Source organism: Methylobacterium sp. 17Sr1-1 (assembly GCF_003173775.1).
Classification (GTDB): Bacteria; Pseudomonadota; Alphaproteobacteria; order Rhizobiales; family Beijerinckiaceae; genus Methylobacterium.
Genome location: NZ_CP029552.1, coordinates 2,024,220 through 2,137,784, shown reverse-complemented (window position 1 = coordinate 2,137,784; position 113,565 = coordinate 2,024,220). Strand labels below are relative to the sequence as shown.

Below are 113,565 nucleotides of genomic sequence, written 5' to 3'. Positions count from 1 at the left end.
CCGCGGGGCTTATCATTTCCATCACACGGTCGGGCGTGATCAGCCCACCCGCACCCGCCAGATCTCCTCGGCGTATTCCCGCATCGTCCGGTCCGACGAGAACCACGCCGTGCGGGCGGTGTTGAGGATCGCCGCGCGCCACCAGGTCCGGGGCCGGCGCCAGGCCGCGTCGACCTCGCGCTGGGCCCGCCAGTAATCGTCGAAATCGGCGGTCAGCAGGAAACGGTCGCCGTGGGTCAGCTCGTCGACGAGCGGGCGGAACCGGCCCGGCTCACCGGGCGAGAACCCGCCCGCGGCGATCAGGTCGAGGGCGTTGCGCAGGCGGGGCGAGGCCGCGATGGCCCGGCCCGCATAGCCCGGCTGGCTCTGGGTGCGCTGCACGCCCGCCGCGTCGAGACCGAAGATGAAGATGTTCTCCGGGCCGACATGGTCCTTGATCTCGATATTGGCGCCATCGAGCGTGCCGATGGTCAGCGCGCCGTTGAGCGCCAGCTTCATGTTGCCGGTGCCCGACGCCTCGAGGCCGGCGGTCGAGATCTGCTCCGACAGGTCGGCGGCCGGGATGATCGATTCGGCGAGGCTCACCGAGTAGTTCGGCACGAAGGCCACGGTCAGGCGGCCGGCCACGTCCGGATCGGCGTTGACGCGCTTCGCCACGTCGCTGGCGAGCCGGATGATCAGCTTGGCCTGAGTGTAGCTCGGCGCCGCCTTGCCGGCGAAGAGCTTGACCCGGGGCGTCCAGTCGCGGTGCGGCTCGGCCTTGATCGCCTGGTAGAGCGCGACCGTCTCCAGGATGTTGAGGAGCTGGCGCTTGTACTCGTGGATGCGCTTGATCTGGACGTCGAACAGCGCCTCCGGATCGAGGGTGATGCCGGTGCGGTCCTCGACGACGCGGGCGAGCGCTTCCTTGCGCTCGCGGCGCACCGCCGCGTAGCGCGCCTGGAAGGCGGTATCGTCGGCGAAGGCCGCCAGGCCCTCGAGGTGGCGCGGATCGTCGAGCACCTTCGCGCCGACCGCCTCGACGGCGAGGCGCGTCAGGCCCGGATTGGCGTTGTGGAGCCAGCGCCGGAAGGTGATGCCGTTGGTCTTGTTGACGATCTTGTCGGTGTCGAGGGCGTGGAGCGGCGCGAACACCGTCTGGCGCATCAGCTCGGTGTGGAGCGCCGAGACGCCGTTGACGCGGCGCGCGCCGAGGAAGGCGAGGTGCCCCATCCGCACCCGCTTGCCGTGGCTCTCGTCGATCAGCGAGACCTCGGCGAGCTGCGCGACCGAGGCGCCGTGCTTCGACACCTCCTCGAGATGCATCCAGTTGATCAGGTAGATGATCTGCATGTGGCGCGGCAGCAGCCGCTCCATCAGCTCCACCGGCCAGGTCTCCAGCGCCTCCGGCATCAGGGTGTGGTTGGTGTAGCCGAGCGTCTGGGTGGTGACGTGCCAGGCATCCTCCCAGGACATCCCGTGCAGGTCGACGAGGAGCCGCATCAGCTCCGGCACGGCGATGGCCGGGTGGGTGTCGTTGAGCTGGATCGCCGCATGGTCGGGCAGCGAGCGCAGGTCGCCGCGCTCGGCGACGTGGCGGCGCACCAGGTCCTGGAGCGAGGCGGAGGTGAAGAAGAACTCCTGGCGCAGGCGCAATTCCTGGCCGGCCGGCGTCCCGTCGCTCGGGTAGAGCACCCGCGAGATCGCCTCGGCCCGGGCGCGCTCGGCCACCGCGCCGACATGGTCGCCGGCGTTGAAGCGCGCGAGGTCGATCGCCTCGGGCGCGCGGGCCGCCCACAGGCGCAGGGCGTTGACGTGCTTGGCCCCCCGCCCGATCACCGGCGTATCGTAGGGCACGGCGCGCACGATCTCGGCCGGGCGCCAGACGCGGCGCAGCGTGCCGTCGGGCTGGACGCTCATCGCCACGTCGCCGCCGAAGCCGACCTCGCAGGCCGCCTCCGCGCGCTCGAACTCCCAGGGGTTGCCCTCGGCGAGCCAGGTCTCCGGCACCTCGCGCTGCACGCCGTCCTCGATCACCTGCCGGAACAGGCCGTGATCGTAGCGGATGCCGTAGCCGTAGGCCGGAATCGCGAGGCTCGCCATGCTCTCCATGAAACAGGCGGCGAGACGGCCGAGGCCGCCATTGCCGAGCGCCGCGTCGGGCTCGGCGCCCGCCACCGCGTCGAGGTCGACGTCGAGGCCCGCGAGCGCCGCCCGCACGGTCTCGGCGACGCCGAGATTGCCCATCGCGTCGGAGAGCAGGCGCCCGATCAGGAATTCGAGGGAGAGGTAGTGCACGCGCTTCACCGGCACGATCCCGGCCGAGATCGCGCTCGCGGCGACCGCCCGGTCGCGCAGGGCCAGCGCGGTGGCCACGAACCAGTCGCGGTCGCGGGCGGTGGCGGGCGTCTTGCCCAGTGCATAGGCGAGCTTGGCGAGGATCGCGGTGCGCATCACCGTGACCTCGTCGCCCGCCGGCGCGGCGGGCGACGCCTGCGGCATCCAGGAGCGCGACGTGTCGGCCTCGTGTGGGGCTTGCACCTCCCGCTGAGCCTCTTCGCGCTGGCGACCGGATAGAAGAACTTCGTTCAGCACCTTGGAACCCCCTTCCCTGCCGCAGGTCTCTCGGGTGCTGCAGCGCGATCTCACGTCGCGTGCTGTGCAGCAAACCTTTGGCCACGGCAGCATCGTGTGGCTGTGGGACGGCGATGTCGAGACGCCGTGACTAAGCTTGAGCACGCGAGTCGCTGCGTGTTGCTGTCCCGACACGTCTCACGGAAACGAGACTTGATTTTGGCGAAGCGGCCTGAAGCGAGTGTGAACGCTTTCGAGCCTCCCCGCAGGTCGGACCTAAGGGTTAAGCGATGCCCCTGGGGAACGGATAACCGTTAGGGCAGGGTTGCACCGGAGGTCTGATCTTCCGGCCACGGCGCGTCGCTCTTCCGGCGGATCGGCCGCGGGTCGTCCCGGCACGAGCGCGGACCGCGCCTCCCCCCATGCCGGGGCCGTCATGACGGTGTCGCGGCCGCCGGTGATGCAGGCGTGCCACGCTCTCGGTCGCGCGCGCGGGGACGCGGGAACCGGAGGCGGCGGGACGGTTTCCCTACGGGACGCCCCGCCGCGGGCGCTCCATATATGGGCGGTCGCCCGGCGGCTCAACCCCGTGCCTTTCTCGCCCGGTTCCCGTCTCGCCCGTCCCGCCGCCAGGAGCCCAGCATGACCGACGACCCGAAGCCCGCCACCCTCCTGGCGGGCGAGCTGTGGTGGAAGGCGGGGGTCGTCTATCAGGTCTATCCGCGCTCGTTCCAGGACACCGACGGCGACGGCGTCGGCGACCTCGTGGGCGTGACCTCCCGGCTCGATTACCTGGCCTGGCTCGGGGTCGACGCCGTGTGGCTGTCGCCGGTCTGCCGCTCGCCGATGGCCGATTACGGCTACGACGTCTCGGATTACTGTGACATCGACCCGCTCTTCGGCACGCTGGCCGATTTCGACGCGCTCGTGGCCGAGGCGCATCGCCGGCGCCTGCGCGTCATCATGGATTTCGTGCCGAACCACACCTCGGAGGAGCATCCCTGGTTCCGCGAGGCGCGGTCCTCGCGCGACAATCCGAAACGCGACTGGTACATCTGGCGCGATCCCGGCCCCGACGGCGGGCCGCCGAACAACTGGATCAGCAATTTCGGCGGTCCGGCCTGGACGCTCGATCCGGCGACCGGCCAGTACTACTACCACGCCTTCCTGCGCGAGCAGCCGGACCTGAACTGGCGCAACCCGCAGGTGCGCGCCGCGATGATGGACGTGCTGCGCTTCTGGCTCGACCGCGGCGTCGACGGGTTCCGGGTCGACGTGATCTGGCACCTGATGAAGGACGAGGGACTTCGCGACAACCCGGTCAACCCGGATTACGTGGCCGGCGAGCCCGAGATCAACACCCTGCTTCAGCTCCATTCCGCCGACCAGCCCGAGGTGATGCAGGTCATCGCCGAGATGCGGGCGGTGCTGGAGGAGTACGAGGCGCGGGTGTTGATCGGCGAGATCTACCTGCCGCTGGAGCGGCTGGTGGCCTATTACGGCGTCGATCTGTCGGGCGCGCATCTCCCGTTCAACTTCCAGCTGATCCAGACGCCGTGGCACGCGCAAGCCGTCGCGCGGCTGATCGCCGAGTACGAGGCGGCCCTGCCGGACGGCGGGTGGCCGAACTGGGTGCTCGGCAACCACGACCAGCCGCGCATCGCCGCCCGGGTCGGCGACGCGCAAGCCCGGGTGGCGGCGGTCCTGCTCCTCACCCTGCGCGGCACGCCGACGCTCTATTACGGCGACGAGATCGGCCTCGGCCGGGTGCCGATCCCGCCGGAGCGCGTCCGCGACCCGTGGGAGCACAACGAGCCCGGCCGCGGCCGCGACCCGGAGCGCACGCCGATGCAATGGGCGCCGGGGCCGCAGGCCGGCTTCTCCACCGTCGAGCCCTGGCTGCCCCTCGATCCTCAGGCCCAGACCCGCAACGTCGAGGTGCTGCGCGACGATCCCGCCTCGATCCTGACCCTGCACCGGCGCCTGATCGCGCTCCGGCGCGAATACCCGGCGCTGAGCGTCGGCGCCTACCGGGCGGTCTCGGTCTCCGACGACGTTCTCGTCTACGAGCGCCTGCACGGGGACGAGGTGATCCGCGTCGCCCTCAATTTCGGGCACGAGGCTTGCAAGATCCCGGTGCCGGCGGAGGCCGCCTGGGAGGTGCTCTTGTCGAGCGCCGGCGGTCGGCGCGGCGAGGGGCATGACGAAGGTCATTTCGCACTTGCGGGAGACGAGGCCCTGGTGCTGATCCGGCACGCGCCGGCGGCGAACGGCTGAGCCCGACCTTTACCCGCCTAAGCTCCCGGCGGGGTGCGGCACAGCTTCGAGATTCGGCAAAGAACGGGATTTTTGCTTTTCGTTAATCAAATTCGTCTTGCCGCATCTGCGATCCATGATATTGTGCAGTGCACTGGAACCTGGACCGGCATCGCGCGTTGTCGTGGCAGTACGCCGCGGCATCGTCCGCTCGCAATCCGTCCGGCTCGCGGCGTGGGGGCTCTTCATGACATTTCCGGCGTCGGCACGGTCGGCTTCGCTAGCGCCGGTCCTGCCGTCTGGTGGCTCCTCCAGGGGTGCCGTCGAGGCATTGCGCGGCTCGCTCAAGCCTCGGATCCTCTACACCACGCCGGAGATGGCCGATTTCGTGAAGACCGGCGGCCTCGGCGAGGTCGCGGCCTCCCTGCCCCGGGCCCTGCGCCAGCACTACGACGTCCGCATCCTGATCCCGGGCTACCGCCAGGTCGTCGACCGCCACCCCGAGATCACCGTGGTGGCCCAGCTTCCCGGCAGCGCCGAGATGCCGCCCTGCGACCTCGGCCTGATCGAGACCGGCGACGGCCTGCCGGTCTACGTCATCCTCAGTTCCGGCCTCTACGAGCGCGACGGTACGCCCTACGGCGACCAGGGCATCGACTTCCCCGACAACGACCTGCGCTTCGGACGCCTCAGCCTCGCCGCCGCCGAGATCGCCCAGGGGATCGATCCCGAGTGGCGCGCCGACCTGCTGCACCTCAACGACTGGCAGACCGCGCTCGCCCCGGCCTACCTCGCCTGGCGGGGCCTGCGCACGCCGAGCGTGCTCACCATCCACAACCTCGCCTACCAGGGCCTGTTCCCGTGGGAGAATCTCGGCCGCCTCGGCGTGCCGGAGAGCGCCTTCCACATCGACGGGGTCGAGTTCTACGGCAAGCTGTCCTTCCTCAAGGCCGGCCTGTACTACGCCTCGCACGTCACCACCGTCAGCGAGACCTACGCCCACGAGATCACCACGCCGGAATTCGGCTGCGGCCTCGACGGGCTCCTGCGCACCCGCGCCCATCAGGGCCGGCTCGCCGGCATCCTCAACGGCATCGACGAGTCCTGGGATCCCCGCACCGATCCCCACCTCGCCACCCGCTTCGAGCCCGACGACTGGAAGGGCAAGCGCGCCAATGCCGATGCGGTGCGCAGCCGCTTCGGCCTCGGCGTCTCGCGCGGACCGCTCTTCGCCATCGTGTCGCGGCTCGTGCACCAGAAGGGCGTCGACCTGACCCTCGCGGCGGCCGAATCGATCGTCGCCGAAGGCGGGCAGCTCGTGGTGACCGGCCAGGGCGAGCCCCGCTTCGAGGCCGCCTTCCTCGACCTCGCCCGGCGCCATCCCGGTTCGGTCGGGGTGCGGGTCGGATTCGAGGAGACCGACGCTCACCGGATGTTCGCCGGCAGCGACTTCCTGCTGATGCCGTCGCGCTTCGAGCCCTGCGGCCTCGCCCAGATGTACGCCCAGCGTTTCGGCTCCCTGCCGATCGCCCACCGCACCGGCGGCCTCGCCGACACGGTCGAGGACGGCGTGACCGGCTTCCTGTTCGGCGAATCCTCGCTCAAGGGCCTGAGCGGCGCGATCCGCCGCGCCTTCGACGTCTTCGCCTCGAAGCGCCGTCTCGGCGCGATGCGCCGCAACGCCATGGCCCGCGAGTTCGGGTGGGACAAGGCGGCCGACGGCTACTCCTCGCTCTACACCCGCGTCGTCGGCAACGGCGCCGACCTGATGCGCGGGCGCGCGGCGGCCTGAACGCCGCCGTTCCTCTCGGCCGGTTTTCCAACGACCCCGCGGCGCCCCGGACGCGCCGCGGGGTCGTTCGCGTTCGGCACCACCGAATGGGGCGGCAGACGGCCGCGCTGCCGGACGGCAGAGTGGGGTCGGCGAGGCGTCACGTCTCGGGACGAGGGAGGCGACGATGAGGGCGGTGGTGGCAGCGGCCCTGCTCGGCGCGATCTGCGCTGACGCCGGCACCGCCCTGCTCGCGCAAGGGGCGGACGACGTGCCGATCCAGCGCGACCTCCGGCGCGAGCGGCGCCTCGAGCGCCGGCTTCAGCAGGACGGCCAGCCTCCACCCGTCGATCCCAACGTCACCCCGGACAACCCGGACGGTGTCGTCGGCTTCGATGGACCGCCGGGCCTGTTCGACGACAACGATGTCGAGGAGAGCGGCCCGATGGCACCGGGCTCGCCGGCCGACATCGACGACGACTGATCTGTCTTCCGCAAGCGATTTTCCGAAAGACAGATCAGAAGCCCGCGCAGCGTGTGAGCGAAGCCGATCTCCGCATCGCGAAAGCGATCCGACAGGATCGCCTGCGCATCGTGCTCGCCTGTCTGGAGGTGGGATGCACGGTCGGCGAGATCGGCGAGGCGCCCGGCCTGTCGCAATCGCTGACCTCGCATCATCTGCGCCTGCTGCGAACCGCCCGCATCCTGCGCGCGGTCCGCCACGGCCGGCATGTCGCCTACGCGATCGACGACGATCACGTGCGGGACGTCCTGCGCGGCATGGTCGCCCACTTCACCGAGCCGCAAGAGCACGCCCACCGCGCCCACGATCACCCAGGAGTGGAACAGGCCCCATGACCAGCACCAGTGCCGAGACCGTGACGTGCGCCTGCGAGGATTGCGTCTGCGTGGTCCCGGTGGCCAACGCCGTGTCCCGCGACGGCAAGGCCTTCTGCTGCGAGGAATGCGCCGAGGGCCATCCCCACCACGCCGGCTGCGAGCATGCCGGCTGCGCCTGCCACGGCTGAGCGGGAGAGCGGGGTCGCGCATCGACCCCGATTTGCTCAAGATCTTTGGCATCGCCGCATTTTCCGCGACGAACCGGTACCCACTTCGTCGGAAAATGCTCTAGAGCCCCGCACACGAGCAAAGCCCGGGCCCCCGCCCGGGCCGGGGATGGATGGCGCCGATGATCGCGGGCTGGACGGTGGTGCTGGCGGCCCTCGTCTATATCTGCGCCCTGTTCGCGGTGGCCCATTGGGGCGACGTGGCCGGGCGGACCCTGATGCGCGACGCGCGGGTGCGGCCGACGATCTACGCCCTGTCGCTCGCGGTCTACTGCACGTCCTGGACCTTCTTCGGCTCGGTCGGCCTGGCGAGCCATGCCGGCCTCGACTTCCTCACCATCTATGTCGGCCCGGTCCTGGTGGTCGGCCTCGGCTACCGGCTCGTCGCCCGGGTGGTGCGGATCGCCAAGGCCCAGAACTCGACCTCGATCGCCGACTTCATCGCCGCCCGTTACGGCAAGAGCGAGCGCATCGCCGCGCTCGTCTGCCTGATCGCCGTGGTGGGCGCGGTGCCCTACATCGCCCTGCAATTGCGGGCGGTGACGGCCTCGCTCCAGGTCTTCCTGCGCGCCACCGACGGGGTCGGCGCGCCGGCCGGGATGCTGGGCGATCTCGGCCTGTTCGTGGCCCTGGTGCTCGCGGGCTTCGCGGTCGCCTTCGGCACCCGCCACGCCGACGCCACCGAGCATCAGGACGGGTTGACCCTCGCGGTGGCGCTCGAATCCCTCGTCAAGCTGCTCGCCTTCCTCACCGTCGGCGGCTTCGTGGTCGGCTGGATGCTGGGCGACCTGCCGGAGGCCTCGAGCGCCGTCCACGGGTTCGGCACCCTGGTCGGGCAGACCTCCGGCCCCGCGACGCTGATCGTCCAGACCCTGCTCTCGGCCGCCGCCGTGCTGCTGCTGCCGCGCCAGTTCCACATGGCGGTGGTGGAGAACCGCGCGGTCGCCGATGTCGGGCGGGCGGCCTGGACCTTTCCGCTCTACCTCGTGATCATCAACCTGTTCGTGGTGCCGCTCGCGCTCGCCGGCCTCGCCCTCTTCCCCGAGGGCACGGTCCAGCGCGACATGACGGTGCTGGCACTGCCCCTGCACGAGCGGGCCGACGGCATCGCGCTCGTCGCCTTCATCGGCGGCCTCTCGGCGGCGACCGCGATGGTGATCGTCGAGTCGGTCGCCGTGGCGATCATGATCTCGAACCATCTCGTCATCCCGGTCGCTCTGCGCCGGCGCAACCTCGTGGCCGGCGCCCCCTCGCCGGAACCCGGCGCACCGGATCTCGGAGGCTACGTGCTGGTGGTGCGGCGCATCGCGATCGTCGCGGTGGTGCTGGTGGCCTACGCCTATTCGCGAATCGCCGGCGAGGTGGCGCTCGCCTCGATCGGGCTGCTCTCCTTCGCGGCGGTGGCGCAGATCGGCCCGGCCTTCGTCGGGGCGCTCTCCTGGGGCCGGGGCACCGGCCTGGGGACCGCGGCGGGGCTGATCGTCGGCTTCGCGGTCTGGCTCTACACCCTGCTGCTGCCGAGCCTCGTGACGGGCGACGGCTGGGCGGCGACGCTGATCGCCGAGGGGCCGTTCGGCATCGCGGCGTTGAGCCCGACGGCGCTGATGGGCGTCGACGACTTTCCCCGCCTCGTTCACGGCACGCTGTGGAGCCTCGGCCTCAACACCCTGGCTTATATCGCCTTCTCGCTCCTGCGCCCGCCGAGCGCGATCGAGCGCCTGCAGGCCGAGGCCTTCGGACAGGTCGCCGGCTTCGACGAGGCCGGCGCCGTGGCCCCGAGCTTCCGGCTGTTTCGCAGCGCCGTGACCCTCGCCGAACTGCGCGCGACGGTGGCCCGTTTCCTCGGCGAGGAGCGGGCGGTGCGGGCCTTCGAGGAATTCGCCCAGACTCAGGGGCGCGGGCGCTTGCGCGACGACGCGGTCGCCGGCCTGCCCGAGTTGCGCCACGCCGAGCACCTGCTCGCCTCGGCGATCGGAGCGTCGTCGGCCCGGCTCGCCCTGTCGCTGCTGCTGCGCCGGCGCAACGTCTCGCCCAAGGCCGCGCTCAAGCTCCTCGACGACGCCTCGGCGGCGTTCCAGTACAGCCGGGACGTTCTCCAGCACGGACTCGATCACGCCAAGCAGGGCATCACGGTCTTCGACCGCGACATGAAGCTGATCGTCTGGAACAGGGCCTTCGCCGACCTCTACGACCTGCCCCCCGACATGATCCAGACCGGCATCGGCCTGGAAGCGATCGTGCGCTTCAATGCGGGGCGGGGCGCCTACGGGGCGCGGGACGCCGACACCCTGGTGCGCGAGCGCATCGCCGCCTTCCGGCTCGAATCCGGGCCCCAGCGCCTGCGCCTGCACCCGAGCGGCCGGGTGATCGAGATCCGCGCCAACCTCCTGCCCAATGGCGGCGTGGTGGCGACCTATACCGACGTGACCGATTCGGTCGCCGCCGAGGAGGCCCGCACCCGCCTCAACGAGGAGCTGGAGACGAGGGTGCGCGAGCGCACCGAGGAGCTGACCCGCCTCAACGCGGCGCTCACCCGGGCCAAGGCCGAGGCCGAGGAGGCCAACGCCTCGAAGACGCGCTTCCTGGCGGCGGCCAGCCACGACATCCTCCAGCCGCTCAACGCCGCGCGGCTCTATGCCAGCGCGCTGGTCGAGCGCGACCGGGCCACCGACCCGACGCTCGCCGAGAACGTCGACGCCTCCCTCGACGCCGTCGAGGAGATCCTGACGGCGCTGCTCGAGATCTCGCGCCTCGATACCGGGGCGTTGAAACCCCAGCTCTCGATCGTGCGGGTGTCGGAGCTCTTCCGCCAGGTCCAGCGCGAGTTCGGCCCGCTGGCGCAGGAGAAGGGCTTAGCGCTGACGGTGATGCCCTCCTCGCTGGCGCTCCGCTCCGATCGGCAGATGCTGCGCCGGCTCCTGCACAACCTGGTGTCGAACGCCATCAAGTACACGCCGGAGGGGCGCGTGCTCGTCGGCGCGCGGCGGCGCGGCGACCGGGTGGTGCTGATGGTGCTGGATAGCGGGCTCGGCATCCCGGCGGCGCAGCAGAAGCTGGTGTTTCGCGAGTTCCAGCGCCTCGACCAGGGCGCGCGGGTCGCCCGCGGCCTCGGCCTCGGCCTGTCGATCGTCGAGCGCACCGCGCGGCTCCTCGACCACCCGGTGAGCCTCGCCTCGCGGCCGGGCCGCGGCTCCGCCTTCTCGGTCGCCGTGCCGAGCGCGCCGTTGCGGCCGGTGGTCGAGGCGCAGGGCGAGGCGCCGCGCCCGGCCACCGTGCCGCTCGCCGGGCTGACGGTGCTCGCCATCGACAACGAGCCGGCGATCGTCGACGGGATGCGGGTGCTCGTCGGCAGCTGGGGCTGCAGCTTACACACCGCCGGCTCGCTGTCCGAGGCCCTGGCCCTGGTGCTCGGCGGGCGGTTGCGCCCGGACGTGATCGTGGCCGACTACCACCTCGACCAGGGCACCGGCCTCGACCTCATCGCGGGTCTGCGGGCGGCGCTCGCCGCCGACATCCCGGCGGTGCTCCTCACCGCCGACCGCTCGCCCGACGTGCGCGATGCGGCGAACGCGCAGCGGGTCCATGTGCTGAGCAAGCCCTTGAAGCCGGCGGCTTTGCGCGCCCTGCTGACCCAGTGGCGCAACCGGCGGGCGGCGGCGGAATAAGATCTAATGCCGCACCCACATCACCCGGGCCATCCAGGCGATCTCCGAGGCCGGGACGACCCGGTCGGGATCGCCGGGCGCCGGCCCGCTGAGCTCGGCGGCCCGGGGGGTGCGCCGCTTCAGCTCGGCGACCAGGATGCTGCCGCCGCCGAGACAGGTCACGACCCGGTCGCCCTTGCGGATCGCCGCGGTGGCGGAGACCACCAGCACGTCGCCGTCCCGGTAGAGCGGGGACAGGGCGCCGTCGCGGACCTCGATGGCGAAGCAGCGCTCGGGACCGAGGCCCGGCAGCTCCACCTCCGCCGTGGCGCCGCCGTTGCCCGGCAGGCCGTTGGCCCCGATATGCCCGATCGCGCACTCGCTGCCGATCAGCGGCACCGCGACGCGGCCGCAGCCGCCGTTCCGCGGCTCGATCAGGCTCAGGAAGTCGTCGAGCGTCGCCCCCGTCGCGGCCAGGATCTTGGCGACCGATTCGGTCGAGGGCCAGCGCTTGCGTCCGTCCGGGCTGATCCGCTTCGAGCGGTTGAAGCTCGTCGCGTCGAGCCCGGCCCGCTTGGCGAGGCCCGACGCCGTCAGATTGTTGCGTTGGGCGAGGTGGTCGATCGCGGACCAGATCCGCTCGTGAGACAGCATGGGAGACCTGGCTTGCCGCGGGGGTACGTTCACCAGCGAACTAACAAATGTAAACTACCGAACCCTCACCGAAAGGCAACGGGCGTTGCCGGGTCGCCCAAGGACGATTATCGCTCACCCGCACCCCGTCGAAAAGGCTCACGGCGCCCATGACCCTCATCTACAAGATCTGCCCGGCACCCCTGTGGCGTGAAGCCGAGGCGGCCGGCCGGTTCGACGGCGCCCCGATCGATCTGGCGGACGGCTTCATCCACTTCTCGACTGCGGCGCAGGTTGCCGAGACGGCCGCCAAGCACTTCTCGGGACAGGACAATCTTCTTCTGATCGCGATTGACCCTGAGGCATTGGGAGAGGCCCTGCGTTACGAACCATCCCGGGGCGGCGCCCTGTTTCCACACCTCTACGGCACGCTGCCGCTCTCGGCGGTGCGGCACGTCGCACCGCTGCCGGCCGGGCCCGGCGGAACCCATGTTTTTCCTGATTTCGCAAGGGGTTGATCTTGCTCTCGGCCGTCTTTCCGCTCGTTCGCCCGCTGCTGCATGCCCTCGATGCCGAAACCGCTCACGCCGTGACCGTCGGGGCCCTCGCCTGGCTTCCCGTGCGGCGTCCGCCGGCCGATGACCCCCGTCTCGGTGTAACCGTTATATCGCGGGATTTCCCGAACCCTGTCGGTCTCGCGGCAGGGTTCGACAAGGGCGCACGGGCGCCGGACGCGCTGCTCGGGCTCGGATTCGGCTTCGTCGAGGTCGGCGGCGTGGTGCCCCTGCCGCAGCCGGGCAATCCGCGCCCGCGGGTCTTCCGGCTGCCGGAGGACGGGGCGGTGATCAACCGATTCGGTCTCAACAGCGAGGGGCTGGCGGTCGTGCGGGCGCGGCTGGCGGCCCGTCGCGGCCGGCAGGGGATCGTCGGGGTCAATATCGGGGCGAACAAGGACTCGGCCGACCGTCTCGCCGACTACGTCGCCTGCACAAGGGGCCTCGCCGGGCTCGTCGACTTCATCACCGTCAACGTCTCCTCGCCCAACACGCCGGGCCTGCGCGACCTGCAGGGGGAGGCGTTCCTCGACGACCTGCTCGCCCGGGTGGTCGCGGCCCGCGACGAAGTCGGGCGTGACCCGGGACGTCGCACCGCGGTGCTGCTCAAGATCGCCCCCGATCTCGGCCTCGACGGCCTCGACGCGATGGCGGCCACCGCGCGGCGCCGCGGCGTCGACGCGCTCGTCGTCTCCAACACCACCGTGGCGCGGCCGGCGAGCCTCGCCGGGGCGGCGAAGGGTGAGACCGGCGGCCTGTCCGGCCGTCCGCTCTTCTCGCCCTCGACCCGGCTCCTCGCGGAGGCCTATCTGCGGGTCGGAACCGCGCTGCCGCTGATCGGCGTCGGCGGTGTCGATTCGGCGGAAGCCGCCTGGACCAAGATCCGGGCCGGCGCCAGCTTGGTCCAGCTCTACTCGGCGCTGGTCTATGCGGGCCCGGGCCTCGTCGGGGAGATCAAGGCGGGTCTGTTGCGCCGGATGGAGGCGGAGGGGATCTCGCGTGTCACGGACGTCGTCGGGCGCGACGCGGCGGAGCTGGCGCGCGCGGCGTGAGGTGCCGGACGATTGTGAAGACCGCGCGTCTGAGCCCTCCCCCACGGATCTCGGGCAAGCCCGAGATCCGCATCCACGTACCGAAGTCGGGTAAGCCCGACTTGGATCGGGGGGAAGGCGGCCCCTGCGTCAGCAGGGATCGGGAGAGGGGCAGCGCGACGCTGATCCAAATGGCGCCCTTCATGGAGCGCGCGACCTCTCTGGAAGCGTCGCCCCCTCTCCCGCCCCGCTCCGCGGGGCACCCTCCCCCGCGGAGGGGGGAGGGTTCAAGGCCGTGCCAGGTTCAAAAAAAAATCACAATTCCGGGTTCGTCGGCTCGGTGCGCCGCGCCACCACCGTGTAGCAGAGCCGCTTCTGCCCGAGCAGCGACTGGCGGTGATAGGTCACCGTCGATTCGCCGAAGCCCAGGATCGCCAGGAATTCCTGCATCGTGGTCGGGGCGATGGTCCACCAGGCGTCGAAGCGGATCCGCTGGTCGGTGCGAGGCAAAAGGAACAGTGGCAGGCCGAGGCTGCGCGGCAGCCAGCGCAGGAATTGCAGCGATTTCGGCAGCATCTCGGTCACCACCACGGTCTCGCGGGTGAGCCGCAGGGTGCCGTGCAGGGCCCGGAACGGGTCGCGCAGGCGCGCCAGCGCGTTGCCGAGCACCGCGACGTCGACGGGGCCGATCGCCGCCGGCACGTCGTAGAGCGAGCCGCCGGCGCGGCGCGACCGCGAGCCGAGGGCGGCGTGGCTGTACCAGTAGGCGTTCTCGAACCGGCGCAGGTGGTTGCGGATCTCGGGCGCGATCACCGCGCGCTCGAAATCCGGATACGGCACCATCTCCCAGCAGGCCTCGCCGGCGAAGTCGTAGGACACCACCTCGGCGCCCCGCGCCTCCATGGCGAAGCCGAGGAAGCCGCTGGTGGCACCGAAATCGAGCACGCGCTTTCCCGCCACCGCGACGTGGCCGAGATACTCGTCGAGCGCCGGCCGCAGGTCCCAGGCCCCCGCCACGGTGCCGTGGCCGGGCAGGTCGATGGTGTGGTTGAAGGTGCAGGCCGCCGGGTCGTCGACCGCGCGGGGGGCCAAGTACGGCGCAGAGTGCGGCGCAGAGTACGGCGCATCGGTCTCACAGGGAGCTGTCGGGTCCGCCATCGTCATGCGGGATCGTCTCGTGCGGCGGGTTCGGGTTGAGGCGTCAGGACCCGCGCGCCTGCGGGTAGGCCGGCAGCCCGGGCGGCAGCACGACCCAGGACAGGCGGCGCGAGACCCAGACGTGGTCGCGCGGCGGGTAGTGCTCCGGATCGTCGAGGCTCGCGAGCGTCAGGTCGATCTCCCCGGGCAGGTCGTCGGCGCGGTAGGCGAGCGGCGTGCCGCAGGCCGGGCAGAAGCCGCGCTCCGCCCGCGGGCTCGAGCGGAACCAGGCCGGCTCCGTACTGAGGCGGCAGGAATCCCGCCGCACGGTGAGCCAGCCGACCATCGGCGCGCCGGTGGCGCCGCGGCAATCCGCACAGTGGCAGACCGTGACGTTCCAGGCCTCGCCCCCCGCCTCGTAGCGCACCGCGCCGCACCGGCATCCACCCGCGATCATCGCGCGGCCTCCGTCAGGGTTCCGGCCCGCGGCCGCGGGAAGGCGCCGGCCGCGAGCCGCGGGTAGAACGCGGCCTGGCCGAGGCCGCGGACCGCCAGGAAGGTGAGCATGGCGAGCCACAGGCCGGTATTGCCGAGATCTCGCGTCACCGCCAGCATCGCGGCGTCGACCGCGAGCGCCGCGAGCATCAGATTGCGCATCGCCCGGGTCCAGGTCGCCCCGATATAGACGCCGTCGAACGCGAAGGCGGCCGCCGCCGCGAGCGGCGTCAGGGCGGCGTAGACGAGGAAGTCGCGCGCGAGCGCCCGCACCTCCGGCGCGGTGGTGATCGCGTCGATGAACGGGCCGCCGACCGCGAGGAACAGGCTGGACACCGCCAGCGCGAAGCCGAGGCACCAGCCGAGGGAGAGGCGCACCGCACCCCGGAAGGCGCCCTCGTCGCGGGCGCCGAGCGCCTGGCCGCACAGGACCTCCGCGGCGGTGGCGAAGCCGTCGAGGAAGAAGCTGCCGATCAGGAAGAGGTTCTGCAGCACCGCGTTGGCGGCGAGCGTCGCGTCGCCGGCCCGCGCCCCGAGGCCGGTGAACAGGGCGAGCGCGGTGATGAGCGCGAGGGTCCGCACCATCACGTCGCCGTTGACCGCGAGCATCCGGGTCAGGCCCGCGCGCTCGGCGATCTCGGGGAGGGGCACGCGCCAGGGCCTGGAGCCGAGACGGTGGAGCACGACGAGGCCGAGGACCGTGCCGGCGACCTCCGCCAGCAGCGTGGCGAGGGCCGCCCCGGCGACGCCGTAGTCGAGGCCGAGGACGAAGAGCAGGGTGAGCACGACGTTGACGACGTTGATCGCCACCTGCAGGCCGAGGCCGAGATCGGTGCGCCCGCGCCCGAGGGTCGAGCCGAGGATGGCGTAGTTGGCGAGCGTGAACGGCGCGCACCAGATCCGGATGGCGAAATAGCCGGCGAGCGCCATGGTCACCGCCGGGCTGGCGCCGAACAGCCTGAGCGCCAGAGCCCCGAGCGGCCCCTGCAAGGCCACCATGACGAGGCCGACCGTGACGGCCGCCGCGAGCGCCCGGGCGAGGGTACGGTCGATCTCCGCGCGATCGCCCGCCCCGGTCGCCTGCGCGGTGAGGCCGGCGGTCGCCATGCGCAGCGCCCCGAAGGTCCAGAACAGGTAGTCGAACACCACCGCGCCGAGCGCCAGCGCCCCGAGCAGGGACGCGTCGCCGAGCCGCCCCACCGCCGCCGTCCCGACGAGGCCCAAGAGCGGCGTCGTGACGTTGGCGAGCGTCATCGGCAGGGCGAGCGCGAGGATCCGCCTGTGCGTGACCTCCGGGCTCGCGCCGGGCCGGCTCGGGACGGCGCGATGCATCGCCGGTCAGCGGCCGCGGGCGAAGACGCGGGACAGGAGCCAGAGCGGCACCACCACCACCGCGCCGGCGACGAACCAGCGGCCGGCATCGTGGAAGGTCTCGAAGCCGAGCGCGATCAGCGAGTGGATCGTGTCGTAGGCCTGGGCGAACAGCAGCCCGGGCGTGACCCCCATCATCGCCATGCCGGCGCCGACGAGGAGCGACAGGAACACCAGCCGCACCAGCACCGCCCCCGGCGAGCCGCCGAGGAAGCGGTGCAGGGCCGAGCGCCGGTCCTGCCGGTAGCCCGACTCGTAGGGCTCCTGCCCGAATTGAGGGCCGCCCTGGGGGCCCGCACCCTGCCCGCCGAAGGGACGGTGGAATCTCTGCTCGCTCATGCTTCCTCGCGACCCTGCCGTTGCGGATGGACGGTGAACCGTGACGCAACGCAACCCGCGCGTTGCGGGCGAGCGTTGCGGGATTGTCACATCCCGGACGAAACCCTGCGCCGCCCGGCGCATTGCACCGTTTGGCAATCCGGACCTGAGATGGCAACCTTCGCGGATTATCCCAAGATGCCCGGTGTGCCACACCGGGCAGGACGGTGGCCCACCCGCAACCCCGAGACGCTCCGCCGCCCGCGAGGCCGGCGGCGCAGCGCCGCGAGATTGATACCCCGAGCATGATCGACCACGCGCTCTTCGACCCGGCGAAAACCGATCCCGACGCCGAGCGGCTGAACCGGGAGATCATCGCCGCCCAGGCCCAGGCGCCGGACCCCTGGTCGATGCCGGTGGCCGAGGTGCGCGAGCGCCGCCGGCGCGGCAGCGTCGCCTATCCGGCGATGCCCCGCAGCGAGCGGGCCGAGACGATCACGATTCCCGGTCCCGGCGGGCCGCTGGCGCTCCGGGTGATCCGGCCGCAGCGGAAGGCCCGGGGCGCCTACCTGCACATCCATTCCGGCGGCTGGATCTGGGGCGGGGCCGACGAGCAGGATCCCTGGCTCGAGCGCATCGCCGAGCGCTGCGGCTTCGTCTGCGTCTCGGTCGAGTACCGGCTGGCGCCCGAGCACCCCTACCCGGCCCCGATCGACGATTGCGAGGCCGCCGCGCTCTGGCTCTACCACGAGGGCCGCAAGCTGTTCGGCGTCGAGGCGCTGACCATCGGCGGCGAATCGGTCGGCGCCCACTTGAGCGTCATGACGCTCCTGCGCCTGCGCGACCGCCACCGGCTGCCCAAGGCGTTTCGCGGCGCCAACCTCTTTTCCGGCCTCTACGACCTCGGCGTCACCGCGAGCGCCCGCAACTGGGGCGACGAGCGCCTCGTCCTCAACTCGACCGACATCCGCCGCTTCGCCGACGGCTTTGTGCCGGAGGGCGTCGCCCGGCGCTCGCCCGACGTGTCGCCGCTCTACGCCGACCTCGCCGGCCTGCCCCCGGCGCTGTTCTCGGTCGGCACCCGCGATCCGCTCCTCGACGATACCCTGTTCATGTCGATGCGCTGGGCCGCGGCCAACAACGGCGGCTACACCTCGGTCTATACCGGCGGCTGCCACGTCTTCATCCGCTATCCCATCGCCATGACCCAGCGGGCCCTGGAGCTGATCGAGCGTTTCCTGATGGCGCTGGCGTGAGGCCCGGCCGCTCGGCGGCCGCTGCCTACGCGCTGCTCGCCTTCGCGACGTTTCTCTGGGCCGGCAACGCGGTGGCGAGCAAGGTCGCGGTCGGCCTCGTCTCGCCGCAGGCGCTCGTGGCGCTCCGCTGGTCGATCGCGCTGACGGCCATCGCCGCGATGGCCGGGCGCGAGACCTGGGCCCACCGGCGCACTCTCTGGGCGCACTGGCCGCTGATCCTGCTGATGGGCGGCGTCGGCTATACCGGCTTCAATGCGCTGACCTACGAGGCGGGGGCGCTGACGAGCGCCGTCAACCTGTCGCTGATCGAGGGCACGATCCCGGTCCTGGTGCTCGTCCTGAACTTTCTCGTCCGCGGCGTCGCGGTGCGGGGCGGGCAGATCCTCGGCGCCGCCATCACGCTGGCCGGAGTGGTGCTGGTGGCCAGCCACGGCGACCTCGCGCGGCTGCGGGCGCTGGATGTCAACCGCGGCGACCTCCTGGTGCTGCTGGCCTGCCTGTTCTACGCCGGCTACACCATCGCCCTCCCCTTGCGGCCGGCGGTGCCGGGCCTCGCCTTCTTCGCCGCCATGGCGGTCGCCGCCTGGGCGACCTCGGTGCCGCTCCTCGTCGGCGAATGGGCGGCCGGCCGGGTCCTGTGGCCCGGCGGCGCCGGCTGGGCGCTGATCGCCTTCACGGCGCTCGGGCCGTCGCTCGTGGCGCAGCTCGCCTATATGCGCGGGGTCGAGACGATCGGGCCGAACCGCGCCGGGCTGTTCAACAACCTCGTGCCGGCCTTCGGGGCGATCCTGGCGGTGGGACTGGTGGGCGAGCCGTTCGGCCTCGTCGAGGCGGCGGCCCTCGCCCTGGTGCTGGGCGGGATCGCGGTGGCGGAGATGTCGGGACGGCGCAAGCGGGCGTAGTGTCGAAGCCCAGTCAGCTTGACCATGTCAGGGGGCTGCTTTCGACCCGTGGCAGACGCGGGCCCTGCTGCCCGGCTCAGGACGCGCGTGGTAGGCCGAGCCGATGAGCGACATCGACCTCCGCGCCCTCTCCCGATGCTACGGACGCATGTTCGCCGGCTGCGCGTTGGTGGTCCCTGGCGCGAACCGAACCTATCGTCTTACCGCGGACGACGCTGCCTACTACCTGCGCCTCTACCGGCCCACCGGCCGATCCGCAGCCGAGATCGCATTCGAGATGTGCCTGCTGAACGAGGTCCGGCCGAAGCCGGGCGTCGACGTGGCGCGTCCGATCCCGACCACCGATGGTACGGATTGCGCGCGCGTGCTGTTCGAGGGCGTGGACCGTGTTGGCAGCCTGTTCCACGCCCTCGACGGTCGACCGCTCGCTGATGTCCCGGAAGACGTGGCGCTGTTCGGCTCGGCGCTGGCGCAGTTGCACGGGGCTCTCGCCGGGATCGAGGCCGGCGGTGCGCGTCCGCTCGATCCGGCAACGCTGTGCGCACACCCCGCTGCATCGCTGGTGCGCATCCCCGGCAGCGAGGCTGTGCGGCACGCCGTGGACCGATGCCGGGCGGAGATGCTGGGCGATCCTGCAACGCACGACCTGCCTTCCGGAAACTGTCACGGGGACGCCCGGCTGGCCAACGCCGTCGCTCGGGACGGCGCGATCGGCTTCTTCGACTTCGACGATTGCGGCTACGGTCCCTACGTGCTCGACCTCGGAACTGCGGCTTGGCATTTCTTGCGCGGTGATCCGGCGAAGACGGCGGCGCTCGTCGCCGCGCTCTTAGCGGGCTACGAACGCGTACGCCCGCTGTCCAGGGCGGAGCGGCGGGCCTTGCCGCATTTCGTCAAGCTGGCCGAAATCCGCGCGCTGCTGTTCCTCGCGGGGTTCTGCATCCTCGCGGACGGCCTCTGGCCACGCGTCCTCGATCAAGCGACGACCGTGCTGGATCGCGGGGTGACGCTCTGACGCTGCGCCGCGCGCGATCGTCCGCTCTCCACCCTCAGTCGCCCTTCGCACGGTCAAGCTGATTGGATCGACGCGAGAGGCGTCACCCCTTCTGCCCGCCGAGCCCGAGCCGACGGATCAGCAGGAAGGCCGCGGCGGCGGACAGGGCCGCGATTCCGATCGCCACTGTCGAGCCGTCGTCCCACTCGGCCAGCGGCAGGCCCTTGGTGTTCATGCCGAACAGGCCGGTGACCAGCGTCGGCGGCAGGAACAGGGCGGTCAGGATCGACAGGGTGTGGAGCTGGCGGTTCGACTGGCGGGCGAGCAGCCCCGACAGCTCCTCCTGCAGCAGCCGGCTGCGCTCGGCCAGCACCACCATGTCGCGGTCCAGCGCATCCAAGCGCTGGGCGATGCGGGCGGCCGCCTCCCGGGTCTCCTCCGGCAGGTCCTCGCCGTCCTCCTCCAGGCGATGGAAGACCGCCCGCAGGCCGTTGAGCTGGCGGTGCAGCCGCACGGCGTCGCGCCGGATCGGGCCGAGCTGGCGGGTCTCGTCGCGGATGCGCTCGTCGAGGATGTGGTCCTCGATCCCGTCGAGGCGCTCGGACAGGAGCGTGCCGCGGGCGCCGATCGCCGCCGCGACTCGGCCGATCAGGGTTTCGAGCAAAGCCACCGGCCCGGGCAGCGCCCTTCCCTCGGCGATCGCCTCGCGCACCGCGTCGGGTCCCATGATCGGGTGCCGGCGCCCGCTGACGAGGGAGTTCGGCCCGAGCACGAAGTGCAGCCGCCCGGCGGCGTCGGGCAGGCGCTCGGGAGCGGCAGGCACCTCGGTGTCGCGGGCGAGGTCGGCGTCCCGGGTGAGGTCGGCGATGACGCCGCCGACCTGGCCGTCTTCGACCGTGACCCGCTGGTGCGGGTCGCTGGCGAAGGCCGCCGCCGCGAGGTCCGGCGGGCCGAGGCGCCCCTCCGCCACCAGGGCCGGCACCCGCGCGTCGTTGAGGTTGACGTGGAGCCAGACGAAGCCCTCGCCGAAGCGGCCGAGCGCCGGAATCTCGTCGCCCGGCTCGAGCAGCCGCCCGCGGCCCGCCGCGTCGAACCGCATCGCCCAGATCAGGCCCGGCAGGGCGGGTTCGTCGCTGAGGAGGGGCGGCATCGGGCGTCCTTCGTCCCCGCCTGTCGAGAGAGGCGCGACCGGGACGCCGCCGCACCCGGCCGCCGTCGCTAGGGGCCGGGCGCGACGGTTCGATGACGGCTCACCCCTCCATCGCCTCCAGCTCCGCGATCATGCCCTCGATCATCGACAGGCCGATCTGCCAGAAGGCCGGGTCGCGGGCATCCAGCCCGAACGGCGCCAGCAATTCGCCGTAGGGCCGGCTGCCGCCGGCCGCCAGCAGCGCGAAGTAGCGCTCGACGAAGCCCTCCTCCGCCGCCGGATCGCCGCTCGCCCGCTGGTAGACGCCGTAGAGGGAGTTCACCAGGCAGTCGCCGAAGGCGTAGGCGTAGACGTAGAACGGCGAGTGGATGAAGTGCGGGATGTAGGCCCAGTACGGCTCGTAGCCCTCGTCGAGGCGGATCGCCGGACCCAAGCTCTCCGCCTGCACCGACATCCACAGGGCGTTGATCGCCTCGGCGGTCAGCTCGCCCTCGCGGCGGGCGAGGTGGACCTTGCGCTCGAAGGTGTAGAACGCGATCTGGCGCACCACCGTGTTGATCATGTCCTCGACCTTGGCGGCCAGCATCGCCCGGCGCTGGACCGGGTCGGTGGTGGCCTCCAGCACGCGGCGGAAGGTCAGCATCTCGCCGAACACGCTGGCGGTCTCGGCGAGCGTGAGCGGCGTCGGCGCCATCAGGGCGCCGTTGGGACCCGCCAGCACCTGGTGGACGCCGTGGCCGAGCTCGTGGGCGAGCGTCATCACGTCCCGCGGCTTGCCCTGGTAGTTGACGAGCACGAAGGGGTGGGCCGAGGGCACGGTCGGGTGGGCGAAGGCGCCCGGCGCCTTGCCGGGGCGCACCGGCGCGTCGATCCAGCCGCCGTCGAAGAAGCGCCGGGCGATCTCGGCCATCTTCGGGGAGAAGGCGCCGTAGGCCGACAGCACGGTCTCGCGCGCCTCGGCCCAGGGGATCGTGCGTTGCTCGACCTTCGGCAGCGGCGCGTTGCGGTCCCAGTAGGCGAGGTCGTCCCGACCGAACCACCGCGCCTTCAACTTGTAATAGCGGTGCGACAGGCGCGGATAGGCGGCCTGGACGGCGGCGACCAGCGCCTCGACGGTGTCGCGCTCGACCCGGTTGGCGAGGTGGCGGGCATCCGACACGTCGCTGAAGCCGCGCCAGCGGTCGGAGATCTCCTTGTCCTTGGCGAGCGTGTTGGTGATCAGCGTGAACACCCGCAGGTTGCCCCGGAACACGGTGCTGAGCGCGCTCGCCGCGTCCCGCCGCACGGTCTCGTCGGGGTCCTGGAGCTTGTTGAGCGTTGGCTCCAGCGTCAGCTCCTCGCCGCGCAGCGGGAAGCGCAAGGACGCGATCGTCTCGTCGAACAGCCGGTTCCAGGCGGCGCGGCCGGTCACCGACTTCTCGAGGAAGAGCTTCTCCGCCTCGTCGCTCAGCTGGTGCGGCTTCTCGCGGCGGATGTCCTCGAGCCAGGGGCGGTAGCGCGCGAGCGGCGGGTGGGCGGCGGCCGCGTCGATCAGCGCATCCTCGATCCGGTTCAGCTCGAGGGTGAAGAACAGCAGGTCGCTCGCGGCGTTCGTCAGCCGCTCCTGGGTGTCGCCGTAGAACTTCGCCCGGGCCGGATCGGTGGTGTCGCCCGAATAGACGAGACCGGCATAGGACATCAGCCGGCCGAGCCGGTCCTCGATCGCCTCGTAGGCGGCCACCGCGGTCCCGAGCCGGTCGGACGCCCCCTCGCCGGAGACGAGGTCCCGGACGCGGCCGCGATAGCTCTCGGCGAAGCCGCGGCACTCGGCCTCGGCACGGGCGAGGTCCTCGGCGAAGGCCGGGTCGTCGAGGCCGGCATAGAGGTCCGACAGGTCCCATTCCGGCAGCGGCCCGAGATCGACGGCGCGGGCCGTGGCCTTCGCGGTGCTCAGGGCGCTGTCGGACGGCGCGGCGGCACTCAGCGGCATGGACGATGTTCCTTCAGGCGCAAGCGATGCGGGGGACATATCGGCCGCGACCCGCCCGCGATCAACCGACGCCGCGGCGATTGCGGCGCGAGGGGGGATTGGCGGGAGGGAGGCTTGCCCGAAGGCAAGCTTGTGCCCCGGTAACCTCTCGTTGGCGTTAAGAGCCACTTTACGCTTGTGACGCAGCATGCGGCTCGAAACGAAACAGCCGCGTGATTCGCCGGTCGTCCGCTCGCCGGGCCGGACGCACCGAGGGCATTCAGGGCGGCGCCTCCCGGCGCCGATCCTTCCGAGGAGTACAGATGACCACCACGGTCCTCATCGTCGACGACGATCCCGTGCAGCGCCGGCTGGCGGAGGCCATGGTGCGGCGCCTCGGGTTCGAGGCCGTGGTGGCCGAGAGCGGCGCGGCCGGCCTCGACGCGATCCGGGCGCCCGATTCCAGCATCGACGTGGTGCTCCTCGACCTCGCGATGCCGGGCGGCCTCGACGGGCTCGGGGTGCTGGCCGAACTGCGCAAGGCCGGCATCGACACCCCCGTCATCGTCCAGACCGCGAACGGCTCGATCGACGCCGTGGTCAACGCCATGCGGGCCGGCGCGGTCGATTTCGTGGTCAAGCCCGCCGGCCCCGAGCGGCTCCAGGTCTCGATCCGCAACGCGCTCCAGGTCGACCAACTCCAGGACGAGATCCGGCGCATGCGCCGGCGCGCCTCGGGCGCCCTCTCGTTCCGCGACCTCACCTCGAAGAGCCCCGACATGGGCCGGGTGATGCGGCTCGCCGAGCGGGCGGCGAAATCGAACATCCCGGTGCTGATCGAGGGCGAATCCGGCGTCGGCAAGGAGGTGCTGGCCCGCGCGATCCAGGGCTCGGGCGACCGCCGCGGCAAGCCCTTCGTCACGGTCAATTGCGGGGCGATCCCCGACAACCTCGTCGAATCGACCCTGTTCGGCCACGAGAAGGGCGCCTTCACCGGCGCCACCGAGCGGCATCTCGGCAAGTTCGTCGAGGCCTCCGGCGGCACGCTCTTCCTCGACGAGATCGGCGAGCTGCCCCTCGACGCGCAGGTGAAGCTCCTGCGCGCGCTCCAGGAGGGCGAGGTCGATCCGGTCGGCGGCCGCAAGAGCGTGCGGGTCGACATCCGGCTGATCTCGGCGACGAACCGCTCGCTCCTCGACCTCGTGAAGCAGGGCCGCTTCCGCGAGGACCTGTATTACCGCCTCAACGTCTTCCCGATGACCCTGCCGCCCCTGCGGGCCCGGCGCGAGGACATCCCCGACCTCGCCCGCTCGTTCTGCGCCCGCTTCGCGGCGGAAGAAGGCAAGCGGGTGCGGGGCATCGCCGCGGAGGCGATGGCGCTGGTCACCCGCTACGACTGGCCCGGCAACGTGCGCCAGCTCGAGAACGCACTGTTTCGCGCCGTGGTGCTGGCCGACGGCGACGAGCTGACCGTGGCGGAGTTCCCGCAGATCGCCGCCCAGGTCGAGGGCTTCGACGTGCGCATCCCGCCCCTGCCGGCCTCGCCAGAGCCCGGCGCCGGGCCGGCCCCGGTGCGGGAGATCGTCCGGGTCGAGGTGCGCGACCCCCACGCCCTCTCCCTCGTCGCCGAGGAGACGGGCGAGATGAAGACGATGGAGGGGCTGGAAGGCGAGATCATCCGCTACGCCCTGCAATTCTACCGCGGGCGGATGTCGGAAGTCTCGCGCCGGCTCGGCATCGGCCGTTCCACACTCTATCGCAAGTTGAAGGAGCTCGGCCTCGACGACGAGAAGGCCGAGGACGCCGCCTGATCTACGCGCCCGCGCGGGATCCGGTCCGAAGAAAACCGCATTCTTCCCGTCTTGGGCGGCGTATCGCTCGGTCGCCGCCACGGTTTCGCACCGCGATCACCGTCGCGGTGCGCCAGAACACGCGGCGCACGCCCAAGGTTGCAAGTCGTCAAGGTTGCATGTCGCCTGGGTGTGGCTGCCGTGCGATGGCACGGCCTGCACCGGCGTGTTTACTAGTCTAGATTGACCAGCGTGGCCGCTTTCGTCCGGCCGCGGCTTCGAGGAGAGGACCATGGCTCCCAGGCGCAGGACCGGCCGGAACGCGGGCGCGGCAGCGACCCTCGCGGTGCTGCTGGCGGCGCAAGCCGGCCTGCCGGCGGCGCGGGCCGAAGGCGTCGCCGCGGCGGCACCGGGGGCCGTGGCCACGACGCCGCCTCCCGCGATCACGACGATCCCGGACGTGCCCAAGGATTCGTCCGGGAAGGACGCGACCCGGGCCGGCATCGACGTCCTCCCGCCCGGCCCGGACAGTTTCAAGCCCGTCACGGCGGTGCCCGATCCCGCCGACGCGCCGAAGCCGGCCTCCACGACCGAGCCCGCTCCCGTCCTGCCCGACTCCGCCCCGACCCAGCCCGCGAGCCTGCCGGGCAATCCGGCGCCCGCGGAGGCGGCCCCCGCCCCGGCGGAGGCGGCCGCGCCCGCCCTGCCCCCGCCCGCCCCCGGCGACCCGGTCGCCGAGGTGGTGGCCGCACGCCTCGCCGACCCGAACTTCACCCTGATCCGCCGCCTCAATACGAAGCAGCGCGAGGCGATGCAGGCCTTCTACGCGCTCGGCGCCTTCAAGTCGGTCTGGCTCACCGAGACCGGCTGGAGCGACGCCGCCAAGGCGGTGATCGCCCGGCTCCAGGCGGCGGGCGAGGACGGGCTCGACCCCCTCGCCTACCCGATCCCGCTCCTCGATCCGCCCCACGCCAAGCCCGCCGACCGGGCCGAGGCCGACCTGAAGCTCTCGGCGGCGGCCGTGCTCTACGCCCGCGACGCCCGCGGCGGCCGCATCGAGCCGTCGCGCCTGTCGCGCTTCATCACCCCGAAGCTCGACCTGCCCTCCGCCGATGCGGTGCTGACCCGCCTCACCCCGGCAGGCGCCGCCGCCGGCGGCCTGCTCCAGGCCTACAATCCGGGGCAGCCCGGCTACCTCGCCCTGAAGGCGAAGCTCGCGAGCCTGCGCGCCCAGCAGCCGAACCGCGCCGTGCCGATGGTGCGCCTGCCCAAGGGCCCGGCGCTGAAGACCGGCATGCGCGACCCGCGGGTGCCGCTGATCCGCGCCCGGTTCGGGCTCGGCGGCGCGACCGATGCCACCGCCTACGACGAGGGCGTGGCGACGGCGGTGGCGAGCTTCCAGCGCCAGCGCGGCATGAAGGCCAGCGGCGTGCTTGATCCGGCCACCGTGGCGGCGCTCGCCGGCCCCGCGCCGGACCGGCAGGAGGCCGACCTCCTCGCCAACATGGAGCGCTGGCGCTGGCTGCCGGCGGATCTCGGCCGCACCCACGTCTTCGTCAACATCCCCGAATACAATGTGCGGGTGATCCGCGACGGCCGCGTCCTCGATGAAGCGCGGGTGATCGTCGGCAAGCCCGATTCGCCGACGCCGATCTTCTCCGGCGAGATGACCTACGCGGTGGTCAACCCGTCCTGGACGGTGCCGCCCTCGATCCTCAAGAGCCAGTTCCTCCCCGGCCTCGCCCGCGACCCGAACTACGCGGCGCGCCTGGGCTATCAGGTGGTCAAGCGCGGCAACGGCATCGCCATCCGGCAGCCGCCGGGCGAGCGCAACGCCCTCGGCTTCATCAAGTTCATGTTCCCCAACGACCACGCGGTCTACCTGCACGACACGCCGAACCGCAGCCTGTTCTCCCGCTCGGAGCGGGCGCTGAGCCACGGCTGCGTGCGCGTCGACGATCCGTTCCGCTTCGCGCAGGTCGTGCTCGGGCCGCGCTGGCCGACCGAGCGGCTGAAGACACTGATCGGCAAGGGCGAGCGCACGGTGATGCTGCCCGAGAAGCTGCCGGTGCACCTGGCCTACTTCACGCTGGAGGCCGACGGCTCCGGACCCCTGCGCAGCCTGCCCGATCTCTACGGCATCAACGCCCGGGTGAAGGTGGCGCTCGGCCTCTCGACCGAGGCGCTGCCGCCGGAGGCCGGCCACAAGCCGAAGGTCGCCGGCTCGAGACCCGCCGCGACCCCTCCCGGCCATCCCGGCACGGCCCCGCGCCCGCATCGCGATCTCGCGCAGCAGCAGCAGGCCGCACCCCGCCCGAGCCCCCGCCGCCCGGTCGCCACCGCGACCGAGCCCGAGGAGCCGGCGGTGGTCCAGCCGGCGCCGGATTACTTCGGCGAGACCGGGGCGATCCGGCGGGGCTGGTGGTAGCCATCAAAGGACGGAAGGGACGCGGGACATCTCCTCTCCCCGCGGGCGGCAGGGCTGTCGGGGGAAACGAAATAGCGCGGGTTTCTCCCTCCCCCCTCTGCGGGGGAGGGTGCCCGGCGGAGCCGGGCGGGAGAGGGGCAGCGCGACGCTGCTCCAGGTGACGCCTGTCATCATGGTCGCGACATCCCCGGAAGCGGCGTCCCCTCTCCCGGCCCCCTCCCCCGCGGAGGGGGAGGGAAAAGCATGCGCCACTTCTTTCCCCGGACGGCCCTGCCGCCCGCAGGGAGAGGAGGAGTTCCGCGCCTCGTCCGTCCACGGGCAGCCCGCGTCCAAGAGGCTGGGTCGCGCTCCGTCGTGCATGGCCGTCGGGAAAACCGCTGTCTCCATTCCCCTTTCGGCCGAAACCGCCTAGATGCTCACCATGTCGCAGCCTCCGACCGCCCCCGCGCCCGTCACCGTCCTCGTCGTCGACGACAGCAAGCTCGCGCGCGCCGTCGCCGTGCGGCTGCTGCGGCAGGCCCGGCCGGACTGGGTCGCGCGCGAGGCCGCCAATGCCGACGAGGCGGCGACCATCGTGGCGGCCGAGCCCGTCGACATGGCGCTCCTCGACTTCAACATGCCGGGCAAGGACGGCCTCGCCCTCGCGGAGGACCTGCGCACGACGCGGCCGGGGATGCCGATCGCGGTGATCTCCGCCAACATCCAGGACGAGGTGATCGCCCGCGCCCGCGAGCTCGAGGCGACGTTCCTGGCCAAGCCCCTCACCGGCGAGGCGCTGGCGGGCTTCCTCTCGGGCGTGAGCTTACGCCTGCGCCGGGGCGGCACGCCGTGAACGATGACACCATGAGTTCCGCTGCATCGGCGGGCCTGACCGAGATGCAGCAGGACGCCTTCACCGAGCTCGTCAATATCGGGGTCAGCCGCGCCGCCGCGAGCCTGCGTCAGATGATCGGCACCCAGGTGCTGCTCTCGGTGCCCTCCGTCGAGATCGTCTCGCGCCAGGCCGCCGCGCGGCTGATCGGCGAGCGCGAGGCGGCGCCGCTCGTGGTGGTGCACCAGGATTTCGAAGGCGCCTTCGCGGGGCGCGCCCTGCTGATCTTCCCGCAGGAGAACGGCCGCGAGCTGGTCCGGGCCGTCGCCGGCGAGGAACTGTCGCCCGAGGAGGTCGCCGCCCTCGAGGACGAGGCGTTGGCCGAGACCGGCAACATCATCCTCAACGGCTGCCTCGCCACCATGGCGAACATGCTCCAGCGCACGCTCACCATGTCGCTGCCCGGCATCGTGCGCGGGGACGGCCCGCGGATCTTCGGGCTGGAGACCGGCGAGGCGGCGGGGGCCGACGCCCTGGTGCTGTTCCTCTACATCGACTTCTCGGTGAGCGAGCGCGACATTCGCGGCTACCTGGCGATGCTGATGGACCTGCCGTCGCTGGAGAACCTGCGGCTCCTGGTCGACGAGTTCATCGCCCGCGCCCTCGGCGATCTCGACGCATGACGCCCGGCCCCCGTCCCGGACCCACCGCGTGAGCGCCCCCGACGGCACCGCCCTCGCGGCGGCCATCGCGGCGGCGCGCACCCGCGCCGGGCCGCTCCTCGTCGCGCTGGAGCACTCGCGCCAGCCGATGCTGATCAGCGACCCTAAGCTCCCCGACAACCCGGTCGTGTTCGCCAACCAGGCCTTCCTGACGCTCACCGGCTACGACGCCGCCGCGGTGATCGGGCGCAATTGCCGCTTCCTGCAGGGGGCGGACACCGATCCGGGCGCGATGGCGGCGATCCGCGAGGGCCTGCGCGAGGAGCGCGTGGTCCGGGTCACGCTCCTGAACTACCGCCGCGACGGCAGCCGGTTCTGGAACCAGCTGCTGATCTGCCCGATCCACGACGAGGCCGGCCGCCTCGTCAACTTCTTCGCCTCGCAGGTGGACATGTCGCATGTCCACGAGGCCGAGACCGGGCGCGAGCGCCTCGCCGACATCGAGCGGCGGCTGGCCGAGGCGCAGCGCCAGCTCTCCCTGACCCTGTCCTCGGCCGGCATCGCCGGCACCTGGGACTGGGACATCGCGGAGAAGCGCCTGCACGTCGACGGGCGCTTCGCCGCGCTCACCGGGCTCAGTCCCCCGCCGCGGCCCGGCACCGTGCCGCTCGCGCCCGGCCCGCTGCCGGCGAGCGCCTTCTTCACCGGCATCCATCCCCTCGACCGCCTGCGGCTGCGCCTCGCGGTGAGCGGCATCCTCGGCGGGGCCGAGGTGTTCGACAAGGAGTACCGCCTGCTCGCCCAGGACGGCTCGGTGCGCTGGGTCCATGCCCGCGGCCGCTGCCATTTCGGTGCCGACGGCCGGCCCGCCCGCTTCACCGGCGTGCTGGTCGAGGTCACCGAGCAGAAGCGGGTCGAGGAGCGGTTGCGCATCGCCCAGTCGGCAGGCCGGGTCGGCGCCTTCGAGCACGTGCCGGGCTTCGCCACCGTGACCGCCTCGCCGCAATTCTGCAGCCTGCTCGGCCTGGTGCCGGCCCGCACCGTCGCGGCGAGCGCCGTCAATGCGCTGGTGATCGAGGGCGACCCGCCGCTGCTGGCCCCCGACCAGCGCCACGAGGGCGAATTGCCGCCGATCGAGACCCGGGTGCGGCTCGCCGATACCGGCGAGGTGCACTGGCTGGTGCGCCGCGGCGAGGCGATCCGCGACACCGAGACCTCGGGCCTTCGCCATGTCGGGGTGATCTACGACGTCACCGAGTCGAAACGGGCCGAGGTGGCGTTGCGCGAGCTCAACGACACGCTCGAAGCGCGGGTGCGCGAGGCGGTGGCCGAGCGCGAGCGGGCCGAGGAGCAGTTGCGCCAGTCGCAGAAGATGGAGGCGGTGGGCCAGCTCACCGGCGGCATCGCCCACGACTTCAACAACCTGCTCACCGGCATCGTCGGCTCCCTCGACCTGATGCAGACCCGCATCAACGAGGGCCGCACCGAGAACCTCACGCGCTATGCCGGCCTCGCCATGGCCTCGGCCCAGCGCGCCGCGGCGCTGACCCACCGGCTCCTCGCCTTCTCGCGCCGCCAGCCGCTGGAAGCCCGGGCGGTCGACGCCAACCGGCTGGTAAGCTCGATGGACGAGCTGATGCGCCGCACGCTGGGCGAGCGGGTGCAGCTGGAGGTGGTGGTGGCCGGCGGCCTGTGGCTGACGCTCTGCGACCCCAACCAGCTCGAGAACGCGATCCTCAACCTCGCCATCAACGCCCGCGACGCGATGCCGGAGGGCGGGCGGCTCACCATCGAGACCGCCAACGCCCATCTCGACGACGCCTATGCCGCGCGCGACATCGGCGTGCGGGCGGGGCAGTACGTGTGCATCAGCGTGACCGATACGGGCACCGGCATGCCGCCGGACGTGATCGCCCGGGCCTTCGACCCGTTCTTCACCACCAAGCCGCTCGGCCAGGGCACGGGCCTGGGGCTCTCGATGATCTACGGCTTCGCCAAGCAGTCGGAGGGCAACGTCAAGATCTACTCGGAAGCCGGCCAGGGCACGACGGTCAAGCTCTACCTGCCGCGCTACCACGGCGAGGTCGAATCGACCGCCGAGGTGCGGGGCGAGGTGCCGCGGGCCGAGCGCGGCGAGACGGTGCTGGTGGTGGAGGACGATCCGACCGTGCGGGCCCTGGTGGTCGAGGTGCTGCACGAGCTCGGCTACCGCACCCTGGAGGCCGGCGACGGGCCGGCGGGCCTGCGCCTGCTGCAATCGGCCTCCCACATCGACCTGCTGGTGACCGATGTCGGCCTGCCGGGCTTGAATGGCCGCCAGCTCGCCGACCAGGCCCGGCTGGTGCGCCCTCAGCTGAAGGTGCTGTTCATGACCGGCTACGCCGAGAACGCCGCCTTCGGCAACGGCCATCTCGGCCCGGGCATGCAGATGATCACCAAGCCCTTCCCGGTGGAGGGCCTGGCGACCAAGATCCGGTCGATCATCGAGGGGTGAGGCAGGGGACGGCGACCAAAAGACTAAGTTCCATCGGTCGGACGATCCCTGTTTCACCTCTCCCCCTTTCCCGGATGACTGCAGCGAAGCGGAAGGAGATCCGGGATCCAGCACAAGAATGCGCGAAGCGTCCGTCTCTCTGCAACGTCGCAATTGGCAGAGCCGCTTCGCGGCACATATCCCCTGGATCCCGGATCTCCTTTCGCTGACGCTCCAGTCGTCCGGGAAAGGGGCGTGTGAAACAAGCGCCCAGCCTGCCGTGGCCCCATCATGGACCGAGCTCCGCTTTCGCCATCCCGGGAACCGTGGAGGGTTGCAATCTGATCGGCCACCGTAAGCCGGCTCAGATCACCTCGGCGCCCGCCGGATTCCGCGCAGGGGCGCCTTGCGTCGCCTGGAACAGGCGCTCGCTCGTCAGCTTGAGGAAGTAGAAGCCGAATTCCGGGTTCTGGTAGTAGAGCTGCTTCACGTCCGCATAGGCCACGCCGAGGACGATGCCCGGCTCGGTGCAGACCAGGGTGCCGGTGCGCAGGTTGCCGGGCGAGAGCATGCCGAGCTCGCCCACGATGGCACCGGGCAGGATCTCCAGATCCAGCTCCTCGATGCGGAAGCGGCCGCTCTCGATCAGGAACATCTCGTCGGCCGGGTCGCCCTTGCGGAACAGCACCGCGCCGGCCGCGATGCGGCGGGACTCGCCGAAGGGCCGGAGCCATTCGAGGGAGAGGTCGCCCTCGGCGGCGCGCTCGACGTCGCGCACCAGCCGGACCATCTGGTACAGCCGCCAGGCGTTGAACGGGATCTGGATCGCCTCGGTCAGCACCACCGGCATGCTGCCGGTCAGGAGGCCGTAGGTCATCACCGCCACGCTGGCGAGGATCGAGACGACCCGCAGCGGGATCATGGTGCTCATCGCGGTCGACGCGATGGTGAGACCGGTCCCGAGATAGCCGATCGCCTCGACCCAGTTCACGGCCTGTCGCGCTCAGCGCCGTCCGACGGCCGATCCGCTGAAGCGGCCGGTGCCGGGCGCGTCCTCGGACGAGCCGTTCTGGAACCGGGTCGCCACCGTGCCGGCGGGCGCCGAGACGAGGCCCGCGGGCGGGGTGCCGCCCTTCGGCCGCTGGATGATCCGCACGGTCGCCGCCTCGACCGCCGGGGCGGCCGCCGCGGCGCTGAACAGGGCGCGCAGCTGCGTCTTCTGGTCGGTGGGCGCGGGCATCACGGGCACAGGCGCGGGCGTCGCCCGGGGGCGCGGCTGGAGCATGGCGCCGAGGGCCGCCGGGTCGGCCTCGGCCGAGGCGACCTGGATCGAGGCCGGTCGGGCGGGGGGCAGCGGCACGCTGGCCGGCAGGTGCCCGGCGAACGGCGGCGGCGCGGCGACCAGGGCCTCCGCCAGGGCGGCGAATTCCGACGGGCGCCGGGGCGGCAGCGGCGTGGATGCCAGGGTGGTCTTCGCCGGCGCCTCGGGCGCCGGCTCGGCGCTGCGGGTATCCGGCTCGGGCGCGGCGGCGGGGGCGGCCTCCGGCTGCACGGGCACCGGCTCCGGCAGGGCGGCCTGCCGGGCGGCCGCCTGCGGCAGCAGGGCGGCCGGCGCGGCGGGGGCCGCGTAAGCCAGGGCGTCGCGGGTGCCGGCATCCTCCGGCTGGGCGCTGGCGAGGGCCACCGGCCGGACGCGGCCGGCGCGGCCGGACAGCACCACGGGAGCCGGCGGCGGGGCGGCGGGCTTCGATCCGCCGAACAGCATCGCGAAGAACTGGCCGACGACGTTCGGGCTGTCCTCCTCGTCCGCCGCGGCGATCGCCTGGCTCACGCCCATCACGCTGCCGCCGCGGGCCAGGATCTCGGCCTTGGCGACCTCGTAACCCGGCATCGGCCGGCCGTCGGCGGGCAGGTGGACGGTGCGGCCGTCGGGGAAGAGGCGGGCGAGCTGGTCGTGGCTCATCCGCGGCCAGGAGCGCACCGAGCCGACGTCGAGATGGACGAAGGGGCTGTTGGCCTGCGGGTACCAGCCGACGCCGCCGCGCTGCATCCGCATCCCGATCGCCCGGATCTGGTCGATCGAGACGTCGGCGAGGTAGAAATCCATCGCCTTGCCGAGCATGTGCTGGCTGTGCTCGGCCACCGCGCGGGAGCGGCGGCGCAGGGCGGCGTTGGTCTTGGGCGAGCGATAGGCCGAGACGACGTGGATCGCGTCCTGCGAGCCGACGGCGCGGTGTGCCTCCCACACCACGTCGAACAGGCGTGGGTCCATCTTGGTCGGCTCGTCGAGGCGCCAGTCGCGCAGGAGCCAGTTGAGCTGCTCCAGGGCCGCCCGGTCGTACCGCCCGTCACGCTTGAACGTGATCGCGGCGCTCTCCTTGGTGTGCTCGTGGAAGATCGAGATCGTGCGGGTGTCGCCGTTGGCGACCGCGTCCTGGGTGCCGCTGGTCGAGCCGAGGACCGCCCCCAGGCAGGCGACGAGGGCCATCGCGCCGCGACGGCAGGCGCGGGATCGACGGAGGAGGGGTTCCCGGGCCGGGTCGGCCGCGCCGCGGCCGGCACGCTTGAGCGCTCGCACGATCCCTCTTCCTCGCTCGGGCCGCGTGGCCGCCATGGTGAACGCAGGGTTGCCGAGAACCGTCAACAAACGGTTACCAGGTCCCCGCGCCAGGGTTGGCCGCAGGGCTAAGCCGCAACCGTGGCGAAAATCGGCCCGCCGTCACGATCCCGTGCGCCCGAGGGGAAGGGGAAGGAACGGGACTGCGCCGGGGGCCGCTTCCGCCGTCCTGAGCGGTACATGTACGTCGTATTGCGGTCTGGATCGCAAGTGTGCCGCGCCGTGATTCGGGCGTCATCGCCGACCCATTATGCTTTTTTGGCGTTGCAAAAAACTTTCCCAATTTTTTTGCACTTGCGAGATGATCCCTGCCGTGCTGTGGTCCGGCCTCATCTCGGACGGCAAGAGATCCCGAGATGGAAAGACATGTCGTGTGGGCGCGACGTGTCGGGAGATCAAGACATGGGCTACCAGAGCCAGATGGCCGAGCGTCTGTCACGGTACGGTGTTCGGCAAGGCGAGAGCTCCATCTCCGGCTTGTCTTCCGGCGCATTCATGACGGTGCAGATGCACCTCGCCCATTCCAGCAAGTTCAAGGGGGCCGGGATCATCGCGGGCGGGCCGTTCCGCTGCGCCGAATCGTTCCGCGGGGCGGCTTTGCTCGCGGCCGATGCCTTCCAGCTCGGCGCGCTGGCCATCGGGATGAACCCGCTCATCCCGCAGATGGCGCCGGATGCCGGGGATCTCGCGGCGCTCGCCCGGGACGCGGCGGGCCTCGGCCTGATCGACCCGCTCGAGGCCCTCGCCGATCACCGGCTCTACATCTTCACCGGCCGGTCCGACTGCGTCGTCTATCCGGACGTGGTGAGCCGCACGCGGGAGTTCTACCTGCGCCTCGGCGTCGATCCCGCCAACATCCTCTATGACGACGTCGTCAATGCGGGCCACTCGATCATCACCGACAACCTCGAGGATTCGCCCCTCGCCGACAACCGGCCGCCCTACATCAACAACGGCAATTTCATGCAGTCGCATGCGATCCTCCGTCAGATCTATGGCGACCTGAACGAGCCGGCTGAACATCTGACGGGGCGGCTGATCCGCTTCGACCAGCGGGAGTTCTTCGGCGGCAACAAGCGCGCGAGCATGAGCGACTTCGGCTACGCCTACGTCCCCTCGGGGGTGCTGGCCGGGCGGGCGCAGGCCCGGGTGCACATCGCGCTGCACGGCTGCAAGCAGGGCTACAATTACGTCAACTACGTCCGGGGCCTGCCCGATGCCGCCAACCAGCCGCCCTACGGCAACCGCTACATCACCACGACCGGCTACAACCACATGGCCGAGAGCAACGACATCATCGTCCTCTACCCGCAGGTGGAGGGAAGCGACGGCGGCGACCTGCAGAACCCCGACGGCTGCTGGGATTGGTGGGGCTACAGCTCGCCCACCCCGCGCAACCCCGATTACTACTCGAAGAACGCCGTCCAGATCCGGGCGATCGCCGCCATGCTGGAGCGCCTCGGCGGCTAGAGCATTGCCCGACGAAGTGGATACCGGTTCGTCGCAGACGATGCGGCGAGATCAATGACCGAGAACTCCATTCGACCGCCTTGCGATCGGATGGAGTTCCAGGAGAGGCGAACCGCCGACCGGCCGGACATCGCATGAGGAATTCGTGATGACACCCCCGACCACCACGCCCGCCTCCATCCTGCCGGCGCCGCTCGCCGCCTTCGTGCAATCGGCCCTGACCGCGACCGAGCAAGCGCCGGTCGCCGCGACGCCGGTCGGGGCGCCCCTGCGCCGCTCGGCCCTGGTCGGCGAACTCGCGACGCGCAGCACCGCCAACGCGGTCGGGACCGCACAGCTCCTGTCGGAGAACCCCGATTCTGACACGATCGGCGAGCTCTACGCGATGCAGGGCGCCTTCGTGAAGCAGCTCTGGAAGATCAATCAGGACTGGCGGGCCGGCTTGCTGCGGATCTATGAAGGCTCGCTGCTGCTGCGCAAGGCCAACACCCTGTCGAAGGTCGTCGAGCAGGATTACAACCTGTTCGGCCAGTACGGCGACCTGGTGACGAACTATGTGACCAGCGTGACGACCCTGGTCGACAACTCGACGGTCGGCTACTCGTACTGGCTGAGCAAGAAGATCCAGGCGGCGCATGCCGCGAAGGCCGCCGCGGCGTGACGACCGTCGCCGCCGGCGCAGCCTTCGGCGAAGCGGATACCGGTTCGTCGAAGGCTCTCGTGGAAGCTTGAGGCCGGGCGATCGTGATTGGCGTGGTAGTCCCCCGCCCGCATTCGTCTCGGGCGCCGGGATCCCGGCAGGGCACGACGACCGCGCGTCGCGATGCCTACCGCCCCACCCGCACCACCCGCGCCCGCAGCATCATCGCCACCGGCCGGACCGTCTCGCGCACGTGCCCGGCGACCGGATGGTCGAGGAGCAGCATCGCGACGAGCCAGGCGCCGGCCCCTCCGAACCCGGCGAGCACCCCTTGCGGGATGGTCAGGGCGAAGCCCCGGCCGGAGAGCGCGATGACGGCGAGGGGCGGCAGCGCGGTCGCGACCGTGACGAGGGCGCTGATCCGCAGCGCGCCGGCGAGATCGGCGAGGCTGAACGGCACCCGGCGACGGATGAAGGACAGGGCGATCCCGACCTGGAGCGGGACGGTGACGAATTGCGTCGCCGCCACCGCGAGCGGTCCGCCGGAGGCCGACGCGGCGATGATCGCGGCGCTCGGCGGCAGGCCGATCAAGCTCGCCGTCAGGGTGTCGCGTAGGCCGCCGCTCGCCAGCAGCACCGGATAGGTCAGCATCGCCGGGAAGGTCATCATCGAGGCGAGCGAGAGCACCTGCACGATCGGTACGCTGGCGAGCCATTGCGCGCCGAGCAGCACCAGCACCACCGGCTGCGCGATGAGCGCGAGCAGCAGGGCCACCGGCCAGAGCACCACCGTGATGTTGCCGATCGAGGCGAGGTAGGTCGGCGCCAGCGCCCGGCCGTCGCGGCGGTCGGCGGCGAACATCGGCAGGATCACCGCGCCGAGGCTGCCGAGGATCATCTTGTCGGGCAGCTGGCTCACCACCTGCGCCCGGCCGTAGAGGCCGACGAGGTCCGGCCCGCCGAAGCGGCCGAGGAGGAAGATCGGCAAGAGGTCGTAGGCGCGGTTGAGGAGCGTCGTCACGCTGGAGAAGCCGCCGATCGCGAGCGCCGTGCGCCACCCCTGGAGGCTGGGACGGTAGATCCCCGGTTCCGGGCGGCCGGCGAGGCTCAGGGCGATCGTGGCGGCCGCGCTCGCGACCGTGGCCCAGGCGAAGCTCATCGCCCCGAAGCCGAGGAGCGCCAGGGCGATCAGCACCACGGCGTAGGTCAGGCAGGTGCCGACATTGACCCACATCAGCGAGGCGAACTGGAAGTCGCGGCGCATCAGCGCCATCAGCGGGCCGGAGAACGGCACCAGCAGGAAGCTCGCCGAGAGCACCCGCAGGTAGGAGGCGAGCAGCGGCTGGCCGTAGAGTTGCGCCCACAGCCCGGCCGAGGCGAACAGCGCCACCGCGAAGGCCAGCGACAGGGCGAACAGCACCGTGAAGGCGGTGCGCGCGCTCTGCTGCGAGGTCGTCGGCTCGTGGATGATGTAGTTGGTGGTGCCGAAATCGCGCATGCCGTCGATGACCTGCACCAGCGCCACCCCGAGCATCGACAGGCCGACCTCCTCCGGGGTGAGCAGGCGCGAGACCAGGGCGGTCTGGCACAGCGTGATCGAGAGGACGAGGTAGCGCTCGCCCGAGACGAGCAGGACGGCGCGCTTGACGAGGCTCATCAAGTAACCCTTGAGGCTGAGCAGGTTTCGCAAAAGCGGGACCCGGCTTTGCGATAGAAACCTGCGGCAAAACAAAAACCCAGGCGAACGAAGCGCTGGCTTGCCGACGCAAGTCTGCTTGGAACGCGGTGGTGCGGGCGGATCAGGGCGAGCCGGCGAGCGCCCCGGGCGCCGGCCAGGCCCGGCCCGCCCGCCAGATGCGGGCGAGCACCGCGAGGTAGCGGGCCGGATCGAGGCCCGGGACGCAGTCCCGCGCCAGCACGGCCCGCGCCTCGGCCGGACGGCCGAGTTCGGCGAGCTTGCGGGCATGGTCGAGCATCAGCCGGTTGCGGCAGCGCCGGGCGGAGGGAGCGAGCTCCGCCGGCACCGCACCCTCGTCGAAGAGCCGCGTCAGGGTGGCGGCGAGCAGCGGCGGCGCCGGCACGCGCCGCGACGGAGGGGCCGGCCCCAGCACCGCCGTCGGCCGGGCGACGTAGCGAAACAGCCCCTGCAGGGCGAGGCGGCCCCACAGGTCGAGCTCCGGCCCGCCGCCGCAGCGGGTCGGAAAAAGCCCGGCATCGATCGCCGCCGCCCGCTCGATCAGCGCCGCGCTCGCCCGCAGCGGGGCGGCGCCGATCCGGAGCGCGAAGTCGAACGGGTCGGAGACCCGGCCCGAGGGCACGCTCATTGGCAGGAGCGGTCGTCCGCCCTCTCCCAGGACCGGGTTGCCGAACACCGCGACGGCGTCGCCGAAGCGGGTCGCGGCGACGAGCTCGGCGAGATGGTCCTCGCGCCAGGCATCGCCCGGATCGAGGAAGGCCACCCATTCGGCCCGGGCGGCGGTGACGCCCCGGTTGCGGGCGGCGCAGCGGCCGGGTTCTTCATCACGCAGGGCCCGCACCCGCGGGTCGGCGGCGAGGGACGCGGCCTCGGCCGCCCCCGCCCCGACCGCCAGGACCTCGTAATCGCCGAAAGTCTGGGCGCGCAGGGACGCCAGCGCCGGCTCCACGGAAAAGCCCGCCCGGAGCGGGAGCACGACCGAGACGCGGGGACCGGACCTACCGGTCGTTCCAGCCTTGCCGGTCGTTTCAGCCTTGGTGCTCGTCATGGCGCTCACGCCCCCGTCCGCAGGGTGCGGGCGGGATTGCCCACCACGGTGGCGCCCGGCGGCACGTCGCGCAGGACCACCGCCCCGAGGCCGACCAGCGCCCGCTCGCCGATGACGACCCGCTGGCGCAGGGCGCTGCCCGCCCCGACGTAGCAGGACCGCCCGAGCCGCACGAAGCCGCTGACGAGGCAGCCCGGCGCGAGCACCGCCCCGTCCTCGATCACCGTGTCGTGCCCGACGATCGCTCCGGGCCCGATGGCGACGTGGGCCCCGACCACGACCTGGCCGGCGACGCTGGCGCCGGCATGGATGCAGGTCCCCGGGCCGAGAACGGCCCGGGACGAGACCGAAGCGGCGGCATGGACCAGGGTGGCGAAGCGCGTCGGGTCGAGCCCGGTTCCGGCGACGATCCTCAGGCGCTCGCGGTGGCTGGCCTCGCTGCCGATGGCGTTGACGAAGCCCGCCTCGGGGTCCTCGGCGAAACGCCGCGCCTCGGCGAGGCGCCCCAGCACCGGCAGCCCGGCGACGACGTCGCCCTCGGGGCGCGCGTCGTCGAGGAAGCCGGCCACCCGCCAGGGAGTGGGCCGGCTCTCGACGAGATCGAGGAGATCGAGGGCGTTGCCGCCGGTACCGAGGATGATCAGGGGACGCTGCATGGCTGTGCCGAAGCTGGGCCGGGTCTCGCCGCGGCTCACCAGAGGCTAACCGGCCCTGTCCGCAGGGTAAGCGTCGCAATCGTCGGCGCCGGGACCTCCGAAAGGCGTAAACCCGCCCGCATTTCTGGGCGGGGACGCCGCCGAATTCCACCGCTCCCGGGCGGCAGGGCAGCCCCTAGGCTGCGCCTCAACGATCGCGCGGCACGGGAACGCCACTCCCGCGCGCGAGACAGTGCATCGGGAGCGTCGCCACCCATGACATCCGGCCACACGAAATCCGGCTCGGTGAAATCCGGCCCCGTCCCTTCCGGCGCGATGACGGTCGCCTACCTGGTCAACACCGCTCCGGTGACGAGCTCCACCTTCATCCGGCGCGAGATGGCGGCGCTGGAGGCCCAGGGCGTGACGGTGCGGCGCTTCGCGCTGCGGCGCTGGCACCAGCCCCTCGTCGATCCCGACGACGTCGCCGATCAGGCGCGCACCCACTACATCCTCAGCGGCAACCTGCGCGGGTTAGGCCTGGCCGCCCTGCGCCAGGCGGTCACCGGCCCGGCGGCGTTCCTGCGCGGCGCCTGGCTCGCCGCGCGGCTCGGCCGCTCGGCCGGCGGGGCGGTGCGGCACGCGGCCTATTTCCTCGAAGCGGTGTACTTCCTGCGCTCCTTACGCCGCGAGGGCATCGCCCACACCCACGTGCATTTCTCGTCGAACGCCGCCGCGGTGGCGCTGATCGCCCGCACCATGGGCGGGCCGAGCTACAGCTTCACCGCTCACGGGCCCGACGAGTTCCTGACCGCCGCCGAGGACGGGCTGGCGCTGAAGCTCTCCGGTGCCGCCTTCGCGGTGGCGATCTCGGATTTCTGCCGCGGGCAGCTCCTGCGCTTCGGCGGAGCGCAGCACCGCGACCAGATCGCGGTGGCGCGCTGCGGCCTCGACCTCAGGGACTTCGTGCCCTCCGCCCGCCCGGCGGGGGGGAGCCGGACACTGATCTGCGTCGGCCGGCTCTGCCCGCAGAAGGGGCAGGTCTACCTGCCCGCAGCTGTGGCGGCCCTGCGCGCGACCGAGGCGCCGTTCCGCCTGGTGCTGATCGGCGACGGCGAGAGCCGCCCGGCGATCGAGGCCGAGATCGCCCGCCACGGCGTCGGCGACCTGATCGAACTCCGCGGCTGGCGCAGCAGCGCCGAGGTGCGCGCGGCGATCGCGGAATCCCGCGCCCTGGTGCTTCCGAGCTTCGCCGAAGGCCTGCCGATCGTGCTCCTCGAGGCGCTGGCCCTGGAGCGGCCGGTGGTGACCACCACCGTGGCGGGCATCCCGGAGCTGGTCGACGAGGGGTGCGGCCGCATCGTGCCCCCGGGCGACGCGACGGCCCTGATGCAGGCATTGCGCGACATCCTGCGGGCCGACGACGCGACGCTCGCCGCGATGGGCCGGGTCGGCCGCGCCCGCGTCGCCTGCCATCACGACCTGGCGACGCTGGCGACCACCCTGCGGGGATTGTTCGCGGCGGCGATCGCCCGCGAGGGGAGCGCGGGGTTGCGGCGGGAGCGGGCGGTGCCGGCGCGGAAGGCCGCGGAGGTGGAGCCGTGAGGGGGGCACTGGCACGGCGGCGTCGCTTCGCTTGCACGCTCCCGTCCCGGATCTCCCTCCCCACCGTTCCGGCCGTGCGGGCCCGGACAGGGAGAAACAGGGGTGAAGCGGACGTCCAGGCCTCGCGGCCCGCCCCTCACATCGCGGAGGCCGTCACCTGCGGAAGCGCCGCCTTCGCACCGCCCATCCTCTCGGCCGCCCTCGCCGCCTTCCCGGCGGCCTGCTGGGACATCGCGTGCTGGGAGAGGGATGCCCGCAACGCCGCCACGTTCTGCGCGGCCTGGGCCGGGCCGAGGTCGCGGGTCAGCACCTGCTCGGCCTCGCCGAAGCGGCCTTGGAGGCCGAGTACCAGGGCGAGGTTCTGGCGCACCCGTCCGTCGGCGCGGGGATCGGCGCCGGCCTGGCGCAAGGTCGATTCCGCCTCGGGCAGGCGCTTGGCGAGGGCATAGGACAGCCCGAGATTCGACAAGACCGCCGGCTCGCCGGGCACGATCCTGAGCGCCGCCTCGTAGTAGCGCTGGGCCTGGACGTGGTCGCCCGTCTGGTCGGCCACCGCGCCCTGCGCCGAGAGCACGCGCCAGTCGGGGTTGGCCGGCGAGTGGGCGTTGCGCAAGACCTCCGCCGCCTCGGCGAAGCGGCCGACTTCGGCCAGACTCTTGCCGTAGGCGGCGAGCACCGCCGGGTTCTTCGGGTTGCGCAGAGCCGTCTGCTGCAGCACCGCCGCGGCCTGGGCGCCCTGGTCGGTCGCCCGCAGGGCCTGGGCGTAGGCCATGGCCGTGCCGATATCGGCCGGGTCCCGCTCGTAGCGCGCGGCGAGGCGCCCGACGTCGCGCCGCGATGTGTCGGGCGGGGCGTTGGCGTCGATCGAGCCGGTGGAGAGGGACGAGAACGAGCCGGTGGTGAGGGACTTGAGGGAGTTGAGCGGATCGCGCGACATGCAACCCGACGCCATCAGGGCCACGATCCCGGCGACGGCGAGCCGCCGCAGGGGGGTCGAGCGGGCGGGACGGGTCTCGACGGTCGCGGGCATCGGCCACTCCAGGGGCGGGCCTGGGATCTGGCAACCCCGCTCCCACGGCCCTCGTGACCGCGGTGATAAGTCGTTAACCCTAATCTCCGGTTAACGCTGCGGCGTGTCGGACGGGGTCGCCTTTGGGGCCGGCTGGGGTGCCTTCGCCCCGCCCCGGTCGGTGCCGGTGCCGTGACGGCTCGGGGTCACGGCCTCGCCGTCGTGGCGGTTGCCGTCCTCGATGCCGATGGTCTCGCGCCGCTCCAGCGGGTTGATGGGCTTCTGTTCCTCGGCCATGGGGGATCTCCTTCGCGGGTTGCAGTCCGGTCGGGGGTGACGCCGCAGGGGCGCCGGGGTTCCCGGGACCGGCCGCATCTCCGGTGCAGTGCGATTTGCAGATGGCGCAACCGCAGGCAACGAGCGGCGTGCCGTCGACACCGCGCGGCAGAACGGTCGTCGAACAGGCCCGGGACAACCCTGAGGTCCTGTCGGAGCTCCCCGGCCCATGCCAGGCTCTCGGGCATGGGCGCGGTCGCCTTCGACACCCTGAAATTCGCCCGCGCCCTGCGGGAGCGGGCCCACCTCTCCGCCGAGCAGGCGGAGGGGTTGTCCGAGGTGTTCGCCGAGGCGGTCCAGGGCGGCCTGCCGACCCGGGGCGGGTTGCAAGGCCTCGAAGGCTCGGTGAAGGCCGGGTTCATGGACGTCCGGTCCGGGATCGCGGCGTTCCAGGCCGAAACCAGGAGCGAATTCGCTGCCGTCCGGTCGGAACTGGCGGCCTTCAAGGTCGAGACGAAGAATGAATTCGCCGCCGTCCGGTCGGACATGAAGCTCCTCGAGCAGCGGATGACGATCAAGCTTGGCGCCATCTGGTGGCCCCCGCCGGCATCCCGCTCGCGGCGATCCGCTACATGCCGGCCCGCTAGCGGCCGGGTGCAGGTCTTGCCCCGGAGCGTGCTCCGGCGCACCGCGCGCGGAGCGGGGACGGGCGACCTTGCCGCCGGACGCGCGGAGAGGCATGGTTTTGTCCGCGAAACCGCCAAGCCGGGCCGGGCGGGGCATGTCGGCTCGGGACGCCGCGCGGGGACGCGGAGACGCCCCGCCCTCCGTCACCCCGTTTCACCAGGATTGCGCCGCATTGGACCAGAGGCCCGACGCCGCCCCCGGCCTGCCGGACGAACCCTTCCCGCGCTTCGCCTTCGAGGGCGCGCCGGTCGCCCTCGCCTGCCTGGGCGGGCCGGACCGGCGCATCCTCGCCGCCAACCCGGCGCTGGGCGCCCTCCTGGGCACGACACCGGAGGCGCTAACCGGCTGCCGCCTGGCCGATCTCGCACACGCGCAGGGATCCGGATCCGGCATGGAGCTCACGGGCCAGGAGCTCACGGGCCAGGAGCTCACGGGCCAGGAGCTCACGGGCGAGACCCGGTGGCGCCGGGCCGACGGGTCACCCGTGCGGGTGCGGCTCCGGGCCGGGCCGGAGCGGGACGGGTGCCGGATCCTCTCGGTCGAGGCCGTCGCGGACGAGGCGGCCGCGGCCGGAGCTCAGGCACCCCCGGCGCGATCCCCCTCCGCCCCGCAGATCCACCCCGAGCAGACCCATCTGGCACTCGCCTCCGCCGGCCTCGGCGAGTGGAGCTGGAGCCCGGCCGACGGCCGCGTCACCCTGTCCGACCGGGCCGCCGCGATCCTGGGCTATCCGTCCGGGGCGATGCCGGCCTGGGCGGAGCTGCAGGACGCCGTCGGCCGCGACGACCTCGACCGGATCCGCGCCACGGTACAGGACGCCGTCGCCAAGGTGCTCCCCTACGCGATCGAGCTGCGCTTCCGCCGGGCCGATGACGGCCAGGAGGCCTGGATCTCCGCCCGCGGCCGGGCGACCCTCGCCCCCGACGGGACGCTCACCGGCATGATCGGCGTGCTGCAGGACGTCACCGCCCGGGAGGAGGCGCGGCGCGCCCTGCACGACCGCGAGCAGCGCTTGCGGGTGGCGACCACGGTGGCGGCCCTCGGCATCTTCGAGTGGCACGTGCTCGACGACCAGTCCCTCTGGGAGAACGAGCGCATGTGGGAGATCTTCGGCCGCCGGCCGCAGGACGGCACCATCAGCATGCGCGAATTCTTCCGTACGGTGGTCCATCCGGAGGACAAGGCGTCCTTCCGCCGGGCGGTGGCCGCGGCGCTCCACGGCGACGGGGTGCTGCACGCGACGACCCGCATCCGCCGGCCGGAGGCGGAGGGCGGCGAGGTCTGGCGCACGATCGAGATGGCCGGCCGCTTCGAGCGCGACGGGCCGGCGGGCCTGCCGCGGCGCCTGATCGGCGTCGTCGCCGACATCACGGACCGGCGGCTGGCCGAGGAGCGCCAGTCGCTGCTGATCCGCGAGCTGCATCACCGCGTGAAGAACACGCTGGCGACGGTGCAGGCCATCGTCGGCTCGACCGCCCGGACGGCGTCGAGCATCGACAGCTTCTACGAGGCCTTCGTCGGCCGCATCATGTCGCTCGCCCACACCCACTCGGTGCTCACCGAGGACGTGTGGCAGACCGCCTCCTTGCGCGGCCTCCTGGAGAACGAGCTGCGGCCCTACGCCGACAGCGAGATGCGCCCCGGCACCGGCGGGCGGGTGGAGCTCGACGGCCCGGCGGTCGACCTGCCCTCCGAGATCGCGGTGCCGATCGGCATGGCGATCCACGAACTGACCACCAACGCCGCCAAGTACGGGGCGCTGTCGAACCGCGCGGGGCGGGTGCGGATCCGCTGGAGCGTCGAGCCCGGCGCGGACCGGCCGCGCCTGCGCTTCCACTGGCAGGAATCCGGCGGTCCCCTGGTGGCGCCGCCGACCCGCCAGGGCTTCGGCTCGCGGCTCCTGCAGCGGGTGCTGACGACCCAGGTCCAGGCCGAGGTCGCCACCGACTACGCGCCCGGCGGCCTCGCCCTCACGATGCTGGCGCCGCTGCCGGCCCGCAACGCCGCGCTCAACCCGCTGGCGGCGCTGTAGCGGACGCGTCGTCGCCGGGTTCAGGCGCCGCGGGCCCCGCCCTCGCCGCCGGCCCCGCGAAACGCCTTCAGCTCCTCGATCGACGCGAAGTGGAAGCGCCCGGCCGGCGTCTCGGCGTCGATCGTGCCGTCGGCATACATCGTGTAGGTGTTGCCGCCGGAATCGTAGGTGCCGATCACGGTCTTCGCCAGCGCCTCGTCGAGGGGCGGCTCCTGATGGGGCGGCTCCCCGTAGGACGGATCCTCCGGCCGGGGCGCTTCGGCGACGGGCTCGGGGGCCGGGGGCGCCGGCTCCGGGGGCGGAGGGGGCGGCGGCGCGTCGTGCCGCTCCTCGACCACGGGACGCGGCTCCTCCGCCGGCGGCGGTGGCGGTGGCGGCAGCGGGTCGTGAGGCGCGGCTTCGTGCGGCGGAGCCTCGTGCAGGTCGGACCGGTAGGGTTCGGGCTCGCGGGCGACCGGTTCGTGCGCGAGCGGCTGGTGCGGGACAGCCTCATGCGGGACCGGCTCTTGCAGCACCGGCTCATGCATGACCGGCTCCTGCCGCCCTGCCGTCAGGTCCGGATCCTCGGCCCGGGTCAGGCGCAGCTCGCTCGCCGCAAGCCCCACGGCCGCGCCTGCGGCACCGGCCGCCAGCGCCGCGCCGCCGTTGACGCCCGCCGGCTCGGCCGGGTGCGGCGCGGGCGCCGGAAACGGGATCGGCGGCAGGACGGGCTCGCTGCGGGCGGACCGGGCCGGCATGGCGGAGGTCCCGGTCGGGGCGGAGTCCGCCGCGACGGAGCGCTCGGCCGCGGGGCGCGCCGCCAGCGCCCGCTCGATGCGCGCGAGCCGCGCCACCGCGGCGGTGATTCCGAGCAGCACCGCGCCGCCGCTCGCCCCGACGGTGCCGGCGATCACCATGGTCCAGCCGACCTCGAGCCGCACGAAGGGAATGCCCTGCACCATCGCGGCGAGACCGCCGATCAGCATCAGGAGGGCGAGCACGGTCAACGCGACGATCATCGGACTCTCGGACTGGCGAGATGGGACGCCGGCTGGGGGGGCAGCCGAACGGGCGGGACCGGGGCCTCGCGCCCCGCCCGCTACGGCCCAGATTTAGGGGCAGCGCCCGCTTTTGCAAAATCGCCGCGCTTGCGCAGTCTCCGAAGCCCGGCGGATGGGCAAATCCCGGGATGCGGCTGCCGCGACGGGCCGGCGGCGTTGCCGCCGGCGAGCGGCCGACTTAGGTAGACGCGGGTGCCGCGGCGGTGCCCCCGAGGTCTCGCCGCGTTGACCCCATGCGATCCGGAGACACGCCGATGGCCTTCACGCTGCCCGAACTCCCCTACGCCTACGACGCGCTGCAGCCCTACATGTCGAAGGAGACCCTGGAGTTCCACCACGACAAGCATCACAAGGCGTATGTCGATACCGGCAACAAGCTCCTCGAGGGCTCGGAGCTCGCCGGCAAGAGCGTCGAGGAGGTGGTGAAGGCCTCCTACGGCCAGAACCAGCCGCTCTTCAACAATGCCGGCCAGCACTACAACCACATCCACTTCTGGCAGTGGATGAAGCCGAACGGCGGCGGCGCGATCCCGGGCGCGCTGGAGAAGAAGATCGCCGAGGACCTCGGCGGCACCGACAAGTTCAAGGCCGACTTCATCCAGGCCGGCGTGTCGCAGTTCGGCTCCGGCTGGGCCTGGCTCGCGGTGAAGAACGGCAAGCTCGAGATCATGAAGACCCCCAACGGCGAGAACCCGCTGGTCCACGGGGCCAAGCCGATCCTCGGCGTCGACGTGTGGGAGCATTCCTACTACATCGACTACCGCAACCGCCGTCCCGACTACCTCAAGGCGTTCATCGAGAACCTGGTGAACTGGGAGCACGTCGAGAAGATGTACGGCGAGGCGATCGCCTGATCGACGCGGCGTAGCCGTCTTCGAAGCCCCCTCTCCCGCCCGGGCGAGGGGGTTTTCTATGAGACGGGACCCGGCACCAGCCGCAGGCCCTCCCGCTCCAGGAAATCCCCGAACCTGCCCGATCCGAGATAGGCGAGTTCCAGCGGCCGGCTCGTCACCACCGGATCGAGGGCCCTCAAGGCCTCGTCGATCTCGCCGGGATGGCACATCACCACCGGCGCCGGGCCGAGCGCCCGGAAGCTCGCCTCGAAGGCCTCCGCGAATCCCTCCCCTTCCGCGAAGTCCGAGAAGCCGGAGAAGCCCCGATTGGCGGAGAACCCCGCCCGCCGGACCGCCGACCCGAAGCCGAGCCCGAGCCCCGCCACCACCATCGCTTTGCCGGGGTGAGGCCGCGCCCGGATCGCCCCCAGCGTGTCGCCCGGGTCGCGCAGCCAGCCCCGCCAGCCCCGCGCCGAGAGCGCCGCGAGGAGCGCCCCCCGCACCCCCGGCAGGACGTGGACGTGCTGGTGCCCGTCGACGAAATCCGGCAGGCGGCCCATCGCCGCCGCGAAGGCGTCGAGCTGGCGCTCGATCTCGGGGCGGACATCCGCGGGCTTCAGCTTTCCCGACAGGGCGAACCGCAGCAGGCGCCCGAGGGGCGGCAGGCGCCCGAGGGGCGCCAGGCGCGGCAGCGGGCCGAGGGGTTCGCCCGTGGTGAGGGTCAGGTGGAGACCGAGGCCGACCGTGCCGGAGAGTTCCCTCAAGGCCGGCGCCGCCTCCGGGAAGGCCGGGATGTTGGTCATCGCGCCGGTGGCTGATATGCGCTTCACCCGCGCCAGCGCGAGGATGCCCCGGCTGACGCCCGGGCTCAGGCCGTAATCGTCGGCGCAGAGCACGACCGGGCGCCGTTCAGGAAGCATGGCTTAGATCTCGCGCTCGAACCGCCGGTGCGCGCACCGGCCTGATCACCGAAGGCCGTCGGCCTCGCGCCGCGGCGCGACACTGAAATGAGGGACAGCACCGTGGAGCTGTTCAGACACCCCGAGCCGGTCGACCTGAGCGTCGTCATACCGGTCTTCAACGAGAGCGCCAACGTCGCGCCGCTGCTCGCCCGCCTCACGCCCGTCCTGGAGCGCCTGACGCCGGCCTGGGAGGTGGTGTTCGTCGACGACGGCAGCCGCGACGACACCGCCGCGGTGGTGGCCGCCCACCACGCCGGCGAGCCGCGCATCGGCGCGGTCTCGTTCAGCCGCAACTTCGGCAAGGAGATCGCCATCGCGGCCGGCCTCGACCATGCCGAGGGCCGCGCGGTGGTGATCATGGACGCCGACCTCCAGCACCCGCCCGAGCTGATCGCGACCTTCTGGGAGCGCTGGCAGGAGGGCAACGTGATGGTCTACGCCCAGCGCACCGACCGCGACGACGAGAGCGCGATGCGGCGCGGCTTCGCCCGGCTGTTCTACCGGCTGTTCGCCCGCTTCGGCGAGATGCCGCTGCCCGAGGGCGCCGGCGATTTCCGCCTGATCGACCGCAAGGGCGTCGAGGTGCTGCGCTCGCTCCCCGAGCGGGCGCGGTTCTCGAAGGGGCTGTATTCCTGGATCGGCTTCCGCTCCGTCGGCGTGCCCTACCAGGTCGAGGAGCGTCAGCACGGCAGCTCGAAATGGAGCTTTCGCAAGCTGTTCCGCTTCGCCTTCGACGGCATCACCTCGTTCTCGACCGTGCCGTTGCGGGTCTGGACCTATCTCGGCGGCGCCATCGCCACGGTGGCCTTCCTGACCGCGCTCTACTTCATCGCCGACACCCTGCTGCGCGGCCCCGACGTGCCCGGCTACGCCTCCCTGATCGTCTCGGTGATGTTCTTCTCCGGCGTGCAGCTGATGTCGCTCGGCATCATCGGCGAGTATATCGGCCGCATCTTCGCCGAGGTGAAGCGGCGCCCGCTCTACGTCGTCGCCGAGCGGATCGGCCCGGCGGCGGCGGGCCACGACCGGCTGGTCCGGGACGACCGCCGGGCCGGCCGGCGGGCGCGCTATTCCGGCGCCGCATGAGGCTTATCGGTCCCGGTTCCGATAACTTCCTGTGCTAATGACCGCCGCATGATTCGCAGCATCCTCTCGGTCGGCGGCTGGACGCTGGTCTCGCGGGCCACCGGCTTCCTGCGCGACGTGGTCATGGCCGCCGTGATGGGCGCCGGCCCGATCGCCGACGCCTTCGTGGTGGCGTTCCGGCTGCCGAACCACTTTCGCGCGATCTTCGGCGAGGGCGCCTTCAACGTCGCCTTCGTGCCGACCTATGCCGCGCTCGACGCCGAGGCCGGCGCCGCGCGGGCTTTCGCCGACCGGGTCTTCACCCTGATGCTGCTGGTGCAGGTGGCGCTGCTCGCGCTCGCCCTGCCGCTGATGCCGGTGATCGTGCGGGCGCTCGCCCCCGGCTTCGCCGACGAGCCCGAGAAATTCGCGCTCGCGGTGACGCTCACCCGCATCACCTTCCCGTACCTCCTGTTCATCACCCTGGTGACGCTGCTCTCCGGGATCCTCAACGCCCGCCGGCGCTTCGCCGCCGCCGCCGCCGCGCCGGTGCTGCTGAACGTCTCGCTGCTGGCGGCCCTCGCCCTCACTGTCCTGTTCCCGAATGCCGGCTACGCCGCCGCCTGGGGCGTCGCGGTCTCGGGCGTCCTGCAATTCCTCCTCGTCTGGGCCGATGCCAGGCGGGCCGGCCTCGCGCCGTCCCTCGTGCGCCCGACCCTGCGGGATGCCGGCATGCGCCGGTTCTTCCGGATGCTGGGGCCGGCGGTGATCGGCTCGGCCGGCGTGCAGATCGCGATGTTCGCCGACACGATCATCGCCTCGTTCCTGCCAACCGGCGCGGTCTCGGCGCTCTACTACGCCGACCGGCTCTACCAGCTGCCCTTCGGGGTCATCGGCATCGCCGCCGGCACGGTGCTGCTGCCGGAGATGAGCCGCCGCATCGCCGCGAAGGACGAGGCCGGCGCCCATGCGGCGCAGAACCGCGCCACCGGCTTCTCGCTGGCCCTCTCGGCGCCCTTCGCGGTGGCGTTCCTGCTGGTGCCGGACCTGATCATGACCGCCCTGTTCCAGCGCGGCGCCTTCGACGCCGACGCGGCCGCCCGCTCCGGGGCGGTGCTGGCGGCCTACGGCCTGGCGCTGCCGGCGGCGGTGCTGATCCGCTCGATCGTGGCGAGCTTCTACGCCCGCCAGGACAGCCGCACGCCTGTGATCGCTTCGCTCACCGCGGTCGCGGTCAATGTCGGCCTGAAGGTGGTGCTCACCGGGCCGCTCGGGGTGATGGGCCTCGCGCTCGCCACTGCCGCGGGCGTCTGGGTCAACGTGCTGATCCTGTTCTGCCTCGCCTATGGCCGCGGCTGGACGGCGCCGAGCCGCACGCTGATCGTCACCGCCTGCGGGGTGCTCGCCGCCTGCGCGGTCCTGGCCGCCTGCACCCTCGGCGGCCTGCCGCTGATCGACCGCCTGATGCCGTCTCTGCCGCGCTTCCGCGAGCTGGCGGTGCTCGCGGCGTTGGGAACGGCCGGGCTCGTCGCCTACGCGGCGACGCTGCTCGTGGCGTTGCGGTTGTTCGGGGTGCGGTTGCGGCGGGTGTGAGGGGGGCGCAGTCCTTCGGTCCCGAAGCCGCTTGGACCCGCGCCGATCATGCTACCCTCAGGGTCGTTCCGGGACCGCGCAGCGGAGCCCGGAATCCAGAGCCGCGGATGGTTCAGGATCGAGCGGAGATCGTTCCGCTTCCTTCGGAAACGCCTGCGGTTCTGGGTTCCGGGCTCTGCTGCGCAGCCCCGGAATGACACTGTGGGTGCCGGCATCGTCGAGCCAGCCGAACGGCGTCCCGTCCGCGAACCCGGCCCGGTCCCCCGCGCGTTAATGGCCGCACCCCCCACCCGCGCCGCACGAGGCCCCCATGCCCCTCCCCGCCCCGCTCGACCGCGCCGAGGCCGTGGTCTTCGATGCCTACGGCACCCTGCTCGACGTCCATTCCGCCGTGCAGCGCCACGCCGCGGCGGTCGGGCCGGAGGCGCAGGCGCTGTCCGAGACCTGGCGGCAGAAGCAGCTCGAATATTCCTGGGTCCTGTCCCTGTGCGGGCTCTACGCCCCGTTCTGGACGCTGACCGAGCGGGCGCTCGACTACGCCCTCGCGAAGCACCCGGGGGTGGATCGCGGCGCGCGGGGCGATCTGCTTGAAGCTTACAAGTCCCTCGACGCCTATCCGGAGGTGCCCGGCACCCTTGAGGCCTTGCGCCGGGCCGGCCTCAGGACCGCGATCCTGTCGAACGGCGATCCGACGATGCTCGACGCGGCGGTGAGGGCGGCCGGCCTCGGGGATCATCTCGACGCGGTGCTCTCGGTCGATCCGGCCGGCACCTTCAAGACCGCGCCCGCCGCCTACGACCTCGCGCCGGAAGCCCTCGGCGTCGCCCGGGAGGGAATCGTCTTCCTGTCCTCGAACCGGTGGGACATCGCCGGGGCGGCGGCCTACGGCTTCGCCCCGGTCTGGGTCAATCGCACGGGCCAGCCCGACGAGTACCCGGACCTCGCGCCGGTCCGGGTGATCCAATCCCTCGACGGGTTGCTCGCCTGATCACTCGGCCAGCCTACTCGCCGGCGACGGGCCGCACCGCGCCGGGCAGCGCATCCGCGGCGGTCTCGCGGCGGCGGTAGATCAGCAGGGTGGCGACGAGGCCGCAGGCCCCCGCGAAGGCCATCCACAGGCCCGGCGCCGCCTTGTTGTCGAGCTTCTCGATCAGCCAGGTCGAGACGACCGGGGTGAAGCCGCCGAACAGCGCGGTGGCCAGCGAGTAGGCGAGCGAGAAGCCGGTGGTGCGGACGTGCTTCGGGACGATCTCGGTCAGCGCCACCACCATCGCGCCGTTGTAGCTGCCGTACAGGAAGGACAGCCACAGCAGCGTGAGCAGCATGTTGGTGAACGAGATGTTGGAGGTCAGCCACGCCAGCGCCGGATAGGCGGTGAGCATCGCGAGGCCTGAGAACACGATCAGGATCGGCTTGCGGCCGATCCTGTCGGAGAGGGCTCCCATCACCGGCAGCCAGATCAGGTTCGACAGGGCGGTGCAGAAGGTGACGATCAGGCTGTCGGTCTCGGACAGCTTCAGCACGGTCTTGCCGAAGGTCGGGGTGTAGACCGTGATGGTGTAGAACGACACCGTGGTCATCACCACTAGCAGCATGCCGAGCGCCACGATCTTCCAGTTCTGGCCGAGCGAGGTGAAGACTTCGCCGAGCGAGGGCCGGTGCTTCTGGTGCAGGAACTCCTGGGTCTCCTCCAGCGAGCGTCGGATGTAGAACAGGAACGGCACGATCATGCAGCCGATGAAGAACGGGATGCGCCAGCCCCAGTCGGACATCTGCGCCGGCACCAGGGCGTGGCTGAGGCCGAAGCCGATCAGCGCCGCCACCATCACGGCGACCTGCTGGCTGCCGGACTGCCAGGAGACGTAGAAGCCCTTGCGGCCCGGCGTCGCCATCTCGGCGAGGTAGACCGAGACGCCGCCGAGCTCGACGCCGGCGGAGAAGCCCTGGAGCAGCCGGCCGATCAGCACCAGGAACGGCGCCGCGAGACCGATCGTGGCGTAGGACGGCACGAAGGCGATCAGCACCGTGCCGGCGGCCATGATGCCGAGCGTCACGATCAGGCCCTGGCGCCGGCCGATCCGGTCGACATAGGCGCCGAGGAAGATCGCCCCGAGCGGGCGCATCAGGAAGCCCGCGCCGAAGGTCATGAAGGTGAGCATGAGCGAGGCGAACTCGTTCCCGGCCGGGAAGAACGCCTTCGCGATGTGGCTCGCGTAGATCCCGAACAGGAAGAAATCGAACATCTCCAGGAAGTTGCCGCTCGTGACGCGCAACACCGTGGCGACCTTCGACCCCTGCGGACCGTGGACCGGACCTGCCATGCTCTCCTCCCGAATGCGGGTTTCCTCGTCTGACCCCTCTCTACCGCCAACGCCCGTACGTTTGACAGAAAAATCTAATCCCGAGGAATTTACGCCCAGGCCGTGAGCCGCGCGGGGGAATCGGTGGAGCCCGTGCGTCAGGCGGGTTACCTAGGCGAGAGAGGGCGGATGAACGCCGCCGGGGAGGAACCATGACCATGACGACGCCGCGCCGCAGAACCACCCTCTCCCGCTTTGCCGTCCGCTTGGCCGCCGGCCTGGTGGCCGGCCTCGTCCTCGCCGCCCCGGCCCGGGCGGCGGAGGTCCGGGTGATGATCTCCGGCGGCTTCACCGCCGCCTATCAGGCCCTGGTGCCGGGCTTCGAGGCCAGGACCGGCAACAAGGTCGAGACCGCATACGGCCCCTCGATGGGCACGGCCCCGGAGGCGATCCCCGTGCGGCTCGCCCGCGGCGAGCCGGCCGACGTGCTGATCATGGTCGGCTACGCCCTCGATGGGCTCGACAAGGAGGGCAAGATCGCGCCCGGCAGCAAGGTCGCGCTGGCCGATTCGCGCATCGGCCTCGCGGTCAAGGCCGGGGCGCCGGTGCCGGACATTCACGACCTCGACCACTTCAAGAAGGCGCTCCTCGCCGCGACCTCGATCGCCTATTCGGACAGTGCCAGCGGCGTCTACATCGAGAAGGAGATGTACCGGAAGCTCGGCCTGCACGACGAGCTGGCGGGTAAGAGCCGGATGATCGTCGCCGAGCGGGTCGGCAACGTGGTCGCCCGCGGCGACGCCGAGTTCGGCTTCCAGCAGCTGAGCGAGCTGAAGCCGGTCAAGGGCATCACCATCGTCGGCCCGGTCCCGGCGGAGGTGCAGCAGGTGACGGTGTTCTCGGCCGGGATCCCGAAGGGCACCGCCCATCCGGAGGCGGCGAAGGCGCTGATCGCCTGGCTCTCGGCCCCCGAGAACGCCGCGACCGTCGCCGCGACGGGACTCGACCCGATCAAGGCTCGCTAACCCCCGATTCACGACAAGGGAGAATGCGAGGAATCGGATTCACCACCTCTTCACGCCGCCAGGTGCCTGATGGGCCTCACACAACAGGTCTCGCGCCGCCCGATAGGGCAGCCAAGCGGGCGAAGGACGGCATCATGCGGCAGGGTCGGACACCCGGAGCAGCGGCGCGCCTGAAAGCGCCGCTGCTCCGGCAGGAGAAGCACGCGCATCAGCGCTACCTCGCGGCCCCGGGCTACCATCCGGGCGCCCTGGTGATCGCGATGGCGGGCCCGGCGCTCGGGGCGGTGATCGTGGCGGTGATCGCCCTGGGATTGCGGGTGTCGTTGTAGCCGGGAGACGGGCGGGTCGCGGCGGGAGGGTCAACGGGGCGGGAACAGGAGCAGCCCCAGGAAGGCGCGCCTCACCGCTTCTCCGGCCGCGTCGAGATCATCGATCGCGGTCCGTGCGGTGCGGACATACGCCACGACCTCGATCGGCGTCACCTGATACGCTGGATCGTAATCCGCCAGCATCCTCTGCTCGTTCATCGTCACGAACGCCTCGCAATACCCGATGATCGGCCGATCCGATCCGCCATCCGGCACATAACGCTGATACTTCGCCGAACGCTTATGCTTGATGATCTTCGGCCGCAGCGATGAGACCTGCGTGAAAGGCGGCATAGTAGGCGGCGGATACGGCGCGGCTCAGATCGGTCGAGCGAGCCTGGTCCGCGCCGTCGCTTGCGATACCGGGGCGGTCCGCCGGCTCAAGCAGATGCGCGATATCGATCACGGCTCAGCTCCGGCTCGTCTTCCAGCCTCGCGAAGCTCACGAGCGGAGACCTCGCATCACCGGATCGCGACATCGCCCGCCGGATGCCCACAACGATGTCGACGAGCTGCCTCCCGCTGATCTCGGCGATTCTCGAACCAGGAAACAGAACGACGATCTTGACGGCGGCATCGCCGTCGAAGGTGGCTGTTTCCTGAAGTCAGGCATCCATCGGCATGTCGTCGCCGACGACGCACCGGGCGGCCTCCTTCACCAGCCTGGCCGTCTCGCCGAGCGGGCGTTCCATCGGCCTCCTCCTGCCATCCAGGCGACGCGAACGGCTTCGACGGCGGCTCGATCCTACGTCAACCCGGGGCGAAGATGGTGCGCGCCGTTGGGCGGGCGTGTCCCGCGCCAATCGGCCGGATTGCCGAACCCCGCCCCGCCCCGCCATGGATAGACCATGCGGCGCCACGTCCCCCTCGTCCTCGCGGCCCTCCTCGCCCTCGTGGCGACGGCGCTCCTCGCCTATCAGTGGCTCGGGCAGCCGACGACCCTGCGCGTCGCGGTCGGGCCGGCGGGGAGCGAGGATGCGCGCCTCGTCGCGGCTGTGGCGCAGTCGCTCGCCCGCACTCACGAGGACGTGCGGCTGAGGCCGGTCGCGACCGGGGGCGTCGCCGAGAGCGCGAGCCTGGCCGAGCGGGGCAAGGCCGACCTCGCGGTGGTGCGCTCCGACGTCGGCATCCCGGCCAACACCCAGACGGTGGCGATCCTGCACCGCAACGCCGTGCTGCTGCTGGCGGCCGACCCGTCGCTCGCCGCCGTGCCGGACCTGCGCGGGCGCCGGATCGGGATCGTGCGCAACCCCTCCGGCAACACCCGGCTGCTCGCCACCATCCTGGAGCACTACGACATCCCGTCCGACGCTGTCACGGTCGTGCCGCTCGGCGACGGGCGCGAGGCCGGCGAGGCCCTGCGCGCGCACCGGGTCGATGCCGTGATGGTGGTGAGCCCGCTCACCGGCCGCACCGCCGGCGACGTGGTGGCGAGCATCGCCAAGGGAGACGGGGAGAAGAAGGACGGGACTTCGGCCGGCGGCACCCCGAACTTCATCCCGATCGGCGAGGCGGCGGTGCTGGCCCGGCGCTGGCCAGCGCTGGAGAGCGTCGAGATCGCCCGCGGCACCTTCGGCGGCACCCCGCCGCGCCCGCCCGAGGCCGTCACCACGATCGGCGTCAGCCACCGGCTGGTGGCCCAGGCGCACCTGTCCGATTCGGTGGTCTCGGAGCTGACGCGGCTCCTCTTCGTCAACCGGCCCGGCCTCGCCGTCGAGGTGCCGCTCGCCAACCAGATCGAGGCGCCCGACACCTCGAAGAGCGCGTCGCTCCCGGTCCATCCCGGGGCGCAGGCCTATTACGAGGGCGAGGTCGAGAGCTTCTTCGAGCGCTACGGCGACTGGTTCTACCTGATCGTGATGTGCGTCTCGATCCTCGGCTCGGCCGCCGCCGGGCTGGTGTCGCGGGCGGCCAACCGCTCGCGGGCCCGGGACATGGCGCTCCTGCGCCAGCTGCTCGCCATCGTGCGGGCGAGCCGCGACGTCGAGGACGACGGAGAACTCGCCGACCTCGAGCGGCAGGCCGACGAGATCCTGGCGGCGGCGCTCGCCCGGGCCGGCGCCGGGGCCATCGACAATGCCGGCGTCGCGGCCTTCACCCTCGGGCTCGATCAGGCGCGGCGGGCCATCGCCGAGCGCCGCGCCGTGCTGCTGGAGCGGCAGGCGCAGGGCCTCGACCGCGGACCGGACCCGCGGTCCGCCGCGGCGGAGTGACGCGCCTCACGACGAGCGCCCTCTCGCCAATTGCCCCTCCTGGGGCCCCTCTTGCGAACGGGCGCCACACCTTATATTGCGACGCAACAGTTTTCCCCCGGCTCGATGCGTCCGGCTGCCATCCTGGCGGCCCGCGACGTGCCGGGCTTTGTTTGCTTCGGATATCCCATGAAGCTGCGCAATATCGCCATCATCGCCCACGTCGACCACGGCAAGACGACCCTGGTCGACAAGCTGCTCCAGCAATCCGGCTCGTTCCGCGAGAACCAGCGGGTCGAGGAGCGCGCGATGGACTCGAACGACCTCGAGAAGGAGCGCGGCATCACCATCCTGGCCAAGGCCACCTCGGTGGTCTGGAAGGACACCCGCATCAACATCGTCGACACGCCCGGCCACGCCGATTTCGGCGGCGAGGTCGAGCGCATCCTCTCGATGGTCGACGGCGTGATCGTGCTCGTCGACGCCGCCGAGGGCCCGATGCCTCAGACCAAGTTCGTGGTCTCGAAGGCGCTCAAGATCGGCCTGCGCCCGATCGTGGCGGTCAACAAGGTCGACCGTCCCGACGCCCGCATCACCGAGGTCGTCAACGAGGTGTTCGACCTGTTCGCGGCCCTCGACGCCACCGACGAGCAGCTCGACTTCCCGATCCTGTACGGCTCGGGCCGCAACGGCTGGATGTCGACCTCGCCGGAGGGCGACCAGTCCGAGGGCCTCGCTCCCCTGTTCGATCTGGTGCTGGAGCACGTGCCCCAGGCCAAGACCGAGGAGGGCCCGTTCCGGATGCTCGGCACCCTGCTCGAGGCCAACCCGTTCCTCGGCCGCATCATCACCGGGCGCATCGCCTCGGGCACGGTGAAGCCGAACCAGCAGATCAAGGTCCTCGACCGCGAGGGCAAGGTCGTGGAGACCGGCCGCGTCTCGAAGATCCTGGCCTTCCGCGGCCTGGAGCGCCAGCCGATCGAGACCGGCGAGGCGGGCGACATCGTGTCGATCGCAGGGTTGGTGAAGGGTACCGTCGCCGACACCTTCTGCGATCCGCAGGTCGAGACCCCGATCCAGGCCCAGCCGATCGACCCGCCGACCGTGACGATGTCGTTCATCGTGAACGATTCGCCGCTCGCCGGCACCGAGGGCGACAAGGTCACGAGCCGCATGATCCGCGACCGCCTGTTCAAGGAGGCCGAGGGCAACGTCACGCTCAAGATCGAGGAAGCCGCCGACAAGGATTCGTTCTACGTCTCCGGCCGCGGTGAGCTGCAGCTCGCGATCCTGATCGAGACCATGCGCCGCGAGGGCTTCGAGATCGCGGTGTCGCGTCCCCGCGTCGTCTTCGAGAAGGACGAGGCCGGCGAGATCATGGAGCCGATCGAGGAGGTCGTGATCGACGTCGACGAGGAGTATTCCGGCGTCGTCGTCCAGAAGATGTCGGAGCGCAAGGCCGACATGATCGAGATGCGCCCGTCGGGCGGCAACCGCCTGCGCCTGGTCTTCCACGCCCCGACCCGCGGCCTGATCGGCTACCAGGGCGAGCTGATGACCGACACCCGCGGCACCGCGATCATGAACCGGCTGTTCAAGGCCTACGAGCCCTACAAGGGCGAGATCGCCGGTCGCCGCAACGGCGTGCTGATGTCGAACGACCAGGGCGAGGCCGTGGCCTACGCGCTGTGGAACCTCGAGGATCGCGGCCCGATGATGATCGAGCCGGGCTGGAAGGTCTATCAGGGCATGATCATCGGCGAGCACAACCGCGAGAACGACCTCGAGGTGAACGTGCTCAAGGGCAAGAAGCTCACCAACATCCGCACCACCTCGAAGGACGAGGCGGTGCGCCTGACCCCGCCGATCCGCATGACCCTCGAGCGCTCGCTCGCCTGGATCCAGGACGACGAGCTCGTCGAGGTGACCCCGAAGTCGATCCGCCTGCGCAAGGCCGTGCTCGACCCCAACGACCGCAAGCGGGCGGAGCGGGCCAAGGAAGCGCTGAGCGCCTGATCGGCTTCAGGACGATCTGAGATGTTCGTCCCTCGCCCCTCCCCGGGGCGGGGGATTTTTTATGGGCGGTGGACGGGCTGCCTGCTCAAGTGGATTCCCGGTTCTTCGTCCCGTATCCGGTAGGATGAACAGGGCACCGGACAGCGGCGGCAGGAGGCCGTGTGGAACACGAGATCTACCGCTGGCTCGGGATCCCGGCTTCGGTCCAGTCGGACGTGCTGGCGCCGATCGGGCTGGCCATCGCGGTCATCGTCACGGTGCACGCGCTGATGCGCAAGCGCGAGGTCAGTGCGGCGATCGGCTGGATCGGGCTCGCCTGGCTCTCGCCGATGCTCGGCAGCCTGCTCTACGTGATGTTCGGCATCAACCGGGTCAGCCGGCGCGCCCGCCGCCTGCCGGTGCTGCCCGGTCCCCGGCCCGGCGCCCCGCCGCCGCCGGTGGCCGAGGTGCCGGACGACTTCCAGCCGCTGAAGCAGGCGGTGCAGCGGATCAGCGGCCTGCCGCTGGTCGCCGGCAACCGCATCCGGCGCTACCGCCACGGTGACGAGGCCTATCCGGCGATGCTGGCGGCGATCGGCGAGGCGACCACCAGCGTCGCGCTGTCGAGCTACATCATGCGCGACGACGACAGCGGCCGGGCCTTCGCGGAGGCGCTCGCCGCCGCGCGGGCGCGGGGCGTCGCGGTCTGCGTGCTGATCGACGGCATCGGCAGCGGCTACTTCTTCCCGGCGATGTACCGGCGCCTGCGGAGCTTAGGGATTCCGGCCGGCCTGTTCATGCACTCGGCGCTGCCCTGGCGGATGCCGTTCCTGAACCTGCGCACCCACAAGAAGCTGCTGCTGATCGACGGCCGGGTCGGCTTCGTCGGCGGGGTCAACATCGCCGACGAGAACGTCATGGCGAAGAACCCGCCCGAACCGGTGCGCGACAGCCATTTCCGCATCGACGGCCCGGTAGTCGGCCAGCTCGCCCAGGCCTTCTGGCGCGACTGGGCCTTCGTCAAGGGCGAGGATCTGGAGGGGCCGGCCTGGTTCCCGGAGATCCCGCCGGCGGGCGCCTCGCTTGCCCGGGTGGTCACCTCGGGGCCCGACGCCGACATCGAGAAGATCGAGTTCGTGGTGCTGGAGGCGGTCGCCACCGCCCGGCGCTCGGTGCGGCTCGCCACGCCCTACTTCCTGCCGAGCGAGACGCTGCTGACCGCGCTCGGCCTCGCGGCGATGCGGGGCGTCACCGTCGACGTCATCATCCCGCAGGCGAGCAACCACCGGGTGGTCGACTGGGCGACCCGGGCCCATGTCGGGCCGCTCCTGGAGGCCGGGGTCAGCATCTGGCTCGACCGGCCGCCCTTCGACCATTCGAAGCTGATGGTGGTGGACGACGCCTGGTGCTTCGTCGGCAGCGCCAACTGGGACAGCCGCAGCTTCCGGCTCAACTTCGAGCTCAACGTCGAGGTCTACGACACCGACTTCGCGGCCGACCTCGACGGGCTGATGCGGGCGAAGATGGAGCAGCGTCTGACGGTGGAGATGCTCAATTCTCGCGGGATGGCCGTGCGCCTGCGCGACGCCGCCGTGCGATTGCTGCTGCCATATCTTTGAGCGGCGCCCGCTTCCGAAAGTCCTCGGCGCGGTCGCGAAACGCCTCGATCCGGTCGCGCAGGGGCTGGCGCTTGCCTTGCGGATTGCCGGGTTCGAGATGGACCACGATCGGCCGGTGATCGGAGGCGCCGCGCGGCAGCACCGCCTGGCCGCGGCAGGTCAGCCCCCGCACGAGGCAGCGGTCGAGGCGCAAGGGGACGAGGTCGACCATGGCGTGGGTCGGGTGGCGCGGCCCGACATCGTGGAAACCCGGCAGCAGGGCCGGGCCGACGATGTTGTAGTCGCCGAGCACCGCGGCCCGGACCGGCAGGTGCTGGGCGATGCGGCGCAGCTGGCGCCGGTTCAGCACCTGACCGTGCGACAGGTGAACATTGGCGACCCCGAAGGTGCCGAGATCGAGGATCTGGCAGACCCGGTCGATCAGGGCGCCCGAGGGCAGGGTCACCACCTCGGGCGGGTGCGGCCAGGGCGTCGGGCTCCACATCGCGAGGCCGTGGATGCGGCGCGGCAGCGGCGCCCAGGCATAGTGCCCGCCGACCCGGGCCTGCAATTCGGTGATGTCGACGGTCGCCTCCTGCATCAGGAGCAGGTCCGGCTTCTCGTGCGCGATCAGCGCCTCGAGGGCGTCGACGGTCGCGCCGGTCCGCCGCAGCAGGTTCCAGCTGATGATCTTGCGCGGACCGGGCCGGTGCGGCGCGTGGGCCGCGGCCGGGGTCTCGGCGGGCAGGAGGCGTTGGGGGGGCAGCATGGCACCGCGGGGAAGCGCTGGGATTGGGCCGGCCCGAGGGCGGGAGGCGATTCGGTCCGACCCGGCGCGCAGCGGCATACGCCGATTTGCCGGTTTGGGGAACTACGCGTCAGGCGCCGGGGGTGCGCAGACCGGGCAGGGCTCTCACGAGCGCCCGGAACTGGTCGCCGCGATCCTCGAAGCTGCGGAACTGGTCGTAGGAGGCGCAGGCCGGCGAGAGCAGCACGACCGGCTCGGGCGTCCCGTCCTGCTCCGCGGCGGCGGCGGCCTCGGCGACGGCCTGGTCGAGCGTGCCGCAGCGGCTGAACGGTACCTGCCCGTCGAGGGTCGCGGCGAAATCCTCGGTCGCGGCGCCGATCAGGTAGGCGTGGGCCACGCGGGGGAAGTACGGCGCGAGGCTCGCGATGCCGCCCTCCTTCGGCTTGCCGCCGAGGATCCAGTGGACGCGCTGGAAAGCCGAGAGCGCCTTCTCGGTCGAGTCGGCGTTGGTCGCCTTCGAATCGTTGATGAACAGCACGTTGCCGCGCCGGCCCACCTCCTCCATCCGGTGCGGCAGGCCCGGAAAGGTCGCGAGCGCCGCCGCGAAGGTGTCCGGCGCGACGCCGAGCTGGGCTGCCACCGCGTAGGCGATGGCGGCGTTCTGCCAGTTATGGGCGCCGCGCAACGACCCGATGCCGGAGAGATCCGCCACCGGCTCCGCCGGTGCGCCGCGCCCGTCGATCACGACCCCGTTGCGGGCGAGGATGCCGGGCCCCTCCCCCGCCTCGCCGACATGAACACGGGTCAGCGGCCCGGTCCGGCGCTCGGCGATGGCCCGGCAGAACGCGTCGTCGACCCCGACGATCGCATGGGCGGCACCCGTCACCAGCCGCTCCTTGATGGCGGCGTAATGCGTCATGTCGCCGTGGCGGTCGAGGTGGTCGGGCGTGAGGTTGAGGAGCACGCCGATGGTGGGGGCCAGCGACGGCGTCAGGTCGATCTGGAACGAGGACAGCTCGATCACGTGCACCCGGTCGGGCGACGGGGGGGCGAGCGACAGGATGGCCGTACCGATATTGCCGCCCATCTGCACGTCGCGGCCGGCACTCGCCAGGACATGGGCGATCAGCGCCGTGGTGGTCGACTTGCCGTTGGTGCCGGTGATCGCCACGAAGGGCGCCGCGGGACAGGTCGCGGCGCGCTCGCGGCAGAACAGCTCGATGTCGCCGATCACCGGCACGCCGGCGTTCCTGGCGAGGTCCACCGTCCAGTGCGGCGCCGGATGGGTGAGGGGTACGCCGGGGGCGAGGACCAGCGCGGCGAACTCGGTCCAGTCCGCCTGCCGCAGGTCGCCGGTCCCGATGCCCTGCTTGGCCGCCGCCTCCATCCGCGCCGGGTTGTCGTCGCAGGCGATCACCCGGGCGCCGCCGGCCTTGAGGCTGAGCGCGGTCGCGAGGCCCGAGCCGCCGAGCCCGAACAGGGCCACATTCTGGCCGGCGAAGGTGGTGGAGGGTGTCATGCGTCGATCGGACCTTCGCCGGGGCGGCGCCGGGCCGGGGCGCGGCGCGTGTCTCACGCCGGTTAGTGAGGCGCGGAGCGAGGCTTCGTCAAGCTGTGCCGTGAGAGTGGGACGGGACCGCCCTGGCACCCTCCCCTTTCCCGGACGACTGCAGCGATAGCGGAAGGAGATCCGGGATCCAGCCATTGAACGTCGCGAAGCGTCTCTATGCCTGCGACGTACCAATCATAGAGCCGCTTCGCGGCACTTCCTCTGCTGGATCCCGGATCTCCTTCCGCTGACGCTCCAGTCGTCCGGGAAAGGGCGTGGAGGGTGCGAAGTACCTTACCGCAGCTTCAAGGTCGCCAGACCCAACAGCGCCAGCACCACCGCGATGATCCAGAACCGGATCACCACCTGCGGCTCCTTCCAGCCCTTCTGCTCGAAGTGGTGGTGGATCGGCGCCATGCGGAAGACGCGCTTGCCGGTGAGCTTGAACGAGGCGACCTGGATGATGACGGAGAGGATCTCCAGCACGAACAGGCCGCCGACGATGCCGAGCACGATCTCGTGCTTGGTCGCCACCGCGACGGTGCCGAGCAGCCCGCCGAGCGCCAGCGAGCCGGTATCGCCCATGAAGATCTGGGCCGGCGGCGCGTTGAACCACAGGAAGCCGAGGCCGGCCCCGATCAAGGCGCCGCAGACCACCGCCAGCTCGCCGGTGCCCGGGACGTAGTTCACCTGGAGGTAGGACGCGTAGATCACGTTGCCGACGAGGTAGGCGATGACCCCGAAGGTCGCCGCCGCGATCATCACCGGCACGATGGCGAGGCCATCGAGGCCGTCGGTGATGTTGACCGCGTTGCCCGCTCCCACGATCACGAAGCCCGCGAAGGCGACGTAGAACAGGCCGAGATTGATGATCGCGTCCTTGAAGACCGGGAAGGCGAGCCGGTAGGCGAGGCCGGGCGCGGAGTATTCCGCCACCGCGACGCAGGCCGCGATCGCGATCAGGGCCTCCAGCGCGAGGCGGAACTTGCCCGAAAAACCCTTGTGGCTCTGCTTCGTGACCTTGAGGTAGTCGTCGTAGAAGCCGATCGCGCCGAAGCCCAGCGTCACCATCATGACGATCCAGACGTAGTGGTTGCGCGGGTTGGCCCAGAGCAAAACCGCCACCATCACGCCGGCCAGGATCATCAGCCCGCCCATGGTCGGCGTGCCGCGCTTGGTCAGGAGGTGCGATTGCGGGCCGTCCTCGCGGATCGGCTGGCCCTTGCCCTGGCGCAGGCGCAGGAGCGAGATGATCCAGGGGCCGAACCAGAACACGAAGAAGCCCGCCGTGAACAGCGCGCCGCCGGTCCGGAAGGTGATGTAGCGGAAGACGTTGAGCGGCGAGAACACGCCGCTCAGCTCGGAGAGGAGGTAGAGCATCCCGAAGGCATCCGATCGTGGGCGAGCGGCAACGGCGGGCTTATGCCCACAACGCTGCGACAGAATCCTGAAGGTTGGCTCAGCCGGACCGGCCGACGGCGAGATCCTGGTCGGCCGTGGCGCCGTAGCGGGCCTTGAGCGCCTCGACGATCCGGCCCATGCGGGTGCTGTTCGAGCCCTTGACCATCACGGCGTCGCCGGGCCGCAGCGCCGCGACCACCGGGTCGACCAGCTCGGCCGAGGAGGCGCGGGCGCCGGCCCGGCGCGCGGTCGGCAGCGCCTCGAACAGCTCCTGCATCAGGGGACCGGCGGTGAAGACGAGGTCGATGCCGTGCTCCTCGACCGCCTGCGCCAGTTCGCGGTGCAGGCGGGGAGCGTCGGTACCGAGCTCCATCATGTCGCCGAGGACCGCGATGCGCCGGCCCGAGGTCTCGACGCCGGCCAGCGTGCTCAGCGCCGCCCGCACCGAGGCCGGGTTGGCGTTGTAGCTCTCGTCGACGAGGAGCGCCTCGCCGTCGCCGACGCTCAGGACGTGGCGGGCGCCGCGCCCGGCCGGCGGGCGCAGCTGCGCCAGCGAGAGCGCGGCGAGCGCGAGGTCGGCGCCCAGCGCCTGCACGGCGGCGACGACGGCGAGCGAGTTCAGTGCCGTGTGCCGGCCCGGCGTGCCGAGCTGGTAGGTGAGGGCGACGCCCATCGCCCGCACGTCGACGATCGACAGGTCGGGACGCATCACGATGCGCTCGGCCCGAACGTCGGCCTCGCGATGCTCGCCGAAGCTCACCACCCGGCCGGCCCGGGAGGCGAGCGCGTGGGCCGCCAAGCGCTCGAAATTCGGGTTGTCGCGGTTGATGATCGCGACGCCGCCGGGCTCCAGGCCGTAAAAGATCTCGCCCTTGGCGTCGGCGATGCCCGACAGCGAGCGGAAATGCTCGATATGGACCGGCTCGACCGTGGTGACGATCGCGATCTCGGGCCGCACCAGGCGGGTCAGGGGGGCGATCTCGCCGGCATGGTTCATGCCGACCTCGAACACCCCGAACTCGCTCGACGCCGGCATCCGGCTCAAGGTCAGGGGGACGCCCCAGTGATTGTTGTAGGAGGCGACGGAGGCGTGGGTGCTCCCTTGCGCCGCGAGCACGTGGCGCAGGGCCTCCTTGGTGCCGGTCTTGCCGACCGAGCCGGTGACGGCGAGGATCCGCGCTGCGGTCCGCGCCCGCGACGCCACGGCGAGGCCGCGCATGGCGGCGAGGACCCCGTCCTCGTCGCGCGCCGGCACGGCGATCAGCGGGCCGGCCTCGGCGAGCTCGGCGGCCCGCTCCTCGGCCACCACCGCGGCGCCGGCCCCGCGGGCCAGCGCGTCGCGGACGAAATCGTGGCCGTCGCGGGCCTCGCCGCGGATGGCGAAGAACAGGTCGGCGACCTTCAGGGTGCGGGTGTCGATCGAGATTCCGGAGAGGACCTGCGGCGCAGACGCGTCGGCGACGACGCGGCCGCCCATGGCGGCGGCGGCGTCATCCAGGGTCCAGAGGGGCTCGGTCATGCGCGGGACTCCTCGATCGCGCTCAGGACCGCGTCGCGGTCGGAGAAGGGGAGCGTCCGGTCGCCGATGATCTGGCCGGTTTCATGACCTTTGCCGGCAACGACCAGCACGTCGCCGGCGCGAAGGTCGCGCACGGCCGTCCGGATCGCCTCCGCGCGGTCGCCGATCTCCTCGGCGCCGGGCGCCGCCGCCAGGATCGCCGCGCGGATCGTGGCCGGGTCCTCGCTGCGGGGATTGTCGTCGGTGACGATGACCCGGTCGGCCTTCTCGGTCGCGATGCGGCCCATCAGCGGGCGCTTCCCCCGGTCGCGGTCGCCGCCGCAGCCGACGACGCAGACGAGGCGCCCGGTGGTGAAGGCGCGGAGCGCATCGAGGACGTTGGCGAGCGCGTCGGGCTTGTGGGCGTAGTCGACGATGCAGAGCGCGTCCCGCACCGTGCCGATCCGCTCCAGCCGCCCCGGCACCCCGGCGAGGTGTCCGAGCGCCGCGATGACCTCGGCCTCGCGCCCGGCCCCGGCCGGGGTCGCGAGCACGAGTCCGGCGGCGAGGAGCGCGTTCTCGACCTGGAACGCCCCGACGAGGGGGAGATCGACGGTGTGGGTCGCCGCCTCGACCGCGATCTCGAGGCGCTGCACGAATCCTTCCGTGCGGGCGGAGACGAGGCGGATCCCCTCCCCGGCCCGGCCGGTGGTGACGAGCCGCAGGCCGCGCTCCCGCACCGCCGCGATCACCGCCCCGCTCTGCGGCCCGTCGGCATTGACGACCGCCGTGCCGTCCTCCGGCAGCAGGGTCGTGAACAGGCGGAGCTTCGCCTGGAGATAGGCCTCCGGCGTGCCGTGATAGTCGAGGTGATCGCGGCCGAGATTGGTGAAGCCGGCAGCCGTCAGGCGCACCCCGTCGAGGCGGCTCTGCTCGATGCCGTGCGAGGAGGCCTCCATGGCAAGCTCGGTGACGCCGTCGTGGGCGAGCCGGTCGAGGGTCCTGTGCAGGGTGATCGGGTCGGGGGTCGTCAGCGAGCCGTAGGCGGCGCCGCTGGTGGTAATGACCCCGAGCGTGCCGAGGCTCGCCGCCTCGCGGCCGAGACGGCCGAAGATCTGGCGCACGAAATCCGCCACCGAGCTCTTGCCGCTGGTGCCAGTGACGGCGACGACCGTGCCGGGCTGGCCCGGATGCAGGCGGGCCGCCGCCGCCGCCAGGGCGACGCGGGCATCCGCGACTTCGAGATAGGCCACGCCCGCCGGCAGGTCGGCCGGGCGCTCGCCCTCCGCCACCATCGCGACCGCGCCCGCCGCGGCGGCCTTCGCGGCGAAGAGCCGGCCGTCGGCGGCGGTGCCGGGCACCGCCAGGAACACGAAGCCGGGCTCGACCTTGCGGCTGTCGGCGGTGAGGCCGGTGACGGGGAGGCCGGCGGCTTGGCCGGTACCTTGGCCGGTACCTTGGCCGGCCTCCGGAAACAGGTCGCCGAGGGTGAGGCTCATCGTCCGTCCAGCTGGTTGACGTGGTAGGCGCCGAGCTTGACCATCAGCGGGAACGGCTTCACCGGCGGCTCGAATTGCGGTGGCAGGCCGAGGATCGGGGCGACGCGGGCGATCACCCGGCCGGTGACGACGCCGGAGTTCCAGGCGGCGGTCGCGTAGGAGCCGGATTCCGCCGCCACCGCCTGCGGCTCGTCCATGATGGTGACGAACATGTATTTCGGCTTGTCCATGGGTGCTGCGGCCATGAAGGTGGTGAACAGCCGGTTCTTCACGTAGCGGCCGCGGATCACCTTCTCGGCGGTGCCGGTCTTGCCGCCGACGTAGTAGTACGGGATCGCCGCCTTCTTGGCCGATCCCTCGGTGGCGTTGAGGCGCATGATGTAGCGCATCGCCTCGCTGGTCTGGGGCGAGAGAACCTGCGTCGCCTTCTCGCGCGCCTCGGCCTCGCTGCGCTTGAGGAAGGTCGGCGTCATCAGGAAGCCGCCATTCGCGATCGCCGCCACCGCGGCGGAGGCCTGGAGCGGCGCCACCGCGAGGCCGTGGCCGAACGCGATGGTGATGGTGTTGATCTCGGTCCAGCGCGGCGGGATGATCGGCTCGGCGCTCTCCGGCAATTCGGTGCGCAGGCGGTCGAGCAGGCCCATCTTCTTCAGGAAGGCCTTGTGGCCGGGCACGCCGATGCCGAGCGCCATCTTGGCCGAGCCGATGTTGGAGGAGTGCGTGAACACCTCCGGCATCGTGATGACCCGGTTGGTGCCGTGATACTCGTGGATCTTCTGCCGGCCCCAGTGCAGCACGCCGCCGCGGGTGTCGAAGGTCGAGTTGACGTTGAATTTTCCGGAGTCGAGCGCCATCGCCAGCGTCATCGCCTTGAAGGTCGAGCCCATCTCGTAGACGCCGACATTCATCCGGTTGATCCGGTCGGGATCGAGCGCGTCCTTCGGCTCGTTCGGGTCGAAATCCGGCAGCGAGGCGAGGGCGATCACCTCGCCGGTGGTCACGTCGAGGATCAGGCCCGCCGCCGCCTTGGCGCGGTAATGCTCCATGCCCCAGGCCAGCTCGTCGCGCACCGCGTGCTGGGCGCGCAGGTCGATCGAGAGCTGGACCGGCGCCATGTCGGCCGACTTCTCGACGAAGCCGAGGCTGTTCAGGTCGCGCAGGCCCTGGCGGTCGATGTACTTCTCCATGCCGGCGATGCCGACATTGTCGAGGTTGGTCACGCCGAGGATGTGGGCCGCCGCGGTGCCGTTCGGATACACCCGCTTGTGGTCGGACAGGAAGCCGACGCCCGGGATGCCGAGGCGGTGCACCTCGGCTTGCTGGCGCGGGGTGATCTCGCGCTTGACCCAGACGAAGCCCTTCTTCGACGACAGTTTTTCGCGAAGGTCGCGGGCGTTGATCTCCGGCAGGACGGCGGTGAGGAGCTCGACCGCCTCGTCCTTGTCGTAGATGTTCTTCGGCTCGGCGAAGACCGAGACGGTGCGGATGTCGGTGGCGAGGATCTCGCCGTTGCGGTCGATGATGTCGGGCCGCACCTGGGTGGTGCCGCCGTTCTCGGCCCGGCGGGCCGAGGCCGTGCCCGGATCGTCCGGCAGCATGGCGAAGCTGGCGAGCCGGCCCATCAGGGCGAGGAACACCGCGCCGAAGACGAGGCCGACGAGGCCGACGCGCGCGGCGCTGCGCTCCACCGAGAGGCGGAACATCGCCAGGACGCCGCCGCGCAGCATCTGCGCGAGGTTGCGCCGGGGCGCCGCCGGCGGGGCGGGCTCCGCGACGGAAGCGGGCGCCGGATCGACCGCGGCGGCATCGGCCTCGGCGGGATCGATCTGGGCCGTCCGGGGATCGTGAGCCTGGAAGTCCTGGTCCTGGTTCACGGGCGCCTACCTCTTGGCCGTCGGGGTGACGGTGCGGGTGGGAGTGGAGGTGGAGCCGGTGGTGCGGGGCTCCTCGCTGCGGGCGGCGGTGGTGGAGGGCGCGCGCTCCTTGGCGGCGGGCGTCGCCGTGGCGCCGAGGCCGAGCGCCTCGAGCTTGCGGGCGATCTCGTCGCCGCGATCGGCCTTGGCCGGCAAGTCGGCGAGCCGCGCGAGATGGCTGGTGCCGATCGGCTCCAGCTGCAGGTACTTGTCGACCGCGCCCTGGAGGCGGTCCGGCCGGGTGAGCAGTTGCCACTCGGCGCGCAGGACCGCGATCGCGTCGCGCTCCTTACGCAGGCGGGTCTTCAGCTTGGCGACCTGCTCGGCCTGGTAGAGCGTGTCGTACTTGATCGAGTAGGCGTAGATGGCCGAGGCGATCAGCCCGGCGATCGCCGCGAGGTGCAGGAGGCGGATCACCGGCGCCCTCCCCGGGTCTGGGTCTCGGGCAGGGAGGCGAGCGCCTCCAGGGCCGTGAGCGGCGGCGGCGCGGGCGCATCGGTCCGCTCGCCGGCGCGCAGCTTCGCCGAGCGGGCGCGGGGGTTCGCCCGGCACTCGGCCTCGCCGGCCGCGACCGGGCCCTTGGTGACCAGCGTGAAGCTGCGGGGCGCCGGCTGTGCCGCCATCGGCAGGTGGCGCGAGGCCGCGACCGCCCGACCGCTGCGGGCGGAGAAGAACTGCTTCACGATGCGGTCCTCGAGCGAGTGGAACGTCACCACCGCGAGGCGGCCGCCCGGCCGCAAGGTGTGCTCGGCGGCGTGGAGCGCCCGCTGCAACTCGCCGAGTTCGTCGTTCACCGCGATGCGCAGGGCCTGGAAGGTCCGGGTGGCTGGATGGATGCCGCTGCCGGGCTCCGCCCGCACGACGCCCGCGACGATCTCCGCGAGCGCCGCCGTGGTCTCGATGCGGCCGCGCCGGCGCGCCTCGATCAGCGCGCGGGCGACCGCGCGGGCCCGGCGCTCCTCGCCGTAATGGTAGATCACGTCGGCGAGCGCCGCCTCGGAGGCCTCGTTGACGAGGTCGGCCGCGCTCTCGCCCGCCCGCTCCATGCGCATGTCGAGGGGGCCGTCGAACCGGAACGAGAAGCCGCGCTCGGCCTGGTCGAGCTGCATCGACGACACGCCGATATCGAGCACGACGCCGTCGGCGTCGGCGAATCCGTGGTCGCGCGCGATCGCGTCGAGGTCGCCGAAGCGGCCCTGGACCAGGGTCAGGCGCCCGCCTTGCGCCTCGACCAGGGCCTGGCCGGCGGCAATGGCCGTGGGATCACGGTCGATGGCGAGCACGCGGTTCTGCGGATCGGCCGCCAGGATCGCCCGTGTGTAGCCGCCGGCGCCGAAGGTGCCGTCGATGACGGTCGCCGGCCCCGTGCCGAGGCGCAGGGCGGCCAGGACCTCGTCCAGCAGGACCGGGATGTGGGGGGCGGCCTCGCTCACGACCGATGCCCCGCTTCGACCCGGACGGACTCGACCGGGACGACGGGCGATCCCGCGCGCCGGGCGCGCCTTGAGGCGTGACGATCCATGGTGCTCCGGGTTCCGCGCGAGCCGGGCCGAGGCCGGCCGGGATCGGCGCCAGGGCGCCGCTTTGCCCACGCCAGACACCGACGCGCGACCATCACGCCCATTCTCGCGGGGTGCGGCCGCCGATGCTGGAATCGCCGTGGACGGGGTGGCTCGGGGTATCATGGGCCTCTGGGGTCGTCAACGCGAGGGCACACGCGGCGGGCAGCACCCGCCCCGCTGGCATCAGAGACCAGCAAGGTTAACGAAGGCTTGTGATGGTCGCGCACCCCGCCGAAAAGTCGAGGCGGCCGTACCTGTTTGCCCTCTGGCGCGGGCTCTACCTCGGAGATGCGTCGCACCCGCCGGCTTTCAGCTGCGGCGGGCCCGACGCGGATTTTCGGAGATTGGGTATCAGCCGGCCTGTAAGCCGGGTTCTGTATGGCCCGAGAAATCCGCGAGGATTCCCCGGACGTGGCGGCCATTCCTCTGGGACGGCCGTTGCCGGCCGCCTCGAGCAACCAACCCGGGCGACGGGCCTGAAGAAGGCCGTGCGCGATTGCTCGCGCGTGCCGCCCCTATTCGGTTTTGCTCCCGGTGGGGTTTGCCGTGCCGTCCGCGTTGCCGCGTCCGCGGTGCGCTCTTACCGCACCCTTTCACCCTGGCCGGTCCGGGTCCGCGAGGACCCGCCCGGTGGTCTGCTCTCTGTGGCACTGTCCCTGGGGTCGCCCCCGCCGGACGTTATCCGGCACCGTCTCTTCATGGAGCCCGGACTTTCCTCCCCGATCCCGCGGACGGGCGAACCCGCTGACAGGACCGGAGCGGCCGCCCGGCCGGCTGACGGCGCCGATGTGCGATGCGCAGGCGCCCGCGTCAAGCCGGAAGGGCCCGGGTTGCCGCGCCGCCCCTCCTCCCTACCTGCCGCTCTCAAGGCCGCCGCGACGCGGCCGCGAGAACGGAGGCAACCCTGATGAGCGAGAACATCGAGGCGGGCTGGACGCTCGAGACCGTGCAGCAGCTCAAGGCCATGGCGCGCGAGGGCGTCTCGGCCTCGGTGATGAGCCTGAAGCTCAAGCGCCCGGTGACGGCGATCCACGCCAAGCTGGCCGAGCTCGGCCTCACCCCGGCGGCCGAGGCATAGGGATATCGAAGGGGGCGGGCCTCATCCGGCCCGCCCGCCGATGCCTCACCAGCTGCCGGTATTCTGCATCGAGGCCCAGGGCTCCTGCGGCGGCTTCGCCCCGCCCTTCTGCAGGATCTCGATCGAGATGCCGTCGGGCGAGCGCACGAAGGCCATGTGGCCGTCCCGCGGCGGGCGGTTGATGGTCACGCCGGCATCCTGGAGCTTCTGGCAGGTCGCGTAGATGTCGTCGACCTGATAGGCCAGGTGGCCGAAGTTGCGCCCGCCGGTATACTCCTCCGGATCCCAGTTGTAGGTGAGTTCGAGCAGCGGCGACTTGGTGTCCTTGGCGCGCGCGGCGTCGCCGGGGGCGGCCAGGAACACCAGGGTGAAGCGGCCCTTCTCGCTCTCGGTGCGGCGCACCTCCTGGAGGCCGAACTTGTTGCAGTAGAAGTCGAGCGCCTTGTCCAGGTCGGCGACGCGGACCATCGTGTGCAGGTATTCCATGGCGCTCCATCCTTGAGCTGTCGAGGCGCCCCTGGCGGGCGCCGGATCCGGCGTCGTAGCTAGGGCGCCCCTCGGCCGGCGGGGAGGGCCGGGTCCGCGCGTCGATCCCGCGTTGCGCTGCGGGCGGCGCCGGTGCAAAGGCTTGATCCCTCCGCCGCCCAGCGAGACCGCCGAGGGACCCTCATGCAGACGATCGTTCGCCTCGCCGATTACCGCCCGAGCGACTACCTGATCGACCGCGTCGAGCTCGACGTGCGCCTGCATCCGACCGAGACCCGGATCACCGCGACGCTGGCGCTCCGCCCCAACCCCGCCGGCGAGCCCGGCGCGCCCCTCGTCCTCGACGGCGACGAGCTGACCCTGCTCGCCATCGCCCTCAACGGGCAGCCGACCGGCCCGGGCGCGATCGCGGTCACGCCCCGCTCCCTCACCCTGCACCAGCCGCCGCAGCGCCCCTTCGTGCTCGAGATCGAGACGCAGGTGAACCCGAGCGCCAACACCAAGCTGATGGGGCTCTACCGCTCGAACGGCGTCTACTGCACCCAGTGCGAGGCGGACGGCTTCCGGCGCATCACCTACTTCCTCGACCGGCCCGACGTGATGGCGGTCTACACCACCCGGATCGAGGCCGAGCGGGACGAGGCGCCCGTGCTCCTCGGCAACGGCAACCCGGTCGCGACGGGCGATGTCGGCCCGAGCCGCCACTTCGCGGTCTGGCACGACCCCCACCCGAAGCCCGCCTACCTGTTCGCCCTCGTCGGCGGCTGCCTCGGCCGGGTCGGCTCGCGCTTCACCACCATGGAGGGGCGGGACGTCGAGATCGCCGTCTACGTCGAACCCGGCAAGGAGGGCCGCGCCGGGTTCGCCCTCGACGCGGTCGCCCGCTCGATGGCCTGGGACGAGCGCACCTTCGGCCGCGCCTACGACCTCAACGTCTTCAACGTCGTCGCGGTCTCCGACTTCAACATGGGCGCGATGGAGAACAAGGGCCTCAACATCTTCAACGACAAGTACGTGCTGGCGAGCCCCGACACCGCCACCGACGCGGACTACGCCAACATCGAGGCGATCATCGCCCACGAGTACTTCCACAACTGGTCCGGCAACCGGGTGACCTGCCGCGACTGGTTCCAGCTCTGCCTCAAGGAAGGCCTGACGGTTTTTCGCGATCAGGAATTCTCCTCCGACGAGCGCTCGCGTCCGGTCCACCGCATCGCCGAGGTGCGCACGCTCCGCGCCCGCCAGTTCCCGGAGGATGCCGGCCCCCTCGCCCACCCGGTGCGGCCGCAGGCCTATCGCGAGATCAACAACTTCTACACCGCGACGGTCTACGAGAAGGGCGCCGAGATCGTCCGGATGCTGCGCACCCTGCTCGGCCCCGAGATTTTTCGGCGCGGCATGGATCGCTTCTTCGCGACCTGCGACGGCACGGCCGCCACGGTGGAGGATTTCCTCGCCGCCTTCGCGGCCGAGAGCGGGCGGGACCTCACCGCCTTCTCACGCTGGTACGAGCAGGCCGGCACGCCGACCGTCGCGGTGTCGGGGACCTACGACGCGGGCGCGCGGACCTACACGCTGACCTTCCGCCAGAGCCTGCCGGTGGTCGCGACCGAGGCGACGGCGAGCGCCGCGCCGCGTCCCCTGGTGATCCCGGTCGCGCTCGGCCTCGTTGCGCCGGAGGGCGGCACGGTCGAGGCTACGTCCGAGCGGGTGCGGGACGGCGTGTTCGTCCTGGAGGCGGCGGAGGACGACCTCGTTTTCGAGGACGTGGCTTCGGCGCCGGTGCCGTCGCTGTTTCGCGGCTTCTCGGCCCCGGTGAAGGTCGATCACGCCCTGACCCGGGACGAGCGCCTCGCGCTCCTCGCCCACGATTCCGACGCCTTCAACCGCTGGCAGGCGGCCCAGAGCCTCGCCATGGAGGTGCTGGTCTCCCGCGCCAGGGCCGGCGCGCCGCTCGAGTCCGCGGCCGGGCCGGAGGGCGCGGGCCTCACCGCGGCGCTCGCGACCTTCCTCGACGGCGAGGCCCTGGCCGATCCCGCCTTCGCGGCCCTGGTCCTGACGCTGCCGGGCGAGCAGGAGGTGGCGCAGACGCTCGCCGCGGAGGTCGATCCCGACGCGATCTGGCGCGCGCGGCAGACGTTGCGGGTGCAGCTCGGCCGCGACCTCGGGCCCCGGCTCCTGTCCCTGCGCGACGCGCTCGCCGACGAGCCGGGCGCCCCCTTCAGCCCCGACGCGGCCAGTGCCGGCCGCCGGGCCTTGCGCAACGCCGCGCTCGATCTCGTGGCCGCCGCAGATCCGGAGGCCGGCACCGCCCTCGCGCTCGCCCAGCTCGACGCCGCCACCACCATGACCGACCGCCTCGCGGCGCTCGCGACCCTGAGCCTCGTGCCGGGCGAGGCGAGGGAGGCGGCGCTCGCCCGCTTCGCCGACACCTACCGCCACGAGCCCCTGGTGCTCGACAAGTGGTTCGCCCTGCAGGCGATGATCCCGGAGGCCGGCACGCTCGACCGGGTCCGCCGGCTGATGGCGCATCCGGCCTTCTCGCTCGGCAACCCGAACCGCGTGCGCTCGCTGGTCGCGAGCTTCAGCCTCAACAATCCGACGCAGTTCCACCGCCCCGACGGAACCGGCTACGACCTGACCGCGGAGGTCGTGCTGGCCCTCGACCGAAAAAATCCCCAAGTCGCGGCGCGGCTGCTAACTGCTTTCAATACTTGGCGTATGGTCGAGGCCGGACGCCGCCTGCGGGCCGGGGCCGCCCTGCGCCGCGTGGCCGAGGCGCCCGGCCTCTCCCCCGACGTCAGCGACATCGCCGGGCGATCGCTCGCAACGGTAAAATAGCGCACAAGCTCCTGTCACTGCTGGCAGAATCGCGTGGCGTGCGCGCCACGCGCAGGTTTCGATCACTGGTTAACACTTCATTTCCACGGCGCGAGACGCTGGACAAAATGCTTGTGGAAATGCCAGATTGAGGCTCGATTCGGGGGCCTGCCGGGAACCTCCGCGGCATCTGTCTTTCTGTTCCGTTGGGGGTTTGGGTATGCTGGAGGCGGATCCCGCCCCCTTCTCTGCGCGTGCCGCGACGATCCTCGGGATCAGCCGGGCTTCGAAGGCCGCGCACCAGCGCCTCGCCCACGCGGAATCCTGGTTGCGCTTCGCCGTCCCGGCGATGCTGGCGGCCTTCCTCCTCTGCCTCGGCACCGTCACCGCCCTGCAGCTCTCCGGCCACCGCGAGGAGGTCGTCGCCGACGCGCGGCGCGACATCGACCTCGTCGCCCGCCTGATGGCCGGCACGCTGCCGGCCTCCCTCGCCCGATCCTCCGGCGCGTCGGAGGCGATGGCACCGGCCGCCCTGCGCGAGCGGCTGGTGCGCCTCCTGCCGTCCGGCGGCCTGCCGGCCGGCCGCAGCGTGCTGCTGATCGGTGCCGACGACGCGATCCTGGCGGCTTTGCCCGAGCAGCACGGCCTGCCGCGCAATTTCGGCGAGTTCGTCGGCGAGGTGCAGGTGCTCGGCATCATGGGCGAGCGGGCCGGCGTGCTACCGGTGGTGCTCGGCACCGGCGAGCGGGCGCTGGCGACGGTGCGGGCGGTGCCGGGCGGGACCGGGATCGCCCAGGTCGCCGTGGTGCAGACCCTCGACTCGGTCACCGCCCTGTGGGCCGGGCGGGCGCGCATCGCCGCGGTTCTCGTCGGCGCCGTGACCCTGGTGGTGGTCTGCACCGGCCTCGCCTACGCGCTCCAGGCCGACCGGGCGCGGGCCGTCGACCGGGTCTGCGAGCAGGTGCGCCAGCGCCTCGACACCGCGCTCGGCCGCGGCCGCTGCGGCCTGTGGGACTGGGACATCCCGCGCGGACGGATCTACTGGTCGGATTCGATGTACCAGCTCCTCGGCTATGTCCGGGAGCAGGAATTCCTCTCCTTCGGCGACGTCAACGCCCTGGTCCACCCGGACGACACCGACCTCTACGGGCTGGCCCGCCAGCTCGCGGCCCGCGACACCACCGTCGACCACGAGTTCCGCATCCGCGCCGCCGGCGGCGAATGGGTCTGGCTCAAGGCCCGGGCCGAGATCGTGCAGGACCTGGAGGACAATGGCCGGCATCTCGTCGGCATCGTCATCGACATCTCGGAGCAGCGGCGGCTGGCCGAATCGACCGCCACCGCCGACATGCGCCTGCGCGACGCCGTCGAGGCGGTGTCCGAGGCCTTCGTGCTGTGGGACGCGCAGAACCGCCTCGTCCTTTGCAACTCGAAGTTCCGGCGCCTGCACGCGCTGACCGCCGACGAGGCGCAGCCGGGCCGGCGCTACGACGCCATCATGGGGCGCGCCGCCCTGCCGACCGTGCGGCGCGAGATCCCCGCCGGCGAGTTCCCGGAAGCGGGCGCTCGCACCTTCGAGGCCGAGCTCGCAGACGGGCGCTGGCTGCAGATCAGCGAGCGCCGCACCAAGGACGGCGGCTACGTCTCGGTCGGAACCGACATCACGGCCCTGAAACGGCACCAGGAGCGGCTCGTGGAATCGGAACGCCAGCTCATCGCCACCATCGCGGACCTCAAGCGCTCGCGCCGGACCCTCGAGATCCAGACCCAGCAGCTCGCCGACCTCGCCGAGCGCTACCTCGACCAGAAGGCCCAGGCCGAGAGCGCCAACCGCTCCAAATCCGAGTTCCTGGCCAATATGAGCCACGAGCTGCGCACCCCGCTGAACGCCATCCTGGGTTTCGCCGAGGTGATGGAGAGCGAGGTGTTCGGCTCGCTCGGCTCCGAGAAGTACCGCGAATATTGCCGCGACATCCGCTCGAGCGGCCACTACCTGCTGTCGGTGATCGACGACATCCTCGACATGTCGCGGATCGACGCCCGCCGCGTGAAGCTCGCCAAGCAGCCGGTGGCGGTGAGCGAGGCCCTGGAGCGCGCCCTGAAGCTGATCGCCGATCCGGCCCGGTCCAAGGGGCTGACCGTCAGCGTCGAGATGAGCGCCGACACCCTGGTGATGGCCGACGAGCGAGCCCTGCACCAGATCCTGGTCAACCTGCTGCAGAACGCCGTGAAGTTCACCCCCGAGGCCGGGCGGGTCGCGGTCCGCACCCGGCGCGCCATCGATTCGGTGCACATCTTCGTCGAGGACAGCGGCATCGGCATCCCGAAGGCGGCCCTGCCGAAGCTCGGCTACCCGTTCGAGCAGGTCGAGACCAACTTCGCCCGCAGCTACAAGGGCTCCGGCCTCGGCCTCGCCATCGCCCGCTCGCTCGCCGAGCTCCATGGCGGGGGCCTGCGCATCCGCTCCGAGGAGGGCACCGGCACGATCGTGCTCGTGCGCCTGCCGCGGCCCGGCCTTCACGACGCCGCCGAAGCGCGGGACGCGGCGGCGGAGATTGGGGCGTAATCGACCTGAGCCGGTCAGGTCGTGCCGAGGCCGGCAAAGCGGTCCGGCCGAGGAGCAGGCCCGGAGCCCCTCCTCTCCCCGCGGGCCTCCCGCATTCCTGCATCTTGGCCGGAGTCCGTCTCTGGTCTCCAGGAGTGCGCTTCCCCTCCCCCTTGTGGGAGGGGAAGCGCTCGCTTTTGCAATGGGTTGGCCCTGAGATAGCGAAGTGCGAATCGGCTAGCCCCGCGGGCGGGGAGAGGACACATCCCGCGCCAGAGCTTGGCAGGACGGTTTGCAGGTCGCTCTCCGCAAGCCGACCCTCAGACGGACACCCGCTCGACCAGCGTGAGAAGGCACCCCGGCCGCGCCGTGTGGATGTTCACGAAGGCCGTTCGCGGATCGTCGAGTGCCCGCGCGAGCGGCGCATCCACCTCCGCGCCGGCGCAGACATGGCCGAGATCGTAGAGGCATTGGTGCTCGCCGTCATAGGTACGCACGGAGACGAGCGGGTTCGCCCGCACGATCGGCGCGACCTCGTCCACAATCTCGGCACGGGGGCAGTCGGCCGCGTGCAGGAAGATCGGGCTCGGCGTCCAGTAGATCCCCAGCGGCTTCGGCAGGTCGTAGGAGCCGAGCAGCATCGTCTCCCCCGGCGCGGCAAGGCGCAGGCAGTGCCGGCACGGGAACGCGCCGCCCGGCATCGCGACGATCCGCCGGAGCGGGTTGCCGCGGTCGTCGGTGCCGGTCGCGCGGAACCGGGCGGCGGTCTCGGTCGGAGCCGGGATGCAGCGGAAAGCGGTCATGCGATGTCCTCCTCCGATCGACCTTAAGAGGCCGGGAGGCGGTGCTTCATCCCGCTTCTTGCGCCCGAATCGCGAGCCCCGGGCTCCCGCCGCGCGGGCCCCGGGGCTGCATCGACGACCTTGACGGTTCAGGCCGCCCGCACGGTGGCGAGGAAGCGCGCGACCTCGGCGCCGAGATGCTCGGACTGGCGCGACAGCTCGGTGGCCGAGGCGAGCACCTGGGTCGCCGCCGCCCCCGTCTCCTCCGCCGCGCCCGCCACCCCGGCGATGTTGCCGGTGACTTCGCCGGTGCCGGTCGCGGCCTGGGAGACGTTGCGGACGATCTCCTGCGTCGCGACGCCCTGCTCCTCGACCGCGGCGGCGATCGCCACCGTGACGGTGTCGATCTCACGGATCCGCGCGGTAATGGCGGTGATCGCCGCGACCGTCTCGCCGGTGGCACTCTGCACCGCCGCGATCTGCTGGCCGATCTCCTCCGTCGCCCGCGCGGTCTGGCTCGCCAGTTCCTTCACCTCGGCGGCGACCACCGCGAAGCCGCGGCCGGCCGCACCGGCGCGAGCCGCCTCGATCGTGGCGTTCAGCGCCAGCAGGTTGGTCTGCGCGGCGATCGACGAGATCAGGCCGGCAACGTCGCCGATCCGGCCGACGGTCTGGCTCAGCTCGCGCACCCGGGCGCCAGTCCGGTCGGCCTCGGTCACGGCAGCCCGCGCGAGGCCGGCCGAGCCGTCGACCTGACGGCCAATCTCGGCCACCGAGGCGCCGAGTTCCTCGGCCGCCGCCGCGACGGTGCCGACGTTGGAGGCGGCCTCCTCGGCGGCGGCGGCGACCGCGGCGGACTGGCTCGCCGTCTCGGTCGCCGTGCCGGTCATCTGCCCGGCGGTCGCCTGCAGCTCCGTCGCGGAGGCCGAGACCAGGCCGACGATGCCGCCCACCGCCTGCTCGAACTCGTCCGCCAGCATCATCATGGTGCGCCGGCGCTCCTCGGCCGCCGCGGCGTCGGCGATCCGCTTGATCTCCGTCTGCTCGGCCGCCTTCTGCGCCACCATCGCCTTGATGCCCTCGACCGCGCGGCCGATGGCGCCGATCTCGTCGCCCCGGCGCGCCTCGGCAATCTCGGCCTCGATCTCCCCGTGGGCCATGCGCTCGAGGACGCGCACGAGGCGGCCGATCGGCCGGGTGACGCCGAGCACCGTCACCAGGGCGACCACCGCGAGGCCGAGCACGAGGCCGAGGCCGCTCACCACCATCAGCCGGATGCGGGTGGCGTTGGTCTGTTCAGTCAGGTCGTCCGAGTTCGCCGAGACGTAATTCTGGATGTCGAGGGCGAGCTTTCGCGTTTCCTGGATCTGGCCGCCGAGGACGGGATCGACGCTGCGCCGGAACAGGGCGAGCGCCTCGGCGTTGCGCTGCGCGGCGGCGAGGTCGCGGACACTCGCCAGCCGGGCGGCCAGGTCCTCGAGGTCGCGGGCGATCGTGTCGATGCGGCCCGCGAAGGTCGGTGCCCGCTCGCGCAGGGCCGCGACGCCCGGCTTGACCCCCGCGAGAGCCTCGTCGAACTCGGCGCTGGCGCGCCGCATCTGCGCCTCGTCGGTCTCGGCGATGATCCGGAAGGTCGCGTAGCTCAGGGTGTAGAGGGTGCGGTTGAGGAGGCTGGCGCTGGCCGGCGCCCGCCCCTCGCGGACCAGGAACACGCTGTAGGCGTCGTCGATCGCCGTCATGCGGCCTTGAGCGTACCAGACGCAGCCGCCGACCATGACGGCGATCAGCAGGACGGCTGCGGTGAGCTTGTGAAGAATCTTGAGCTTGGCGAGCACGGGCCCAGTCCCTGCGGAAGCTTGCGATGAGCAAGATAAGACAACGAACGCCTTAATCCTGCGTAAATCCGCGAGTTTTTGTGCTGCAATCAGCCTATTTGAAACAGGTTGCAGCCATATCCGCCAGGGCACGGGCGCTCAATCCCATGATGAGCTGATGGCCCATCATCAATACCCTAGGTCAGTATCGAGGCCGGCAGGACGCCTCGACGCGCATCGGCACAGGCTTTCGGCGGACAGGCGAGACCGCAGCGCCGGCTTTAGAACCTCGCGGAAACGCTCGGCTGCGTGCAACGTTCCGGCTGCCGGAGCCCGATCTCGAAAAAAATGCAGCGCTCGCCCGCTTCCCGCATGCACCGGGGCCGGCGCAGGCCCTGCCTCGACGAAAGCCCGGGCCGCGTGGTCGGCCCCGCCGAGCGGGGGCGGTTTACCCCAGCAGCGCCTCGAACGCCTCCCGCACGCCCGCACGGGTCTCGGCGAGCTGCGCCGTCAGCGCCGCCTCGTCCGGCTGGCCGAGCGCCGCGGCGAGGCGGGCCCGGGCCGCCGGCGGCGCCGTTCGGGAGAACTCGCCCTCGACCATCAGGCGCTGCCAGTGGTGCACGTCGTCGAGGAGCCGGTAGGCGGTGACGAGGCGGCCGGCGAGCCCCCGGTCGACGAGGCCGTGAGTGCCGGCGCGCTCCAGCACCTCCGCCGCGTCGAGACCGACGAGATCGGGATGCGCGCTCGCATGCGACAGGACCAGGGCTTGCGCGAGGAAGTCGAGGTCGAGGAGCCCGCCCGGCGCGAGCTTGAGGTCGAGGGGGCCGTGATCGCCCTTCTCGCGCGCGACGAGCGCGCGCATCGCCCGCACCTCGCCGGCAACGAAGCCCGCGTCGCGCGGCTGGCGGAGAACCGAGGCGGCGGTCGCATCGGCCTCCGCCATCAGGCCGGCATCGCCCGCGATCGCCCGGGCCCGGGTCAGCGCCATGTGCTCCCACAGGGCCGCCTCCTCGCGCCAATAGGCCGAGAAGCGCTGCCACTGGTTGGCGATCGGGCCCTGGCCGCCGCTCGGGCGCAGGCGGAGATCGACCTCGTAGAGCCGGCCGCGCCGGGTCGGCACGGTGAGCGCCGCGACGAGGCGCTGGGTCAGGCGGTTGTAGTAGACCGCCGCGTCCAGGCGGCGCCTGCCGTCGCTCTCGCGCGCGTCCTGGTCGAAATCGTACAGGACCACGAGGTCGAGGTCGGAATCGGCGGTCAGCTGGCGCGAGCCGAGACGCCCGAGGCCGAGCACCGCGAAGCGCCCACCCGGTACACGGCCGTGCTCCTCGGCGAAGGCGGCCTCGACCGCCCCGAGCGCCGCCGCGACGGTGACCTCGGCGATGCCCGCATAGGCCCGCCCCGCCCCGGCGGGCGGCAGGATGCCGGAGAGGAGCCGGGCGCCGGTGACGAAGCGGAGCTGGCGGGCGGCGTCGCGGCTGCGGTCGAGGAAGTCCTCGTAGTCGCGGGGCCGGCCGAGGCCGGCACGGAACTGCTCGGCCAGCGCCGCCGTCTCGGTCACCGGCGCCACGAAGGCCGGGTCGATCACTGCGTCGAGGACGTGCGGGCTGAACGCCACCGTGTCGGCGAGCCGCGGCACGGTGCCGAGGAGGTCGGCGAAGAGCAGCCGCAGGCGCTCGTGCGAGCGCAGGATGGTGAGGAGCTCGACCGAGGCCGGCATCCGCCCGAAGGCGCGGTCGAGGGCGGCGAGTGCCCCGTCGGGATCGGCGGTGCCGGCGAGCGCCTGGATCAGGGCGGGCACCAGTTCGGTCAGCACCTCGCGGGCGCGCGGGCTCGTCACCGCCGGGCGGCGGCCGAAATGCCAGCCCCGCACCGTCTCGGTCGCCCGCTCGGGCGCCCGGAAGCCGAGGCGGCGCAAGGTCGCGAGCGTCTCGGGATCGTCCTCGGCGCCGGTGAAGACGAGGTCGCCGACCTCCGCCGCGAGGTCCGGCTCGGCCTCGAACAGGAGCGCGTAATGCCCCTGGACCCGGCGCGCCTCGGCGGTCAGCGCCGCGCCGAAGGCGGCCTCGTCGGCATAACCGAGGAAACGGGCGAAGCGCCCGAGCTTCGCGGCGTCCTCCGGCAGGCGCTGGGTCTGCTCGTCGGCCACCATCTGCAGCCGGTGCTCGACGGTCCGCAGGAAGCGGTAGGCCTCCGAGAGCTCGTCGCGCGCGTCCGCCGTGATCCATCCCTCGTCGTGGAGGGCCGACAGCATCTCCAGGGTCCGCCGGCCGCGCAAGGACGGGCGGCGCCCGCCGAAGACCAGCTGCTGGGTCTGGACGAAGAACTCGACCTCGCGGATGCCGCCGCGCCCGAGCTTGATGTCGTGGCCCGCCACCGCGATGGCGCCGTGGCCGCGCACGGCGTGGATCTGCCGCTTCATCGCGTGCACGTCGGCGATCGAGGCGAAATCGAAGTACTTTCGCCAGACGAACGGCCGCAGCTCGGCGAGGAAGGCGTCGGCGAGCGCGGTGTCGCCGGCGACCGGCCTCGCCTTGATGAAGGCGGCGCGCTCCCAGTTCTGCCCCACCGTCTCGTAATAGGTGTAGGCGGAGGGCAGCGACAGGGCGGTCGGGGTCGAGCCGGGATCGGGCCGCAGGCGGTAATCGACCCGGTGGACGTAGCCGTCGGCGGTGCGCTCCTGCAGGAGCTTGGCGACGGCTTGCGCGATCCGGCTGAAGAACGGCGTCGCCTCGACGCCCTCGCGCAAGGGGGCGGCGTCGGGGTCGAACAGCACGATCAGGTCGACGTCGCTCGAATAGTTCAGCTCGCCGGCCCCGAGCTTGCCCATGCCCAGCACGATCAGGCCCGATCCTTCCTGGGGGTTCTTCAGGTCGGGGGGCAGGAAGCGGCCGGTGCCGGCGGCCTGGACGAGGGCCGCGTCGACCGCGGCGCCGACCGAGGCGTCGGCGAAATCGGAGAGCGCCGCCGTCACCTGCTCCAGGGACCAGACCCCGCCGATATCGGCGAGCGCCACCAGCAGCGCGTGCGCGGCGCGGTTGCGGCGAAGGCTTTTGGCGACGTCGCCGCCGGCGAGTCCCGCTCCGCGCTGGTCGGCCAGGATCGCGGCGTTGGATTCCTCCGGCGAACGCTCCAGCAGGCCGGCGAGCCGGGCGGGGTCGCGGGCGGCCAGGCCCCACAGGAACGGCGAATGGTCGGCGAGGCCGAGGAGGAGGTCGCGGGCCGGGCCGCCCTCGCCGAGGAGGGGCGCGAGGTCGGGTGCCTCGGCCACGAGGTCGGCGAGGCGGCCTCGCGCCCGCTCCGGCTCGGCGAGGCGGGGCGCCCGGGTCAGGCGCGCGGCGAGCCCGGTCACGCGGCGACCTGCCGGGGGGCGGCCGGCTCGCGCGGCGGGGCCGGCAGGCGCAGGGTGGCGCGCAGGCCCGGCGCGTTGTCGTCGAGCGTGAATGTGCCCTGGTGCAGGCGGGCGACGGCGTTGACGAGGCTCAAGCCCAACCCGAAGCCGGGACGGGTGCGGGCGGTCTCGAGCCGCACGAAGCGCTCCAGCACCCGGCCGCGCTGGGCCTCCGGGATGCCCTCGCCCTGGTCGGCGACGGTGAGCACCACGCTGCCCTCCTCCCGCCTCGCCGCGACGCGGACCACCGGCCCGGAGGCCATATCCGCGGTTTTCTGCCCGTATTTCAGGGCGTTGTCGATCAGGTTCGCCATCGCCTGTCCGATCAGTTCGCGGCTGCCGTGCAGCACCAGGCCATCCTCGACCTCGGCCTGCACCCCGATGCCGCGCTCCTCCGCCACCGCTTCGTACAGCTCCGCGACCTCGAGGGCGACCGCCCCGGCATCGAATTCCGCCAATCCCTCGCGGGCGTTGCCGGCCTCGAGCCGGGCGATCATCAGGAGCGCGTTGAACACCCGGATCAGGTTGTCGCTCTCCTCGATGTTGGCCTCGAGCGCCGCCCGCAAGGAATCCGGGTCGCCGCCCTCGCGGAGCGCCGCGTCGGCCTTGTTGCGCAGACGGGTGAGCGGGGTCTTGAGGTCGTGGGCGATGTTGTCGGAGACCTCGCGCATGCCGCGCATCAACTCGCCGATGCGGTCGAGCATGGCGTTGAGGTTGCTCGCCAGCCGGTCGAGCTCGTCGCCGGTGCCGGCGAGCGTGAGCCGGCCGTCGAGGTCGCCCGCCATGATGCCGCGGGTGATCTCGGTCATGTGGTCGACGCGCTTCAGGACGCGCTGGGCGATGAACCAGCTGCCGAGGAAGCCGAGGCCCACCACCAGCATCAGCGACCAGGCGAAGGCGCGCCCGATCACGGCGCGGAGGCGGTCGCGCTCCTCGACGTCGCGGCCGACGAGCAGGCGGAATCCCCCCGGCAGGGTGAAGATGCGCACGATCGCCCGGTGGTCGAGGCGGTCGCCGTCGGTGCCGCGGCCATAGGCCGTCTCGGTCTGGCCCGGCTCGTTGAGCACGCCGGGCGGCAGCGCCTCGACGTTGCCGGCGACGTGCTCGCCCGCCGGCGTGGTGACGAGGTAGAGCGAGGCGCCGGGCTCGCGCGAGCGGCGCTCGACCACGCTCACCAGCCGGCGGATGCCGCCCGACGCGTACTGGTCCGACAGGCCGTTGATCTCGGCCTCGATGGTCGAGACGATCTGGTCGTCGAGGACCCGCCTGGCGTTCCAGGCGACGTAGCCGAGGGCGAAGAACGCGAAGGCGGCGAAGACCAGGAGATAGGCGAGCGAGAGCTTGAACGCCGTGGTGCGGAACAGCGCGCCGAGGCGGGCCAGCACGCCGTCGGGCGCGCCTGATCCGAGAGTGCCTTGGCCGAAGGCGCTCTGGCCGTGGGGGCCGGTGGTCTGCGCGCTCACGCCTCGCCGCCGGCGCGGACCATGTAGCCGGCTCCCCGCACGGTATGGATCATCGGACGATCGAACCCCTTGTCGACCTTGGCGCGCAGGCGCGAGACGTGGACGTCGATGACGTTGGTCTGCGGGTCGAAATGGTAGTCCCAGACGTGCTCCAGCAGCATCGTGCGGGTGACGACCTGGCCGGCATGGCGCATCAGATACTCGAGCAGGCGGAATTCCCGCGGCTGGAGCGGGATCTCCTGGCCGGCCCGGGTGACCCGGTGCGACAGCCGGTCCAGTTCGAGGTCGCCGACGCGGTAGGTCGTGGCCTCCGCGGCCGCGCCGCCGCCGCGCCGCCGCGCCAGCACCTCGATCCGCGCCATCAATTCGGAGAAGGCGTAGGGCTTGGGGAGGTAATCGTCGCCGCCGGCCTTGAGGCCCTTCACCCGGTCGTCGACCTGGCCGAGCGCGGACAGGATCAGCACCGGCGTCTCGACGCCCTGCTCACGCAGCGAGCGGATCAGCGACAGGCCGTCGAGCTTCGGCAGCATGCGGTCGACCACCAGCACGTCGTAGGCGCCCTCGCGCGCCAGCGCGTAGCCGTCGAGCCCGTCATCGGCGGTGTCGGCGACGTGGCCGGCCTCGCGAAAGGCCTTGGAGAGGTAGCTGGACGCCTCGCGGTCGTCCTCGATGATGAGCAGGCGCATGTCGGGCATTCTAGGGCAGATCCCCGGCGCGCGGGAGTTTCCGATCCGGGATCCTGGCGCCCTTCGAACCCGGGGCGGGCCCCGCCCGGCATGCCGCGCTGATCGGGGGGATGGATCGCGACATGCCGGGCATCGCCGCCGGGGGTCGGCAGGCCGAGCCGGGGGGCTCGGCCTGCCGTGGCGCGGTGCACCGGGTCGTCTGGGGGGCGACGATGATGACCCGGCGCCTCGGCCCTCGGGGCCTTGAAGCGCGGCGGCGCCCGGGGGGATGGGACGCCGCCGCGTTCCGGCGACCCTGCCGTTATGGGCGCCGCCGGCTTACGCGGGTGTCTCCGCTCCATGAACTATGCGTAATCTTTGCCGGAGCGGGGCTCCCGCTCCGTCGCGCGCCTCACACCACGGGCGGGGCCGTGGCGGCGGCGTCCGGCGCCGGCGACTTGGTGCCGGAGACGAGCGGTCCGTCGCCGTGGACCAGGGTCATCACCAGGGCGATCACCGCCAGGACCGCCGCGACGACCGCCGGGACCAGGAAGGCGCGCTCGCCGAAGGCGCCGTGCAGGAGCCCGCCGGAGATCGCCCCGAGGGTGAGGGCGGCCCAGAGCGGCGCCTGGATCCAGAAGGACGGAGAGGGATGGCCGAGCAGCAGGTTGGCGAGGCCGGTGCCGAAGCGCACCACCGCGCCGGTGACGTAGGTGAGCGCCAGGCTGCGCCCCTCCTCGTCCTGGAGGACGGCGTTCTGCATGCCGAGCGCCAGCACGATCGGGTAGGCGTGGAGCGGGAACTCGAACGGTCCGCGCGGCATGGCGAGGCCGATGCAGAGCAGAGCCGCCTGGAGGCCGAGCAGCACCGCGAGGCGCCAGTAGCCGACAGCGGCGGCGAGCAGCGTGCCGAGGAACGCCCCGAAACAGAAGAGCGCGATGGTGCTGCCGACCCGAGTGACGTTGCCCCAGTCGCCCAGGCTGACCGCGGCGCCGAGACGGGTGGTGTTGCCGCTCATGAAGGACATGAACAGCTGCGAGAATTCGAGGAAGCCGATCGCGTCCGCGCAACCGGCCAGCGCCGAAAGGGCCAGCGCGAACGGGACCCGCGTGTTCGCGGCGGCCGGAAAGGCCTTCGTTTCCTTCTCTGCTGCCATTCAGCCTCTCTCCTGTGCTGCCGTCGGGGCAGACATCGCTTCGATGCAGAACAGGATCGCAGCGTGACGGTTCCGCTGCGGTGCGTCAGAACACCTGTGTCAGAACATTTGCGTCAGGTGCGGCGCAGGGCGGGCAGCACGCCGGCCAGGGCGCTGTAGTCGAAGGGCTTCGACCAGGAGGGGATCGCCCCGTAATCGGCCGGGATCGCCGCGGCGTCGTAGCCGGTGGCGAAGACCATCGGCACGCCGCGCCGGCTCAGCTCGGCGACCAGCGGATAGACAAGCTCGCCCCGCAGGTTGATGTCGAGGACCGCGAGGTCGAGGGCTTGCGAATCCAGCAGGGCCCGCGCCTGCTGGACCGTCGGCACCGGGCCGACCACCTCGGCCCCGTGGCGGATCAGGGCGCGCGAGATGTCGTCGGCGATGAAGTACTCGTCCTCGACCACGAGAACCCGAAGGGGATCGGGCGTCTCCTGTCCTGTCATGGGGCCATCCTCGCCTCGGGCGGCGCGCCCCGCACGGGCACCGTCCGGTGGTACACTATCACAGCCTGCGGCTCCGCGGCGTCCGCAACTTTCGGGCCTCGGATCACTGTGGACAACCAGGGCGTGAAGAGCTCAGTAGAGTCGCGTCCTGTAGGATTCCTCCATCAGCTGCTCGGCCTCGGCGACGCCGATGGCGCCGGTCTGCTCGGCGAGCACGCGGCCGAGGCTCGGGAAGCTCTCGCGCGGCACCTGCGCCGCCGGGTCCCAGAGCCGGGCCCGCATCACCGCCTTGCCGCAATGGAAGAAGGCCTCGCGCACCGTGACCACGAGCCCGGTGGTCGGCACCTTGCCCTGGGCGACGAGCGGCGCGAGCAGGGCCGGATCCGTGGTGAGACGGGCGGTGCCGTTGACCCGCAGGGTCTCGGTGAGGCCGGGCACGAGGAAGATCAGGCCGATGCCGGGCGCGGCGAGCAGGTTGCCGAAACTGTCGGCGCGGTTGTTGCCGCGCCGGTCCGGGATCAGCAGGGTGGCGTCGTCGACCACCTGGACGAAGCCCGGTGCGTCGCCCCGCGGGCTCGCATCGGCGCGGCCCTCCGCGTCTGCGGTGGCGACCACCAGGAACGGCGAGAGCGCGATAAAGGCACGGGCATGCCGGTCGAGCCGGGCCTGCACCTTGCCCTCGGCCAGGCGGCTGACCGGGCCCATATGGCCGCGCAAGGCGGCCGCGTCGCGGATCCCGTCCCCGTTCGTGTCGCCAGTCATGTCGCCCGTCTCCCGCTGCGGCGTAAGGTCCGTCGCGGCCGTGACCCGCGCGGCCGCCCTATCTCGTTCTCGCGAGGGTGCGGGTTCCGGGCGGTCGGTGCAAGGCGGTCGGTGCAAGGTGGTCGGTGCAAGGTGGTCGGTGAAAGCGATGAGAGTTCCCGGCATCACGCCAGCCCGCCTCGGCCTCGCCGCCGTGCTCGCCCTTCTCGCCCAGCCGGCCGCGGCGGGGCTGACGCCCAAGGATCTCTCGGGCGTCGGGCTCGCGCCGCCGCCCGGGGCGCGGGCTCCCCTCGACGCCGCCTTCACGGACAGTGCCGACGGGCGGGGCCGGACGCTTCGTGAGGCGCTCGCCGGGCGTCCCGCCCTGCTGATGCCCCTCGACTATGCCTGCCACAACGTCTGCGACCCGATGCTCGCCGTCGCCGGCACGGCGCTCGCCGCCACCGGGCTCGCGCCGGGCACCGATTACCGGCTGGTGACGCTCGGCATCAATCCGCGCGCCGACGCCGCCACCGCCCGCGCCATGGTGGCCGAGCAGCTCGGGCCGGGACCGCTCCTCGCCGGCGCCGTCGTGCTCACCGGCTCGCCGGGACCGGTCGAGGCGGTGACGCGGGCGGTCGGCTACGCCTATGCCTACGACCGCGACACCGACTCCTACGCCCATCCGGCCGGCGCCCTGGTGCTGACCGGCGACGGCCGGGTCGCCCGGGCGCTGTCGCCGCTGGCGATGACCGCCCGCGACCTGCGCCTCGCGCTGGTCGAGGCCGGGGACGGCCGGGTCGGCGGCCTCGCCGACCGGCTGGTGCTGCTCTGCTACGGCTACGATCCGCAGACCGGGCTCTACACGCCGCTGATCCGCCGCATCCTCGCGGCCTCCGGAATCGTCACGGTCGCGGGCATCGCCGGCCTGGTGCTGGTGCTGCACCGGCGCTCGCGCCGGATGCCGGCCGCCTGACGTAACCCTGGCTTAACGACGACCGCGATCGCCCATGGGCGCCGGGCGACGGGTGGTGCAGACTGACCCCTGCGTCGCGGGGGTGGCCGCATCGTGATCCTGATCGTGATCCTGGCGGCTGCCCCACGGAACCGAGAGACAGATGGCCCTCCCCCTCGTCATCACCGTGGCGCCGAACGGCGCCCGCCGCACCAAGGCCGACCACCCCGCCCTGCCGATCGATCCGCGGGAAATCGGCCTGGACGCCGCCCGCTGCCGCGAGGCCGGCGCCGCGATGATCCACCTGCACGTGCGGGACGCCGAAGCGCGTCACACCCTCGACCTCGACCGCTACCGGGCGGCGCTCGCGGCGGTGCGGCGGGAGGCCGGGCCGGAGATGATCTGCCAGGTCACCACCGAAGCGGTCGGCCTCTACAGCCCGGCCGAGCAGATGGCGGCGATGCGGGCGCTCAAGCCCGAGGCGTTCTCGGTCGCCCTGCGCGAGCTCTTCGCCGAGCCGGAGGACGAGGCTGCCGCCGCCGCCTTCCTCTCGGAGCAGGCCCGGGCCGGGGTGATGGTGCAGCACATCCTGTACGATGCGGGCGACGTCACCCGCTTCCAGGGCCTCGTGGCGCGGGGGCTGATCCCGCTCGACCGGGCGAGCGTCCTGTTCGTGCTCGGGCGCTACGCCGTCGGCCAGCGCTCCGACCCCGCCGACCTGCTGCCGTTCCTGGGCGCCTGGAATTCCGAGCACCACCTCGACCTGCCCTGGGCGCTCTGCGCCTTCGGGCCGCGGGAGGCGGCCTGCCTCGTCGCCGCGGCGGCGCTCGGCGGGCATGCCCGGGTCGGGTTCGAGAACAACCTCTGGCGGCCGGACGGCAGCCTGGCGCCGGACAACGCCGCGCAGGTGGCCGGCCTCGCGGCCCTGGCCCGCGCGGTCGGGATCGCCGTCGCGTCGCCCGCGCAGGCGCGGGCCCTGTTCGTCGGGGAGGGCTGACGCCTACTGGCTGACCGCGGCGGCCGGCTCCGGCGCCGCCGCGGCGGTCTGGGGCACCGGGGGGGCGGGTTTGCGCACGACGAAGTGGCGGAACTCGACCGGGCGGCGCGGCGGCAGCGGCATCTTGGGGCCGGCCTCGGGCTCGGCCGGCGCGGCGGCCGGCTCCAGGGCGGCGACGGTGGTCGGCGCGGCCGGTGCGGCGGCAGGCGCGGGAGCAGCGGCGGCGGGCGTCGCCGCGAGGCTGACGGTCTGGCCGGAGGTCGGGAACGCCAGGGCGGCGCTGCTGCCCGCATAGGCGAGGGCCTGGCCGGCGGCGGGGGCCGGCGCGGCGTGGAACGCCAGGGCGGCCGGGCGGACCGGCGGCAGCGGCACGGTGACGACCGGATCGGCCGCGGCCTGCGCCGTCGCTTGCGGCAGCACCTGCGCCGCGGCCGGCTGGTAGGCGGCGAGGGCCTGCTGGGCCGCGGGCCCTTGCTGAGCCGCAGGCGCTTGCGGGGCCACGGGCGGCGGCAGGGTGTATTGCGACGCGGGCCCAGGTTGCGCGACGGCGCTCGACAGGGCGGCGACCGACGGGTCGGCCGAGGCGGTGGCGGTCGTCGCCGTCTGGCGGGCGCCGAAGACGCTGCCGAGGAACTTGTTGAGCGGGTTGGTGGGCAGCTCGCGGACCGGCGGCGCCTCGAGCTCGGCCACGTCGGTGCGGATGCCCGCCCGCTTGGCGGCGTAGTAGTAGCCGCGGGCGTAGTAGCTGTAGGCCTGGGCCTCGTTGCCGTGCGCCGTCTTGTAGGCACCGGCGAGGTAGGCGACGCCGTAGGTCAGGTTGATCCTGGCATCGAGCAGGCCGGCCGGCGAGCCGTTATAGCCCAGCGCCCGGGCAGTGCCGTGCTTGATCTGCATCAGGCCCATCGCCCCGCCGCGACCGACCGCGCGGGGGTTGTAGCCGCTCTCCCGCTTCACCACCCGGTGGATGAAGCTCGCCGGGACGCCGTTGGCCTTGGCATGCGCCTCGATCAGCGCGTCGATGTTGTCGCGGACGGGGCTCACCTGCGCCGTGGCGGGGAGCGGCGCCGCGACGACGACGGCGATGAGGAGGCGCTTGCGCATGCAGAACCTGCTGGAGGGGACCGGTGCGCGACCGCACCGACGGGGAGGCCCATCCTGCTCCGGTTCAAATGCGGCGGGAAAGAGACTTGGCCGTTCCAGGGCCGAACTTGGCCGTTAACTCAACCGGAAAACGGTCCGGTTTCGCAGTGCGGTGTGGCGCCAAGACCACAACGGTCAAGCTTCTGCGCTCGTCCACAGCGGAGTCGGGAGATCCGGTGATTCGGGCGATGCGCGTCAGCGCCGCCCGCCGCCGAACCCGCCCCCACCCCCGCCGAAACCGCCGGGCCCCTCGCCGCCCGGCCGGCCGAACCCGCCGGGACCGCCGAAGCCACCTTGGCCGCCGAAGCCGCCCGGCCCTCCGAACCCGCCCGGGCTGCCGGAACCGCCGAAGCGCCCGGCCCCCTCCCCGCCCGGCAGGCGCGGGTCGATCTCGCCGCGGCCCTGGCCGCCGAAGGGCCCCTCGCCGCCCGGGCCGAAGGACCGGTCCGACGGACCCTGCCGCCCGCCCGGGCCGCCGTGCCCTCCGCGACCCGGCCCGTGACCTCCCGAGCCGTGACCGCCCGGCCCCTGACCCCCAAGTCCGCCCTGCCCCGGGCCGCCACGCCCGGTTCCACCGCCGGGACTCCCCTGCCCGCGGGCGCCGTCGCGTCCGGCGGGATCGGGCTTGAGCCGCACGCCGTCGAGGTCGAGGCGGCCGCCGCGGCCAGTGCTTCCGTCGAGGATCGCGAGCCCGCCGCCGGCCGGGACGAGGCCGCCCCGCCCGGACACCGCGTAGCCGGCACCGGTGCGCAAGGCGCCGCCCTCGCGGGTTACATAGGCCTCGATCGACAGGCGCCGCGCCTCGGCGCCGAACGGCTCGGCCGCCGGCAGCGCCCGCGCCACCGCGAGCCGCCCGCCCTCGAGGCTCCCCTCCGCCACCGCCCGCCCGCCGGCGAGCGCCGGATCGAGGCCGGCGAGCGGCAGGTTGCCGATCCGCAGGGCGCCGCCCGGCCCCCGCCTCACCGGGCCGGCGACGAGGTCGGGGGCGGAGCCGGCCGGGTCGATCCGGCTCGCCGCGATGCTGCCGTCGGGCCGGCGCAAGCCGCTCACCGCGACCCGCTCGCCCAAGCGTGGCCGCGGCATCTCGGGCGGCAGCCCGGCGGTGGCGACCGCCTGGCCGAGCACCGTCAGCCGGTCGGGCGCGACGCGCTGCACCGGGCCGACCACCTCGTGGATCACCGCGATGCCGGCGGTGGACAGCCCGCCCTCCCCCGGCTGCGCCAGGGTCCGCACCACCTGGCCGACGCGCAGGTCCTCGATCCGCGCCGGGCGGCCGTCGACCGTCACCGGGACGTCGGCCGGGTAGGCGATGCGCAGGTCGTTGACGATGATGCTGCCGAAGCCCCGGATGGTGCCGACGACACCGGTGCCGCCGATGCCGCGGTCGCCCTCATCGTCGGGCCCGGGCCGGATGCCGGTACCGCCGATCCCCTGGTCGAGGATCTTGTCGCCGGCCGCACGAGCGGGCCCCGCGACGGCGAGCCAGCTCGCGCCGGAGAGGAGGCGCAACGCACCTCGCAGGAGGCCGCGCCGGGTGACGGAGGTCGCGCGTCGCACGGAGCCCTCCCTCACGCCTTCGGCTCGGGCCGCGGCGGGACGGTCATGGGGGCCTGCGGCGCGACAGTCATGGGGGCCTGCGGCGCATCCTCGGAATAGATGTAGATGCCGAAGTTCCAGCGCGCCTCGCCGCCCGGATCGGTCTCGCAGGCCGCGTGCGCCTCGCGGTTGGCCTGCTGCAGCGCCTCCATGGCGATCTCCCGCGCCCGCCCCTCGAGCCGCCGCGCCAGCTCGGGCGACAGCCCGTCATAATGCACGGCGCGCTCGAAGAAACGCGGCTTCTCCTCCAGGATGTTGGTGACCGCGGCGGCGATGTGATCGTGAAGGTTGCGGCCGAAATAGTAGAGCTGCTGGCTGCCGCCGCCGCTCGGCACGAAGGCGGCTTCCGACAGCACGATGCGCTCTTGCGGATCCAGGGTCACGAGCCCGCGGTCGAGCCACTCGTCGAGCACCGCCCGCGGCCGCAGGTCCCGGGTCACCGAGGCGACGAGGCTCTCGAAGGACGGCCCGCTCTCGGCCACCCGGGGCAGCGCCTTCGGGCGGCCGTCGGCCTCGGTGAAGTCGGGCGCGGCGACCCAGCGGGCAATGATGCGGCTGGTGCGCGAGACCGCGGCCGGTACCGCGCTCACCGGCGCCCCGGCGCCGCGCAGGCGCCGCACCTCCTTGCGGTGGATGCCGGTGAGCAGGCTCACCCGGCTGTCGGTCTGGTCCTTGCCGGGCAGGGCGAAGTCGTACTCGGCGACGTTCACGTAGAGCTCGCGCAGAAGGTCGGTCAGCGCCGGGAAGGTGATCCCGCTGCGCACGAACAGGCGCACCAGCGGGCGCAGCAGCCGGGCGAGCGGGGCCTGCAGCGCGCCCGCGTCGGGCGGCAATCTCGGGTTCGGCTCTGACATCACGATCGTTGTAGCGGAGGCGGCGTGGGACACAATCCCACGAAAGCGCGCCTCACCGCGTTTTCCGATTGACGTGGGAATTTTGCCCACATAAACATCGGGACGTGGTCAGATTTCCCACGCCGTCTTCCGCCACAGGAACCCCCGATGGCCCGCCCGATCCCCCTCCTCTGCACCTCCGCCGAGCCGCTGCAGCTCCGGTCCGCGCCGCACCGCCGGCAGCCGTCGCGCCTGCCCGTGGCGATGCTGGTGCGCAGCCTCGCGGTGATCGCCGGGTTGGGGATGCCGGTGGCGGCGGCGACCCTGGCCGACCTCGTCCACCCCGCCCCGATCGTCCCATCCCCGATCGTTTCTTCGGCCCGCTGACCCAGGAGTTCGTCCCATGCTCGAGGCCCTGCGCGGCGACCGCCCCCAACCCGCCCCCCTCGGCCGGGCCTTCCCGGCCCCGGAGATCGACGGGGACCGCCCCGCCCTCCGCTCCCGGCGCGAGCCGTCCGACGGCGGCGAGGCCCTGATCGTCACCGCCCTCTGCCTCGTGATCGGCGGCGCGATCCTGTTGGTCGCCCTCCAGGCGATCTGCATCGTCCAGAACCTCTGACCCCGGTTCGGACGCGCCGGCTCGACGCCGGCCAACGACGAAAGCCAGGACGATCGACCGCCCCGGCTTCTCCCCGAAGACCCACACACGGCTTTTCCCGATGATCAGATCGACCGAAGCGCTCGGCCTCGCCGGCGCGCTCGCCCTGACGGCTGCCCTCACGGCGGCGTCGCCGGCCTCCGCCGCCGACCTGCCGCGCCGCGTCGCCCCGCCGCCGGCCTTCACCCCCGTCCCGGTCTTCACCTGGACCGGCTTCTACGCCGGCGTGAATGCCGGCGCCGGCTTCGGCGGCGGCGGCGGCGCCTTCACGGACGCCACCTACGGCACCGTGACCCCGGGCAGCCGCGACGCCGCCTTCGTCGGCGGCGGCCAGATCGGCTACAATTACCAGTTCACGCCGGGCGCCGGCTTCGTGCTCGGCGTCGAGGCCGACATCCAGGGCACCACCTTCGGGCGGGCCCGCAGCGGGCTCGTCGGCAGCACGACGTTCTACGACGTCGGCCCGAGCCTCGACTGGTTCGGCACGGTGCGCGGCCGGATCGGCTACGCCTTCGACCGGTTCCTGGTCTACGGCACCGGCGGCTTCGCCTATGGCGGCGGCAGCAATCCGGCGAACGCTTCCTACTACACCGGCACCTTGCCCGACACGTTCCGCACCGGCTGGACCGCCGGCGGCGGCGTCGAATACGCGATCACCGAGCGCCTGAGCGCCCGGATCGAGGCGCTCTACGTCAGCCTCGATCGCAACGGCGGCAGCGGCGGCCTCGTCTACGACACCGCCACCAACGCCTATTACGGCCTCGGCAAGCCCAAGGCGGATTTCGGCGTGGTGCGCGCCGGCCTGAACTACCGGTTCTCGACCGACTGAGTTCCCCCCAGCAGCAGGACGGTCGAGAGGACCGGAGGCGGGCGACCGCCTCCGGTCCACCCGTTGGCACGCCGCGTCAGATCATCGATCGACGTCGATCCCGCAGGTCGCGGCAAGGAAGGACAGGCGTCGCAGCAACTCGTCGAGGTTGTGGAACGGTGACCCCTGGCCGATGCCGCCTTCTATCCTGTCCGAGACATCCTCTTGGTCGGGAATGTCCGGCACGGACAGGTCGATCTCGGGCGTCAGCAGCATGTCCGCCGGGATGTTCCTGCAGCGCACGAGGACCACCGTGGATCCCACCAGCACGAAGGTCCGGTGGCCGGTGACGCTCGCGGCTGCGCGCAGCAGATGATCGATCTTGCTCCGTCGCATCATGGTGCGGACAGGACACCCGGCATCTCGCCAGCGGTCGGACGGGGGCGATCCGAGTTCCCGCCTGCCCGTTCGCTCGGCGACAGGACGACGAAGACCGGCTGGGTGTCGCGAAGGAGATCACCCTCCGGCGAATCCTCCAGCAGGCGGCGCGCGATCACCGTCACGTCCTGCCGGAGGAGATCGGTCCACATCGCGTAGTAGCGGGACTGCCTCGGATCGCCGCGCATGTGACGCTCGAGGTAGGCCTGCCCGTTCCGGATCAGCGTTGGGTTGTCGACCAGACGCGTGGCGACAGCTCGGGTGAAGACGTAGGACCGTCGCTTGCTGCTGTCGTGAAAGTCGGTCTTCGCCAGCAGGGAACCGACGAAGCGCTCTCCCTCCGTCATGGGACCATGGTCCTTCTCAACAGGGCCGCAGGATCATAGGACGACGTCCAGCGAAAAACGAAGCACGAAACTCTCCGTGCTCACATATCGGCGGTGATCGCGCCGGCACCACGTTCGGGCCGACCGGCGCGCGGGTTCCCGCCCGTCGGCGGGAACCCTCGTCATGCTTCGAACGGACGCGCCGGCGTCACCCCTTCGCGTCGATCAGGTGCGCGAGACGGCGCAAGGCCAGCCCGTAGCCCTGCGTGCCGAGCCCCGCGATCACGCCGTCGGCGCGCAGCGAGACGTAGGAGTGGTGGCGAAACGCCTCGCGCTTGTGGACGTTCGAGATGTGCACCTCGATCACCGGCGCCTCGAAGGTGTTGAGCGCGTCGAGGATCGCCACCGAGGTATGGGTGAAGGCCGCCGGGTTGATGACGATCCCGCCGGCTGTCTCGCGCGCCTCGTGGATCCAGTCGATGATCTCGTATTCGCGGTTCGACTGGTGGAAGCGGATTTCCAGGCCCAGCTCGCCGGCGAGCGTCCGGCAGGAGGCCTCGACGTCGGCCAGCGTCTCGCTGCCGTAGATGTGCGGCTGGCGCTTGCCGAGCAGGTTCAGGTTCGGGCCGTTCAGCACGTAGACGAGGCGGCTCATGACGGGGCTCCTTGATGCGGCTTCTCGCGTGTCCGGCCGCTGTTAGGGCGCCTTCACCGGCGGTCGTCAACGGGGTCCGCGCTACCCTTCCGCCTTGTCGCCCTGCCCCTGCTTGGCGCCGCCGGCCGGATCGGTCGCATCCTCGCCCCCTGGCTCCGGCGCGTCGCGCCCCTGCGGGGTCAAGCGCGGCCGGCTGATCGCGTCCTCGTCGACGCCCGGCGGCTGGGTCTTGGGATCGGTCATGGGATGCTCCCGGAGAGTTTATCGCCGGGGGCAACGCCGGGCGGGTGGGACGGTTCGCGCGGTCGAAGGATGACGGGCGCGAGCCGCCGCCTCTCCCGACGGCGCTCCCACCCTCCATCGTCATCCCGGGGCCGCGAAAGCGGAACCCGGGATCGATAACCGCCGGCGTGTCCTGAAACAGCGGATCGCGGTCCGGTTCGTCCTGCATCGTCAGCGGCTATGGATCCCGGGTTCTCGCCTTCGGCGAGCCCCGGGACGACATCGAGGATGGAACGGCCGGTGGTGCCAGCGGACGGACGTACTCCTTACCGCTTGCGATAATACTGATCGATGCTCACCGCGCCGAGCAGCACCAGCCCCTTGATGACCTGCTGGTAGTCGATGCCGATGCCGAGGATCGACATGCCGTTGTTCATCACGCCCATGATCAGCGCGCCGACCACAGCGCCCGTCACCTTGCCGACGCCGCCGGACGCCGAGGCGCCGCCGATGAAGCAGGCGGCGATCACGTCGAGCTCGAAGCCCAAACCCGCCTTCGGGGTCGCGGTGTTGAGCCGCGCGGCGAAGATCAGGCCGGCGAGCGCGGCGAGCACGCCCATGTTGACGAAGGTGAGGAAGGTCAGGCGCTCGGTGTTGATGCCCGACAGCTTGGCCGCCTTCTCGTTGCCGCCGAGGGCATAGACCCGGCGCCCGATCACCGTGCGGCTCGTCACGAAGCGGTAGAGCAGGATCAGCGCGAACATCACGATCAGCACGTTCGGCAGGCCGCGATAGGTGGCGAGCCAGGTGCTGAAGGCGACGATGACGGCCGCGACCAGCGCATTCTTGAGGGCGAAGGCGCCCATCGGCTCCGGGGTGAAGCCCTGGCGCTGCTGGCCGAGGCGCCGGCGCAGGTTCGAGCCGACGAGGATCGCTGCGAGCGCGACGCCGACGAGGACCGAGGTGATCCGCAACGAGCCGCCGGTGACGATGTCCGGGATGAAGCCGGAGCTGAGCTTCTGGAAGTCGGACGGGAACGGCCCGACCGACTGGCCGGCGAGCAGCGCCAGGGTCAGGCCCTTGAACACCAGCATCCCGGCGAGGGTGACGATGAAGGACGGGATGCGGAGGTACGCGACCCACCACCCCTGCGCCGCGCCGATGACCCCGCCGGCGACGAGGCACAGGACCGTCGCGAGCAGCGGATGCAGGCCCATCTGCACCATCAGCACCGCGGCGAGCGCGCCGATGAAGCCCGCGGTCGAGCCGACAGACAGGTCGATATGCCCGGCCACGATCACCAGGAGCATGCCCAGCGCCATCACCACGATGTAGCTGTTCTGCAGCACCAGGTTGGTGAGGTTGAGCGGGCGCAGCAGCGCCCCGTCGGTGAAGAACTGAAAGAAGAGCACGATGCCGACGAGGCACAGGATCATGCCGTAGTCGCGCAGGGACCCGGAGAAGGCTTTCGCGTTGAAGCCGGCGACCGTCGACGGACGCGGCGCCTGGAGGGGAGTGGCGGTGTCGCTCATTGTCGTCAATGTCCTCCCGAGGTGACGATGGCCCGCATGATCGCCTCCTGCGAGGCCTCCGCCGCGGGAAGTTCGCCGACGATGCGACCCCGGTTCATGACGAGGATGCGGTCGCACATCCCGAGCAGCTCGGGCATCTCCGAGGAGATGATCAGCACGCCCTTCCCCTGGGCGGCGAGGTCGTTGATGATCGCGTAGATCTCGTACTTGGCGCCGACATCGATGCCGCGGGTCGGCTCGTCGAGGATCAGCACGTCCGGGTCGGCGAAGAGCCACTTGCTCAGCACGACCTTCTGCTGGTTGCCGCCCGACAGGTTCACCGTGGCCTGGCCGATGCCCGAGGAGCGGATGCGCAGGCGCTCGCGGTAGCGCTCGGCTACCGCCCGCTCGCGGTCCTCGTCGATCACGCCCTTCGCCGAGACGCCGGGGAGGTTCGCCAGCGAGACGTTGGTGCGGATGTCCTCGTGGAGCACGAGGCCGTAGCCCTTGCGGTCCTCGGTGGCGTAGGCGAGGCCGGCCGCGATCGCCTTCTCGACGCTCCCGAGGTCCGCGGGCTGGCCCCGCAAGCGCGCCTCGCCGGCGACGCGCGTACCGTAGGCGCCGCCGAACAGGCTCATGGCGAACTCGGTCCGCCCGGCCCCGAGCAGGCCCGCCATGCCGACGACCTCGCCGCGGCGCACGGTGAGGCTCACCTCCTCCACCGCCAGCCGGTCGGGGTGGAGCGGGTGGCGCACGCTCCATCCCCTCACCTCGAGGAGCGGCTCGCCGATCGCGACGCCCTCCCGCGGGGGATAGCGGTGGGCGAGGTCGCGCCCGACCATGCCCTTGATGATCCGGTCCTCGTTGAGGCGGCCGTCGGGCCCGAGCATCGCGTCCCGCGGCAGCGTCTCGACGCTGGCGCCGTCGCGCAGGATCGTGACGCTGTCGGCGACCCGGGCGACCTCGTTGAGCTTGTGCGAGATCAGGATCGAGGTGATGCCCTGCTCCCGGAACGCCTCCAGGAGGGTGAGCAGCGCGTCGCTGTCGCTCTCGTTGAGCGAGGCGGTCGGCTCGTCGAGGATGAGCAGCCGCACCCGCTTCGACAGGGCCTTGGCGATCTCGACGAGCTGCTGCTTGCCGACGCCGAGATCGGTCACCAGGGTCTCGGGCGCCTCGTCGAGGCCGACCCGGGCGAGCAGGTCCCGGGTGCGCGCCATGACGTGGGGCCAGTCGATCACGCCGAAGCGCGAGGCCGCCTCGTTGCCGAGGAAGATGTTTTCCGCGATCGACAGGAGCGGCACCAGGGCGAGCTCCTGGTGGATGATGATGATGCCGAGCGCCTCGCTGTCGGTGATGCCGGAGAAGCGCCGTTCCTCGCCGTCGAACAGGATGCTGCCGTCGTAGGAGCCGGCGGGGTAGACCCCGCTCAGCACCTTCATCAGGGTCGACTTCCCGGCCCCGTTCTCGCCGCAGACGGCGTGGATCTCGCCGGCGCGGACGGCGAGGGTGACGTTGTCGAGCGCCTTCACGCCGGGGAACGCCTTGGTGATGCCGCGCATCTCCAGGATCGGGGATGCGCTCGGCACCCCCGCGAAGGCCGGGGACGCCGCCATCACTTGACCTGCGAGGCCTTGTAGTAGCCGCTGTCGACCACCGTCTTCTGCCAGTTGTCCCTGTCGACCGCGACCGGCTTCAGCAGGTAGGACGGCACCACCTTGACGCCGTTGTTGTAGGTCTTGGTATCGTTCACCGCGACCTGGCCGCCGGACGAGATCGCGTCGACCATGTCGCTCGTGACCTTGGCGAGCTCGCGGGTGTCCTTGAACACCGTCATGCTCTGCTCACCCCGCACGATCGACTTGATCGAGGGCAGTTCGGCGTCCTGCCCGGTGATGACCGGCAGCGGCTGGTCGGACGAGCCGTAGCCGACGCCCTTCAGCGACGAGATGATGCCGATCGAGATGCCATCATAGGGCGACAGCACCGCGTCGACGCGCTTGTTGCCGTAGAAGGCGGAGAGCAGGTTGTCCATGCGCGCCTGGGCCGCCGCGCCGTCCCAGCGCAGGGTCGAGACCTTGTCCATCCCGAGCTGCTTGCTCTGCACGACCAGCTTGCCGGAATCGATGTAGGGCTTCAGCGCCGACATCGCCCCGTCGTAGAAGAAGTAGGCGTTGTTGTCGTCGGGCGAGCCTCCGAACAGCTCGATGTTGAACGGCCCCTTGCCGTCCTTGAGGCCGAGCTTGTCGACGATGTAGCTGCCTTGCAGCACGCCGACCTGGAAGTTGTCGAAGGTCGCATAGTAATCGACGTTCTTCGAGCCGCGGATCAGGCGGTCGTAGGCGATGACCTTGATGCCGCGGTCGCTCGCCTGCTGCAGCACGTCCGACAGGGTGGTGCCGTCGATCGCCGCGATCACCAGCACCTTGGCGCCGGTGGTGATCATGTTCTCGATCTGCGACAGCTGGTTGGGGATCTCGTCCTCGGCGTATTGCAGGTCGGGGGTGTAGCCCTTGGCCTTGAGCGCCTGGACGAGGCCCTGGCCGTCGGCGATCCAGCGCGCCGACGACTTCGTCGGCATCGCGACGCCGACCTTACCCTTCTGCTGGGCGTGAGCCGGGGAAGCGAGCAGCGCGGCGGCCACCAGGGCCCCGCCGATGAGGGCGGCGAGAGACTTCATGTTTCCTCCGGGAATTCCCGCGTCTTGGTCGCGCGGGGCTGATCGGGAACCGTGACGCGATGGAGCGGGCCGGCGCACCCGCCGGCCGGGAGAGGCTACACCCAGCCGCCGTCGACGACGTAATGCTGGTTGGTGCAGGCGCCGGCCTCCTCCGAGGCGAGGAAGACCGCGAAGCGGGCGACGTCCGCCGGCACCAGCTTGCGCTTGAGGCACTGGCGGGCGTTGATCTCGGCCTCGGATTCCGGCGTCACCCAGAGGGCGAGCTGGCGCTCGGTCATGATCCAGCCCGGCGCCAGCGCGTTGACGCGGATGCCGTAGGGTCCGAAATCCCGGGCGAGCGAGCGCGTCAGCCCGATCACCCCCGACTTGCAGGCGGTGTAGGCGGCCATGCCGCCCTGGCCGATCATCCACGAGACCGAGCCGAAATTCACGATCGCGCCGGCGCCCTTCGCCTTCATGTCGGGCAGGACGGCTTGGGCGGCGAAGAACTGGTGCTTGAGGTTCACCGCGATGCGGCCGTCCCAGTAGGCCTCCGTCACCTCCTCGGTGGGGTGGCGCTCGTCGTGGGCCGCGTTGTTCATCAGCACGTCGACCGGGCCGAAGCGCTCGCGCACCCGGCCGATCGCGGCCTTCAGGGCCGGAATGTCGGTGACGTCGGCGTGCTCGAAGGCGACCGCGAGGCCTTGCCCCTCGAGCTCGGAGGCGAGCGCCCGCGAGGGCCCGTCCGCGATGTCCAGGAAGCCGACCCGCGCCTGCTGCCGCGCGAAGTGCCGGACCAGCTCGGCCCCGATGCCGGAGCCGCCGCCCGTCACCACCACGACCTTGCCCGCAAGGTCCGGATAGATTGCCGCCAACGCTTCCTCCCTCGAAGCCCGTCGGATCGCTCGACGCACTGAAAATCATTTAATATGACTATTCCAGTGGCCCGGCCCTTATCGCGGAATCCTGACGCGCGGGCAAGAGGCGAAAGACCGCGGGAGGATGCAACCTTGGATGAACTCGGCGCCGAAACCGTGCCACGGCATGCCCCGGGCCACGCCCGGGTCGCCCGGGCGCTCGGCACCGGCATCGTCGCCGGACGTTACGCGCAAGGCGACGTGCTGCCGGGCGAGCCGGTCCTGCTCGCGCGCTTCGGGGTGTCGCGCACGGTCCTGCGCGAGGCGATCAAGACGCTCGCGGGCAAGGGCATGATCGAGACCCGCACCCGGGTCGGCACGCGGGTGCGCGAGCGGGCGGCCTGGAACCTGTTCGACCGCGACGTGCTCGCCTGGACCATCGAGGCCGGCATCGACCCGCGCTTCCTCAGCGACCTCGCCGAGATCCGCCTCGCCATCGAGCCGGCGGCGGCGGCGCTCGCCGCCGCGCGTCGGAATGCGGCCGACCTCGACACGCTGGACGCCTGCGTCGCGGCGATGCGAGCGGCCCCGGGCCTCGACCCGGCCTTCGCCCGGGCCGACGTCGCCTTCCACCTCGCGCTGGCCGAGGCCTCCGGCAACCGGTTCATGCACTCGGTCGGCGCGGTGACGGAGGCGGCGCTCGACGTGCTGTTCCACCTGAGCCGCCCGACCGATCCGCAGGCGCACGACGTCGCCTGGCGCACCCACGCGGCGATCGCGGCGGCGATCCGGGCCGGCGACGGCGCGGCCGCCGCGACGGCGACCGAGGCGGCGGTGCGCGACGGCCTGAAGAACAGCGCCGCGGCGGTGGAGAGAGCCCCCCGGGCGCCCTATCCTGAGGCGAGCCCGCCCTGCACCCGGAGGAACCCGACATGAGCGATCCCGTCCCCGTCGGCACGATGCCGGACGGCAGCCCGATCCTGGAGGTGCGCCTGGAGGGCGAGGGGCTCGCGGTCGCGGTCCTGAGTCTCGGGGCGGCGCTCCGCCGGCTCGACTTCCAGGGCCGCCCGATGGTGCTCGGACGCGACGACGCCCACGACTACGTGGCGAAGACCCCGCATTTCGGCGCGATCGTCGGGCGCTTCGCCAACCGCATCGCCGGCGGGCGCTTCACCCTCGACGGCACGGCCTACGAGCTGCCCCGCAACGAGGGCGGCCGCACCCACCTCCACGGCGGGACGCGGGGCTTCTCGCGCCGCAACTGGACGTTCGCGGAGGTCGGCGCGCGCGCGGTGACCCTGACCTACCGGGCGGCCGATGGCGAGGAGGGCTATCCGGGGGCGCTCACCGCCACCTGCACCTACGCCATCACCGGCCCCGGCACCCTGCGCACCACGCTGACCGCGACGACGGATGCCGCCACCCTCGTCAACCTGACGAACCACAGCTACTTCAACCTGCTGCTGCCGCCCGATGGCGGCCCGGCCCCGACGATCGACGACCACGTGATCGAGATCCCGGCGGAATCGTACCTGCCGGTCGACGATGCCCAGATCCCGACCGGCGCGGTCGCTCCGGTCGCCGGTACCCGCTTCGACCTGCGCGCGCCCACCCGCATCGGGACGCAAGACTTCGACCACGCCTTCGTGCTCGGGCGCGAAACCGTCTCCGAGCCCCGCCCCGTCGCCCGGGTCACGGCGGCGGGCAGCGACGTGGCGCTGACGGTGCTGGCGACCGCCCCGGCCGTGCAGTTCTACGACGGCACGCAGTTGCCCAAGGCGAACCTCGGCTTCGCGGCCCGCACCGCGCTCTGCCTGGAGCCCGAGGCCTATCCCGACGCACCGAACCACCCGGACTTCCCGAGCGCGGTGCTTCGCCCGGGCGAGACCTACCGCCAGATCATCGCGTACCGCTTCGCCAAGGAGACCGCCCGATGAGCGGCTGGGCCGGCCTCTTCTGCGACCGCGCCTGCATCCTCGGCGAGGGACCGGCGGCGCATCCCGGCCTCGGCCGGCTGTACTGGCTCGACATCCTCGGCAAGCATCTCGCCGAGCGACCGTTTTCGGGCGGCAGCACGGTTCTGCACGACCTGCCGGTGATGGCCTCGATGGTGGCGCGGGTCGACGACCACACCCAGCTGCTGGGCGCCGAGGACGGCCTGTATCTCCGCGACATCGCCACCGGCCGCCTGCGGCTGCTGACGCCGCTCGAGGCCGACCGGCCCGAGACCCGCTCCAACGACGGCCGGGTCCACCCGAGCGGCGCGCTCTGGCTCGGCACGATGGGCAAGCAAGCCGAGAAGGGGCTCGGCGCGATCTACTGGTTCTTCCGCGGCGAGATCCGGACCCTGTTCACCGGCCTCACCATCCCGAACGCCATCGCGTTCTCAGGTGACGGCACCTCCGCGACCTTCGCCGATTCGGAGGCCGGCACGATCTGGCGCATCGCCACCGATCCGGCGACCGGCCTGCCGGTCGGCGAGCGCCGGGTCTTCGTGCAGGTCCCGGCCTCCGAGGGCGCGCCGGACGGAGCGGTGATCGACGCGGAGGGCCTGCTCTGGAACGCGCGCTGGGGCGGCGCCAGCCTCGACGCCTATGCCCCCGACGGCACCCGGGTGCGCAGCATCGCGATGCCGGCCCGCCAGGTGACCTGCCCGGCCTTCATCGGCGCGGACGCCGACACCCTCGTGGTCACCTCGGCGACGGAAGGGCTCGATCCGGACCGGACCGACGACCGCTTCGCCGGGCGGACGTTTTCCGTGCCGGGGAAGGTGAAGGGGCGGTTCGAGCCTCCCGTGCGGGTGGAGTAGCGACAAACCCATGGCCCGCCGGATCCTGATCACCGGTGCCAGCATCGCTGGCACCACCGCCGCCTGGTGGCTCGGTCGCGCCGGCTTCGACGTCACGGTGGTCGAACGCGCGCCCGCTTTTCGCGATGGCGGCCAGAACGTCGACGTGCGCGGGATCGGCCGCACGATCCTGCGCGAGATGGGGCTGGAGCGGGCGGCGCTCGCCCGCGGCACCGGCGAGGAAGGCACCGCCTGGGTGGACGGCACGGGCCGGGTCCGGGCGCGCTTCATGGCCGGGGAGACCGAGGGCGAGGGCCCGACCGCCGAGATGGAGATCCTGCGCGGCGACCTCGCGCGCCTCCTCTACGAGGCGAGCACCGGCCACGCCGCCTACCGCTTCGACGACGGTATCGCGCGGGTCGAGGAGGACGGGACCGTCGCCTTCGCGGGCGGCGGCACCGCGCGCTACGACGCCGTGATCGTCGCCGAGGGCGTCGGCTCCGCGACCCGCGAGCGGGTGTTTCCGGGCGAGAACGACCCGCGCTGGATGGACCTGACGATCGCCTACTTGACGATCCCTCGCACGCCCGCCGACGACCGGCTCTGGCGCTGGTACAACGCGCCCGGCGGCCGCAGCCTCTCGCTGCGCCCCGACCCCTACGGGACCACCCGGGCGATGCTCTCGGTCCACGGGCCCCTGCCGGAGGCGCAGGGCTGGGACGCCGCCCGCCAGAAGGCCTTCCTGCGCGAGCGCTTCCGGGATGCCGGCTGGGAGGCGCCGCGGGTGCTCGCGGCCCTCGACGACACCGACGACTTCTACTTCGACGTGCTGCGCCAGGTGCGGATGCCGCGCTGGTCGCGCGGCCGCATCGCGCTCACCGGCGACGCCGCCTGGTGCGCGACCCCGCTCGCCGGCATCGGCGCCACGCTGGCGATCACCGGGGCGCGGGTGCTCGCCGGGGAACTCGCCCGCGGCGGCGACGTGCCGGGGGCGCTCGCGGCCTACGAACGGGCGATGCGTCCGATGGTCGGGCAGGCGCAGGGCGTGCCGAAGATCGCGCCCCGGCTGATGCATCCGCGCACGCGGGCCGGCATCCGCGTGCTGCATGCGGCTTTGCGCGCGGCGAGCAAACCGGCCCTGCGCGGCGTCGCGGGGCGGCTGTTCGGGGGATCGCGGGAGGAGCCGGACCTATCGCGCTACGTGGAGGGGCGGGCCGACACGGACATCCCGACAGCACGCGGGTGAGCAGAATCGCCGTGCGGGCCCGCCCTGAGACCCTGGGAATCCGCTCGGCGACGGAAGGCCTCGACCCGGACCGGGCCGACGGCCGCTGCGCCGTGCGGATCGCCGCGGCGACGGTGCAGGGCGGTTCGAGCCGGTGGTCCGGGTGGCGGTGCGGCGAACCGATTGGTTTCAGCGCGACGCCGCGACGGTGCTGGCGACGATGCCGCCCACGACCAGCGCCGCCGACACCGCGAGCGTCCCGTCCAGAGGCTCGCCGAGCATTGCGGTCGCGATGGCGATCCCGACGATCGGGGTCGCCGTCACGCCCAAAGCCGTCGCGAGCGCCGGCAACGACCGCGTGACCATCGACATCGCCCAGTAGGCCAGCCCGGTGCCGACGAGGCCGCTGAACGCCAGAAGGCCGATCGTCTCGCCCGTCCAGGCGACGTGCGGCGGTCCCTCGCGCAGCAGCGCGGCGAGCGTCAGCACCGTGCCGGCGAGCGCGGTCTGCCAGGGCAGCAGCTGCAAGGGCGGCGCGATCCACCGGTGCGCCCGTCCGACCAGGATGTTGGCGGCCCAGCACAGCGAGGCGGCCAGCACGAGGGCGCAGCCGATGATCGTGTCCCGGGCGGTCCAGTCGAAGGCGAAGGGGTTCAGCAGGACCGCGAGACCCGCGAGCCCGGTCGCGACGCCGATCGCGCTCCCGCGCGCCAGCCTCTCCCCGAGGATGACGGGGGCGGCGAGTGCCACCCAGAGCGGCGTCGTGTAGCCGAGCACGATCGCCTTGCCCGCCGGGAGGTACGCGAGCCCCGCCGCCGTGAGCGTGGAGAACCCCACCATGTGCAGCAGGGCCACGCCCAGGATCACCGGAGCGTCGCCCCGCGGCGGCAGGTTCAGCCGGCCGGTCGCCCCGAGGATCGCCACGAGGGCGGCGAAGGCGATCCAGCACCGCAGGGCGGTGATCCACAGCGGGGGAATTGTGGCGACGAGGATCTTGGTCACCGGCCAGTTGCAGCCCCAGGCCAGGACCACGGTGCCGAAGAGGACGAAAGCGGCGCGGCGCGCCAGCATCGGTGTCAGAGGCTCCGCATCGCGGAGGGCGGGGTCGCGGAAGACGGCCCGGGTGTCCCGCCGCGTCGCGTATGGGCCCGGATCCCCGCCAGATACGCGCCGGCCGCGGCGACCTGGATGACGATCGCGACCACGAAGACCGCCCGGTCGGACCCCGCCTGGCGCATCAGCCCGAACGCCGCCGGCGCGAAGGCGTAGGCGCCTTGCGAGATCGCCACGATGAGCGCGACGACCCGCGGCGCCTCGGCCGGGGCGAACTCGACCTGGGCGATGAGCGGCGGCAGCGACGTGGCGTTGCCGATGCCGAGGCCGACGAGGATCGCGCCGAGCAGCAGGAAGGGCGCCGTCGCCTCCGCCAGCATCAGGACCCCGCACCCGACGGCCTGGATCAGGAGGCTGAGCACGGCCACGCGGCGGCGATCCGTGCCGGCCGGCATCGCCCATCCGACCGCGATGCGCCCGACGATCGCCGCCGCGGTCGCCAGCCCGGCCGCCAGTCCCGCCCCGTCCGGGCCGAGCGTGGGGGCGAGCAGGGAGATCAGCTGCGCGATGAGGCCGATCTGCGCGAACAGCGCCAGGGCCATGCCGGCACTTAGCGTCACGAAGGCCCGATCGCGGGCGAGCGGCGCCGCGGGGAGCGCCGCGGCCGCCTTCGGCGCCTGGCCGGGACCGCCGGCATCCTCTCCGTCCGGCACCTGCCCCATGCTCGCCGGGGTCCGGGGCAGGACGAGCCACGCCAGCGCGCCGAGCACCGCGATCATGCCGGTCCCGACCACGAGGGCGGCCATGGGGAAACCGATGCGGCCGATCAGGGCCACCCAGAGCGGGGAGAAGACGACCCCGCCGATGCTCGCACCATTATAGGCCATGCTCAGCGCCGCCGGACGCTTCGCGACGAACCAGGGGGCGACGATCGCGTTGACGGCGGCCGCCCCCATCGTCGGCCAGGCGGCCCCGCTCAAAACGGCGGCGAGGTAGAGCTGCCACGGCGTCCGCGCGAGGGCCCAGCCGAGCACGCCGACCGCCAGCAGGACGGCGCCGGCGAACGTGACGGCGGGCAGGCCGAAGCGACGGTGCAGGAGGGGCAGGCCAGCGATGATTCCGGTGCCCGTCAGGAAATGGACGGTCACGGCGCCGGACACGAGGGCGATCGGCCATCCCCGCGCCTGCCGGACCGCCTCGAGATAGACCGGCGGGCCGTAGAACCCGAAGCCCCAGCCGAAGACGGCGACGACGAAGGCCGCCGCGACGATGTACCAGCCATAGAAGCCCGGCCCGCGATGTGGGGAGTTCGGCACGATCGGCGCATTCCCGAGAGTTAATCTGACGCTGCCGTTATGGCAGATCAAGTCGTCGGGATGCTTCGGTCGTGCCCGAAGCGAGCGACCGGCGTGGGCCGGGGATGGCGAAGAGAGCTTGGATGTACTCGGCCGACGCAACCACTCACTCGGGGTCTGTTTGATTTGCTCGAAGGTCCTGACAGCCTCGGGGGCATTCCGGGGCCGCGTAGCGGAGCCCGGGATCCAGAACCGCGGATGATGCAGGATCAGTCGGAATGCTCTCCGCTTCTTTTTGAACGACCTGAGTGTCTGGGCGTGCCTTCGGCACTCCGGGCTCCGCTGCGCGGCCCGGAATGACGTGGAGGGTAATAAGTCGGTAGAGGCCAATCAAGCAGCCCCTCATCTATCATCGAAACTGAGCGTAAATCTCCCACAATGAACCTCACTCATCGTGTAACACCGTATACACCTCCACCGGCTCCCGCTCCGCCCGCAACGCATTCACCGGCTCCTCCGGGTCGGCGTGCCCAAGCGCCATCCCGCACACCACCATCTCGCTCTCCGGCACCCCGAGCTCGGCCCGCACCACCGCCGGGTAGCTCGCGATCGCCGCCTGCGGGCAGGTGTCGAGGCCGCGGCCGCGGGCGGCGAGCATCAGGGTCTGGAGGAACATGCCGTAATCGAGCCAGCTGCCCTGCTCCATGTCGCGGTCGATGGTGAAGACGAGGCCGACGGGCGCGCCGAAGAACGTGAAGTTGCGCCCCATCTGGCGCTTGGCGCCCGCCTTGTCGCCCTTGGCGATGCCAGCGAGCCCGTAGAGCTGCCAGCCGAGCGCCCGGCGCCTGCCGAGATACGGCTCGCGCCAGGTCACCGGATAATACTCGTACTCGCGGGCCTCCGGCGCGTCGCTCTCGTGCGCCGCCGTGAGGGCGTCGGTGAGGCGTCGCAGGGCCGCGCCCGTGACGACGTGGGCCTTCCAGGGCTGGATGTTGCTGCCGCTCGGCGCCCGTCCGGCGAGCGCGATCAGGTCGCGGATCGTCGCCTCCGGCACCGGATCGGGCCGAAAACCCCGGACGCTGCGCCGGCTGGTGATCGCCGCGTCGACGGCGTTGCGCTCCGTCATGGTCGCCTCCCCTCGTTAGGCCTTGCGCGGCCGTCCCCATGAATTAACCCACACGAGCCGCTGGCCTCTGGCCCGCCACGTGCTAAGCGCGACTGTAAGGATCGCGCGTCGAGAGAAGGAAGTGTCGTGATGCTGTCACGCAGATCGCTGGCAGGCCTGGTTGGGGCCGGCTCCGTGGCGGCGGGGGCGGTCGCCTCCGCGCTCGTCACCCCGGCCCAGGCGCAGGACGCCGCCGAGAGCGCCTTCGACCGGATCCGCCGAACGAAGAAGCTGCGCACCGCGGCGGTGGCCGGCGGGGCGCCGTACTACCAGAAGGACATTGCGACCGGTCAGTGGCGCGGCTTCTACGTCGACATGGCGAAGGCCCTGGCGACCGAGCTCGAGGCGGAGCTGGAGCTCTCCGAGACCACCTGGGGCAACGCGGTGCTCGATCTTCAGGCCAACAAGATCGACCTGTTCTTCGGCCTCAACCCGACCCCGAAGCGGGCGCTGGTGGTCGATTTCTCCGTGCCGGTGTTCAGCAACGCCTTTACCGTCATCGCCAAGAAGGGTTTTTCGCCCAAGACCTGGGCCGAGCTGAACAGCCCGGACGTGAAGCTCGCGGTCGATGTCGGCTCCTCGCACGACGCCGTCGTGACCCGGCTCTGCCCGAAGGCGCAGGTCGTGCGCTTCAAGTCCGCCGACGAGGCGACGCTGGCGCTCTCGACCGGCCGGGTCGACGCGCAATGCCTGATCCTGATGCTGGCGATGACCGTGCTGAAGAAGAACTCAGGCCTCGGGCAGCTGGTGGTGCCGAACCCGGTCTTCGCCACCACCTCGAATGCCGGCTTCCGGCGCGAGCGCGACAAGACCCTGCGCGACTTCGTCAACACCTGGATCGACTACAACAAGGGCCTCGGCTTCATCCGCCAGACCATCGTGTCGAACATGGAGCTGGTGGGCGTGACCGAGGCCGACATGCCGGCCGGCGTCTCGCTGTGAGCCGGCGCGGGGCGGCCCGGCAGGGTTAGAGCGCTTCTCGATCGCGCTGCGATCGAGAAGCGCTCTAAGTCTTTGTTTTGTCGCATTTTCTTCGATGAACCGGCATCCACTTCGTCGGAAAATGCTCTGGGTCTGGACATGTACACTTGGGATTTCGGCTCGCTCTGGACCTACCGCTGGCTGTTCGTCCAGGGGCTCGGCGTCACCGCGGCCTTCACGGTCGCGATCGTGGTGATCGGCCTCCTGGTCGGCTTGGGCGCCGGTCTCGCCAAGCTCTCGCCCATCGCGCCCCTGCGCTGGCTCAGCAACGCCTATATCGAGGTGTTCCGCTGCACCCCGCTCCTGGTGCAGCTGGTGTGGTTCTACTACGCCCTGCCGATCCTCTCAGGCATCGAGATCTCGGCGGTCGGCGCCTCGGTGCTGGCGCTGTCGCTCTACGGCGGCTCGTTCTACGCCGAGATCATCCGCGGCGGCATCGTGTCGATCGACCGCGGCCAGGGCGAGGCGGCGGCGGCCCTCGGCATGACTCCGGCGCAGAGCCTGCGCCGGATCGTCCTGCCCCAGGCGCTCAAGCGCATGGTGCCGCCGCTGATGAACCAGTCGATCATCCAGTTCAAGAACACGTCCCTCGTCTCGGTGCTGGCGGTGCCGGACCTGCTCTACCAGGGCCAGGTCGCGGCCCATGACAGCTACCGGCCGCTGGAGATCTACACCCTCGTGGCGGTCCTGTACTTCGCGGCGCTCTATCCCCTCACCTGGATCGTGCGCCGGGGCGAGCGGCGCCTCGCCACCAGCGATTGAGGGCCGACATGGCAGAGACTCCCAAGATCGCGATCACGCATCTCGCCAAGAGCTTCGGCGCCAACACGGTGCTCAAGGACGTGTCGCTCGCCGTGCCGGTGGGCGGGGTGGTGGCGCTGATCGGGCCGTCGGGCTCCGGCAAGTCCACCCTGCTCCGCTGCATCAACCTCCTGGTGGTGCCGGATTCGGGCGAGGTCCGGGTCGGGGCCGACGCGTTCCGGTTCGGTCCCGGCACCAAGCTGCCGGGGACGAAGGCGCTGGCGCGGTTCCGCGCCGGGACCGGCATGGTGTTCCAGCACTTCAACCTGTTTCCGCACCTCACGGCGCTGCAAAACGTCATGGAGGGGCCGCTCACCGTGCAGCGCCTGCCCAAGGCGCAGGCCGAGGCGCGGGCCCGCGCGCTGCTCGCCAAGGTCGGCCTCGCCGACAAGGCCGAGCAGTATCCGAGCCGGCTCTCGGGCGGGCAGAAGCAGCGCGTCGCCATCGCGCGGGCCCTCGCCATGGAGCCCGAGGTGATGCTGTTCGACGAGGCGACCTCGGCCCTCGACCCCGAGCTCGTCGGCGAAGTGCTCGGCGTGATGCGGGCGCTCGCCGCCGACGGCATGACGATGGTGATCGTCACCCACGAGATCGCCTTCGCCCGCGAGGTCGCCGACCGGGTGGTCTTCCTGCGCGACGGCGTCGTGGTCGAGGAGGGACCGGCCCGCACCCTGATCGACGCGCCGCAGCACCCCGACACCCGGGCCTTCCTCGCCCATTTCCATCGCCGCGGCGAGGCGGTGCCCTCGTGAGGGTCACCCTGGTCACGGGTGCCGGCAGCGGCATCGGCCGCGCCACGGCCCTGGCGCTGGCAGCCCCCGGCGACGGCCTGGTGCTGCATAGCGGCCGCAACGCGGCGGGCCTCGACGCGGTGGCCGAAGCGGTTCGGGCCCGGGGCGCCGCGGTCGCGACCTGGCTCGGCGACCTCGCCGACCCGGAGACCGGGCCATGCGGCGTGGCGCTCGCGGCTGAGACCTTCGGGCGCCTCGACGCCGTGGTGGCCGCCGCCGGCAAGGCGCAGCGCGGCGGCGCGCTCGCCCTCGACCCCGGCAGCCTCGCCGGCGCGCTCGCCCTCTCGGCCGAGTCGTTCCTGCGGCTCGCGCAGGCGGCCGCGCCGCTGCTGCGGGGTGCCCAAGCCCCGCGGATCGTCGCGGTGTCGTCCTACGTCGCCCACCTCTACCGGACCGATCTCGGCCTGTTCTCCGCCTCCTCCGCCGGCCGCGCCGCCCTGGAGGCCCTGGTGCGGAGCCTCGCCCGCGAGCTGGCACCCGGCGGCATCGCCGTCAACGCCGTGGCGCCGGGCCTGACCCGCAAGGATCCGGGCCGCGCCGGGTCCTTGTCGGCGGAGGCGATCGCGACCCTCGAATCGGCCATCCCCCTCGGACGGCGGGCCGATCCGGCGGAGATCGCGGCGGTCATCGCGTTCCTCGCCTCCCCGGCGGCGTCCTACGTCACCGGCCAGGTCATCCACGTCGACGGAGGGCTCACGTGAGCCGCATGCCCCTCACCGATCCGCTGGTGATCGAGCACCTGCGCGTCGTCCTGATCGAGAGCCCGATCAGGATGGCCCGCCGCCAGGGCGTCGGCGACGTCAAGGGCACGGTCAAGCGGGTGCTGCTGGCGCTCACCACGCGCGAGGGGATCGTCGGCTGGGGCGAGGCCGCGCCCTGGGAGGTGTTCACCGGCACCGCCGAGGGCGCCTTCTCGGCCCTCGACACCTATCTGCGCCCGCTGATCCTCGGCCGCTCGGCGCGTCACGTCCGGGCGCTGTCCGCCGACCTCGATCGGGCGCTCACCGGCCACACCGACGCCAAGGCGGCGGTCGAGATGGCCCTGTTCGACATCCTCGGCCACGCCGCCGGGCTCTCCGTCGCCGAGTTGCTCGGCGGCCGGGTGCGGGACCGGATCCCGCTGTCGTTCTCGATCGCCGATCCCGATTTCGAGGCCGACCTCGCCCGCATGCACGCCATGACAGCGGAGGGCCACCGCCTGTTCAAGGTGAAGACCGGGGTGAAATCCCACGCCGAGGACCTCGCCCATCTCGGAGCGATGCGGGCGGCCTTCGGCGAGGGCATCGACCTGCGGGTCGACTACAACCAGGCGCTGGCGCCGTTCGGGGCCCTGCGCACCTTGCGCGACGTCGAGGCCTTCCGGCCGACCTTCATCGAGCAGCCGGTGGCACGCCGCCACCTCGACGCGATGGCGGAGCTGACGGCCGCTATCGAGACCCCGATCCTCGCCGACGAGAGCTGCTTCGATGCCGCCGACGCCCTGGAGGTGGTCCGGCGCCGGGCGGCGGACGCGGTCTCGGTGAAGCTGATGAAGTGTGGCGGCATGCTGAAGGCGCAAAGCCTGATGGCGATCGCCGAGACCGCCGGCCTGCCGGGCTATGGCGGCACCCTGTGGGAGGGCGGCATCGCGCTCGCCGCCGGCACCCAGCTCATCGCGGCGACGCCCGGCATCTCGCTCGGCTGCGAGTTCTACATGCCCCACCACGTCCTGACCGAGGACGTGCTGGAGGCCCGGGTGCCGGTCGAGGCCGGCGCGGTGGTGGTGCCCCAGGGCCCGGGACTCGGGATCGCGGTGAGCGAGGCGGCGATCCGGGAGAATGCCAGGGTGCTGGCGCAGGCGTGAGGCTCCCTCGCGCCGAGAGGCGCAGATCTCGCGCCGAGGCCTCAATCTCGCAGGGTCATCCCGGGGCCGCGCCAGCGGAGCCCGGGATCCAGAACCACCAACGTTCCAAGAAGAAGCGGAAGACCGGTCGCCGTGTTCGGCATTGTCGGCGGTTATGGATCCCGGGTTCCGCTCTCGCGGCCCCGGGATGACGTGGAGGGTATCACGTCGGTCCGCTCACGCCGCTTGGCGCGCCTCCTCCACCAGCTCGTCCGCCGGCCCGAAGAACTCGTAGCGGATGCGCGCCGCCGGCACGCCCAGGCGCGCGAGGCCGTGGACGAGGCTCGCGAGGAAGGGCTTCGGGCCGCACAGGTAGTAGATCGCCTCCGCCGCCGGGGTGTGGGCGGCGAGCCAGTCCGGCGTGATGCGGCCGACGGCGTCGTGATCGACGCCGAGCCGGTCGGCGGCT

98 protein-coding genes and 1 other RNA gene (1 of these 99 cut by a window edge) are annotated in these 113,565 nt (G+C 71.9%); 46 read left to right on the top strand and 53 right to left on the bottom strand.

All coding sequences use genetic code 11. The annotated features are described in order from the left end of the window. Positions 1-39 precede the first annotated feature (39 nt). On the bottom strand, positions 40-2,574 hold the full coding sequence (locus DK412_RS09620; RefSeq protein WP_109971775.1) for a glycogen/starch/alpha-glucan phosphorylase: 2,535 nt from the start codon (positions 2,572-2,574) through the stop codon (positions 40-42). A 621-nt stretch (positions 2,575-3,195) separates the two neighbouring features. On the opposite strand from DK412_RS09620, the gene DK412_RS09615 reads away from it, so the two are divergent. The 6 genes from DK412_RS09615 to DK412_RS09590 all read left to right on the top strand — a co-directional run bounded on the left by DK412_RS09615 (position 3,196) and on the right by DK412_RS09590 (position 11,312). Further along, on the top strand, positions 3,196-4,830 hold the full coding sequence (locus tag DK412_RS09615; protein ID WP_245447525.1) for an alpha-amylase family glycosyl hydrolase: 1,635 nt from the start codon (positions 3,196-3,198) through the stop codon (positions 4,828-4,830). 226 nt (positions 4,831-5,056) lie between these two features. After that, complete coding sequence (glgA, locus tag DK412_RS09610) at positions 5,057-6,601, top strand: glycogen synthase GlgA (protein ID WP_109975167.1); 1,545 nt, start codon at positions 5,057-5,059, stop codon at positions 6,599-6,601. A 166-nt stretch (positions 6,602-6,767) separates the two neighbouring features. Then, the gene (locus DK412_RS09605) at positions 6,768-7,064 is read left to right on the top strand and encodes a hypothetical protein (RefSeq protein WP_109971774.1); all 297 of its coding nucleotides are present in this window, start codon (positions 6,768-6,770) and stop codon (positions 7,062-7,064) included. Positions 7,065-7,117: 53 nt separating this feature from the next. Beyond that, a complete protein-coding gene (locus tag DK412_RS09600; protein ID WP_162596167.1) occupies positions 7,118-7,438 on the top strand; it encodes a metalloregulator ArsR/SmtB family transcription factor in 321 nt (106 codons plus the stop codon). After that, positions 7,435-7,608 (top strand): metallothionein, encoded by a 174-nt coding sequence (locus tag DK412_RS09595; protein WP_109971772.1) that lies wholly within the window; start codon positions 7,435-7,437, stop codon positions 7,606-7,608. Before DK412_RS09600 ends, DK412_RS09595 begins: the two co-directional genes overlap by 4 nt. Before the next feature lie 161 nt (positions 7,609-7,769). Continuing rightward, complete coding sequence (locus DK412_RS09590; RefSeq protein WP_109975166.1) at positions 7,770-11,312, top strand: PAS domain-containing hybrid sensor histidine kinase/response regulator; 3,543 nt, start codon at positions 7,770-7,772, stop codon at positions 11,310-11,312. Positions 11,313-11,315: 3 nt separating this feature from the next. On the opposite strand, the gene DK412_RS09585 is transcribed toward DK412_RS09590, so the two are convergent. Further along, a complete protein-coding gene (locus DK412_RS09585) occupies positions 11,316-11,945 on the bottom strand; it encodes a helix-turn-helix transcriptional regulator (protein ID WP_109971771.1) in 630 nt (209 codons plus the stop codon). Between the two features lie 149 nt (positions 11,946-12,094). On the opposite strand from DK412_RS09585, the gene DK412_RS09580 reads away from it, so the two are divergent. Together DK412_RS09580 and DK412_RS09575 are read left to right on the top strand one after the other, a co-directional pair. Then, on the top strand, positions 12,095-12,442 hold the full coding sequence (locus DK412_RS09580) for a DUF952 domain-containing protein (protein ID WP_109971770.1): 348 nt from the start codon (positions 12,095-12,097) through the stop codon (positions 12,440-12,442). A gap of 2 nt (positions 12,443-12,444) precedes the next feature. Then, the gene (locus DK412_RS09575; RefSeq protein ID WP_109971769.1) at positions 12,445-13,530 is read left to right on the top strand and encodes a quinone-dependent dihydroorotate dehydrogenase; all 1,086 of its coding nucleotides are present in this window, start codon (positions 12,445-12,447) and stop codon (positions 13,528-13,530) included. Positions 13,531-13,824: 294 nt separating this feature from the next. Here the strand turns inward: DK412_RS09575 and DK412_RS09570 are convergent, their stop codons facing one another. The 4 genes from DK412_RS09570 to DK412_RS09555 all read right to left on the bottom strand — a co-directional run bounded on the left by DK412_RS09570 (position 13,825) and on the right by DK412_RS09555 (position 16,851). Then, entirely contained in the window at positions 13,825-14,601 is a 777-nt protein-coding gene (locus DK412_RS09570; protein WP_109971768.1) for a hypothetical protein, read from the bottom strand. Positions 14,602-14,710: 109 nt separating this feature from the next. Continuing rightward, a complete protein-coding gene (locus DK412_RS09565) occupies positions 14,711-15,103 on the bottom strand; it encodes a GFA family protein (RefSeq protein ID WP_109971767.1) in 393 nt (130 codons plus the stop codon). Beyond that, positions 15,100-16,473 (bottom strand): MATE family efflux transporter, encoded by a 1,374-nt coding sequence (locus DK412_RS09560; protein ID WP_109971766.1) that lies wholly within the window; start codon positions 16,471-16,473, stop codon positions 15,100-15,102. The genes DK412_RS09565 and DK412_RS09560 overlap by 4 nt, the downstream gene beginning before the upstream one ends. Positions 16,474-16,479: 6 nt before the next feature. Beyond that, the gene (locus DK412_RS09555) at positions 16,480-16,851 is read right to left on the bottom strand and encodes a DUF6460 domain-containing protein (RefSeq protein WP_109971765.1); all 372 of its coding nucleotides are present in this window, start codon (positions 16,849-16,851) and stop codon (positions 16,480-16,482) included. Between the two features lie 284 nt (positions 16,852-17,135). Between DK412_RS09555 and DK412_RS09550 the strand changes: the two genes are divergently transcribed. The 3 genes from DK412_RS09550 (at position 17,136) to DK412_RS09540 (ending at position 20,003) form a co-directional block, all read left to right on the top strand. Further along, entirely contained in the window at positions 17,136-18,086 is a 951-nt protein-coding gene (locus DK412_RS09550) for an alpha/beta hydrolase (protein ID WP_109971764.1), read from the top strand. Continuing rightward, the gene (locus DK412_RS09545) at positions 18,083-18,988 is read left to right on the top strand and encodes a DMT family transporter (protein WP_109971763.1); all 906 of its coding nucleotides are present in this window, start codon (positions 18,083-18,085) and stop codon (positions 18,986-18,988) included. The genes DK412_RS09550 and DK412_RS09545 overlap by 4 nt, the downstream gene beginning before the upstream one ends. A gap of 103 nt (positions 18,989-19,091) precedes the next feature. Beyond that, on the top strand, positions 19,092-20,003 hold the full coding sequence (locus DK412_RS09540; RefSeq protein ID WP_109971762.1) for a phosphotransferase: 912 nt from the start codon (positions 19,092-19,094) through the stop codon (positions 20,001-20,003). 82 nt (positions 20,004-20,085) lie between these two features. On the opposite strand, the gene DK412_RS09535 is transcribed toward DK412_RS09540, so the two are convergent. Continuing rightward, a complete protein-coding gene (locus tag DK412_RS09535) occupies positions 20,086-21,132 on the bottom strand; it encodes a CorA family divalent cation transporter (RefSeq protein ID WP_245447523.1) in 1,047 nt (348 codons plus the stop codon). Positions 21,133-21,232: 100 nt separating this feature from the next. Next, positions 21,233-23,101, bottom strand: a complete 1,869-nt coding sequence (locus DK412_RS09530; protein WP_109971761.1) for a M3 family oligoendopeptidase — start codon at positions 23,099-23,101, stop codon at positions 21,233-21,235. A 302-nt stretch (positions 23,102-23,403) separates the two neighbouring features. Here DK412_RS09530 and DK412_RS09525 point away from each other — a divergent pair, with 302 nt between their 5' ends. The 5 genes from DK412_RS09525 (at position 23,404) to DK412_RS09505 (ending at position 31,265) form a co-directional block, all read left to right on the top strand. Then, entirely contained in the window at positions 23,404-24,891 is a 1,488-nt protein-coding gene (locus tag DK412_RS09525) for a sigma-54 dependent transcriptional regulator (RefSeq protein ID WP_109971760.1), read from the top strand. A 271-nt stretch (positions 24,892-25,162) separates the two neighbouring features. After that, positions 25,163-27,298, top strand: coding sequence for a L,D-transpeptidase family protein (locus tag DK412_RS09520; RefSeq protein WP_109971759.1), 2,136 nt, complete (start codon positions 25,163-25,165; stop codon positions 27,296-27,298). 421 nt (positions 27,299-27,719) lie between these two features. Next, positions 27,720-28,130, top strand: coding sequence for a response regulator (locus tag DK412_RS09515; protein WP_109975164.1), 411 nt, complete (start codon positions 27,720-27,722; stop codon positions 28,128-28,130). 11 nt (positions 28,131-28,141) lie between these two features. Next, complete coding sequence (locus DK412_RS09510; protein ID WP_109971758.1) at positions 28,142-28,792, top strand: chemotaxis protein CheX; 651 nt, start codon at positions 28,142-28,144, stop codon at positions 28,790-28,792. A 28-nt stretch (positions 28,793-28,820) separates the two neighbouring features. Continuing rightward, on the top strand, positions 28,821-31,265 hold the full coding sequence (locus DK412_RS09505) for a PAS domain S-box protein (RefSeq protein WP_245447521.1): 2,445 nt from the start codon (positions 28,821-28,823) through the stop codon (positions 31,263-31,265). 343 nt (positions 31,266-31,608) lie between these two features. Here the strand turns inward: DK412_RS09505 and DK412_RS09500 are convergent, their stop codons facing one another. After that, entirely contained in the window at positions 31,609-32,235 is a 627-nt protein-coding gene (locus DK412_RS09500) for a cyclic nucleotide-binding domain-containing protein (protein WP_109971757.1), read from the bottom strand. 12 nt (positions 32,236-32,247) lie between these two features. Beyond that, positions 32,248-33,732 carry a DUF882 domain-containing protein gene (locus tag DK412_RS09495; RefSeq protein ID WP_109971756.1) on the bottom strand — a complete coding sequence of 495 codons (1,485 nt, stop codon included), beginning with the start codon at positions 33,730-33,732 and terminating at the stop codon, positions 32,248-32,250. Between the two features lie 624 nt (positions 33,733-34,356). Between DK412_RS09495 and DK412_RS09490 the strand changes: the two genes are divergently transcribed. Together DK412_RS09490 and DK412_RS09485 are read left to right on the top strand one after the other, a co-directional pair. After that, positions 34,357-35,331, top strand: coding sequence for a poly(3-hydroxybutyrate) depolymerase (locus tag DK412_RS09490; protein WP_245447519.1), 975 nt, complete (start codon positions 34,357-34,359; stop codon positions 35,329-35,331). 148 nt (positions 35,332-35,479) lie between these two features. Then, on the top strand, positions 35,480-35,992 hold the full coding sequence (locus DK412_RS09485; RefSeq protein ID WP_109971754.1) for a hypothetical protein: 513 nt from the start codon (positions 35,480-35,482) through the stop codon (positions 35,990-35,992). Positions 35,993-36,158: 166 nt separating this feature from the next. Here DK412_RS09485 and DK412_RS09480 read toward each other — a convergent pair whose 3' ends face one another. The 3 genes from DK412_RS09480 to DK412_RS09470 all read right to left on the bottom strand — a co-directional run bounded on the left by DK412_RS09480 (position 36,159) and on the right by DK412_RS09470 (position 39,371). Continuing rightward, positions 36,159-37,628 carry an oligosaccharide flippase family protein gene (locus tag DK412_RS09480; protein ID WP_162596166.1) on the bottom strand — a complete coding sequence of 490 codons (1,470 nt, stop codon included), beginning with the start codon at positions 37,626-37,628 and terminating at the stop codon, positions 36,159-36,161. Between the two features lie 142 nt (positions 37,629-37,770). Further along, positions 37,771-38,715 carry a glycosyltransferase gene (locus DK412_RS09475; RefSeq protein WP_109971752.1) on the bottom strand — a complete coding sequence of 315 codons (945 nt, stop codon included), beginning with the start codon at positions 38,713-38,715 and terminating at the stop codon, positions 37,771-37,773. A gap of 5 nt (positions 38,716-38,720) precedes the next feature. Continuing rightward, entirely contained in the window at positions 38,721-39,371 is a 651-nt protein-coding gene (locus tag DK412_RS09470; RefSeq protein WP_109971751.1) for a NeuD/PglB/VioB family sugar acetyltransferase, read from the bottom strand. Between the two features lie 255 nt (positions 39,372-39,626). On the opposite strand from DK412_RS09470, the gene DK412_RS09465 reads away from it, so the two are divergent. Further along, complete coding sequence (locus DK412_RS09465; RefSeq protein WP_204165539.1) at positions 39,627-40,955, top strand: glycosyltransferase family 4 protein; 1,329 nt, start codon at positions 39,627-39,629, stop codon at positions 40,953-40,955. Positions 40,956-41,091: 136 nt separating this feature from the next. Here the strand turns inward: DK412_RS09465 and DK412_RS09460 are convergent, their stop codons facing one another. Next, positions 41,092-41,985: a tetratricopeptide repeat protein gene (locus tag DK412_RS09460; RefSeq protein ID WP_109971749.1), complete on the bottom strand. Its 894-nt coding sequence runs from the start codon at positions 41,983-41,985 to the stop codon at positions 41,092-41,094. A gap of 90 nt (positions 41,986-42,075) precedes the next feature. Beyond that, the gene (locus DK412_RS09455; RefSeq protein WP_109971748.1) at positions 42,076-42,261 is read right to left on the bottom strand and encodes a hypothetical protein; all 186 of its coding nucleotides are present in this window, start codon (positions 42,259-42,261) and stop codon (positions 42,076-42,078) included. 838 nt (positions 42,262-43,099) lie between these two features. Here DK412_RS09455 and DK412_RS09450 point away from each other — a divergent pair. Further along, positions 43,100-44,959: a PAS domain-containing protein gene (locus DK412_RS09450; RefSeq protein WP_245447517.1), complete on the top strand. Its 1,860-nt coding sequence runs from the start codon at positions 43,100-43,102 to the stop codon at positions 44,957-44,959. Between the two features lie 20 nt (positions 44,960-44,979). Here the strand turns inward: DK412_RS09450 and DK412_RS09445 are convergent, their stop codons facing one another. Further along, complete coding sequence (locus DK412_RS09445; protein WP_204165538.1) at positions 44,980-45,957, bottom strand: hypothetical protein; 978 nt, start codon at positions 45,955-45,957, stop codon at positions 44,980-44,982. 296 nt (positions 45,958-46,253) lie between these two features. Here DK412_RS09445 and DK412_RS09440 point away from each other — a divergent pair, with 296 nt between their 5' ends. Beyond that, positions 46,254-46,853 (top strand): superoxide dismutase, encoded by a 600-nt coding sequence (locus tag DK412_RS09440; RefSeq protein ID WP_048429540.1) that lies wholly within the window; start codon positions 46,254-46,256, stop codon positions 46,851-46,853. A gap of 56 nt (positions 46,854-46,909) precedes the next feature. Here the strand turns inward: DK412_RS09440 and DK412_RS09435 are convergent, their stop codons facing one another. Then, complete coding sequence (locus DK412_RS09435) at positions 46,910-47,752, bottom strand: ChbG/HpnK family deacetylase (protein WP_109971746.1); 843 nt, start codon at positions 47,750-47,752, stop codon at positions 46,910-46,912. Positions 47,753-47,854: 102 nt separating this feature from the next. Between DK412_RS09435 and DK412_RS09430 the strand changes: the two genes are divergently transcribed. The 3 genes from DK412_RS09430 (at position 47,855) to DK412_RS09420 (ending at position 51,440) form a co-directional block, all read left to right on the top strand. Further along, positions 47,855-48,880 (top strand): glycosyltransferase family 2 protein, encoded by a 1,026-nt coding sequence (locus DK412_RS09430; protein WP_109975161.1) that lies wholly within the window; start codon positions 47,855-47,857, stop codon positions 48,878-48,880. Positions 48,881-48,928: 48 nt separating this feature from the next. After that, on the top strand, positions 48,929-50,452 hold the full coding sequence (murJ, locus tag DK412_RS09425; RefSeq protein WP_109971745.1) for a murein biosynthesis integral membrane protein MurJ: 1,524 nt from the start codon (positions 48,929-48,931) through the stop codon (positions 50,450-50,452). 310 nt (positions 50,453-50,762) lie between these two features. Continuing rightward, positions 50,763-51,440 carry a haloacid dehalogenase type II gene (locus DK412_RS09420; RefSeq protein ID WP_109971744.1) on the top strand — a complete coding sequence of 226 codons (678 nt, stop codon included), beginning with the start codon at positions 50,763-50,765 and terminating at the stop codon, positions 51,438-51,440. 13 nt (positions 51,441-51,453) lie between these two features. Here the strand turns inward: DK412_RS09420 and DK412_RS09415 are convergent, their stop codons facing one another. Continuing rightward, positions 51,454-52,773 carry an MFS transporter gene (locus DK412_RS09415; RefSeq protein ID WP_109971743.1) on the bottom strand — a complete coding sequence of 440 codons (1,320 nt, stop codon included), beginning with the start codon at positions 52,771-52,773 and terminating at the stop codon, positions 51,454-51,456. Between the two features lie 197 nt (positions 52,774-52,970). Between DK412_RS09415 and DK412_RS09410 the strand changes: the two genes are divergently transcribed. After that, the gene (locus tag DK412_RS09410; RefSeq protein ID WP_245447726.1) at positions 52,971-53,777 is read left to right on the top strand and encodes a substrate-binding domain-containing protein; all 807 of its coding nucleotides are present in this window, start codon (positions 52,971-52,973) and stop codon (positions 53,775-53,777) included. 134 nt (positions 53,778-53,911) lie between these two features. Beyond that, positions 53,912-54,106: a hypothetical protein gene (locus DK412_RS09405; protein WP_109971741.1), complete on the top strand. Its 195-nt coding sequence runs from the start codon at positions 53,912-53,914 to the stop codon at positions 54,104-54,106. Between the two features lie 30 nt (positions 54,107-54,136). Here DK412_RS09405 and DK412_RS30130 read toward each other — a convergent pair whose 3' ends face one another. Together DK412_RS30130 and DK412_RS30125 are read right to left on the bottom strand one after the other, a co-directional pair. Next, positions 54,137-54,310 carry a hypothetical protein gene (locus DK412_RS30130; protein WP_162596164.1) on the bottom strand — a complete coding sequence of 58 codons (174 nt, stop codon included), beginning with the start codon at positions 54,308-54,310 and terminating at the stop codon, positions 54,137-54,139. 76 nt (positions 54,311-54,386) lie between these two features. Further along, positions 54,387-54,551, bottom strand: a complete 165-nt coding sequence (locus DK412_RS30125) for a hypothetical protein (protein ID WP_162596163.1) — start codon at positions 54,549-54,551, stop codon at positions 54,387-54,389. A 442-nt stretch (positions 54,552-54,993) separates the two neighbouring features. Between DK412_RS30125 and DK412_RS09395 the strand changes: the two genes are divergently transcribed. From DK412_RS09395 to DK412_RS09385, 3 genes are all read left to right on the top strand, one after another. Further along, positions 54,994-56,358, top strand: coding sequence for a TAXI family TRAP transporter solute-binding subunit (locus DK412_RS09395; protein ID WP_109971739.1), 1,365 nt, complete (start codon positions 54,994-54,996; stop codon positions 56,356-56,358). 168 nt (positions 56,359-56,526) lie between these two features. Next, complete coding sequence (gene typA / locus DK412_RS09390) at positions 56,527-58,353, top strand: translational GTPase TypA (RefSeq protein ID WP_093567028.1); 1,827 nt, start codon at positions 56,527-56,529, stop codon at positions 58,351-58,353. A 161-nt stretch (positions 58,354-58,514) separates the two neighbouring features. Next, positions 58,515-59,951, top strand: coding sequence for a phospholipase D-like domain-containing protein (locus tag DK412_RS09385; RefSeq protein ID WP_109971738.1), 1,437 nt, complete (start codon positions 58,515-58,517; stop codon positions 59,949-59,951). On the opposite strand, the gene DK412_RS09380 is transcribed toward DK412_RS09385, so the two are convergent. From DK412_RS09380 to rnpB, 9 genes are all read right to left on the bottom strand, one after another. Beyond that, a complete protein-coding gene (locus DK412_RS09380) occupies positions 59,884-60,699 on the bottom strand; it encodes an endonuclease/exonuclease/phosphatase family protein (protein ID WP_109971737.1) in 816 nt (271 codons plus the stop codon). The two genes, DK412_RS09385 and DK412_RS09380, sit on opposite strands and share 68 nt — an antisense overlap. A gap of 109 nt (positions 60,700-60,808) precedes the next feature. Continuing rightward, a complete protein-coding gene (murD, locus tag DK412_RS09375) occupies positions 60,809-62,197 on the bottom strand; it encodes a UDP-N-acetylmuramoyl-L-alanine--D-glutamate ligase (protein WP_109971736.1) in 1,389 nt (462 codons plus the stop codon). A 324-nt stretch (positions 62,198-62,521) separates the two neighbouring features. After that, complete coding sequence (gene mraY / locus DK412_RS09370) at positions 62,522-63,607, bottom strand: phospho-N-acetylmuramoyl-pentapeptide-transferase (protein ID WP_109971735.1); 1,086 nt, start codon at positions 63,605-63,607, stop codon at positions 62,522-62,524. A gap of 79 nt (positions 63,608-63,686) precedes the next feature. Further along, the gene (locus DK412_RS09365) at positions 63,687-65,147 is read right to left on the bottom strand and encodes a UDP-N-acetylmuramoylalanyl-D-glutamyl-2,6-diaminopimelate--D-alanyl-D-alanine ligase (protein WP_109971734.1); all 1,461 of its coding nucleotides are present in this window, start codon (positions 65,145-65,147) and stop codon (positions 63,687-63,689) included. Continuing rightward, the gene (locus tag DK412_RS09360) at positions 65,144-66,625 is read right to left on the bottom strand and encodes a UDP-N-acetylmuramoyl-L-alanyl-D-glutamate--2,6-diaminopimelate ligase (protein WP_109971733.1); all 1,482 of its coding nucleotides are present in this window, start codon (positions 66,623-66,625) and stop codon (positions 65,144-65,146) included. Before DK412_RS09360 ends, DK412_RS09365 begins: the two co-directional genes overlap by 4 nt. Further along, a complete protein-coding gene (locus DK412_RS09355) occupies positions 66,622-68,352 on the bottom strand; it encodes a penicillin-binding protein 2 (RefSeq protein WP_109975160.1) in 1,731 nt (576 codons plus the stop codon). Before DK412_RS09355 ends, DK412_RS09360 begins: the two co-directional genes overlap by 4 nt. A gap of 153 nt (positions 68,353-68,505) precedes the next feature. Beyond that, positions 68,506-68,955, bottom strand: a complete 450-nt coding sequence (locus DK412_RS09350) for a hypothetical protein (RefSeq protein WP_093567021.1) — start codon at positions 68,953-68,955, stop codon at positions 68,506-68,508. Then, positions 68,952-69,971 (bottom strand): 16S rRNA (cytosine(1402)-N(4))-methyltransferase RsmH, encoded by a 1,020-nt coding sequence (gene rsmH / locus DK412_RS09345; RefSeq protein ID WP_109971732.1) that lies wholly within the window; start codon positions 69,969-69,971, stop codon positions 68,952-68,954. The genes DK412_RS09350 and rsmH overlap by 4 nt, the downstream gene beginning before the upstream one ends. A 476-nt stretch (positions 69,972-70,447) precedes the next feature. Next, positions 70,448-70,878: RNase P RNA component class A (gene rnpB, locus DK412_RS09340), an RNA gene on the bottom strand. A gap of 129 nt (positions 70,879-71,007) precedes the next feature. Between rnpB and DK412_RS30610 the strand changes: the two genes are divergently transcribed. Next, the gene (locus DK412_RS30610) at positions 71,008-71,178 is read left to right on the top strand and encodes a hypothetical protein (RefSeq protein ID WP_164712196.1); all 171 of its coding nucleotides are present in this window, start codon (positions 71,008-71,010) and stop codon (positions 71,176-71,178) included. A gap of 45 nt (positions 71,179-71,223) precedes the next feature. On the opposite strand, the gene gloA is transcribed toward DK412_RS30610, so the two are convergent. Continuing rightward, positions 71,224-71,664 (bottom strand): lactoylglutathione lyase, encoded by a 441-nt coding sequence (gloA, locus tag DK412_RS09335; protein WP_093567019.1) that lies wholly within the window; start codon positions 71,662-71,664, stop codon positions 71,224-71,226. A gap of 183 nt (positions 71,665-71,847) precedes the next feature. Between gloA and pepN the strand changes: the two genes are divergently transcribed. Next, entirely contained in the window at positions 71,848-74,505 is a 2,658-nt protein-coding gene (pepN, locus tag DK412_RS09330; RefSeq protein WP_109971731.1) for an aminopeptidase N, read from the top strand. Positions 74,506-74,704: 199 nt separating this feature from the next. Continuing rightward, positions 74,705-77,050, top strand: coding sequence for an ATP-binding protein (locus tag DK412_RS09325; protein WP_109971730.1), 2,346 nt, complete (start codon positions 74,705-74,707; stop codon positions 77,048-77,050). A 299-nt stretch (positions 77,051-77,349) separates the two neighbouring features. Here DK412_RS09325 and DK412_RS09320 read toward each other — a convergent pair whose 3' ends face one another. The 8 genes from DK412_RS09320 to DK412_RS09285 all read right to left on the bottom strand — a co-directional run bounded on the left by DK412_RS09320 (position 77,350) and on the right by DK412_RS09285 (position 87,544). Beyond that, the gene (locus DK412_RS09320) at positions 77,350-77,832 is read right to left on the bottom strand and encodes a DUF1203 domain-containing protein (RefSeq protein ID WP_109971729.1); all 483 of its coding nucleotides are present in this window, start codon (positions 77,830-77,832) and stop codon (positions 77,350-77,352) included. A 128-nt stretch (positions 77,833-77,960) separates the two neighbouring features. Beyond that, complete coding sequence (locus tag DK412_RS09315; RefSeq protein ID WP_109975159.1) at positions 77,961-79,586, bottom strand: HAMP domain-containing methyl-accepting chemotaxis protein; 1,626 nt, start codon at positions 79,584-79,586, stop codon at positions 77,961-77,963. Between the two features lie 487 nt (positions 79,587-80,073). After that, on the bottom strand, positions 80,074-82,974 hold the full coding sequence (locus DK412_RS09310; RefSeq protein WP_109971728.1) for a bifunctional [glutamine synthetase] adenylyltransferase/[glutamine synthetase]-adenylyl-L-tyrosine phosphorylase: 2,901 nt from the start codon (positions 82,972-82,974) through the stop codon (positions 80,074-80,076). Further along, the gene (locus DK412_RS09305) at positions 82,971-84,398 is read right to left on the bottom strand and encodes an ATP-binding protein (RefSeq protein WP_245447724.1); all 1,428 of its coding nucleotides are present in this window, start codon (positions 84,396-84,398) and stop codon (positions 82,971-82,973) included. The genes DK412_RS09310 and DK412_RS09305 overlap by 4 nt, the downstream gene beginning before the upstream one ends. A 74-nt stretch (positions 84,399-84,472) precedes the next feature. Then, positions 84,473-85,162 carry a response regulator transcription factor gene (locus tag DK412_RS09300; RefSeq protein ID WP_109975158.1) on the bottom strand — a complete coding sequence of 230 codons (690 nt, stop codon included), beginning with the start codon at positions 85,160-85,162 and terminating at the stop codon, positions 84,473-84,475. 391 nt (positions 85,163-85,553) lie between these two features. Next, on the bottom strand, positions 85,554-86,297 hold the full coding sequence (locus DK412_RS09295) for a YoaK family protein (RefSeq protein WP_109971726.1): 744 nt from the start codon (positions 86,295-86,297) through the stop codon (positions 85,554-85,556). A gap of 113 nt (positions 86,298-86,410) precedes the next feature. Continuing rightward, on the bottom strand, positions 86,411-86,782 hold the full coding sequence (locus DK412_RS09290; protein WP_109971725.1) for a response regulator: 372 nt from the start codon (positions 86,780-86,782) through the stop codon (positions 86,411-86,413). Positions 86,783-86,914: 132 nt separating this feature from the next. Then, positions 86,915-87,544 carry a pyridoxamine 5'-phosphate oxidase family protein gene (locus tag DK412_RS09285; RefSeq protein ID WP_109971724.1) on the bottom strand — a complete coding sequence of 210 codons (630 nt, stop codon included), beginning with the start codon at positions 87,542-87,544 and terminating at the stop codon, positions 86,915-86,917. A 148-nt stretch (positions 87,545-87,692) separates the two neighbouring features. Here DK412_RS09285 and DK412_RS09280 point away from each other — a divergent pair, with 148 nt between their 5' ends. Together DK412_RS09280 and DK412_RS09275 are read left to right on the top strand one after the other, a co-directional pair. Next, positions 87,693-88,499 (top strand): SCO family protein, encoded by an 807-nt coding sequence (locus DK412_RS09280; protein ID WP_109971723.1) that lies wholly within the window; start codon positions 87,693-87,695, stop codon positions 88,497-88,499. 142 nt (positions 88,500-88,641) lie between these two features. Next, positions 88,642-89,475, top strand: a complete 834-nt coding sequence (locus tag DK412_RS09275; protein ID WP_109971722.1) for a 3-keto-5-aminohexanoate cleavage protein — start codon at positions 88,642-88,644, stop codon at positions 89,473-89,475. Positions 89,476-89,478: 3 nt separating this feature from the next. Here the strand turns inward: DK412_RS09275 and DK412_RS09270 are convergent, their stop codons facing one another. The 3 genes from DK412_RS09270 to DK412_RS09260 all read right to left on the bottom strand — a co-directional run bounded on the left by DK412_RS09270 (position 89,479) and on the right by DK412_RS09260 (position 93,065). Further along, positions 89,479-90,576 carry a transglycosylase SLT domain-containing protein gene (locus DK412_RS09270; protein ID WP_109971721.1) on the bottom strand — a complete coding sequence of 366 codons (1,098 nt, stop codon included), beginning with the start codon at positions 90,574-90,576 and terminating at the stop codon, positions 89,479-89,481. Positions 90,577-90,810: 234 nt separating this feature from the next. Further along, positions 90,811-92,172, bottom strand: coding sequence for a DUF5666 domain-containing protein (locus tag DK412_RS09265; protein WP_109971720.1), 1,362 nt, complete (start codon positions 92,170-92,172; stop codon positions 90,811-90,813). 11 nt (positions 92,173-92,183) lie between these two features. Next, on the bottom strand, positions 92,184-93,065 hold the full coding sequence (locus DK412_RS09260) for a DUF6502 family protein (RefSeq protein WP_245447515.1): 882 nt from the start codon (positions 93,063-93,065) through the stop codon (positions 92,184-92,186). 147 nt (positions 93,066-93,212) lie between these two features. Here DK412_RS09260 and DK412_RS09255 point away from each other — a divergent pair, with 147 nt between their 5' ends. The 3 genes from DK412_RS09255 to DK412_RS09245 all read left to right on the top strand — a co-directional run bounded on the left by DK412_RS09255 (position 93,213) and on the right by DK412_RS09245 (position 94,531). After that, entirely contained in the window at positions 93,213-93,431 is a 219-nt protein-coding gene (locus DK412_RS09255) for a hypothetical protein (RefSeq protein ID WP_109971719.1), read from the top strand. Positions 93,432-93,447: 16 nt separating this feature from the next. Next, positions 93,448-93,663: a hypothetical protein gene (locus DK412_RS09250; protein WP_109971718.1), complete on the top strand. Its 216-nt coding sequence runs from the start codon at positions 93,448-93,450 to the stop codon at positions 93,661-93,663. A 100-nt stretch (positions 93,664-93,763) separates the two neighbouring features. Further along, positions 93,764-94,531: an outer membrane beta-barrel protein gene (locus tag DK412_RS09245; protein WP_109971717.1), complete on the top strand. Its 768-nt coding sequence runs from the start codon at positions 93,764-93,766 to the stop codon at positions 94,529-94,531. An 81-nt stretch (positions 94,532-94,612) separates the two neighbouring features. Here the strand turns inward: DK412_RS09245 and DK412_RS09240 are convergent, their stop codons facing one another. The 8 genes from DK412_RS09240 to DK412_RS09210 form a co-directional block, all read right to left on the bottom strand. Next, on the bottom strand, positions 94,613-94,909 hold the full coding sequence (locus DK412_RS09240) for a hypothetical protein (protein ID WP_109971716.1): 297 nt from the start codon (positions 94,907-94,909) through the stop codon (positions 94,613-94,615). After that, positions 94,906-95,295: a hypothetical protein gene (locus DK412_RS09235; RefSeq protein ID WP_109971715.1), complete on the bottom strand. Its 390-nt coding sequence runs from the start codon at positions 95,293-95,295 to the stop codon at positions 94,906-94,908. Before DK412_RS09235 ends, DK412_RS09240 begins: the two co-directional genes overlap by 4 nt. Positions 95,296-95,482: 187 nt before the next feature. Beyond that, positions 95,483-95,929: a type II 3-dehydroquinate dehydratase gene (gene aroQ, locus DK412_RS09230; RefSeq protein ID WP_109971714.1), complete on the bottom strand. Its 447-nt coding sequence runs from the start codon at positions 95,927-95,929 to the stop codon at positions 95,483-95,485. A gap of 81 nt (positions 95,930-96,010) precedes the next feature. Then, entirely contained in the window at positions 96,011-96,172 is a 162-nt protein-coding gene (locus DK412_RS30605) for a hypothetical protein (RefSeq protein WP_204165537.1), read from the bottom strand. Between the two features lie 305 nt (positions 96,173-96,477). After that, positions 96,478-97,683 carry a multiple monosaccharide ABC transporter permease gene (gene mmsB, locus DK412_RS09225; RefSeq protein ID WP_109971713.1) on the bottom strand — a complete coding sequence of 402 codons (1,206 nt, stop codon included), beginning with the start codon at positions 97,681-97,683 and terminating at the stop codon, positions 96,478-96,480. Positions 97,684-97,688: 5 nt separating this feature from the next. Further along, entirely contained in the window at positions 97,689-99,275 is a 1,587-nt protein-coding gene (mmsA, locus tag DK412_RS09220; protein WP_109971712.1) for a multiple monosaccharide ABC transporter ATP-binding protein, read from the bottom strand. After that, positions 99,275-100,339 carry a multiple monosaccharide ABC transporter substrate-binding protein gene (gene chvE / locus DK412_RS09215; RefSeq protein ID WP_109971711.1) on the bottom strand — a complete coding sequence of 355 codons (1,065 nt, stop codon included), beginning with the start codon at positions 100,337-100,339 and terminating at the stop codon, positions 99,275-99,277. The genes mmsA and chvE overlap by 1 nt, the downstream gene beginning before the upstream one ends. Positions 100,340-100,434: 95 nt before the next feature. Continuing rightward, positions 100,435-101,193, bottom strand: a complete 759-nt coding sequence (locus DK412_RS09210; RefSeq protein WP_109971710.1) for an SDR family oxidoreductase — start codon at positions 101,191-101,193, stop codon at positions 100,435-100,437. Positions 101,194-101,328: 135 nt separating this feature from the next. Here DK412_RS09210 and DK412_RS09205 point away from each other — a divergent pair, with 135 nt between their 5' ends. Genes DK412_RS09205 through DK412_RS09190 form a run of 4 tightly spaced genes read left to right on the top strand, consistent with a single transcriptional unit; the run spans position 101,329 to position 105,209 of the window. Beyond that, complete coding sequence (locus DK412_RS09205; protein WP_245447513.1) at positions 101,329-102,111, top strand: FadR/GntR family transcriptional regulator; 783 nt, start codon at positions 101,329-101,331, stop codon at positions 102,109-102,111. After that, positions 102,108-103,112 (top strand): aldose epimerase family protein, encoded by a 1,005-nt coding sequence (locus DK412_RS09200; protein WP_109971708.1) that lies wholly within the window; start codon positions 102,108-102,110, stop codon positions 103,110-103,112. Before DK412_RS09205 ends, DK412_RS09200 begins: the two co-directional genes overlap by 4 nt. Further along, a complete protein-coding gene (locus tag DK412_RS09195) occupies positions 103,109-103,984 on the top strand; it encodes an SMP-30/gluconolactonase/LRE family protein (RefSeq protein ID WP_109971707.1) in 876 nt (291 codons plus the stop codon). Before DK412_RS09200 ends, DK412_RS09195 begins: the two co-directional genes overlap by 4 nt. Before the next feature lie 10 nt (positions 103,985-103,994). Continuing rightward, complete coding sequence (locus DK412_RS09190) at positions 103,995-105,209, top strand: FAD-dependent monooxygenase (protein ID WP_109971706.1); 1,215 nt, start codon at positions 103,995-103,997, stop codon at positions 105,207-105,209. 168 nt (positions 105,210-105,377) lie between these two features. Here DK412_RS09190 and DK412_RS09185 read toward each other — a convergent pair whose 3' ends face one another. From DK412_RS09185 to DK412_RS09175, 3 genes are all read right to left on the bottom strand, one after another. Further along, positions 105,378-106,259 carry a DMT family transporter gene (locus DK412_RS09185; RefSeq protein ID WP_109971705.1) on the bottom strand — a complete coding sequence of 294 codons (882 nt, stop codon included), beginning with the start codon at positions 106,257-106,259 and terminating at the stop codon, positions 105,378-105,380. 5 nt (positions 106,260-106,264) lie between these two features. After that, a complete protein-coding gene (locus DK412_RS09180) occupies positions 106,265-107,557 on the bottom strand; it encodes an MFS transporter (RefSeq protein ID WP_109971704.1) in 1,293 nt (430 codons plus the stop codon). A gap of 424 nt (positions 107,558-107,981) precedes the next feature. Next, positions 107,982-108,662 (bottom strand): nitroreductase, encoded by a 681-nt coding sequence (locus DK412_RS09175; RefSeq protein ID WP_109971703.1) that lies wholly within the window; start codon positions 108,660-108,662, stop codon positions 107,982-107,984. Between the two features lie 129 nt (positions 108,663-108,791). Between DK412_RS09175 and DK412_RS09170 the strand changes: the two genes are divergently transcribed. From DK412_RS09170 to DK412_RS09150, 5 genes are all read left to right on the top strand, one after another. After that, the gene (locus DK412_RS09170) at positions 108,792-109,643 is read left to right on the top strand and encodes a transporter substrate-binding domain-containing protein (protein ID WP_109971702.1); all 852 of its coding nucleotides are present in this window, start codon (positions 108,792-108,794) and stop codon (positions 109,641-109,643) included. Between the two features lie 138 nt (positions 109,644-109,781). Continuing rightward, positions 109,782-110,444, top strand: a complete 663-nt coding sequence (locus DK412_RS09165; protein WP_109971701.1) for an amino acid ABC transporter permease — start codon at positions 109,782-109,784, stop codon at positions 110,442-110,444. 8 nt (positions 110,445-110,452) lie between these two features. After that, on the top strand, positions 110,453-111,235 hold the full coding sequence (locus DK412_RS09160; protein WP_109971700.1) for an amino acid ABC transporter ATP-binding protein: 783 nt from the start codon (positions 110,453-110,455) through the stop codon (positions 111,233-111,235). Next, the gene (locus DK412_RS09155; protein ID WP_109971699.1) at positions 111,232-111,975 is read left to right on the top strand and encodes an SDR family oxidoreductase; all 744 of its coding nucleotides are present in this window, start codon (positions 111,232-111,234) and stop codon (positions 111,973-111,975) included. The genes DK412_RS09160 and DK412_RS09155 overlap by 4 nt, the downstream gene beginning before the upstream one ends. A gap of 5 nt (positions 111,976-111,980) precedes the next feature. After that, on the top strand, positions 111,981-113,117 hold the full coding sequence (locus DK412_RS09150; RefSeq protein WP_109975157.1) for an enolase C-terminal domain-like protein: 1,137 nt from the start codon (positions 111,981-111,983) through the stop codon (positions 113,115-113,117). 216 nt (positions 113,118-113,333) lie between these two features. On the opposite strand, the gene hmpA is transcribed toward DK412_RS09150, so the two are convergent. Further along, positions 113,334-113,565, bottom strand: partial view of an NO-inducible flavohemoprotein gene (gene hmpA, locus DK412_RS09145; RefSeq protein ID WP_109971698.1) — the 3' portion only. The gene runs 1,025 nt beyond the window's last position; the window shows 232 of its 1,257 coding nt (coding positions 1,026-1,257); its start codon lies beyond the right edge, outside the window; the stop codon is at positions 113,334-113,336.

What these genes read in the sequence shown, in the direction of transcription:
- DK412_RS09290 (WP_109971725.1), bottom strand. Translation starts at nt 86,782, where the DNA reads ATGACAGGACAGGAGACGCCCGATCCCCTTCGGGTTCTCGTGGTCGAG.
- DK412_RS09550 (WP_109971764.1), top strand. Translation starts at nt 17,136, where the DNA reads ATGATCGACCACGCGCTCTTCGACCCGGCGAAAACCGATCCCGACGCC.
- DK412_RS09410 (WP_245447726.1), top strand. Translation starts at nt 52,971, where the DNA reads ATGACGACGCCGCGCCGCAGAACCACCCTCTCCCGCTTTGCCGTCCGC.
- DK412_RS09280 (WP_109971723.1), top strand. Translation starts at nt 87,693, where the DNA reads ATGAGAGTTCCCGGCATCACGCCAGCCCGCCTCGGCCTCGCCGCCGTG.
- mmsA (WP_109971712.1), bottom strand. Translation starts at nt 99,275, where the DNA reads ATGGCGGCGTCCCCGGCCTTCGCGGGGGTGCCGAGCGCATCCCCGATC.
- DK412_RS09565 (WP_109971767.1), bottom strand. Translation starts at nt 15,103, where the DNA reads ATGATCGCGGGTGGATGCCGGTGCGGCGCGGTGCGCTACGAGGCGGGG.
- DK412_RS09300 (WP_109975158.1), bottom strand. Translation starts at nt 85,162, where the DNA reads ATGCGCCTGCTCATCATCGAGGACGACCGCGAGGCGTCCAGCTACCTC.
- DK412_RS09395 (WP_109971739.1), top strand. Translation starts at nt 54,994, where the DNA reads ATGCGGCGCCACGTCCCCCTCGTCCTCGCGGCCCTCCTCGCCCTCGTG.
- gloA (WP_093567019.1), bottom strand. Translation starts at nt 71,664, where the DNA reads ATGGAATACCTGCACACGATGGTCCGCGTCGCCGACCTGGACAAGGCG.
- DK412_RS09320 (WP_109971729.1), bottom strand. Translation starts at nt 77,832, where the DNA reads ATGACCGCTTTCCGCTGCATCCCGGCTCCGACCGAGACCGCCGCCCGG.
- murD (WP_109971736.1), bottom strand. Translation starts at nt 62,197, where the DNA reads ATGACACCCTCCACCACCTTCGCCGGCCAGAATGTGGCCCTGTTCGGG.
- mmsB (WP_109971713.1), bottom strand. Translation starts at nt 97,683, where the DNA reads ATGAGCGACACCGCCACTCCCCTCCAGGCGCCGCGTCCGTCGACGGTC.
- DK412_RS09195 (WP_109971707.1), top strand. Translation starts at nt 103,109, where the DNA reads ATGAGCGGCTGGGCCGGCCTCTTCTGCGACCGCGCCTGCATCCTCGGC.
- DK412_RS09510 (WP_109971758.1), top strand. Translation starts at nt 28,142, where the DNA reads ATGAGTTCCGCTGCATCGGCGGGCCTGACCGAGATGCAGCAGGACGCC.
- DK412_RS09240 (WP_109971716.1), bottom strand. Translation starts at nt 94,909, where the DNA reads ATGATGCGACGGAGCAAGATCGATCATCTGCTGCGCGCAGCCGCGAGC.
- DK412_RS30605 (WP_204165537.1), bottom strand. Translation starts at nt 96,172, where the DNA reads ATGACCGATCCCAAGACCCAGCCGCCGGGCGTCGACGAGGACGCGATC.
- DK412_RS09590 (WP_109975166.1), top strand. Translation starts at nt 7,770, where the DNA reads ATGATCGCGGGCTGGACGGTGGTGCTGGCGGCCCTCGTCTATATCTGC.
- DK412_RS09160 (WP_109971700.1), top strand. Translation starts at nt 110,453, where the DNA reads ATGGCAGAGACTCCCAAGATCGCGATCACGCATCTCGCCAAGAGCTTC.
- DK412_RS09520 (WP_109971759.1), top strand. Translation starts at nt 25,163, where the DNA reads ATGGCTCCCAGGCGCAGGACCGGCCGGAACGCGGGCGCGGCAGCGACC.
- DK412_RS09270 (WP_109971721.1), bottom strand. Translation starts at nt 90,576, where the DNA reads ATGCGCAAGCGCCTCCTCATCGCCGTCGTCGTCGCGGCGCCGCTCCCC.
- DK412_RS09555 (WP_109971765.1), bottom strand. Translation starts at nt 16,851, where the DNA reads ATGAGCGAGCAGAGATTCCACCGTCCCTTCGGCGGGCAGGGTGCGGGC.
- mraY (WP_109971735.1), bottom strand. Translation starts at nt 63,607, where the DNA reads ATGCTCTACCTCCTCTCCGAGCTGAGCGGCGTGTTCTCGCCGCTCAAC.
- DK412_RS09315 (WP_109975159.1), bottom strand. Translation starts at nt 79,586, where the DNA reads ATGGTCGGCGGCTGCGTCTGGTACGCTCAAGGCCGCATGACGGCGATC.
- DK412_RS09380 (WP_109971737.1), bottom strand. Translation starts at nt 60,699, where the DNA reads ATGCTGCCCCCCCAACGCCTCCTGCCCGCCGAGACCCCGGCCGCGGCC.
- DK412_RS09275 (WP_109971722.1), top strand. Translation starts at nt 88,642, where the DNA reads ATGGCCCTCCCCCTCGTCATCACCGTGGCGCCGAACGGCGCCCGCCGC.
- typA (WP_093567028.1), top strand. Translation starts at nt 56,527, where the DNA reads ATGAAGCTGCGCAATATCGCCATCATCGCCCACGTCGACCACGGCAAG.
- DK412_RS09580 (WP_109971770.1), top strand. Translation starts at nt 12,095, where the DNA reads ATGACCCTCATCTACAAGATCTGCCCGGCACCCCTGTGGCGTGAAGCC.
- DK412_RS09190 (WP_109971706.1), top strand. Translation starts at nt 103,995, where the DNA reads ATGGCCCGCCGGATCCTGATCACCGGTGCCAGCATCGCTGGCACCACC.
- DK412_RS09445 (WP_204165538.1), bottom strand. Translation starts at nt 45,957, where the DNA reads ATGATCGTCGCGTTGACCGTGCTCGCCCTCCTGATGCTGATCGGCGGT.
- DK412_RS09435 (WP_109971746.1), bottom strand. Translation starts at nt 47,752, where the DNA reads ATGCTTCCTGAACGGCGCCCGGTCGTGCTCTGCGCCGACGATTACGGC.
- DK412_RS09495 (WP_109971756.1), bottom strand. Translation starts at nt 33,732, where the DNA reads ATGGCCCTCGTCGCCTGCCTGGGGGCGGTCCTCGGCTCGACCAGCGGC.
- DK412_RS09285 (WP_109971724.1), bottom strand. Translation starts at nt 87,544, where the DNA reads ATGACTGGCGACACGAACGGGGACGGGATCCGCGACGCGGCCGCCTTG.
- DK412_RS09185 (WP_109971705.1), bottom strand. Translation starts at nt 106,259, where the DNA reads ATGCTGGCGCGCCGCGCCGCTTTCGTCCTCTTCGGCACCGTGGTCCTG.
- DK412_RS09365 (WP_109971734.1), bottom strand. Translation starts at nt 65,147, where the DNA reads ATGACCGAGCCCCTCTGGACCCTGGATGACGCCGCCGCCGCCATGGGC.
- DK412_RS09260 (WP_245447515.1), bottom strand. Translation starts at nt 93,065, where the DNA reads ATGTCAGAGCCGAACCCGAGATTGCCGCCCGACGCGGGCGCGCTGCAG.
- DK412_RS09405 (WP_109971741.1), top strand. Translation starts at nt 53,912, where the DNA reads ATGCGGCAGGGTCGGACACCCGGAGCAGCGGCGCGCCTGAAAGCGCCG.
- DK412_RS09170 (WP_109971702.1), top strand. Translation starts at nt 108,792, where the DNA reads ATGCTGTCACGCAGATCGCTGGCAGGCCTGGTTGGGGCCGGCTCCGTG.
- DK412_RS09585 (WP_109971771.1), bottom strand. Translation starts at nt 11,945, where the DNA reads ATGCTGTCTCACGAGCGGATCTGGTCCGCGATCGACCACCTCGCCCAA.
- DK412_RS09235 (WP_109971715.1), bottom strand. Translation starts at nt 95,295, where the DNA reads ATGACGGAGGGAGAGCGCTTCGTCGGTTCCCTGCTGGCGAAGACCGAC.
- DK412_RS09605 (WP_109971774.1), top strand. Translation starts at nt 6,768, where the DNA reads ATGAGGGCGGTGGTGGCAGCGGCCCTGCTCGGCGCGATCTGCGCTGAC.
- DK412_RS09355 (WP_109975160.1), bottom strand. Translation starts at nt 68,352, where the DNA reads ATGCTGCGCGGCGGCGTCCTGGCGATGTTCCGCCTCTCGGTGGAGCGC.
- DK412_RS09515 (WP_109975164.1), top strand. Translation starts at nt 27,720, where the DNA reads ATGTCGCAGCCTCCGACCGCCCCCGCGCCCGTCACCGTCCTCGTCGTC.
- DK412_RS09415 (WP_109971743.1), bottom strand. Translation starts at nt 52,773, where the DNA reads ATGGCAGGTCCGGTCCACGGTCCGCAGGGGTCGAAGGTCGCCACGGTG.
- DK412_RS09295 (WP_109971726.1), bottom strand. Translation starts at nt 86,297, where the DNA reads ATGGCAGCAGAGAAGGAAACGAAGGCCTTTCCGGCCGCCGCGAACACG.
- DK412_RS09360 (WP_109971733.1), bottom strand. Translation starts at nt 66,625, where the DNA reads ATGAGCCTCACCCTCGGCGACCTGTTTCCGGAGGCCGGCCAAGGTACC.
- DK412_RS09460 (WP_109971749.1), bottom strand. Translation starts at nt 41,985, where the DNA reads ATGCCCGCGACCGTCGAGACCCGTCCCGCCCGCTCGACCCCCCTGCGG.
- pepN (WP_109971731.1), top strand. Translation starts at nt 71,848, where the DNA reads ATGCAGACGATCGTTCGCCTCGCCGATTACCGCCCGAGCGACTACCTG.
- DK412_RS09420 (WP_109971744.1), top strand. Translation starts at nt 50,763, where the DNA reads ATGCCCCTCCCCGCCCCGCTCGACCGCGCCGAGGCCGTGGTCTTCGAT.
- DK412_RS09465 (WP_204165539.1), top strand. Translation starts at nt 39,627, where the DNA reads ATGACATCCGGCCACACGAAATCCGGCTCGGTGAAATCCGGCCCCGTC.
- DK412_RS30610 (WP_164712196.1), top strand. Translation starts at nt 71,008, where the DNA reads ATGAGCGAGAACATCGAGGCGGGCTGGACGCTCGAGACCGTGCAGCAG.
- DK412_RS09535 (WP_245447523.1), bottom strand. Translation starts at nt 21,132, where the DNA reads ATGCCGCCCCTCCTCAGCGACGAACCCGCCCTGCCGGGCCTGATCTGG.
- glgA (WP_109975167.1), top strand. Translation starts at nt 5,057, where the DNA reads ATGACATTTCCGGCGTCGGCACGGTCGGCTTCGCTAGCGCCGGTCCTG.
- chvE (WP_109971711.1), bottom strand. Translation starts at nt 100,339, where the DNA reads ATGAAGTCTCTCGCCGCCCTCATCGGCGGGGCCCTGGTGGCCGCCGCG.
- DK412_RS09530 (WP_109971761.1), bottom strand. Translation starts at nt 23,101, where the DNA reads ATGCCGCTGAGTGCCGCCGCGCCGTCCGACAGCGCCCTGAGCACCGCG.
- DK412_RS09455 (WP_109971748.1), bottom strand. Translation starts at nt 42,261, where the DNA reads ATGGCCGAGGAACAGAAGCCCATCAACCCGCTGGAGCGGCGCGAGACC.
- DK412_RS09485 (WP_109971754.1), top strand. Translation starts at nt 35,480, where the DNA reads ATGACACCCCCGACCACCACGCCCGCCTCCATCCTGCCGGCGCCGCTC.
- aroQ (WP_109971714.1), bottom strand. Translation starts at nt 95,929, where the DNA reads ATGAGCCGCCTCGTCTACGTGCTGAACGGCCCGAACCTGAACCTGCTC.
- DK412_RS09150 (WP_109975157.1), top strand. Translation starts at nt 111,981, where the DNA reads ATGCCCCTCACCGATCCGCTGGTGATCGAGCACCTGCGCGTCGTCCTG.
- DK412_RS09595 (WP_109971772.1), top strand. Translation starts at nt 7,435, where the DNA reads ATGACCAGCACCAGTGCCGAGACCGTGACGTGCGCCTGCGAGGATTGC.
- DK412_RS09615 (WP_245447525.1), top strand. Translation starts at nt 3,196, where the DNA reads ATGACCGACGACCCGAAGCCCGCCACCCTCCTGGCGGGCGAGCTGTGG.
- DK412_RS09250 (WP_109971718.1), top strand. Translation starts at nt 93,448, where the DNA reads ATGCTCGAGGCCCTGCGCGGCGACCGCCCCCAACCCGCCCCCCTCGGC.
- DK412_RS09540 (WP_109971762.1), top strand. Translation starts at nt 19,092, where the DNA reads ATGAGCGACATCGACCTCCGCGCCCTCTCCCGATGCTACGGACGCATG.
- DK412_RS09475 (WP_109971752.1), bottom strand. Translation starts at nt 38,715, where the DNA reads ATGACGAGCACCAAGGCTGAAACGACCGGCAAGGCTGGAACGACCGGT.
- DK412_RS09245 (WP_109971717.1), top strand. Translation starts at nt 93,764, where the DNA reads ATGATCAGATCGACCGAAGCGCTCGGCCTCGCCGGCGCGCTCGCCCTG.
- DK412_RS09325 (WP_109971730.1), top strand. Translation starts at nt 74,705, where the DNA reads ATGCTGGAGGCGGATCCCGCCCCCTTCTCTGCGCGTGCCGCGACGATC.
- DK412_RS09440 (WP_048429540.1), top strand. Translation starts at nt 46,254, where the DNA reads ATGGCCTTCACGCTGCCCGAACTCCCCTACGCCTACGACGCGCTGCAG.
- DK412_RS09490 (WP_245447519.1), top strand. Translation starts at nt 34,357, where the DNA reads ATGACGGTGCAGATGCACCTCGCCCATTCCAGCAAGTTCAAGGGGGCC.
- murJ (WP_109971745.1), top strand. Translation starts at nt 48,929, where the DNA reads ATGATTCGCAGCATCCTCTCGGTCGGCGGCTGGACGCTGGTCTCGCGG.
- DK412_RS09175 (WP_109971703.1), bottom strand. Translation starts at nt 108,662, where the DNA reads ATGACGGAGCGCAACGCCGTCGACGCGGCGATCACCAGCCGGCGCAGC.
- DK412_RS09165 (WP_109971701.1), top strand. Translation starts at nt 109,782, where the DNA reads ATGTACACTTGGGATTTCGGCTCGCTCTGGACCTACCGCTGGCTGTTC.
- DK412_RS09480 (WP_162596166.1), bottom strand. Translation starts at nt 37,628, where the DNA reads ATGAGCCTCGTCAAGCGCGCCGTCCTGCTCGTCTCGGGCGAGCGCTAC.
- DK412_RS09200 (WP_109971708.1), top strand. Translation starts at nt 102,108, where the DNA reads ATGAGCGATCCCGTCCCCGTCGGCACGATGCCGGACGGCAGCCCGATC.
- DK412_RS09470 (WP_109971751.1), bottom strand. Translation starts at nt 39,371, where the DNA reads ATGCAGCGTCCCCTGATCATCCTCGGTACCGGCGGCAACGCCCTCGAT.
- DK412_RS09560 (WP_109971766.1), bottom strand. Translation starts at nt 16,473, where the DNA reads ATGCATCGCGCCGTCCCGAGCCGGCCCGGCGCGAGCCCGGAGGTCACG.
- DK412_RS09255 (WP_109971719.1), top strand. Translation starts at nt 93,213, where the DNA reads ATGGCCCGCCCGATCCCCCTCCTCTGCACCTCCGCCGAGCCGCTGCAG.
- DK412_RS09525 (WP_109971760.1), top strand. Translation starts at nt 23,404, where the DNA reads ATGACCACCACGGTCCTCATCGTCGACGACGATCCCGTGCAGCGCCGG.